Consider the following 110,645-nt stretch of genomic DNA (forward strand, 5'->3'; position numbering starts at 1 on the left):
GGTCGACATCACTTCGGGCAAGTTCGTGTTCGGCTGCACCGAGGCCTACATGATCGAGGATGGCAAGGTGACCCAGCCGATAAAGGGCGCCATGCTGATCGGCAACGGTCCGGACGCGATGCACCGCGTGAGCATGATCGGCAACGACATGAAGCTCGACAACGGCATCGGCATGTGCGGCAAGGCCGGCCAGGGTGTGCCGGTTGGCGTCGGACAACCGCATCTGCGCATGAACCAGATGACAGTGGGCGGCACGCGTACGTAGTTCCGGTCGTGCGTACTTCGAGGCTCACTGCGCTCGCACCTGAAATCAAGCTGTCAGAGCCATGACGCCGGGGTCTTTGGCAGGCGGCCTTCGGGATCGACCACCGTCAGCTTCGGCTCGTCAGGCCCGTTCCACCGCCACAGGGCCACACAGGTGCCGCCCGGCGACATGAAGGATGGATAAACGACGCCGTGGAACCCTTCGTCGAGCAGCCGCTCGCGCAGCATGTGGGTCTGCGGCTGCTCGCCGGCATCAAGCGCAGCGCGCCATTCGCAACGATGAATTTCTGAAGTCTCGCCGAAACCACCAAGCACCTGCTCATCGGTCAGATCGGCCAGGCTTGCGCCCTCCAGCTCGAGCCGGGCGATGAGGGCCGGATGCTGAACGAAGCCCTGATTGTACTCTGCCCAGGCCGTCGAGAGCTCGCGCGCGGCATAGATCGTCGGCTCCCCCTCGGGATTCCAGCGGCCGCCGAAGCGCGCCGCCCCCTCGCCCGACAGCGGCAGATGCGCCCAGCTCGGAACGAAAGCGCGCCACAGGGTCAGCGGTGGCTTTCCGTCAGGCATAGACGCCGGAACGCACAGCCTCCAGATAGGCCAGAACCTTGTCGGCCTTGCCGTCGCGGACGAGATCGTAGGCGGTCTTGCCGGCCCAGCCCGGAATCGGCTGATGCTTGAACCAGATCGCCGCGCGTTCCTCGCCGCCGGCCATCTCGCCGGCCATCGCCAGCACCCGCACCACCGGGCTCAAGGCGGCGTCGACCTTGCGTGCGCCACCCCTGGCTGCCAGCGTGTTGCGGGCAACACCGATCAGGCCGGCCAGCTCGGTCATCGTAACGCCAAGCAGATCTGCGACGCGCCGCGCCGACAGGAACGGCGTGCCGCCCTCGCCGAACTTCTGTGCGGAGCTTTCCAACGCCATCATGGACATGACAACATCCTTGCGTACTTTGACATTTGTATGCTCAATATGCGCTCAATAGTCGCCCATTTCAAGCTGAGCCGCCTATGAAGCCCCCCTCCTCCATCGTCATTCTCACCGGCGCGGGGATTTCCGTCGAATCCGGCATACCCAGCTTTCGCGACAAGAACGGCCTCTGGTCGAAGATCGACTATCGCGATTACGCGACACCCGAGGGCTATGCGCGCAATCCCGGCAAAGTGCTCGAATTCTACAACATGCGCCGACGCAACCTGGCCAACGTCTACCCCAACGAAGCGCATCACGCGCTGGCGCGACTGGAAGGCGCGTTCAAGGGCGAGTTCCTGCTGGTGACGCAGAATATCGACGATCTGCACGAATCGGCCGGATCGCGGAAGCTCATCCACATGCACGGCGAGCACGCCTCGGCCCTGTGCGAGGCGTGCGGCATGCGCATGCGCTGGCGCGGCGACATGACCGTGAACTCTCAGTGCACCCTGTGCGGGACCATCGGGCGCCTGCGGCCCGACGTGGTGTGGTTCGGCGAGATGCCTTACCAGATGGACCGCATCTACCGCGCGCTGGGCCAGGCGGAACTGTTCGTGGCCATCGGCACATCGGGCCATGTTTACCCCGCCGCCGGCTTCGTCGAGGAGGCACGCCTGGCAGGTGCGCGGACCGTGGAGATCAACCTCGAACAGGCGGAGAACGCCAATCTGTTCGACGAAACGATCCTGGGGCCAGCGACACAGACAGTTCCTGCGTTCGTCGACCGGCTTCTGGCCTGACTATCTCCGCTTCCGGGGCTTCTCCAGCAACGCCACCGCTTCGAGATGCGGAGACCAAAGAAACTGGTCGACCGGCACCACCCGCTTGAGACGATAGCCGCCATCGACGAGGATGCGCAGATCGCGCGCGAGAGTGACTGGATTGCACGAAACGGCCGCGACGAAGCGGACCTGGCTGCGGGCTATCTGCTTGGCCTGATCTTCCGCGCCGGCGCGCGGCGGATCGAAGACCAGCCCGTCGAAGGTCGCGTCGAATTCCTTGAAGGTGAGCGGGCGGACGAACAGGTCGCGCCTCTCGATCGTCACCTTCTTGAGCTCCTCGCCAAAACGGTGCGCGCGATCGAGGCTTGCGAGTGCCGCCGCATCACCCTCCACCGCATGAATCTCGCTGTTGCGCGCCAGCCGCAGGGCAAAGGTGCCGACGCCGGCGAAAAGGTCGGCCACGCGCTTTGCCTTCGCTAGATGCGCGCCAACCAGTCCAGCCATCGTCGCCTCGGCGTCACTGACCGCTTGCAGAAAGGCGCCGGGCGGCGGCAGCACCGCGATGTCCCCGGCCATCACAAGCGGCTTCTTTGGCTCAACGATGATCTCGCCGTCGATGGACAGTCGCGCGAGGCCGCTGCGCACGACGAATTCGACCACTGCCTGGCGCGCCTTGCCTTCCAGCGACCCGCTGCCTTCGGCGGCCACATCGAGGCCGGAGGCGGTGTGCGTGACGTTGAGCCGGAAAGGCTTGAAGCTGCGCGCGATCAACGCCGTCAGATCGCGGAGCATCGGCAGGCTCTCGACGATCGACGGCAGAAGGAGCGGGCATTCCTCGACATCCACGATGCGGTGCGAGAGCGCGGCGTTGAAGCCGAGCAGCACACCCTTGTCCGTCGTGCGCGCTGTGAACGCCGCGCGGCGGCGCGTGTGCGGCTGGCAGGGGACCAAATCGTCCACCGGTGCTTCGAGCCCTTTCGACCGCAGCGCCTCGACAAGCTTCTCGCGTTTCCACTCGCGATAGGCCGTCTCTTCCAGATGCTGGAGGGCGCAGCCGCCGCAATCGCCGAAATGACGGCACGGCGGCTCGACGCGCAGCGGTGACGGCTCGATGACCGAGACGAGGTCGGCCTTCTTGCCTTCCAGCGAGGCGTTGACCTTTTCGCCGGGCAGCGCGAACGGCACGAAGAGCTGTCCCTGCCGGGTTTCGGCGATGCCGTCGCCCTGGGCGCCGAGACGCGAAATGGTAAGAATGCCGCTCATCTGTCCTTCACGCCTGCCAGCAGGAATTCCCGGTTGCCATCGCCACCTTCGATCGGCGACGGCACGAAGCCCAGCGCACGCCATCCGGGACACGCGTCGAGCCATGCTTCGAGGTCGTGCGCAATCTGCTCGCCCATCGCGGGGTCGCGAAGGAGGCCGCCCTTGCCGATGGCTTCCCGGCCTGCCTCGAACTGCGGCTTGACCAGCAGCACGCAGCGCGCGCCGGGCGCGGCAAGATCGAGCGCCGGCGGCGAAGCGAGCTTCAGCGAGATAAAGCTGACATCGGAGACCACGAGGCCTGGCCCGACGGCGCCGAGATGGCTGGCATCGAGATCGCGCGCGTTAAGCTTTTCCAGCGAGGTGACACGCGGATCGGCTGCCAGCGCCGGGTCGAGCTGACCATGTCCGACATCGACCGCAACCACATGCGCGGCGCCACGCTCCAGCAGCACCTGCGTGAAACCGCCCGTGGATGCGCCGATGTCGAGCGCATGCAGCCCCGCCGGATCGATGCCGAATGCGTCGAGCCCCGCCACCAGCTTAAGCCCCGCGCGCGAGACGTAGGCGCGCGCCGGATCGTCGACGGCAATCTCGGCCGTTTCAGCGGTCGCCTGTCCCGGCTTCGCCGCCGCGACCCCATTTACGACCACCGCGCCCCGCGTGATCGCGTCGCGCGCCCGCGAACGGCTGGCAAACAGCCCGCGCCGGACGAGCAGTTCGTCCAGGCGCAGTCGGCCGGCGGGTTGGTGTTGCGTGTTCATGCGCCTTCCTTGGGCCAAGCGCGCGGCCAAGGCAAGACGGATCGGGGATTGTCAGAGTTCAGGAGAGGCCCGCGGTCTTCTCTCGACCGCGATCGCCAACCCGTCCTGCCAGACGCCTGGTAGTCTGCCGCCGGGTCTTGCCGACTTGCCCTCCTCGGGTCGCCTCTCCAATCGGGGCTCCTCGCCGAGACCGAAAGCGCCGCGCAACGGGGCGTTCAGTCGGGAAGCGACGATGCTGGCGGCTGCCTCATCGAGGCGGCGGTCATAGCGTTCGTCGGCGGCTGCGTCACCGCCAAGCACCATCACCACCAGCAAGGCAAACGCCAGCCTGCGCATCCCGAAACCCCATTCGCTTTCGGGCGCGGTTCTATCGCAGCGGACCTAAGGAAGCGCCAAGCGGAAGGGTTAGCGAAACGTTTGCGCGACGTGCGCACCAAAGCCTGGAAGGCGGGCACTCATTGGCCTCAATCAGGCGCTTGCGGCGCCCACCGAGCGACCGAGCGCGCCAAATACCGCACGCACGATGCCGGCCGTGTCGAGGCCCGCATCCGCATACATCTTCTCAGGCTTGGCGTGATCGACGAAGGCGTCCGGCAGGATCAGCGGCCTGACCTTGAGGCCGCTTTCCAGCAGTCCCTCATGGGCGAGCTGGTGCAGGACATGCGTCGCGAAGCCGCCGATCGCGCCTTCCTCGACCGTGATGAGCACCTCGTGCTCGCGCGCGAGCCGCCGCACCAGATCGGCGTCGAGCGGCTTGGCGAAGCGGGCGTCGGCGACCGTCGTGGAGAGGCCGGCAGCGTCCAGTTCTTCCGCCGCCAGCAGGCAGTCAGCCAAGCGGGTGCCGAAAGACAGCAGCGCCACCTTTGTGCCCTGCTTGACGATGCGGCCGCGGCCGATCTCCAGCGGCTGGCCACGCTCGGGCATCTCGACGCCCACCCCATTGCCGCGCGGATAGCGGAAGGCGATAGGACCCTCATCGAAATCGGCTGCAGTGCGCACCATGTGGCGCAGTTCCGCCTCGTCGGCGGCCGCCATGACGACGAAGTCGGGCAGCGAGGCCAGATAGGTCACGTCGAACGCGCCGCAATGGGTCGGGCCGTCAGCGCCGACGAAGCCGGCACGGTCGATCGGAAAGCGCACCGGCAGCTTCTGGATCGCGACGTCGTGCACAACCTGATCGTAGGCGCGCTGCAGGAAGGTCGAGTAGATGGCCGCAAACGGCTTCAGGCCCTCGGTCGCCAGGCCGGCCGCGAAGGTGACGGCATGCTGCTCGGCGATGCCGACGTCGAAGGTGCGCGAAGGGAACGCCTCGCCGAAGAGATCGAGGCCCGTGCCGCTGGGCATCGCAGCGGTGACGGCGACGATACGGTCGTCCTCCTGAGCCTCGCGCACAAGGCTTTCGGCGAACACCTTGGTATAGCTCGGCGCATTGGCCGGCGCCTTGGCCTGCGCGCCGCTGATGACATCGAACTTGTTGACGCCGTGATACTTGTCGGCAGCCTGTTCGGCCGGCGCATAGCCCTTGCCCTTCTGGGTCACGACGTGGATGAGCACGGGACCGGTACCGTTGTCGCGCACGTTGCGCAGCACGGGCACGAGGTGCTCGAGGTCATGCCCGTCGATGGGGCCGATGTGAAAGAAGCCCATTTCCTCGAACAGCGTGCCGCCGGTGACGTAGCCGCGCGCATGTTCGACGGCGCGCGTAACAGCACGGTCCACCCGCTTGCCGAGGTAGGACGTCAGTTTCTTGCCGAAATCCCGGATGCCGGCATAGGTCGAACCAGACGCCAGCCGTGCCAGATAGTGGCTCATCGCGCCGGACGGCGGCGCAATCGACATGTCGTTGTCGTTGAGGATGACGATAAGCCGCGCGTCGAGCGCGCCGGCGTTGTTCATCGCCTCATAGGCCATGCCGGCCGACATGGCGCCGTCGCCGATGACGGCGATGACGTTGTTGGCACCGCCCTTGAGATCGCGCGCGACCGCCATGCCGAGGCCGGCGGAAATCGAAGTCGAGGAATGGGCCGCGCCGAACGGGTCGTATTCGCTCTCGGTCCGCTTGGTGAAGCCGGAAAGGCCACCCTCCTGCCGCAGCGTGCGAATGCGGTCGCGCCGGCCGGTCAGGATCTTGTGCGGATAGGCCTGGTGGCCGACATCCCAGATGATGCGGTCTGCGGGCGTATCGAACACGTAGTGAAGCGCCACCGTCAGCTCGACGACACCCAGCCCGGCTCCCAGATGGCCACCGGTCTGCGAAACCGCATCGATCAGTTCCGCCCGCAGCTCGGACGCCAGTTGCGGCAGATCGCCTTCGGGCAGATCGCGCAGGTCGGCAGGAATTCGGACCTTGTCGAGGAGCGGGGTATCGTGGGCTGGCGTCACAGGCTCGCCGTTTCATCCATTGTGCTATTGAGCCCGAAATAGGCCGTTGAGCCGCGAAAGTAAATGCGGCCTTTGACCCGTTTCGGCCTTCGGGGGACGGGATAAACTCTTCCTCGCCACCTGGAACGATGTCGAAACGGCCAATCCGCCGGTCTATCGGCTCCCGGCTAAAGGCCAGACCGCACGCGTCCGCGAGAAGAGCGCCGTAGGTACCGATCATGCCCGGCGCGGGCATCGCAGTACTGCCAGTTATGATGTTGGCGCAAAGCGCCGGAGCGGTTCTATGCCGCAACGTCCGACGACATTGGCGCTGCAGGCCTGGACGGCTAGAATCGCCTATTCGGGATCGAGCGGCTCGGTGCCGACAGGGGCACCGTCGCGCGACAGGCGGATCTTCTCCACCTTGTCCTCGGCAGCCTTCAGCAGCTTTTCGCAATGCGCCTTGAGCGCTTCTCCGCGCTCGTAGATGCGGATCGACTGTTCGAGCGGCACGTCTCCGCGCTCCAGATCGTCGACGATCCTCTCCAGCGCCTCAAGCGCCTGTTCGAAGCTCAGCGCCTTGATGTCCTCGTTGGCCGCATCCTGGTTCATCACATCATCCCTTCATCAGGCGGCGCACGTGGGCGGCGACCGAAAAGGCCAACCCGTGCAGGTCGTAACCGCCTTCCAACAGGCTTACGAGCCGATTGTCGGACCACCGACCTGCCTTGTCCATCAACTCGCCGGTCGCCCAGTCAAAATCGTCCTCATCGAGATTGATCTCGGCAAGCGGGTCGCGGTGGTGGGCGTCGAAGCCGGCCGAAATGATGATGAGGTCGGGCCGGAAACGGTCGATCTCCGGCAGGACACGCGAGAGAAACGCGTCGCGGAATGTGTCGCTGCCCGTTCCGGCCGTCAGCGGTGCGTTGACGATGTTGCCCGCGCCGGTCTCGTCCTTGGCGCCTGTGCCGGGATAAAGCGGCATCTGGTGCGTGGAGCAGTAGAGCACGGACGGATCGTCCCAGAAGATGTCCTGTGTGCCGTTGCCGTGGTGCACGTCCCAATCGACAATGGCCACGCGCTCTGCACCGTGGGCACGCTGCGCGTGGCGGGCCGCAATCGCCGCATTGTTGAAAAGGCAGAAGCCCATCGCCGTCACCTTCTCGGCATGGTGCCCCGGCGGACGCGCGGCGACGAACACGTTGTCGGCTGTACCGGAGAAAACGTCGTCCACGGCGGCATTGGCCGCGCCGATAGCCGTCAGCGCCGCCTGCCAGCTCTTCGGGCTCGCCGAAGTGTCTGTATCGATGCGGGCAATGCCTTCCTCGGGAATGCGTGAGCGAACCTTCTCCACGAACTCTTCAGGATGCGCATAGAGGATCGTCGCTGGATCCCCCTCCGGCGACTGCTGCCTGTCCAGATCGGCAAAGGCCTCATCCGCCAGCGCGCGCTCTATGGCGCGCAGCCTGTCCGGCCGCTCCGGGTGACCCGCCGGCGTCAGGTGCTCAAGATAGATCGGGTGGGTATAGAGCCTCGTGGTCATGCCCCGATATAGGCGCAGTCGCGCAAAATGGCCATGTCGCGGCCCGAAACAGAGCCTGTGTTCAACAGGCTTTATGCCGGCGCGCCTGCCTCGCTGCCCCGCCCCATGCCCATCGAAGCCGCAGCCTTGTCCTTGAGATCGCGGAAGTGACGTGAGGCGCCGGCAAGCTTGCGATCCCATTCCGGATTGGGCGCCTGCCCCTCGATCGCGCGGAAATAGACCTGCATGAGGGCAGCTATCACAAAGGGCTCGATCAGCGCTGCCTTGACCGCCCAGGCGAAGACAAGCGCCAGCACGAAAGACCACCCCGCTAGCTGGCCCGGCATCACGTAGAGGATTGCGGCCGCTGGCGCGAGCATGACGAGGAAGACCGCAGCCGCCAGCACCCACATGAAAACCGCCAGCCAGACGGCGTTCTTGATCATTATCGTGCCATTCTGTGCGTAGAGCACGACGCCCTGCCGGGCGCTTTCGAACGGCGCGCGGCTGTTTGTGCGGATGTTGTAGCCGAGGATGATCTCGTCGACATAGGTGAGCGAGATGCGCACGACCGTGTTGACGAAGTTGGCGATGCCCTGCAGGCCGGGTATTGGCAGGAGCGCGGCCGTGCCGCCGATCAGCCCCGTAATCACCCGAACAACGCCCTTGATGAGCCGGTCGACGACGAAGAGCACGTTGGCCTCCGCAAAGCGCGCCTTGACCGTGTCGGTCGCGTAGGAGATCTGCCCCTGCCCGCCCGGAACCTCGCGCCCGTCGATCAGGTGTACCATCACGGCGATGTGGCCGGCTTTGACCACGTAGAGGATGTATTCACGGATCCAGTAGACGATGACCGAAACCAGCCCGAAGCCCGCGATGCCGCCCCAGAGCGCGAAACTGCCGGGGCTGTCGGAGATGTGGCCGACACCGTAGCCGACGCCCGCCCCCGCCCCCGTTGCCACGATATAGGCGACGGTGATGCCGAAATAGACGATCAGCCGAAGCGCGATAAACGGCCAGGTCCTCGCCATGAGGCCGAGCGTCCTGCCTATGTCGAAGTCCCACATCCCAAAGCCCCTGAAACGAATCACAGGCGCAAAGTATAGCGGCGACGCTTCCGTTACGTCACTGAGCGCGATGGACTAGTCGCAAACCCTCCAGCATTGCCCTGAAGGCTACGACTGCCCTTGCAGAAGTGGCCTCGGGATCGTCGGAATTGGCGATCCAGATAGCTGCCTGCACCGACGCACCATTGATCATGCGCGCGGCTGCGTCCGCTTCGACGTCCGGCCGCACGAAGCCCGCCGCCTTCAGCGCGGTCAGGTTCCTGATCAGCGAAGCGATGCAACCATCCTGGTTGGCCCATTGGAACGGGTCGCCCAGCACCGCCGGGCCGTCGCGATGGACGATGCGCTGGATTTCGGGCTCGAGCGCCATCTCGATATAGGCGGTGCATTCGTCCACGAAGCCCTGCCAGGGATTATCCGCCCTGCTGGAAATCTCGTTCAGCCGCGCCGACATCTCGCTGTCGAGCTGAGCAATGACGGCTTCGAGCAGCCCTTTCTTGCCACCGAAATGATGGTAGAGCGCGCCCCGCGTCAGCCCTGCCTCGGCCGTGAAATCGTCCATCGACGCTTCCGCATAACCGACTGTCCCGAAGGCCTTCCGCGCAGCCACGATCAGCTTGCCTCTGGTTTCGGCGATCATCTCGCTGCGCGGTCTGTGCGCCATGGTCTGGTTTCCTATCAGCTTCTGTACCAATCGACATACGTCTCGTATGCCAATTGACATACGAGACGTATGAACTTACGTGCACATTCATACGATGCGTATGTAAGTCAACTCATGCCGAAAATCGAGGAGTTTCCCGATGGCAAATCCATATGGCGTAATTTTCAGTGCGCGGGGAGCCAAGGGCTTTTCCTCCGCGGCCTTCTTCGCCCGCCTACCGATCGCGATGGCGCCGATCGGCATCGTGGCGATGCTGTCCCAAACCCATGGCGAATATTGGCTGGCCGGTGCCGTCTCCGCCACCTTCGCGCTCACCAACGCGTTCATCGCGCCGCAGATATCGCGTTTCATCGACCGGTTCGGGCAGACGGCCGTTGCCACGCCGGCCACGATCGTCTCCGCGCTAGCGTTCGTGGCTCTACTTGCCGCCACCAACCAGGGCTGGGCCAACTGGACGCTCTTCGTGTCCGCTTTTCTTGCAGGTTTCATGCCGAGCATGCCTGCGATGGTGCGGGCGCGGTGGACGGAACTCTTCCGTGACAGGCCGGAGCTCAACACCGCCTTCGCCTTCGAATCGGCGGCCGACGAACTGGTCTATATCGCCGGCGCTTCACTTTCCGTCGGCCTCAGCGTCGCGCTGTTTCCCGAAGCAGGCATGCTGACCAGCACCGTCCTGCTGATCGTCGGCACAGCCGTCTTTCTGGCGCAGCGATCTACTGAGCCGGCGCTTCAGCCCGCCGAAGACGCGTCAACGCATTCGGCGATCCGGCAGCGCCCGGTGCAGATCGTGACGCTGGCACTGATCTTCGTCGGCGCCATCTTCGCCACCGCCGAAGTCAGCTCGGTGGCGATTACGGAAGAACTCGGCCAGCCGAACGCCGCCACTCTCGTCATCGGCGTCTATGCGCTGGGCTCGTTCGTCGTCGGGCTCATCATGGGCGCGCTCAGCCTGAAGACGCCGCTGCACCGCCAGCTTCTGATCGCGCTGTCGATCGTCGGCGCCACCACGGTTCCGCTTCTCTTCGCAGACACCGTCACCCTGCTGGCACTTGCGGTCTTCCTCAGCGGCGTGGCGATCTCGCCGACCTTCATCACGGCCTTCGGCCTGATTGAGCGGCGGGTGCCGGCCAACATGCTCACCGAGGGTGTCACCTGGGTCATGACCGGCATCGGCATCGGCATGGCGTTCGGCGCGTTCGCGACGGGTTGGGTTGTGGACAATTTCGGAGCCCGGAACGGCTTCTGGGTATCGGTCATCGCAGGCACCGCAGCCTTCACGACCGTCCTTCTCGGCCAGCGGAGCCTTGCCGGCGAAAGGCGGGCATCGGCTGCCTCGCTGGCTCAGCCGGCAGAGTAGCGCCCCGCCGGAAACGAGGAGCCCCGCAGTTGCGGGGCTCTTTTCCGTTCAGGCACCTGCAGGCGAAAGCGGCTACAGGATTTCGGTCGAGCTGATCTCGATGCCGAAGCCTTCCAGCCCGACATAGTGCTTTTCGCGCGAGGTGATGAGCTGGATGGAGGCGATGCCGAGGTCGCGCAGTATCTGCGCGCCGAGGCCGATCTCACGCCACTCGCTCTCCCGTCGCAGCGCCTCCTCGTGCGCCTCGCTGCCTTCGTGAGCTGGGCGATTGCGCGACTTCTGGCCGACGCCGACGGAGCCCTCGCGCAAATAGACAATGACGCCGCGGCGGCTTTCGCCCATGCGGCGCATGAGCTCATCCAGGCGGCTGTCGGGACCGAACACGTCGGTCACCACGTCTTCGGGATGCAGACGCACCGGCACGTCGGTGCCGTCGCGTATGTCGCCGAAAACCAGCGCGAAGTGTTGCATGGCATCCCATGGAAGCCGGTAGGTGTAGGCCTTGGCAGGGCCGGCGACCGTCTCGACGTCGAAGCAGTCGACGCGCTCGATCAGCGTTTCCTGCCTTTGCCTGTAGGCGATGAGATCGGCGACGGAGACCTGTCTGAGACCGTGTGTTTCGGCAAAGGCGGAAACCTGCGGGCCGCGCATCACGGTGCCATCGTCGTTTACCAGTTCGCAGATGACGCCGACCGGCGGCAGACCGGCCAGCTTGCACAGGTCCACCGCGGCCTCGGTATGGCCCGAGCGCATGAGCACGCCGCCCTCGCGCGCGACCAGCGGAAAGATGTGGCCCGGGCGCACGAAATCGGCAGCACCGACATTGCCGTTGGCAAGATTGCGCACCGTCAGCGTGCGGTCCTCGGCAGAAATGCCGGTCGTGGTGCCGTGCTTGAAGTCGACGCTGATCGTGAAGGCCGTCGAGTGCGGCGCGTCGTTGTCGGCCACCATCGGCTGAAGATTGAGCCGCTTGGCCTCCTCGCGCGGCATCGGCGTGCAGACGATGCCCGAGGTGTGGCGCACGATGAAGGCCATCTTCTCCGGCGTGCAGTGCACGGCGGCCACGATCAGATCGCCTTCGTTCTCGCGCCCATCATCGTCCATGACGACGACGATCTCGCCGCGCTCGAAGGCGCGCAGCGCCTCAACGATCTTCTTCTGGTCGTATGCCATGCAGGCTGCCCCTCGCTATGTCCGGTCAGGCAATGCGGCCGGTCTGGCCACGATGTCGCAGATAATGGTCCGCGATTGCGCAGGCAACCATGGCCTCGCCGATCGGTACGGCGCGGATGCCGACGCAAGGGTCGTGACGGCCCTTGGTGCGCACATCGACATCCTTGCCGTCGACGTCGACGGAACGGCGGGGCGTCAGGATCGACGATGTCGGCTTCACCGCAAAACGCGCGACGACCGGCTCGCCCGTGGAGATGCCGCCAAGGATGCCGCCAGCGTGGTTGTCAAGGAACAGCGGCCTGCCATCGTTGCCGATGCGCATCTCGTCGGCGTTTTGCTCACCCGTCATGCGCGCGGTGGCGAAACCGTCGCCGATCTCCACGCCCTTGACCGCGTTGATCGACATCAATCCGGAGGCGATGTCCTGATCGAGCTTGGCGTACACCGGCGCGCCGAGACCGGCGGGCACACCCTCGGCGACGATCTCGATCAATGCGCCGACGGAGGAGCCGGCTTTACGCACCTCATCCAGATAGTCGGTGAAGACGGCCACGGATGCCGGATCGGGCGTGAAGAACGGATTGTCGGCGCTCTCGATGAAATCCCAGTTCCAGTTCGCGCGGTCGATCTCCTTCGTTCCCATCGCCACCAGGGCGCCGCGCACGACCACGCCCGGCACGACCTTGCGCGCAAGCGCGCCGGCCGCCACCCGCGCCGCCGTCTCCCGCGCGGAGGATCGGCCGCCGCCGCGATAGTCGCGGATGCCGTATTTGATGTCGTAGGTGTAATCGGCGTGGCCCGGCCGATACCGGCGGGCGATCTCGCCATAATCCTTGGACCGCTGGTCGACGTTTTCGATCATCATCGAGACAGGCGTCCCGGTGGTAATCAGTATCTCGGCATCCGCGTCGTCGGGGACCACGCCGGAGAGCACCTTGACCTGATCCGGCTCGCGGCGCTGGGTGACGAAGCGCGACTGGCCAGGGCGTCGCCGGTCGAGTTCGGCCTGGATCTCGGCCAGCGTGAAACGGATACCGGGCGGGCAGCCGTCGATGACGCAGCCGAGCGCCGGCCCGTGGCTTTCGCCCCAGGTCGTGACGCGAAACAGATGACCGAATGTATTGTGCGACATGCGACAGCCCGCGGAGAGTTTTCGCGTCGCTTCTATTGGCGTTTGCCATGGGCGTCAAACGAGGCCCATGGCTCTGGCATCTGCGCCTACTTCGCCTTGCCGTCCAGCCAACCCTCGATGGATGTCAGCATATGCTGCCAGCCTTCGCGATGACCCTCGACGCTGTCGTTACCGTCGAAATAGAGCCCCTGCTCTACCAGCCGCATGCGCGTGCCCTCGCCATGCTTGTCGAAGGCGACGGTTACCGTGCCCGCGAAAGTCAGCGCGCCGTTTGCGCGCAATGAGCTGCCGTAGACGATCCGGCGTTCGGGATCGATCTCCAGGTAGCGGTTCTCGTTCAGATATTCGTCGCCGCCCTCCGGGCCGAATCGGCAGATGTCGGTGTCGCCGGCAGCGAAGCTGAAGCGGTCGAAATCCATATGCCAGCCCGGGCCGGGATGGCCCCACTGCCGTTGCGCGTCCTCCTGCGACCAGGCCGCGAATACCGCAGCGACCGGGTGATGGTACTCCTTCGTCAGATCGACGGTGCCTTCTTCAAGTTTCATGATTTTTCCTTTCCTGCCGGGTGTTTGACCAGGCCAGCATCGGCAAAGCAGCGTCAGGCCGCCAGAGCGCGTATCGACAAAATCGGGGCATTCGTGCCATTCTCCTCTTATGCCGTTTCAACCTCGCCCGACCGAACCGCTGCGCGTGTCAATCCTTTCCCTGCCGGAAAGCGGGACGATGGCCGCCTTCGGCCTGCATGAGGTGCTGAACGATGCCGGCAAAGGCCATGGCGCGCGTCCGCTGGAGGCCCGGCTTACCGCCCGGCGCGCGCAAGCGTTCAATTCCAGCACGGGGCTGCGCGTCACGCCGCAGCAGGATCTTGCTGCCGAACGCGCGGACGTGGTCATCGTCTGCGACATCCATCTCGACCAGAGCGACTCGCCGGAAGGCCGCTGGGCCGAAGAGATCACCTGGGTGCGGAGCCACCTCGACAGCGGCGCTCTCGTCTGCTCGACCTGCAGCGGCGCCGTGCTTCTCGCCGAAGCGGGGCTGCTGGACGGAGCCGAAGTGGCATCTCACTGGACGATGGCCGACCTCTTCCGCGACCGCTATCCGAGCGTGACGTTCAGGCCGGAACGCATCCTGTGCGATAGCGGGCACGGCGGCCAGATCGTCACGACAGGAGGCGCCTCGTCGTGGCAGGATCTCGCGTTATACCTGATCGGGCGCTTCTGCGGAGCGGAGGAAGCGGCACGCGTGGCGCGGCTGTTTCTGCTGGGCGACCGCGGTTACGGCCAGCTTCCCTTCGCCTCCATGGCACGGCCGCGCCAGCATAGCGACGCCGTTGTGAGCAGGGTGCAGGCCTGGCTGGTGGATAATTACGCCACACAGAATCCCGTCACCGCGATGGTGGAACGCTCCGGCCTGCCCGAGCGCACGCTCAAGCGCAGGTTCAAGGCAGCCACCGGCTATGCGCCTGTCGAATACGTGCAGGCGCTGCGCATCGAGGAAGCGAAGCAGATGCTTGAAACGGAGGACAGCGCCATCGAGGAGATCGGCGCCGAGGTCGGCTACAGCGATCCGACCTTCTTCCGCAAGCTGTTCCGACGTCGGGTCGGCGTGACGCCCGCACAATACCGGCAGCGCAACCGGTTTCGCGGGCTCGCCCAATGATGGCTCTTTTGCCCCGTTCGCAGCCGTTTCGCCACTGACGCGAAAGCCGCGGCTAGGCCACCATCACCGCATCGGGCATAGCGCCCGCTCACCTGATGGAGGCAATGATGGATTTCTTCTATACACCGGGCACATGCAGCCAGGCTGCCCATATCCTGCTCCGCGAGGCGAGGCTGGCATTTCACGCGCACAAGGTCGACATCTTTTCCGGCAAGGTGGATGACGGCAGCAACTACAGGGCGATCAACCCGAACGGTTATGTGCCGGCAATTGCGCTCGACGACGGCACGCTGCTGACGGAAAACGTCGCCCTGCTCGACTGGATCGATGCGCAACGCACGGATGCTAGTTCGCCAACGCCGATGGAGCGCTACCGGCACCTCCAGATGCTCGCCTTCCTGTCCACCGAGGTGCACAAGCCGTTCGTGCGACTGTTCTTCACCGAGAGCGAAGACGAAAAGACCTATTTGCGCCAAGTCCTGGAGCAGCGCTTCGCCTGGATTGGCTCCGTCATGCGAGGGCCCCACATACTAGGTGAGCACTTCTCGGCGTCGGACGCCTTTGCCTATGTCATGCTGCGCTGGGCGGCGATGGTCGAACTGGAAGTTCCGGAAAGGCTGCAAGCGCTTGCGCGACTGGTAGAGGCCCGCGATTCGGTCCGGACGGTCCTTGCAGCCGAAGAGCAGGAACTGCTCGGCATGGCGGCCTGAACAGGCCCCCCTGCGAGCCGGAATATACGGTGGAACAGTTGCCACCGGGCGCGGTTAAAGTTTTGACACAGTCAGCCTGTTTCTGCTTTGGTCGCGCCACAAGCTCGTAGGTCGCCTCGCCCGTGCGAGGCCAGTTGCAAGGAACGACAATGCGTAAGGTGACAAGGGCTGTTTCCGCTTTTCTGATCGCAACCGGCATCGCGCTGTCGCCGATGACCGCATTCGCCGCCGACGACGATGAAGGCACGATCGCCACCGTCGACCGCGAAGGCCTGACGATCACGCTGGACAATGGCAACACCTACAAACTGTCGGGAGAATTCGACGTCGAATCGCTCCAGGAAGGCGTCGACGTCGTGCTGGCCTACGACACGATCGGCGGCGTGAAAACCGTCACCGACCTCATCGTCTACGAATAGGCTTCAAAGCCATTCCAGCGTGCCATTGCGCAAGCGCAGCACGCGATCCTGCGGCACGATGAGGCCAGCGCAGTCGGCGGGGGACAGCGTATCGGTCAGCCGGAAGATCGAGCGGATGATACCACCGTGGGTGACGCAGATCGTGTCACACTTCATCTCGTCCAGAACCGGCCGGATGCGCTCGGTCAGGATCGCGTAGCTCTCCGCGCCCTCGCCCGGCGGCACGAAGTTCCACTTGTCTTCTTCGCGGCGCGCGAAGCAGCCGGGATCGATTGCTTCAAGCTCGGCGAAGGTCTTTTCCTGCCAGCCACCGAAATGGACCTCGATCAGCCGCGGATCGAGCCGGTAGCCATCCGGCGCAAGGCCCATGGCAACGCGGATGCGCTCCATCGTCTCGCGCGTGCGGCGCAACGGGCTCGATACGAAGTCGAAAGCCGCCTGGTCGGCGACCAGTTCACGCAGAAGCTTGCCATTGCGCGTCGCCTGAGCGCGGCCGGTGTCGTTCAGGTCCGTGTCGGCCTGTCCCTGAAGCCTGCCTTCCGCGTTCCAGTCGGTTTGTCCGTGGCGAATGAAATAGACTGTGCGGGGCATCATTCCTTGACGACGGAAATATCGGGCGCGTCGACGGCCTTCATGCCAACGACGTGATAGCCCGCATCGACGTGGTGCACCTCACCCGTGACACCTTTGGAAAGATCGGAAAGCAGGTACAGGCCTGAGCCGCCGACCTCCTCGATCGAGACGGTCTTCTTCAGCGGGGCATTGTATTCGTTCCACTTCAAAATATAGCGGAAATCGCCGATGCCGGAGGCGGCAAGCGTCTTGATCGGGCCGGCGGAAATGGCGTTTACGCGGATGCCCGAGCCACCGAGATCGACGGCCAGATAACGCACGCTCGCCTCGAGCGCAGCCTTGGCGACGCCCATGACGTTGTAGTGCGGCATGACCTTTTCGGCGCCGTAATAGGTCAGCGTGAGGATCGAGCCGCCCTCGGTCATCAATTTCTCGGCGCGCTGTGCGACAGCCGTCAGCGAATACACGGAGATGTCCATGGTGCGCTGGAAGTTCTCGCGCGTGGTCTCGACATAGCGACCGTCGAGTTCGTCCTTGTCGGAAAAGGCAATGGCGTGAACGAGAAAGTCGAGCTTGCCCCATTTCTCACGCAGACCGTCAAAAACGGCATCCACGCTCGACATGTCGGTGACGTCGCAATCGCCGGCCACATGAGCACCGAGATCGGCGGCCAAGGGCTCAACGCGCCTGCGGAACGCGTCACCCTGATAGGTCAGGGCCAGTTCTGCGCCCTGATCGGCGCACGCCTTTGCTATGCCCCAGGCTATCGACCTGTTGTTGGCGACACCCATGATGAGGCCGCGTTTACCCGCCAATAGGCCGTTTCCTGCCGACATGTGACATCTCTCCGCATCTTCTGCCGTTGGCTGCCTATCGCACAGCCGCATGGATGCTTCAAGCTGAACGGTGACGGCTCCTGCCTAAGCCGTGCCGGCCTTCGTGGCGCGCATCAGCGCTTCAAGGTCCGCATCGCCACCTTCGGGCAGCATGATGCGCACATGCGCGTAGAGATCGCCGTGGCCGCCGCCCTTCAGCGGCAGCCCCTTGCCCTTGAGGCGCAGCTTGCGGTCGGAACTCGACCAGGCCGGAATGGAGACGGCGAGCCGCCCGTACGGCGTCTCGACGGCAACCTTCGCGCCGAGCACGGCGTCGGCCAGCGGCACCGGTACGTCGACATGCAGGTCACGCCCGTCCACGCGATAGAGCAGATGCCTTGCCAGCCGCACCTTGACCAGGGCATCGCCCGGCGTACCTCCAAGCGGCGACGGCGCACCCTGACCCTTGAGCCGTATGGTCTGGCCATCCTCGACGAAGGCCGGCAGCTTGATGCCCAGCTTGCGGCCATCGGGAAACGCCGCCGTCACCTTAGCGGCGGTGGCCACCTCCTCGACGGTGACGTCGAGCGTGGCGTTGAGATCGGCGCCCGCCGGGGCCTGCCGCGCGCCCGCACCGGGGCCGCCCGCTCCACCCGCGCCACGCCTGAACGACTGGCCGAAAATCTCGCTGAAAATGTCGCCAGCATCGCCGTCGAAACCGCCGCTGCGGAATTCGTACCGGGCGCCGCCGGGACCCCGTCCGCCTGCGCGGCGGAACGCCTCGAACGGATCACCGCCGCCCGCGCCCTCGAAGTTGGCGAAGCGGGGTTTGCCGCTGGCGTCTATCTCGCCGCGGTCGAACTGGGCGCGCTTGGTTTCGTCGCCCACTACCTCATAGGCCTGATTCGCCTCGGCGAATCGTTCCTTGGCCTTCGGGTCGTCCGGATTCTGGTCCGGATGATATTTCTTCGCGAGCTTGCGGAACGCCGACTTGATGTCTTTCGCAGAGGCGTTCTTCGCAACGCCCAAGACGTCATAGGGATCGCGCATAGTGTCCTGTCTGCCGAAAAAGCGTTGTGAGGTCTTCCGCCGCTAATATGCGTATGGCTAGGAAGAAATTCCAGTGTGATGCAGCATTTCCAGCGCTAATCGACCGGGACGAAGGATTTCATCACCCAAAGCTTCGCCGATCCAAGGCAGGTTTCGCCGCGATAGAGGCGGACACCGTCGAAGCTCTCTCGCGAAGCGGTGAAGGCGCGGCAGAGATAGCCGCTGTCGCGGCTTTCGGTGATGGCGCTGATTGCGCCGCGCGAACCTGTATCGGCGTTGGCCCAGCCAATACCTTCCGGACTCACCTCGTCGACGATGGCCGACGAGACGGCGTTGCGAATGGTCATTTCATCCGAGGTCGCGGCCGCATCGCTGGCCGGTGCCGCTGAATCATGGGAGACGGATCCGGTGACGATCGAACGGTCCGGCACGGCGTCGTCGATGGAAAAGCCTCTGGCGCCACACCCCGAAAGCGCGAAAACGGCAAGCAGCACAAGCGCCCCGCGTGCGCTGAGCCAACGGAAAACCTGCCTGTCCCATCCAGCGAAAGGTTGCGCGGGGCGCGCCAATGGGCATTCTCCCGTCTATCCCAATACGTCAGGACAAGATTATGACCGAGACAGGGTTAACGGACGGTGATTTTACCCAGAGCGCCGAGCCCTACGCGCTTTTCGCCCGCTGGCTGAACGATGCCACCGCGGCCGAGCCGAACGATCCCAACGCGCTGGCGCTGGCGACGGTCGATCCCGACGGCCTCCCGAACGTGCGCATGGTGCTGCTGAAGGGCTTCGACGAAGGCGGCTTCGTTTTTTACACCAACTACGAGAGCGCCAAGGGCCGGGAAATCCTCGCCTCGATGAAGGCGGCCATGTGCTTCCACTGGAAAAGCCTGCGCAGGCAGGTACGTGTGCGGGGTCCTGTGGAGAAGGTCACCGCCGCCGAAGCCGACGCCTATTTTGCGACGCGTGCGCGCGGCAGTCGGATCGGTGCATGGGCTTCGGCGCAGTCACGGCCGCTGGAAAGCCGCTTTGCGTTGGAAAAGGCGGTGGCCGAATATACGGCGCGCTACGCGATCGGCGAGATTCCGCGACCCGCCCACTGGTCGGGGTTCCGGATCAAGCCGGTGTCGATCGAGTTCTGGCACGACCGCCCGTTCCGCCTGCACGACCGCGTGATGTTCGAAGCCGAGGGACACGGCTGGAAGAAGACGCGGCTTTATCCGTGAGATGGCTTCGCTACCCTGTCCTCGCGAGAGGATGGATCGGCGTCAGTTCTTCTTCCGGTTCATGAAGGCGACGAAGGCGTTTCGCGCCTCGTCGGACTTCAGCCGGGCTCGGAAATGCGCGCCTTCCTCCTTGATGCGGGCAACCAGCGCCTCGCGGTCGCCGAGCATGAGGTCACGTGCGATCTTCAGTGCTTCCGGTGGCTTTTCCGCGATACGCTCGGCGGCTTCGAGGGCCGCAGCCTCAAGCTTTTCCTCGGAAACGACCTCGTAGATGAGGCCGGCAGCCTTTGCGCGCTCAGCCGAAAAGCCTTCACCGAGACCCAGCAACGCAAAGGCCTGCTGACGTCCGAGAACGGCGGGTGCGAGCAGGCTGGAGCCGGCTTCGGGCACCAGACCAAGATCGACGAACGGCGTGCGGAACTCAGTGCGCGGCGTGGCGATGGTGAGATCGCAATGCAGGTTGATGGTGGTGCCGATGCCAACGGCAATGCCGTCGACCCCAGACACGATCGGCTTTTGTGATTTCGCGAGCGCGAGCAGGAAGTCGTAGACCTCCATACCACCGTCGCCGCCTGTCGCGACGGCCATGAAATCCGCCAGGTCGTTGCCGGACGAGAAAGCGCCGGGAACGCCAAAGATCAGATGGACGCGCACCTGCGGGTCGTTATCGGCGGCCGTCAGTCCCGCAGCCATGGCCGCATACATGTCGCGGGTGATGGCGTTCTTCTTGTCCGGGCGGTTCATGCGGATGATCTGCACCGCGCCCTTGCGCTCGATTTGGATATGCTGGCTCATCGCAATCTCCTCAGGACGCCAGCGCGGCGTCGGCGGACACCAGGCTTTCAGCGCCGGCGATCACACGCCGCTTGAGAGCCGAGGCTTCGTCGACCAGGTTTTCGGCAAAGAAGCGGGCCAGCGCCACGCGAGCCTTGTCCTCACCGGCAAGCGCGCCGCGCACGAGATACGCGCCGCCCGCGGCAAGCGCGAACAGCCGCAGATAGGGCGTCGCGCCGGCCAGCGCTTCCTCCTGCCGGCCATCCGCGAGCGCGCGCTGGAGGAAATCGGTGGCCTCGGCGAGGTCGTCGAGCGCGGCATTGCACCGTTCCGCCGTCGCACCGAAACCGTCGGCGTTGGACTTGCGCAGGGCCTCGATGTCGGCGCGCAACTCACCGATATAGCCCTTCACGTGCTCCCCGCCGGAGAGCGGCAGCTTGCGGGTGACGAGGTCGATGGCCTGAATGCCGTTGGTGCCTTCGTAGATCGGAGCGATGCGTGCGTCGCGTAGCAGGGCAGCCGCACCGGTCTCCTCAATGTAGCCCATGCCGCCATGCACCTGCACACCAATCGAGGCGACGTCGACGCCGACGTCGGTGGCGAAGGCCTTGGCAACCGGGGTCAAGAGGTTCGCGCGTTCCTGCCAGTGGCGGGCATCGTCGCCCTCGCCGGTGCGGGCCATGTCGAGCGCATGCGCGCATGAGTACGCGATCGAGCGCGCGACCTGGGTCAGCGCCTTCATGGTCAGCAGGTTGCGCTTGACGTCGGCGTGATGGACGATCGGCGCCATCCCCTCGCCGTCGAAGCCCGGCGCCTTGCCCTGACGGCGATCCTGCGCATAGGCAAGCGCCTGCTGGCGCGCCGCTTCCGCGATGGCCACGCCCTGCATTGCGACCGCAAGGCGGGCGTTGTTCATCATCGTGAACATGCAGGCGAGGCCCTTGTTCTCCTCGCCGATCAGCCAGCCGATCGCGCCGGGCTCGCGATCCTTCGCGAAGCCATCGCCATAGATCATCGTACAGGTCGGCGAGGCGTGAATGCCGAGCTTGTGCTCTATCGAGGCGCAGAACGCGTCGTTGCGCGCGCCCAGCGAACCGTCCTCGTTGACGAAGAACTTAGGCACGAGAAAGAGCGAGATGCCCCGGGTACCCGCAGGTGCATCGGGAAGGCGCGCGAGCACCAGATGCACGATGTTGTCGGTGAAATCGTGCTCGCCATAGGTAATGAATATCTTTTGGCCGAAGATACGGTAGGTGCCGTCGCCAACGGGCTCGGCGCGTGAACGCAGAGCGGCAAGGTCGGAGCCCGCCTGCGGCTCCGTCAGGTTCATCGTGCCCATCCACTCGCCGGATACGAGCTTTTCGAGATAGGTCGCCTTGAGCTCGTCCGAGCCGTGTTTTTCCAGCGCCTCGACCGCACCCATGGTGAGCGTGGGGCCAATTGCGAAGGCCATCGATCCCGAGTTCCACATCTCAAGCGCTGCAACCGACAGCATCTGCGGCAGGCCCTGGCCGCCGAAATCCTCTGGGCCGGTGAGCGCGTTCCAGCCACCTTCCGTCCAGCGGCGGTAAAGGTCTTTCCAGCCGGGCGGCGTGGTGACTGCCCCGTCCTTGAGCACCGCGCCATGCTCGTCGCCGATCTTTCGCAAGGGCGTGACTTCGTCGGTGGCGAAACGACCGGCCTCTCCCAGGATGGCGTCGACGAGGTCTTCGGACAGATCGCCCAACCGGCCCGCGTCCAGTGCGGCGCCAAGGCCGGCGATATGCTTGAGGGTGTGAGCGATCTCGTCTACGGGCGCGCGATACATCCGTGTTTCTCCTCCTGCTGCATCCCGGAACCCTGCCCGCATGGCAAAGCCCCGTCCATCCTTCTTCACCGCCGAGTGCTATTTCCTTTTTACGTAAACGTCAAACGTCGGCACTCCACGAGATAGCATCTGAAAGGATCGCCCCCGGAACGACGTGGCTTCAACGGCAGGTCTGATGACGGCGTCAGCCCTTTGCGGCTTCGCGCTCGACCGCGCGCCAGCCAATATCCCGGCGGCAGAAGCCTTCGGGCCAGTCAATGCGATCGACCACTTCATAGGCTCTCCGCTGAGCCTGGGAAACGGTCTCGCCCAAGGCGGTAACGTTCAGCACCCGGCCGCCTGCGGCCAGAAGGCGGTCGCCGTCAAGCCGGGTCCCTGCATGGAAGGCCTTGGCTGCGCCGTCGTCGCCCACCGCATCGGCGACGCCACCGATCACGCTGCCCTTTTCAGGTGCCGCCGGATAACCTTTCGCGGCAAGCACGACCGTCAGCGCCGCATCATCGCGCCAGCGCACCGAAAGGTGGCCGAGCTGGCCATCGACGGCGGCGTTCATGAGCACCAGAAGATCGTCCTTGAGGCGCATCATCAGCACCTGGCATTCGGGATCACCGAACCGGACATTGTATTCGATGAGCTGGGGGCCATCCACCCCGATCATCAGCCCGACGAACAGCACCCCAACGAAAGGTGTGCCCATCTCGGCCATGCCAATCATGGTCGGCCGCACGATTTCGGCCATAACGCGCTCGACCATGTCGTCGGAAAGGATTGGTGCGGGCGAATAGGCTCCCATGCCGCCGGTGTTGGGGCCGGTGTCGCCCTCGCCTACCCGTTTGTGATCCTGCGCGGTTCCAAAGGGCAGCGCATTCTTGCCGTCGCAGAGGCAGAAGAAGCTCGCCTCCTCGCCTTCCAGAAATTCCTCCACGACCACTTCCGCGCCGGCCTCGCCGAACGCGCCCTCGAAACACTGGTCGATGGCATCGAGCGCTTCTTCCAGCGTCATCGCGACGGTGACGCCCTTGCCGGCCGCGAGGCCGTCGGCCTTGACCACGATCGGGGCGCCCACCGATCGGGCATAGGCCTTGGCCTTGGGCGCATTGTTGAAGCGGCCGTAAGCGGCCGTTGGGATGTTGTAACGGGCGCAGAAATCCTTGGTGAAACCCTTGGATCCTTCGAGGCGCGCGGCATCGGCGGAGGGTCCGAAGACGCGGATGCCGGCGCTGGCGAGATCATCGGCGAGGCCGGCGACCAAGGGCGCTTCTGGGCCCACGACGACGAGGTCGATCCGGTTATCGCGGGCGAAAGCCACGATTGCCGCATGGTCCGCAATGTCGAGGGGCACGCATTCGGCCTCTTCGGCGATACCGGGATTGCCGGGCGCCGCGTAAAGCTTCGTCAGGAGGGGCGAGGCCGCGATCTTCCACGCCAGCGCATGTTCGCGCCCGCCCGATCCGATCAGAAGTACGTTCATGGCGGCGATTCCCTGTTGTCCCTTAGGATGCGCTTCCCGGTAGGGCGACAGCGTACGCGGGTCAAGACAAGACAGGCGTTCGTCACGCCAGGCGCGCCTTGCGACATCGCCGCGCCTTGACGCCGGCTGTGGTCCCTGCCACTGCACGGGGCATGGAAGAGATCCAGTCGAAGCAGAGCCAGGGCCGCGTCGCCGACGCGCCGTCCGGCCATTGGGTCTACCGCGCGCTTCCGCGCGGCCTGTGGCCCTATGCGCAGCTCGCACGCTGGGACAGACCGATCGGCTGGTGGCTGCTGATGTGGCCGTGCTGGTGGTCGGCGGCGATGGCAGCCGCCGCTCATGCGCAGCCGGGCGACAGCATCGCCAGCGTGCTGCCCTCACCGTGGCACCTTTTCCTGTTCCTGGCCGGTGCGGTCGCAATGCGCGGCGCGGGTTGCACCTATAACGACATCGTCGACACCGATATTGACGAGCAGGTCGCGCGCACCCGGTCCCGGCCGCTTCCATCCGGGAAAGTCTCACGCAAACAGGCCTGGGCGTTCTTGATAGCGCAAAGCCTCGTCGGGCTCGTGGTGCTCCTGCAGTTCAACGGCTTTACGATCATCGTCGGCATCGCGTCGCTTGCGACGGTGGCGATCTATCCGTTCATGAAGCGCTTCACCGACTGGCCGCAGCTCTTCCTGGGCCTTGCCTTCTCGTGGGGCGCGTTGATGGGCTGGGCGGCGCATTTCGGCTCGCTGGAGCTGGCACCGCTGCTACTCTATTTCGGCTCCATCCTGTGGGTGATCGGCTACGACACGCTCTATGCCCACCAGGACAAGGAAGACGACGCGCTGGTGGGTGTTCGTTCCACCGCACGGCTTTTCGGCGACAGGACCAAGCAATGGCTGGTCGCGCTTTATGGCGGCGCGCTGCTGTTCTTCGTGGTCGCCTTCGCCAATGCCGCCGTGCCGATGCCGGCGCTGGCCGGACTGGTCGCAGCGGCAGCCCACATGGCGCGGCAGATCAAGGTCCTCGACATCGACAATCCGGAGCAGTGCCTGAAGCTGTTTCACTCCAACAAGATCGTCGGCTGGCTGATCTTCCTTGGCCTGATGGGCGGTGGCGTCTGGGCGACGGTCAGCCCGAGCTTCTGACCTCGGCGAGCGACATTTCAAGATATTGCGTCAACTCGCGGGCGGCAGCCCCGCCTGCCCGGTTCGCCCCGATGGTCGAAGCGGACGGACCGTAGCCGACCAGATGAATGCGCGGATCGCGCGCGACCTGCGTGGCAAGCCTGCCGGTCATGGTGATGCCGCCGCCTTCCTCGCGCAATCGCAGCGGCGCAAGATGGTCCAGCGAGCTGCGGAAACCGGTGCACCACAGGATGACGTCGGCGCGCTGTTCCGTTCCATCCGCCCAGCGGATGCCGGTCTCGGTGATCTCGGAAAACATCGGCAGCCTGTTGAGCACCCCTCGGTCGCGCATCGCGCGGACGGCGGGTGTGAGCGGCAGACTGCCGGTGTTGGAGGCCACGGACCCCGGCGGCAAGCCCTGGCGAACCTTGTCCTCGACCATTGCAACGATGCGCCGGCCGAACTCCTCGGTGAACGGCCCTTCGCGGAATTGCGGCTCGCGCCGCGTGACCCAGGTGGTGGTGGTTGCCTGCGAAATCTCGTCGAGCAACTGGATGGCTGAAATACCGCCGCCGACCACGACGACATGCTGCCCGCGGAACGCGTCGGCAGTGCGATAGTCCCTCGTATGAAGCTGCCGTCCGCGAAACCTGTCAGCGCCCGGATATTCTGGAATATAGGGCGTTTCCCACGTGCCGGTCGCATTGACGATGCCGCGTGCGGAGAAAGCGCCGGCGTCGGTTTCGATGCGCAGCCGCTCGCCCCGATCGCAGACGACCTTCACCGTCACGGGCCGGTGGACGCGGAGATCGTAGCGTTCTTCGTAGGCCGCGTAATAGCGCGGCACTGCCACCGAGGCCTGCACCGTTTCGCTTTCGGTGCCGACGATCTCCTCGAAGCGCATGCCCGGCAGGTCGTGAACGCGATTGACCGTGGCAAGCGTGAGCGACGGCCAGCGGAACTGCCAGGCACCGCCGGGCGCCGGTGCCTGGTCCAACACCACGAAATCGCGGTCGGGAGCGAAGCCCAGCCGGTGAAGATGATAGGCCGAGGAAAGCCCGGCCTGACCTGCTCCGATAACGACGAGATCGACCTTGACCGCGAAACGCGCGCCAGCAGGTTCGGCTTTACCCTCAGGTTTCGGCTGTTCGATTGTCATGAAGATTGCGGCGGTGAAATGAGACGAAACGGCGGATCCTTAATGTAGGGTGTCGCTCCGCTCGTCTCAATTCGCCGAACAACAGGCCGGTACGGCCTATTTGCGGGCGATGATCTCCTCGCCGTTGACCACCAGCCGCAGGCCTAGAGTGCCGGTGCGGCGGCGCGCCAGGAAACGCGGGCGGCGATGCATGGAAACGCGACCCTTGCGGCGCTCGATCGGCTGGCCCTTCTTCACGAGGCCTAGCGATTCCTCAAGCGTGCGGGCGACGCCATCGGCCTCCACCAGCAGCATCGGCAGGCCATAGGCCTCGGACCAAGCGCGCCAGTCGGCGGCCACGTCGTCGAGATTGTGGGCGACCAGCAGCGGCACCGACAACATCGGATCGCTGTGCATGAGTTCAAGCGTCACCGTAACATTGCCGTCGCCATCCTCGATGGCGCGCGCGGCGACACCGCGAAACGCCTTCGCCGGGAGGACGATGGACATCGGCAGGCGGCTGTTCTCCAGCACACGGCGCAGGCTCACGCCGCGACGGTCGATGGTGAAGGTAACGTCGCCGAGATCGTCCCGCGCCGCATAGCTCACGGCCTGCGGCAGACGGAACGGGTCGAGCCGCAGGTCGCTGCCAGCCCAGACGGGTTTCAACCGGGTGTTCATGGTTGCACTGCCTTCCTGTCTCTCCTGAGAGCCGGTTTTCCGGTCTCCCGCGGGCGGGTTATCCCGCCTCGTTATGTGTGTGAGACTAGGCGCCGGCCCGTTCCGAGCGGCTTAAGAAGCAGGGTTAAGGTTTCGTCGCCTCGGAGGATGGTTATCGCTTTGCAACCAGGCACAACGGCCCGTAAACCGGGATAAACAAAGGCTAAATCACCTTGCCCGGGTTCATGATGCCGGCCGGGTCGAACGCCGCCTTGACGCGGCGCATCAGGTCGATGGCGACCGGCGGGGCAGTGGCGATCAGCTCGTCGCGCTTCATGCGGCCGATACCGTGCTCGGCCGAGATCGAACCGTCAAAAGAACGCACGACGGCATGGACCGCATCATTGATCGGGCGGTAGAGCGCCAGAAACGCATCCTTGTCGCCGCCCACGGGCTGGGAAATGTTGTAGTGCAGGTTGCCGTCGCCCATGTGGCCGAAGCAGACCATGCGCGCGCCGGGCTCCACGGCCAGCACCGCCTGCCATGCGGCATCGATGAAATCGGGGATGGAAGCAACCGGCACGGAAATGTCGTGCTTGATGGAACCGCCTTCCGGTCGCTGCGCGTCGGACATCGATTCCCGGATCCGCCAGAATGCTTCCGCCTGCGCAAGGCTTGCCGCGATCACCGCGTCGGACACGGTTCCGGCCCCGAAGCCTTCCGACAAGATTTCCTCGATCAGGCCGCGCGCATCTTCCGCCGAGCGGCCCGATGAGATTTCGAGCATCACATGCCAGGGGTGGGGCGAAGACAGGGGGGCGACCGAACCCGGAATGTGCTTGAGCACGAAGGCGAGCGGCGCATCGACGATCAGCTCGAACGCGGTGAGGCTGGCGCCGGCGCGGTCCGAGGCGAGGGCAAACAGCGCAAGCGCATCCTTCGGGCTTTGCAGGCCCACCCACGCCACCTCCCTGCCCTTGGGCTTGGGAAACAGCTTCATCACCGCTGCCGTGATGACACCCAGCGTGCCCTCGGCGCCGACGAACAGGTTCTTCAGGTCGTAGCCGGTATTGTCCTTCTTGAGCTTGCGCAGGTCATCGAACACTTCGCCGGTGGGCAGCACCACCTCGACGCCGAGGCAGAGTTCGCGCGTGTTGCCATACGCCAGAACCCCGGTACCGCCAGCGTTGGAGGAGAGATTACCGCCGATCTGCGCCGTGCCCTGCGAGCCCAGCGAGAGCGGAAAGAGCCTGTCGAGTTCGTCTGCCTTGTCGCGCAGTGTCTGCAGCACCACACCGGCCTCTACTGTGATGGTGTTCGATGCAAGGTCGACCTCGCGAATGCGGTTCAGCCGCGACAGCGACAGGACGATCTCGCCGCCGCCAATGTCGGGCGATTGCCCGCCGACCAGCCCGGTATTGCCCCCCTGCGGCACAACGGGGGTGCCGGTTTCGGTGGCGAGCCGCATGATCGCGCTCACTTCCTCTACACTGCCCGGCCGCAGCACCAGCGCGGTTGCGCCCGGCCAGAGGCCGCGCCGCTCGGTCACGTAGGGCGCGATGTCGGCGGGATCGCGAAGCGCGTGGCTTTCGCCGACGATCGCCGCGAAGCGGTCGAGAATCGCAGGATCGGGAAGGTGCTGCTCGGTCGGCATCAGGCTCAACTCATCATTCAGGAACGCGGCGCGGCGGCGCGGCGCAGCCGATCGTTGATCGCCTCGCACAGCCCGTCCTCGGGGATCGGCTCGACCGCGATGGTCGCGGCACCCGAGCGGTCGAGCGCCTGCAGATGCGCGTAGAGATTGGCTGCCGCCTCGCGCATGTGCCCCTTTTCCGAAAGGTTCAGCATCGCCACGGCCTTCTCCGCGCCGGGGATGCGGGTCGGACCATAGGCCAGCAGCGCCTCGCCCTCGCGCAGCTCGTTCGCGTCGAGCCGCACCGCCGCGTTCGGCGCGTAATGGGACGCCAGCATGCCGGGCGCCTCGATGCCCTTGCCGCCGCCGCGTACCACGTCGACGCCGATGGCGTTGCGGATTTCACCCGCCGTAACGCCACCCGGCCGCAACATATAGACCGCCTGGGACGTGACCTTGAGGATCGTCGATTCCACGCCGACATGCGTCGGGCCGCCATCGGCGATCAGCTTGATCCTGTCGCCCAGATCGTCTTCCACCGCCTGCGCCGTGGTGGCGCTGATGCGTCCCGACGAATTTGCCGAGGGAGCGGCAAGCGGATGCCGCAGTTCGTCGATCACCTCGCGGGCGAATTCGCGCGGCATGCGCAGCGCCACCGTATCGAGCCCGGCCGTGACCAGCGGATGCACGCCGTGCCCATCGCGCAGCGGCAGAACCAGCGTCAGCGGGCCCGGCCAGAAGCCAGCCGCAAGCCGCAGGGAAATGTCATCGAATACAGCAATCTTCTGCGCCATCGCCATGTCGCTGACATGCACGATCAGGGGATTGAAGTGTGGCCTGCCCTTGACCTCGAAGATGCGCGCGACCGCCTCGCCATTGGTCGCATCGGCGGCGAGGCCATAGACGGTCTCGGTGGGAAGCGCGACCACGTCGCCGGCCTCTAGAAGGTCGAGTGCAGGATCGAAGGCTTCCTCGAGCGGCAATATCCGGGCCAAGAGCGCTCCCCGCAGCGTTGGTTTGATTGAGCCGATTGCCTACCCCGCCCGGGACCACGCGACAAGTGCCGTTGCGTCACCGATTTGTTAATCCCCGGTCGGTACGGTGCCCGCCGTCCGTGTTGCGCCTGTTCGGCGCCGGCGGCAAGCAAGGCGGGTTGGGTATGTTTACGTTTCGAGTTCCTCTCGGGTCGTTCCTGCGTGTTTCACTGATCCTCGCGGCGACGGCCGGCACCAGTGCCGCGGATTCGGTCATCGCGTTGCCTGAACCGGAGCCGAACGCGCTTCCCTCGGTCGTTTCCCGTGGCGAGCCGGAACCGGCGCCGGTCGAGGCCTGGCAGTCCGAAACGGCTTTATTGCAAGACAATGGCGAGGCCGTACTGGTGCTCGGTAGCTCCGTCATCGCCTTCGGCGCAGACGCCATCCCGGTTTCGCGTGACGAGGTCGCCTCGGTCGCAGAAGATGATGCACCAAGCGCTGAAGAGGTTGCAGAGGCCATGCCGCTCGCGCTTCGGGGCGCCGGTGACGGCGATGGACTGGTCTCTCTGGCCGACTAGAACCTTGAACGCTTGACGGCCGCCCATCTCGCTGGCCACGACATCAGCCAGCGGAGGCAACGTGATTGAACTGACCGTCAATTTCGTCTTCAAGTTCCTGCACATATTGGGCCTGATGCTGGGCGCGGCCGCCGGCTTCGGCGCCATGGTGGTCGCGCGGCAGGCCCGGCGGGCCGGTGCGCTCTCGCCCGATCTTGCCACCATGCGGCCCGTCTTCTCGACGATGGCGCTGACGGGGATCATGCTTCTGTGGTTGAGCGGGCTGGGGCTGTGGCTGTTCCGCTACGATTTCGCCGATCTTGGTGCCGCCTATTCGCTGAAGCTGTTGACGGCACTGGTGCTGCTCGGCGTAATCCTTGCCATCAACCGGATCAACGCGCGCGCGGCGAAAACGGGCACGCCGCCGCCCGCCTGGCTGCCGAAGCTCGGCATGACGACGCCGGTGTTGACGCTGATCGCGATGGCGCTCGGCGTGTGGGTGTTTATTTAGGGTCAGAACACCAGCCGAAACGGGCAATGTTGGCGCTGCCCCTCACCTGTCTGCCGGCATCCTCTCCCCGCAAGCGGGGAGAGGAAAGGCTGGCCGCAACGCTGACGTCCCCCTCTCCCCGTTTACGGGGAGAGGGTAAGGGTGAGGGGCTATGCCGCTCAGACGTCTGTTTATCTAGCCCGCGATCTTCGAGAAATCGGCGACCTGGCCGGTCGCCTCGCGGATGCGGGCGAGCAGCGCCAGCCGGTTGGCCCGCACCGCCTCGTCCTCATCATTCACGAGAACCGCCTCAAAGAATGAATCAACTGGTTCACGTAGCACGCTAAGTGCGAGCATGGCGGCGGAAAAGTCTTGTTTCTGAATCGCTTCGCCGGCGTTCTTCTCAGCCTGATTCACCGCGTCGAACAGCTTTTTCTCGGCCGGTTCGCGCAGAAGCGCCGGATCGACTGCCTCGGCCACGGCGGTGCCCTTCTTCTCCTCGGCAGCCAGAATGTTTGCCGCGCGCTTGGTTCCGGCGAGCAGGTTCCTGCCGTCGTCGGAATCCAGAAAAATGCCGAGTGCCGCGACACGGCTGGTGACGAGGAGAAGGTCGTCGGCTTCAGGAGAGATCACCGCGTCGATGAGGTCGTGCCCCGCGCCCTTGTCGCGGAGATAGACTTTCAGGCGATCGTGGAAGAAGGAGAGGAGGTCGTCCGCTGCCGAAGAATCGAACCCGCCGATATCCTGCAAATCCAAAAGCCCAGTGTCCACGGCATGGACGGCGACCCGCTCTCGCAGCGCCACCCTCACCCCATTTTCAACCACGATCCTGATAACGCCCAGCGCCGCTCGCCTGAGCGCATACGGGTCCTTGGAACCGGTGGGCTTTTCGTCGATGGCCCAGAAGCCGACCAGCGTGTCGAGCTTGTCGGCCAGCGCCACCGCTACCGAGACCGGATCGGTCGGGACGACGTCGGACGGCCCCTGCGGGCGGTAGTGTTCCTCAAGCGCTGCGGCGACGGAAGCATCCTCGCCCTGCAACAGCGCATATTTGCGGCCCATCGCGCCCTGTAGTTCGGGAAACTCACCGACGACCTCAGTCTGGAGATCGGCCTTGGCAAGTACCGCCGCGCGGTCGGCCAGATCGGGATCGGCGCCGACCAGCGGTGCCAGTTCGCGCGCGAGCCTGCGGATGCGCTCCACGCGCTCCCCCTGCGTGCCGAGCTTGGCGTGGAAGGTGACGCCGAGGTGGTCGAGCCGCGCCATGCGCTGGTCGAGCGGCTTCCTGAGATCGAGCCCGAATTTTGCCGCCGAAGCCTCCAGCGTGGCCAGGTCCGGCAGGTCGGCCTGGTCGGTCTTCCAGAAGTGGACCGCATCGGACAGGCGCGCCCGCACGACCTTGCCGTTGCCGTGGGCGATCTCCACACCGCCATCCTTCGCCTCGATGTTGGAAACGAGCACGAAGCGGTTGGACAGCCTGTCGCCGTCGCCCTGCGGGCGCGTGACGAAACACTTCTGGTTGGCGCGGATGGTGAGCCGGATGACCTCCGGCGGAATGTCGAGAAAGGCTTCCTCGAACTCGCCCATCAACACCACCGGCCATTCGACGAGACCTGAGACCTCTTCCAGGAGGCCCTCATCGTCGACCAGCTCGAGCCCTGCGGCGAATGCAAGGTTCTTCGCGTCATCGAGGATGATGCTCTTGCGCCGTTCGGCGTCCAGCACGACCTTCGCGGCCTCCAGCTTGGCGACATAGTCGTCGAAGCGGCGCACGGTGATCTCGCCCGGCGCATGGAAGCGATGGCCGTAGGTGACGTTGCCGGCGCGGATGCCGTCGACCTCGAAATCGACCACCACCGGCTCCTCGGTCTCCGGCCCGAAGGTGCAGAGGATCGATTGCAGCGGGCGCACCCAGCGCAGCGAGCCGGGCTTTGCCGAGGCAGCACCCCAACGCATCGATTTCGGCCACGGGAAGCTCCGAACGATGCCGGGCATCAGGTCCGCGATGATCTCCTCGGCCGGACGGCCCGGCCGCTCGATCACCGCGACGTAAAAGTCGCCCTTCTTCGGGTCGGACTGGATCTGTGCTTCCTCGACGGAGGAAAGGCCGGCGGAGCGCAGAAAGCCCTGGACAGCCTGCTCGGGCGCTTTGGTCGACGGGCCCTTGCGCTCCTCGCGCACGTCCTTCGATCGTGCCGCCAGCCCGCGAATGTCGAGCGTCAGCCGGCGCGGCGTCCAGTATTCCGTCGCCGCCTCGTAGGTCAGCCCGGCGTCGACCAGCCCGTCGGTGACCATCTTCTTCAGGTCGCCGGCAGCCTTGCGCTGCATGCGGGCGGGGATTTCCTCGGAGCGGAGTTCAAGAAGCAGATCAGGCATGTCAGGCAGCTTTCGTCTCGAATGCGTAACCGCCCGCATCCGTCGCCAGGAACGCCTCGCCGCATGCCTTGGCCAGATTGCGCACGCGTAGAATATAGCTTTGCCGCTCGGTGACCGAGATCACGCCGCGCGCGTCGAGCAGGTTGAAGGCGTGACTCGCCTTGATGCACTGGTCGTAGGCTGGCAGCACCATTTTGTGCATCGGGTTGTTGTCGCCTTCCTTCGGCGCACCGGCGGCCAGCAGCGCCTTGCACTCGCTTTCCGCATCCTCGAAATGGCGGAACAGGATCGCCGTGTCGGCGTGCTCGAAATTGTGCCGTGAGTATTCCTGCTCGGCCTGCAGGAACACATCGCCATATGTCACCTTCTCAGCGCCCTCGCGACCGTTGAAGTTCAGGTCGTAGACGTTGTCGACGCCCTGGACATACATGGCCAGCCGCTCGAGACCATAGGTCAGTTCGCCGGCGACCGGCGCGCATTCGATGCCGCAGACCTGCTGAAAATAGGTGAACTGCGAGACCTCCATGCCGTCGCACCAGCATTCCCAGCCCAGACCCCAGGCACCCAGCGTCGGGCTTTCCCAGTCGTCTTCCACGAAGCGGATGTCATGCAGCAGCGGGTCGATGCCGATCGCGGCGAGCGAGCCAAGATAAAGCTCCTGCAGGTTCGACGGGTTGGGCTTCAGGATCACCTGATACTGGTAGTAGTGCTGCAGCCGGTTGGGGTTCTCGCCGTAGCGGCCGTCCTTAGGTCGGCGCGAGGGCTGCACATAGGCCGCGTTCCACGGGCGCGGGCCCAGAGCGCGCAGGGTGGTTGCCGGGTGGAACGTACCTGCGCCGACTTCCATGTCGTAGGGCTGGAGGATGACGCAGCCGTAATCCGCCCAGTATCGGTGCAGGGTCAGGATCAGCCCCTGGAACGAGCGGCTGGGGTGCATGGCGGACTGTTCGGCGTTCACGTGCGTGCCTTTCACGGCCTATGTCGGGACGTGGCACGTCCTAGTGCGGCCGTTCGCAAGCGTCAAGGAAGCGCGGTGGAACCGAAAGCGGCTAGTTTGCCGGCTGCGGCAGGTTAAGCCGGTAGCCGGGCACGATGCGGCCGGGATCACCACGGAGGTCGGGATTGAGGTCCAGCAACTCGATGTAGCGGTTGCCGTCGCCCAGCAGTTCGGCCGCGATCGACCACAGCGACTGTCCGGGCGACACGACATGGACAGTGCTGCCCACCGCCACGGTTTCAACCGGCGGCTCGTCGGCCTTGCTGTCGGCACCGTCCGGCAGCGGCACCACGTTGGCGGGCAGGGTTTCCTCCGAAGCGTCATTCGCGTCCGCGCGCTGTTCGAACGGCTGCATGCCTTCCGCCAGCTTGCGCTCGGCGTCGGCTTTTACCTCGTCGTCCGGCTCCAGAGCGAGCGTGTGCCGCCACTGGAACGTGGCCTCCAGCTTGCGGCCGACACGCCAGTAGGCATCGCCGAGATGGTCGTTGAGGATCGGGTCGGCGGGCATCAATCCCACGGCGCGCTCGAGCTCGCGTGCAGCATCCTCGAAACGACCGAGCCGGTAGAAGGCCCAGCCAAGCGAATCCACGATGTAGCCGTCGCTCGGTCGCAACTCGACAGCGCGCTGGATCATCTCCAGCCCTTCTTCGAGATTGATGTTCATGTCGACCCAGGAATAGCCCAGATAATTCAGCGCCTGCGGCTGGTCTGGATAGAGCTCCAGCGCCTTGTGGAAATTGGGCTCGGCCTTGTCCCACTCCTTCAACCGCTCATAGGCGATGCCGCGCTGGTAGAAGATGTTCCATTCGGCCCGCGTCGGCTCACCCATGCGGGCGACCGCCTGGTCGTAAAGGTTGGCGGCGTCCCGGTATTTCTCCTGCCGCGCATAGACCCCGCCCAGCGCGAGATAGGCCCGCATATCGTTCTCGTCTTCGGCAAGCGCGGCTTTCAGATGCCCTTCGGCCTCGTCGAAACGCTCCAGATCGGCGAGGTTGAGACCGAGCTGCAATTCGGCGATGCGCCGCATCGGCGACGATGCAGGTACTTTCTCATAATTGGCGATGGCCGCTTCGGCGTTGCTCTGCTGCTCGGCGATGCCGGCAAGCTGGACGAGGATCGCGTCGCTGTCCGGCCGCAGCGCCACTGCGTATTGCAGGTAAAGCCGCACAAAGGATTCGCCGCCGCTGCGGTTAAGGGCCGTTGCGAGATTGAGGAGCGCTTCGGCGGCACCCGCCTGCGCGTCTGGCACCAGCGGCGCGGCCTGTTCGCCGCTCTCAATGTCCTCGCGCAGTGCCTGGATCGTGACTCGGCCCGGCGCGAACTCCTCAGCCTTGGCAAGCACCTCCAGCGCCTTGTCGTTTTCACCCTCGCGCGCCAGGAAGCCCGCATAGGCCTCCAGGCTGCGCAGGAACACTTCCGGAGCCGCGCCGCCACCCGACACATTGGTCAGCGTCGCCTCGAAGGCCGTGCGCGCAGTCTCCATGTCGCCCGCGCGCTCGGCGATCAGGGCACGGTGATAACCGATGAAAAGGTCGTACCATTCAGGACCCGAAAGCTGATCGACAAACGCCAACGCGCCCGCGCTGTCGCCAGCGCCAAGTTTCGCCCAGGCGGTCATGAGACCGGTGATCAGTCTGTCCAGGTCCGATTCGAGCGTCAGCTTGAGCCACGTTTCAGCCTCGACGTAGCGCTCGCCGCGGATCGAGTCGACGGCGAGTGCAAGGCGCGAGAAGCGCTCGACCTCGGGCACTTCCTTGAGCTTTTCGGCATAAGGCAGCGCCTCGTCGAAGCTGCCCTCCGAGATCAGGCCAAGCATCAGGCTCTGTTGCAGCGTCTGGTTGTCCGCATCGAACGAGATGGCACGGCGGTAATAGGCGATCGCGGATGCGAGATCGTTGTCCGTCTCGGCGACCCGGGCCGCAAGATAGGCACCTGACAGCGTCTTGATCGATACCGTTTCGTCCGTTTCCGGCGCTGCCCACGCATTGCCTGTCGCGATGCCGGCTGCCAATCCCGCAGCCACGATCCAGCGTCCAGTCTTAAGCCGCATTGGTTCCCTTCCTGTCGGTCCGCCGCGCCCGACACGGCGAGCATGTCAGACGTTGAAGGCACAAAGCATGGCCTTTTTGCGGTCGCGGTTCAATCCGCCTTACTTCACGATCAGGACAGCCGTAGCGCGGCAGGGCCTAACCCTTCAGCTTACGCGGCTGATGCAGAAGTCGATCACGTCGAGCATCGCCTGCTTTTGCGGCGTCTGCCTGAGCGGCGCGAGAGCGTCGCGGGCAATCTCGCCGAAGTGCCTTGCCCGTCCGATGGTGTCGCCGATAGCGCCGTGCCTGGTCATCAAGCCACGGGCGCGGTCAAGCGATTCGTCGTCGGTGCGGTCGTTCTCGATCGCCGCCTTCCAGAATTCGCGCTCCTCGGCGGAACCACGGCGGTAGCTGAGGATGACGGGAAGCGTGACCTTGCCCTCGCGGAAGTCGTCGCCGACATTCTTGCCGAGGTTCTTGGAATCGCCGCCATAGTCGAGCGCGTCGTCAATGAGCTGGAAAGCAAGGCCGAGATTGATGCCGTAGGAACGCAACGCCGCGCGGTCCGTCTTTGACGCTCCCGCAACGATCGGCCCGACCTCTGCGGCTGCCGAGAACAGGGCTGCCGTCTTCGCCTTGATGACGGCGAGATAGTCGTCCTCGGTGGTTTCCAGGTTCTTTGCCACGCCGAGCTGCATGACCTCGCCCTCGGCGATGATCGACGCAGCGGTGGAGAGAATGTCGAGAGCATCGATCGATCCGACTTCGACCATCATGCGGAACGCCTGGCCGAGCAGGAAGTCACCGACGAGCACGCTCGCCTGGTTGCCCCAGATCATGCGCGCCGTGCGCTTGCCGCGCCGCATGTCGCTCTCGTCGACGACATCGTCATGCAGCAGGGTCGCGGTGTGCATGAACTCCACGCTGGTCGCCAGCTTGATGTGGCCATCACCCTGGTAGCCGAACATCTGCGCGGCCGCGAGGGTGAGCATGGGCCGAAGCCGCTTGCCGCCCGACGAGATCAGGTGATTGGCGACTTCCGGAATCATCTCGACGTCGGAGCCGGCTTTCGACAGGATGAGCTCGTTGACGCGGCCCATATCCGCGCGCGTCAGCGCGATCAGCGCCTCGATGGAGGCGTTTTCGCGTTTACCACCCTCCAGATTGACTACGACACCCACCACATGAAACTCCCTTGAGCGCGGCCCGCCGCCCGTAACTTTCTTGCGCGACTCTAGGCAGGCGCATGAGGCGCGGCAAGTGGCGAATTGGCGCGGTTTGTCGTTTACTTTAGCGCTGCAACCTGAAAGCCTCGCCGCCATGATCGAACTGATGCGCACCAACGACCCCGTATTGATCTCGTTCGTCGAGGCGCTGTTGCGCGACGCGGGGATCTCCTACTTCGTGGCCGACCAGAACATGAGCGTCATAGAGGGTTCGCTGGGGATCCTCCCGCGCCGCGTCATGGTTTCGGACGACGACCTGGATGCCGCGCGCCACCTGCTGGAAGAGGCCGGAATCGCGGGCGAACTGGGCAAGCAATGACGGCGTTCGCGGAGATCGCAGACAAGGCCGAAGAGTCCACGCTGGATGCCTTCCACCGGGGGGCGTTTCATCTGATACAGCCGCGGCGCGGCCATCGTGCCGGCATGGACGCCATGATGCTAGCCGCAAGCGTGCCGTGCTCCTTCGCAGGCCGGCTCGCCGATCTCGGCTCTGGCGCCGGCGCGGCCGGACTTGCAGTTGCCACGCGTTGTCCGGAGGCCACGGTGGCCCTTGTGGAACGCGATCAGGAAATGGCCGACTACGCGCGGCGCTCGATTGCGCACGAGGCCAATGCTGGCTTACGCGACCGCGCCTCCGTAATCGAAGCCGATGTAACGTTGACGGGCAAGGCACGGATGACAGCCGGCCTCGCCGACAGGGCTTTCGATTTCGCGTTGATGAACCCGCCCTTCAACGCCGCGGCAGACCGCCCCTCGCCCGACGCTCTGCGCCGCTCGGCCCATGTGATGGAGGACGGGCTGTTCGAGCGCTGGCTGCGCACAGCGGCGGCAATCGTGCGCCCGCGTGGGGGACTCTCGATCATCGCCCGCCCTGGTTCGCTACCGGAAATCCTGGCCGCGATGCAGGGACGGTTCGGCGCGGCGCAGATCTTGCCCATTCACCCCCGCACGCACGAGCCTGCGATACGGATCCTGGTTCGCGCCTTGCGAGGCTCGCGCGCGGGGCTGACGCTGATGCCGGCCCTGGCGATACACGAACCGACGGGTCGCCGCTTCTCGCAGCATGCGGATGCGATCAACAACGGCCGGGCTACACTTTTCGGCGATTGAGCCACAAAGGCGTGGCGCCCCATATTGCTTGCGCGCTGCAAATGCCTACATCCACAAGGAACAGTGGAGACCTGCCCTTTGAGACGACTTTTCAGCCGCCTTCTTCCCCGCTCCATGCGCTCCGGCGCCATCACCATTCCCGTCATTCGGCTGCACGGCGCTATCATGGCGGGAGGGAACCAGTTCCGACCAGCCTTGTCGCTGGCCTCGACAGCGGGGCTGATCGAGAAGGCTTTCGCGACAAAGGACGCACCCGCGGTCGCGATCTCCATCAACTCGCCCGGCGGCTCGCCGGTTCAGTCACGTCTGATCTTCCGGCGCATTCGAGACCTCGCGGAGGAAAAGAACAAGCGCGTCATCGTCTTCGTCGAGGATATTGCGGCATCCGGCGGCTATATGATCGCGGTGGCCGGCGACGAGATCGTCGCGGACCCTTCCTCCATCGTCGGCTCCATCGGCGTCGTGTCAGCGGGTTTCGGCTTCCAGGAAATGATCAAGAAGATCGGAGTGGAACGCCGCGTCCACACCGCCGGGCGCAACAAGTCCATCCTCGATCCGTTCAGCCCGGAGAAGAAGGAGGACGTGGAGCGGCTGAAGGCCCTTCAGCTCGAAATCCACGAGACCTTCATCGACTTGGTCAAGGGGCGGCGCGAGGCCAAGCTTGCCGACGACCCCGACCTTTTCACCGGCATGTTCTGGACCGGAAAAAAGGGCATGGAGCTGGGCCTTGTCGACGCGCTCGGAGACATGCGCTCGTTTCTCAAGCAGAGATATGGCGAGAAGACGCGGCTGCAACTTGTATCGATGCCGCGCGGCCTGTTCGGGCGCAAGCTCGGCGTGTTCAGCTCCCAGGCGAACGGGATCGCGGCTTCGGCAGCAGATGGGCTTTTCGATGCGGCGGAAGAACGCGCCCTTTGGAGCCGGTTCGGCCTTTGACGACGCGGGAAAAGGCACTAGAATTGGGTCCGTACTGGCACCGTGACCCTTAGCATCCCAATCCGGGAGGAGACCGGAAAATGCCCCAGCTCATCTTCTTCGCGGCGCTCGGCATCGTCGCTTATGTCGGCTACCGCTCCTTCATACGCGAGGCAGAGCGCCTGACAGCGAAAGCGCGGCGCGCCGAGGCGGAGCAGCGCACGGGCTCGCAGGGCACGCTGGTGAAAGACCCCAAGACCGGCGAATACCACCTCCTGAAGGACTGAACGCCGGTCCATGCCTGCAGAAATCGTCGAGCACGCGCCGGCCAAGGTGAACCTTGCGCTGCATGTCACCGGTCGCCGGGCGGATGGCTATCACCTGCTCGACACGCTCGTGGTGTTCACCGAGGTAGGCGACACAGTGTCGGTCGCGGCGGCAGAGCAAGACAGTTTTACCATCCAGGGTCCTTTCGCTGGTCTGCTCGACGACGAGGCCGACAACCTCGTGCTGAGGGCGCGCGACCTGCTGCGGCGCATCTACGACGGCCTGTCGCCGGTCGCGATCACGCTGGAAAAGAACCTGCCTGTCGCCTCCGGCATCGGCGGCGGCTCAAGCGATGCAGCGGCGACGCTGCGGGCACTGGTCCGCTTGTGGGATCTCGATCTTTCCACCGAGGCGCTGGCGAGGGCGGCGCTGCCGCTTGGCGCGGATCTGCCGATGTGCCTTCACGCGCGACCATTGATGGCGCGCGGGATCGGAGAAGAGATCGAGCCGGTCGAGAGCTTTGCACCGCTTCATATGGTGCTGGCCAACCCCGGCATCGCGGTGTCCACGCCGGCAATATTCCGCGCGCTTGCCAGCCGCGACAACCCGCCTCTGCCGGTGCTGCCAGGACCGCAGGCATTGCCTGCGTGGCTTGCGGACACACGCAACGACTTGGAAACACCGGCTCAAGCGCTAGCGCCGGAGATTGGCGAGGTGCTGTCGGCGCTCACCGCCAACGGCGCGGCGCTGGCGCGCATGTCAGGCTCCGGGGCAACCTGTTTCGGCCTGTTCAACTCGCCCGCCGAGGCAGAGGTCGCCGCATCCGCCATCGCCGCACGGTACCCTGCATGGTACGTCACGGCGACGCGAACGATCGAAAGGGCTCGAGCAGATGCCACTTGACGAGAACAGACCTTTCCTGCCCGTCGGCATCGCCGTGCTCACCGTCTCGGACACCCGAACGCTGCAGGACGACAAATCCGGGCAAACACTGGTCGAGCGGATCGAAATCGCCGGCCATCGGCTCGCGGCGCGCGAGATAGTGCAGGACGACGTCGAAGCGATCCGGTCCGTCGTGCGTGGCTGGGCGAAGGACGATGCTGTCGACGTGATCATCACCACAGGCGGCACCGGCTTCACCGGCCGCGACGTGACGCCGGAAGCGCTGGAGCCGATTTTCGAGAAGCGCATGGACGGCTTCTCCGAAGTGTTCCACCGCATCTCATACGACAAGATCGGCACGTCCACGATCCAGTCGCGGGCGACTGGCGGCGTGGTGGATGCCACCTTCGTCTTCGTTTTGCCCGGCTCGCCGGGAGCGTGCCGCGACGCCTGGGACCATATTCTTAAGGCGCAGCTCGACTACCGCCACATGCCATGCAACTTCGTGGAGATCATGCCGCGGCTGGACGAACACCTGAAGCGCGGCGGAGAAAGTTAGGCTGTCTTTGCGGAAGGCGGCGCGGGAAGAATCTCCGCGCCCAGCCTGCGTGCCGATACCGACCGAGCGATCGCCAAACCGTCAGCTCGAGCCAGCGATAGCGCCTGGCGCTTGGTTATCATCAGCCCGTCTGCCAGCGGTCGACGACCGGCGAAGACGCGGGCGAGGAAGGGCTGCCTGTACTGGCGCGCGCGCGTGAAGCGGGCAGCGCCGGTGGTGCCTTCCGCATGGCTCAGAACGGCATCGATCCACCCCTCCAAGAGCCGTGCACCCGGCTCCAGGATCAGTATCCACTCGCTGCGCGCCTGCCTGATGCACGAAAGCACGTCGGCACCTGCCAGATAGTTGCAACCTGCATGATCGGCGACGGTGTGGGTGCGGTCGGACGAGCCTCGGTCGCAAACGATCACCTCCCGGACAACGCCTTCGACGGCACCGCCAACGAGCGAGGCGAGCGTGCGCGCCAGCGCATCTTCATGATTCCGCGTCTCGATCAGTACGGACAGCATACAACCCGCATAGCCGAAAGCGCAGGCTAACGCCAGTGCTGCACTGCAACAGAAAAAGTTCTTGCTTTGTTCCGTTCGCGCAAATAGGAATAGTTTCATCACGAACAGGCGAGTCGTTCGCCAACGGAGCCAGACATGGAACCGATCAGACAAGCGGATATGGCAGCCTTCGCAGGCGGCGGCGCGGCCGCGGCGAACGCGCTGGTGGACGATAGCGGGCTCCGCGTCGGCTTCGACAGGCGGCGCGGCCGCGCGGCCAGCGTCAATCCTTCCGGCCGCTACGAGCCGCTGACGCGGCATGTCTTCGACGACGGGTGGAACAGCCTCGAGGAATTGCCTCCGTTCAAGACCGAAGTTCAGGTCGAGAAGCCGCGCAATATTATCACCCGCAACACGTCGCCGGACATCTCATTCGACCGTTCGATCAATCCCTATCGCGGCTGCGAGCATGGCTGCGTCTATTGCTTCGCGCGGCCGACCCACGCTTTCATGGGATTGTCGCCGGGGCTGGACTTCGAGGCGAAGCTGTTTGCCAAGCCGGACGCTGCCCGGTTGCTGGAGCGGGAACTGGCGAAACCCGGCTATGAGCCCCGAACGATCGCGATCGGCACCAACACCGACCCCTACCAGCCGATCGAGAAACAGTGGCGCATCATGCGCGAAATTCTCGAAGTGCTGGAGGCGCATAACCATCCTGTCGGCATTGTCACCAAGTCGGCCTTGGTGACGCGCGATGCGGACATTCTCGGGCGCATGGCCGAGAAGGGGTTGGCCAAGGTGGCGCTTTCGATCACCACGCTCGACCGCAAGCTGGCACGGATGATGGAGCCGCGTGCGGCCACGCCACCGAAGCGGCTGGAGGCTCTGCGCACGCTGGCAGATGCGGGGGTGCCGGTCTCGGTGATGATCGGCCCTGTGATCCCGGCGCTGAACGATCAGGAGATCGAACGTATCCTTGATTCCGCTCAGGCGGCCGGTGCGCGCGAGGCGGGTTACATCATCCTGCGTCTGCCGCTGGAGGTGTCGCCGATCTTCAAGGACTGGCTGCTGCGGCATTATCCCGACCGCTATCGCCACGTGATCTCGCTGATACGCTCGATGCGCGGCGGCAAGGATTACGACGCCGAGTGGGGCAAGCGCATGAAGGGGGCCGGCCCCTATGCATGGCAGATCGGCCGGCGCTTCGAAATCGCGGCAAAGCGGCTGGAACTCAATGTTGAGAAGAGACGGCTGCGGACCGACCTGTTCAAGCCGCCGGCCCAGGCGGGCGAGCAGTTGATGCTGCTCTAGTAATCATGGGCAGCGTCGGTGATGTCCAGCGTCGCCCGCGCAAGCGAATTCCGTCCAGCCTGCCCCGTCCCCTGGCACCCGACGGAGCCTTCCCGCCCCGCCCCATCCGGCGGGAAGGACTGGAGAACCGGAGCCCCGCGAGCATCGCCGCAACGTGCCTCGCCCGCGCTCCGGTTCTCCGCTTTTCTTTTGCCCGACGACAAGTGGATACGTTCGCTGTGGAATGGTTCGCTGCTTGCACCGGGGCCTCAGCCGGTGCAAGCATCGACAGGCTATGCCACGACCACAGCCCGATTCTCCGCTTCTGTTCGACCTGCCCGTGCGACCGGATTTCTCGCTGGAGAGGGAGGCCCTGCGCGATAGCCGCTGGCCCGTGGCCGGCACCGACGAGGCCGGCCGGGGGCCTCTCGCAGGCCCGGTGGTTGCGGCCGCCGTCGTCCTCGATCCTGAGAACATTCCGGATGGGCTGGACGATTCGAAACGGATGGATGCAGCAGCACGCGAAGGCGTGTTCACCGAAATCCTCACTCGTGCGAAGGCGGTCTCGTTTTCGGCCGTATGCGCGGGTTCCATCGACAGCGGCGATATCCGCAAGGCAAGCCTGGAAGCCATGCGCCGGTCAGTGGCCACGCTTACGGTGAAGCCGTTGCTGGTGCTTGCGGACGGCCGGGACGTTCCACCCGGGCTCCCCTGTCTCGGTCGCGCGGTCGTCAAGGGTGACCAGCGCTCGCAGTCGATCGCGGCCGCCTCGATCGTCGCCAAGGTCATGCGCGACCGGATGATGGCGCGCGCCGGAGCCTGTGACGTGCGCTACGGTTTCGAGCTCCATATGGGCTACGCGACGGTCCGCCATCGCACCGCGATCCTGGAACACGGGCCGGTAACACGGCTGCACAGGCTGTCCTTCGCGCCGTTCCGCACATAAAGAGCAGTTGCCTAAAAAGCCTGTTTGCCGTCATGCGTGCTTCGAGGCTCGCCTTGCTCGCACCTCAGGATGAGGACGGTTGTGCACCGCTCGGCAATGTTGCGGGCTTGAGGGGCGCTTCTTTGACGTCCATCGAGCCGACCGTGGGAGAATTTGATCAACCCACCTCCCTCATCCTGAGGTGCGAGCAAGCGAGTCTCGAAGGACGCACCATAACAAAAGGCCGCCCGGAGGCGACCTTTAGAATGTTCGAACCGGTAGAACCGATCAGTTCAGCTTCGCCTTGACGTCGTCAAGCGTCGACTTGAAAAGCGCGGCGTCAGCACGGGCATCGACCTTGTCTGCGAGCAGCTTGCCGGCAGCCTCGATGGCGATATCCACTGCGCTGCTGCGCACCTCGTTGACTGCGTCACGCTCGGCCTGAGCGATCTTCTGCTCCGCGAGCGCCGTACGCCGCACCACATAGTCTTCGGTTTTCTGCTTGGCTTCAGAAACCAGAAGCTCGGCCTCGCGCTTGGCGGCGGCGACGATATCGCCCGCTTCCTGCTCGGCTTCCTTACGCTTGCGCTGGTATTCGGCCAGCAGTTGCTGGGCCTCCTCGCGCAGGCGACGCGCTTCCTCAAGGTCGTTGCGAATACGTTCGGCGCGCGCGTCGAGCGACTTCGAGATCATCCCCGGTATACGCAGATAGGCCATAAGCGCGAGGAAGATAAGCAGAGCGGCTGTGGCCCAGAATGTAGCATCCATGGTCCTACCTCCTCGAAGCCTTGACCGCCGATGAAACCGCAGCCTTGTCGATCGTGGTGCCGACAAGCTCCTTGACGATCAGGCCGGTGGTTTCCTCGGCGATCTGGCCGACGTCGCGCATGGCGGCGTCCTTGATCAGCGCGATGCGTGCCTCGGCTTCCGAAAGCTTGGAATCCAGCGCTGCCTCAACCTGCCTGCGTTCTGCCTCGGCTTCCGCCTTGGCGCCCTCGCGGGCTTCCTGGCCAATCGCATTCGCCTTGGACTTGGCGTCGGCAAGCTCCTGCTCGTAGGCAGCAAGGGCAGCGTCCGCCTCTTCCTTCAACTTGGCGGCCTGGTCGAGATCCTGCGCGATGCGATCGCTGCGCACCTCGAGGATGCCGCCGATGCGCGGCAGAACCACCTTCTGCAGGAACAGGTAGAACAGACCGAAGGTAATCGCCAGCCAGAGAAGCTGCGACGGATATGTGGAAGAATCGAATGGCGGGAACGAACCGCCGCCAGCGCCGTGGTCGACGCCCACTTCGGATTGCGTCTCGCCGTGCGCTTCCGTTTCCGATTCCTGCGCGAATGCAGGCGCCACGAACATGGGCTACCCCTGTCTAGAGAGTGGCCGGCCGCACAAGGCGGCCGACAATATACGGCTTCGGTCTTAGACTGCGAACAGCAGCAGCAGCGCGACCAGCAGCGAGAAGATGCCGAGCGCTTCCGTCACCGCGAAGCCGAAGATCAGGCGGCCGAACTGGCCGTCAGCAGCCGAAGGATTGCGCAGGGCGCCGGCGAGGTAGTTGCCGAAGATGTGGCCGAGACCAATGCCCGCGCCGCCCATGCCAAGGCAGGCAATACCGGCGCCGATGAACTTTGCTGCTTCCGCTTCCATGGTAGAACTCCTTCAATGGAACTTTGAGATTGATGCGGTTTCGAAGTTGGCGGGAGAGCCCGCCGGTGAACGGGTCAGTGCGACGGGTGTAGCGCGTCGTTGAGATACATGCAGGTCAGCACTGCGAAAACGTAGGCCTGCAGGAACGACACCAGGAACTCGAGGCCGGTCAGCGCAATGGTCATGAGCAGCGGCAGAATTGCGCCACCGATGCCAAGCGCGCCCAGCGAACCCAGCGAGACGACGAAGCCGGCGAAAACCTTGAGCGTGATGTGACCAGCCAGCATGTTGGCGAAAAGACGCACCGAAAGGCTGATCGGACGCGACAGGAACGAGATCACCTCGATCAGCACCACCAGCGGCACGAGAATGGCCGGAACACCTTCGGGCACGAAGAGACCGAGGAACTTGAGCCCGTGCTTCCAGAAGCCGTAGATGACGACGGTGCCCATCACCAGCATCGCAAGCGCGAAGGTGACGATGATGTGGCTGGTGACGGTAAAGAAGTAGGGGAACATGCCCAGCAGGTTTGCCACCAGCACGAACATGAACAGCGAAAACACCAGCGGGAAGAACTTCATGCCGTGCGTGCCGGCAGCGTCGCGCAGCATGTTGGCGACGAATTCGTAGGACATCTCCGAAACCGACTGCAGACGGCTGGGAACCAGACCGCGGCTGGAGGTCGTCAGATAAAGAAACGCGCCTGCGGTCGCCACGGTGGCGACCATGAACAGCGACGAGTTGGTGAACGAGAAATCGAGCCCACCGATTTCGATCGGAATCAGTTTCGAGATCTGAAACTGGTGAATTGGATCGTTGGCCAACCTGGACCCCCTCGATGCGTCACGCGCGCCACGCGGCGCAATTCAATCTCAATTGGGCCGTCCGGCGCCATTCCGCGCCTTTCCCGGCCCTCCCTCGGCGACCATGCCCACTGAACGCAGGACATTAAGCACGCCAGCGGCAAACCCCAGAAGCAGGAAGATGATGAGACCCCATGGCGACGTACCCGCCACGCGATCGATCAGCCATCCCAGGCCCGCCCCCACCGCTATCCCAGCGATGAACTCGCTCGACAGCTTCAGCGCCTGTCCGAAACCGGCCATGCCGCCGGTCGCGGGTTTACTTTCGGTTTCGTCCCGCGCCGGTTTTCTGGCTGCGAGAGCCGCATCCAGTTCACGGCTGCGGCGGACGAGGTCTTGCTCGCGGTTGGGCGATCCTGCCGCTGCGCCGGGCTTTTCGTCTCCGGTTTCGTCTGGCCTGTTTGAGCCGGCCATCGCGAACCTCCTGCCCGAACAGCCGGTATCGGCTCTCCGCTTTCAAAGTCGCGCGCAACATAGTTAGGGGTATGTCCCCAGTCAAGCCGGGGCGGGACGGCTGGACGGAACTTATTTGCCAAATAATTTCAATTACTTGACCATATGCGACAATGCGTCGTCAGGCAAAGCCGGGCGGATTGGCGCGAATCCCCGCGCCAAGGCGGCCTCAGCTCCAGCCGCCGCCATAGGTGCGATAGAAGATATGGAGGCCGATCTTCTTCATCTTTTCCATGGTTCGTGCCCAGCCGGGGTGGACATAGGTGGCGTGATAGTGCGTGGCCGACCCCACCTCTGGAATGAAGATCTTGCCGGCGGTGACGGCCATGGCGACATCCTGCGCCACCTTGTAGTGAGATGCGCTGCGCACGCGCGGGCGCGAGCCGTCGCAGGCAAACGAGAACTGGCAGCGATTGCGCCAGCTACGGTTCTGGTAGACCACACCGCAGATCGTCGAAGGATAGGTCGGGTTGCGGACACGGTTGAGGATAACCTGCGCGACGGCCGCCTGGCCTTTGACGTCTTCTCCGCGCGCCTCGAAATAGATGCCCTCGGCGAGGCACTTCTGCTCCGCAGAAGAGAATACGGTAGCCGGCAGCGGCTTGCTCATCCATTCGTGGTCGCCTGCCACAACGGGCGGAATGAACCGGCCGGCGGTCTCGTCCTGCTCGTTCTTTAGCAGGCTGGCAAACGGCGAGGCGGTCGCGTAGTCCGGCTCCGGCGGCGCATAGGCTGTCGCCAGAATGTCGGCCTTCTCATTGGTGACCAGCGAGGCAAGGAAAGCCGGAACGCCGGGGTCGATCTTGTCTTCCTTGATATGGAAGGCCCCGGCGATCTGGATTTCCTTGCCCTTGATGTCCGGCACGGCGAAGGCCATTGCGACCTCCGGCTCGGCCTTGAGGTCGATCAGCGAGCTGGTGCGCTCGAACACCGAGCCGGCGTTGAACAGCTTCGGCGGCGCCACAGGCGCAACGTTGACGATGCGGCCGCGCTTGTCGGACCGGTTGATGCGCGCCTCGTCAGGCGTTTCGCTCGCTGCGCCCTTGCCGCGGAAAGCGACCGCGCCAAGACCGGCCGCATTCAGGCCTCCGCCGGAAATCGAGCCCGTTGTCGTGGAATCGAGAAAAGGCATTTCTGCCTGATGAACGGAGCCGGCGACCGCGCGCTCGACGAAGGAGCCCCAACGCTCTCCGCCCCGCTCGACGCCGGAAACATAGCTGGCAATATCCTGGTAGGCGGCCTGGGTCGGCGAACAGACCCAAATGCCGAGACCGACCATGAAAGGAGCAGCGAGGGATCGCATGCTGCCAACGACATCCCGCCGGCGCAAAACCTTTCGACGCAGCACGAATTTTCTCCAGAAACGCAACCCAACTGAACAGGCCGCGATAGTCGGGCATTAACCTTGATGGAGCGTTAACGGTGCGGGAAAGACGACATTGTGGCGGCCGCGCCAGGCGCGGCAAAGCGCCTCAGCGGCGCTTCTTGGCCTTGTTGGCAAACGGATTGTCCGGCGCGCGCAATGCCATGCGGATCGGCACGCCCGGCATCTCGAACGTCTCGCGCAGGCCATTGACCAGATAGCGGATGTAGGATTGCGGCATGGCATCCTGCCGCGAACAGGAGAGGACGAAGCCCGGCGGGCGGGTCTTGGCCTGGGTGATGTACTTGATCTTGAGCCGCCTGCCGGCGACTGCCGGAGGCGGATGGTGCGTAAGCACACCTTCCAGCCAGCGATTGAGCTTGCCGGTGGAGACACGGCTATTCCAGACGCGATGCGTCTTTTCGATCGCCTCCATCAGCTTGTCGAGGCCCCTGCCCGTCTCTGCGGAAACAGGCACAGCCTGGAGGCCGCGCACCTGCGGCAACAGCCGCTCGGTCTTTTCGCGCAGCTCGGCCAGAAGTTCCTGCCGGTTTTCGATCAGGTCCCATTTGTTGAAGGCCAGAACCGGCGCGCGCCCTTCCCGGATGATCAGATCGGCGATCTGCAGATCCTGCTTCTCGAACGGGATGGTCGCGTCGAATACGATCACCACGACCTCGGCGAAGCGGATGGCGCGCAAACCGTCTGCGACGGACAGCTTCTCAAGCTTTTCCTGGACGCGGGCCTTTCGGCGCATGCCGGCTGTGTCGAAGAGCTTGATGCGACGGCCACGCCAATCCCAGTCGACCGAAATCGAATCGCGCGTGATGCCCGCCTCAGGGCCGGTCAGCAGCCGCTCCTCACCCAGCAGGGTATTGATAAGCGTCGACTTGCCCGCATTCGGACGGCCGACGACCGCGATGCGCAACGGCTTGGTCGCATCATACTCCGGCACGGTCTCGTCATCGGGATCCTCGATATCCTCGCCGATCAACACGCCCGTGGAAGCAACCGCAGCCGGCTCGTCCTCATCGTCCCCCAGCGTGCGCTCCTCGCCCAGCGCTTCGATGATCGCCTCACGCAGATCGGGCATGCCCTCGCCGTGCTCAGCCGAAATGGGGATCGGCTCGCCGAGACCGAGTTCCCACCCCTCGAGCATGCCGCCCTGGGCACCACGTGTCTCCGCCTTGTTGGCAACCAGCACCACGGGCTTGCCCGTACGCCTCACTACTTCGGCAAAGGTGCGGTCATCCGGCATCAGGCCCGTGCGGGCGTCGATCAGGAACAGCACCAGATCGGCTTCGTCTATCGCGGTTTCCGTCTGAGCGCGCATGCGGCCTTCGAGCGATGATGCGGCGGCATCCTCGAGACCGGCGGTGTCGATGACATCGAAGCGAAGATCGAAGAGTTTTGCGGGGTGCACGCGCCGATCGCGCGTCACGCCGGGCGTGTCGTCAACGAGCGCGAGCTTGCGCCCGGCAAGCCGGTTGAACAACGTCGACTTGCCGACGTTGGGACGGCCGATGATCGAGACCTTGAAGCGCATCCGGATTCGTCACGACGACGAGCCCGAACCGCGGATCAGTTCGGACATGAGTTCGGCTCGCTGACGCATGTTCTGAGGTGCGCCCTCGTCATCGATGATCTGGTTGAACAAGGTTGCGGCATCCTCCGTGCGCCCCTGTTTCCAGGCGGACAGCGCCAGCGCCTCGCGCGCCGAATGGCGCAACGTATTGGTTTCGACCGCCAGCGCCTCGACACGGGCCGACACATCCTCGTAGGAACCATGGTCGACCAGAAGCAGCCCGGCGCGCAGCTTGGCCATGTCACGGATCGAGCCCGGCACCGAGCTGTCTGAAGCAACATTGTCGAAGGCGGCAACCGCGCCTTCGTAGTCGCCCGCCTGGGCCAGCACGGTCGCGCCGCGCATACGTGCCAGAACCGGATAGGCGCCGTGGCCATCGGCCTCGAGCTGCTCCAGTGCGGCAGTCGCCTCGTCGGTCCGGCCTTCGCGTGCCAGGGACAAGGCTTGCGAGTAGGCATCGCCCGAGCTGTTGGCCTGCGTCTGCGTCCAGTAGTCCCAGGCAACCCATGCGGCGGTAACCAGCACCACACCCACCGCAATGGCGATGGTGATGGGGCCGAAACGGTCCCACAGCGCCTTCGCCTGATCCTGGCGGAGCTCCTGGTTTACTTCGCGAATGAAACTGTCGTCCGACATCGGTCACCGGCGTCTAGGGGAAAATCAGGCCCGGATTTTCCGTATCAGGCCTATATCGGCATGGGTTTTAGCGAAATTTCTTGGCCATGGAAGGGGCTTTGGCAAAAACCGTGATCGCTTAGGGGTGGCAAGACAGCTCGGCGAGGTCCCACGCGCGCCATATTCGCCTGCGAGGAACGGGAACCCTCAATATGTATACTGCGTTGCGTTTCCCCATGTCTTCAGCCCGTTGTTCCGCCCTCGCCGTCATCGCCTGCCTGAGCACCGCTCCGGCTTTTGCCGACGAAACGCGTGATCGCCCTCTCCAATATGTGATGATTTCCTTCGACGGCGCGGGGCCGATCGAGCAATGGGAGCGCAGCCGCGCGCTTGCCGAGCGCACCGGCGCGCGATTCACCTATTTCCTGTCCTGCGTCTATGCCGTGGCGCGCGAGGATCGGGCGATATACGAGCCGCCGCGCCATGCGGCGGGCGGTTCCAATGTCGGTTTCGCCGAGTCGCGCGATGAGGCCGCTCAACGCCTCGAACAGATATGGATCGCACTATCGGAGGGTCACGAGATCGCGAGCCACGCATGCGGCCATTTCGACGGAGGCGACTGGAGCGCGGCCGACTGGAAGAGCGAGTTCGGACAGTTCTCGGCACTGCTGACCGATGCCTGGCAGCGAAACGGCATCGGCGAGCGGGAACCCGACGACTGGAAAGACTTTGTCGGAAACGAGATCGTCGGCTTCCGCGCGCCTTATCTCTCCACCGGGCCGGGTCTCTTCGATGCGCTGGCGCAAACCGGTTTCGTCTATGATGCAAGCACGGTATCGAGCGGACCGGCGATGGCAACGGAAGGCCCTGTCAGGCGCTTCGCGCTGCCAATGATCCCCGAAGGTCCCAAGGGCCGCGCGGTGATCGCCATGGACTACAACCTCTTCGTGCGTCACTCCAAAGCCGTAGAGACGGAAGATGTAGATGGCGCTTTCGAGGAACGCACGCTTGCGGCATTTCGCGCCGCGCTCGATGCCGAACTCGAAGGCAATCGCGTTCCGCTGCAGATCGGCCTGCATTTCACGCTTATGAACGGTGGGGCGTACTGGCGTGCGCTGGAGCGTTTCACCGAAGATGCATGCGCGCGGGCCGAAGTGAAGTGCGTCACATATCGCGGCTATCTTGACGCGACAGGACCAGCCACGCCCGCCGACGGGTAGCGATCAGGTCTGCGGCCTGACGCCGTAGCCAATGATTGCCGAGAGCAGAAGCGTCGCGGCGGCAAGCAAGGACGGCGCGGTGAAGCTGCCGGTGCGGTCCGCCACGAGCCCTGCAACGATTGGCCCGAGAATCTGACCGAGCCCGAAGGCCGCCGTCATCAGCGCCAGCACCCGCCGTGGCGCTTCACCGGCCAGTTGGCGCCCGAGTTGCAGCCCAAAGGCGGTGACGGCGATGAATGTACCGCCCAGCAGGACGCCCGCGATCAACGGGCCGGCATACCCGCCGACGCTGACGCTGGCCGCGACGCCAACGGCTTCGACCACGCAGCCAGCGGCAAAAATGGTGGCGAGACCACGCCGCCTGACAGCCTTGCCCCAGAGCCACACGGAGAAGAACCCCGCCAGGCCGGTGGCAAACCAGACCACCGACTCGAACAACCGTCCCGCATCGCCCTGCCTGACGATGGCAACCAGAAAGGTGGCGGTGACGATGTAGCCAAAACCAAACAGGCCGTAGGCGAGAATGATGCGCACCATTGCCGGGCTCATCGGCATGGCCGGCTCGGCAATGGGTCGTTGGGCCGCCGCAGGCCCCTTGTCGACCAACCAGAACACCACCGCGAACCCTGCTGCAGACAACACGCCCGACCAGAGCCAGCTCGCCTGCCATTCGGCACCGGCCAGAAGCAGGGCACCGGTCATCACCGACGAGACGGCAATTCCGGCCCCCACACCGCCGAAATGCCACGCCTGAAGGTCGTTGCGTCCACCCGCCGCCAGCCGCGAGAAGATGATGGTCGACAGGAAGATCATCACGAAGGCGCTTGCGACGCCTGCGAGGAAGCGGATCGCCAGGAACAATGCGACGCTTTCGGTCAGGCCCATCGCCGCAGCGAGAACCGTGCTGGCGGCAAGGCCGGCCATTGCAATCGCCCGCTCCCTGCCCTGGCCCCAATTGCCCGCGGCAAGAATGGCGCCGGCCAGATAGCCTGCATAGTTGGCCGAAGCGATCAGCCCGGCGTCGGACGCAGAGAGGCCGAGACCGTCCATCATGCCGGGCAGGATCGGAGTATAGACGAAACGGCCGATACCCATGGCGACCGCCATGGCGATCATGCCCGAGATCGCATACGTGACCGGAGAACGCGCGTGAGAATCCATTGGAGCGGAGCTTACGACCAGCGTGCCGGCGCACAACCGTTTAGCCGCGCTGGTCCACTCGAAAGCCGGTTATGGTGCACTGCACATCAAGCTGCGAGCGGCCAGCGCGCCTCGATGACATGCCGATAAGGTTTGCGCAGGCTGTGGATGAGTTGAAACTCCCGCACCTGCCAGGAGACCGGCGGAATCTCAAGCTCCGGCATGATCCGCGGCGCGCGCGCGACAGTCATATGTGGCGTGAAGTTGCGACAATGCCGGGGCAACTGCAAAGCGTCGCAAACCCTGTCATGAAAATCGCGCAGGGGCCCAACACAGTCCACACCTGTCATGACGACGGCACCACGCGGGCCGAATGTCATCAGTCGGTCGAAGATCGCAGGAAAGGCTGGGGCTTTCAGTTCACGCAATAGGGCATCCAGCTTGTCGACCTGTGCTGGAGCAACGTGGTCGAACTTTCCGAAGCCGACCATCGAGATGTGCCTGCATTCTCCAGGCACAATGCCGATCTTGCTGGCGATAGCACCCTTAATTGCCGGGACAATCCTCTGGTCGATTTCCGCAGACGCACATGCGTCAGGGCAGATAGCCAAAAACAGCGATGCGATCGGAGCATGCAGAAGACCCGGTAGGCTAAGTTGCTCGGCGCGGCGACGCCCCACAATGGGATTCGGTGCGCGGGCTCGTTTTACGGTCGGCGCCGCTTCGGCAGGCAAGTCGAGGTCGAATGCCAGTTGCATCCGACAAACTAGAACAAAACATGAACACTCTGCAAGAGGAGACTTGGTGGTGACACCCGGACCATAGGTGACTGTCTTGTCTTCAGCCCCTGAACAATACCGCGTAGCGCTCCGGCTTGAAGCCGACCTCGATGCGGCCGCCGGTCTCCAGAACGGGGCGTTTGATCATTGTTGGCTCCGCGAGCATCAGATCGATCGCTGAACTTTCGTCGAGGTCGATCTTCGACGCATCTGGCAGGGCACGGAACGTGGTACTCGACTTGTTCAGCACCTTCTCCCAGCCGACGGCGGCACACCAGCGTTCCAAGGAAGCCCGGTCGATGCCTTCGACGCGATAATCGTGAAAGTGATAGGCGACGCCTTCGCTCTCGAGCCAGCGAAACGCCTTCTTCATCGTGTCGCAGGTCTTGATGCCGTAGATCGTGGCGGACATCGTACGCTCCTCTTGCAAGTCCGGAATCATATTTGCCGTGGTCTTTAGGCGGTTTCCGTCTCGATATACAGGTGCGAAGGACGCCCCAGCCACCGGGCGCTAGTGCACCTGAACTAATGGCGGTGCCGCCCAGTGTCGATTACGCTTTCCAGAAACGAAAAATTCGCGCGAAGCGATGCAGCAGCAAGTGACGACGAATGCGCAGAACCGATCGGGTCGCGCTTGCGTAACAAAGGCCGTAGACTGATGCCCCACGACGATTACGCCGGCGAGGACAGGGCCGTGAAAATCATCATTGCCGACGACCATCCCGTCTTCCGAGACGGCATGCGCCGGCTCGTACAGCGCACCATCTCCGACGCCGAAATCTCCGAGGCTGCAGATTTCGGCACGGTGATTGAACTGGCGGCTACCGGAGCGCCGGACCTGTTCCTTCTCGACCTCAACTTTCCAGATTTCGTACTGCCGGATTCGATCGCCCGGCTGCGCAAGACATGGCCGCTTGCCTCTATCGTGATCGTATCCATGCTGGACGACGACGCCACGATCGAGCGCGTCATGTCGATGGGGGCGGACGGTTTCGTCAGCAAGGCGATCCATCCCCAGATCATCGCCGGCGGCGTGCTGGATGTGCTGAACGGCAAGATCGTGGTGATCGGACCACAGGACGGCGGCGATTCCGATCTGCTCGACTACAGCAGTGTCGAGCTCGACAGCCTGCCCCCCCGGCAGCGGGAGGTTCTGCGCCTGATCGTGCAGGGTATGACAAACAAGGAAATTGGGCGCGCGCTGGGCATCTCGCCGCACACGGTCAGGATTCACGCGTCGGCATTGTTCCGGGCACTTAATGTCACGTCGCGTTCGGCTGCTGCAGCATTGGGGCGCGACCTCGGCTGTTGATCCACTTTGCCGCCGGCGCGTTCCAGGGCGAGGGACATGAGCGCGGCGCGCAACTGCGCTGGCCGCGCCGGCTTGGCAAGGAGGCGGACAGGCTCCAGACCATCCAGCCGGTGCTGGTCGAAACCAGCGACACCGGTCACGACAAGCGCCGGCACGGCAAAACCCTCCTGAGCGCGTACCGCGGCGATGCATTCGGCTCCGGTGTGCATGTCCCCGAGATCGTAGTCAGTCACCAGCATGTCTGCGCCCGTCGCTGTATTTGGAACGCCAGCGCTGGACGAGACGACGCAGCCCCAGCTTTCGAGCAGCTCAACCATCGCCTGCCTTATGTCGGCATCGTCGTCGGTGACGTGTACGTGCAAGCCTGTAAGCCTGTGAGCAACCGCGGGCCTGGCCGTGGTTCCACGTTTGCGCGCCTCTGTCGGGCGCAAACCTGAAATCCGAACCATAGTGCCCTTGCCCGGCTCCGACTCCAACCGATGACGCAAACCCAGCAACGCGGCAAACCGCGCCACCAAGGGCAATCCGAGCCCAAGCCCCTGAGCCGTGCCACCGGATTTTCCAGCCACGCGGTAGAATTCATGGAAAACAAGCTGCTGTTCCGACGCCGCAATACCTGGCCCCTGGTCGGCAACGACAATCGCGAGTTCTTCTCCGCATCGCCTGACCCCAAGCAGAACGGCGCGGCCCGGCGCATATTTGGCGGCATTGGAAAGCAGATTCTGAATCACGTTCGCCAGAATTCGGGGATCGGTTTCAACCCAATGCTTCGTCGGCACCAGCCGAAGGCTGCCTCCCCGGCTCTCGATCAACGGCGCATTCTGGATAGCAAGCTGGTTGAGCAGCCCGCCAAGATTGAAGACCTCGGGCCGCGGCACCACGCGGCCGAGATCGACCGCCGAAACGTCAAGCAGCGACTGGAAAAGGCCCGACAGGGAATCCAGCGAAGCATCGATCCGGTCAACAAGCTCGCGCGCCTCGTCGTTGAGCGACGACTGGCGCAGAATGGTCGTCAACATACCGATGGCATGCACCGGCTGTCTCAGATCGTGGCTCGCATTGGCGAGAAAGCGCGTCTTTGCCTGGTTGGCCTCCTCGGCGCGCTGATGCTCGCGCGACAACTCGGCAAGCTGAACATCGAGGCTGCGTGCAAGGCCACGGTTCGACAGGAGAAAGCGGTTCATCCGCACTGCCAGGATGCTGAGCGCCCCGGCATACAAGACGATCATGCCTGCATTGATCGCGCCGGCCGCGCCCGGGTCGAGCAGAATGTGAGCGACCGCCAGCCCCAGCAGGCCGATCCAGATGCTGATGAAACAGGACCGCAGCACCGAATGCTGCGACGAGACGGCGCCCAGCGCCGTGCCACCAAGCGCAAAACTGTAGAGAAGCAGGTTCTCGAACGAGGAGCGGGCAGCAAGAACGGCCCCGAGAAACCAGAACAGCGCCACTAGCGTGGTCAGGACCGTGTGAGCCCAGCCTGCGCGGATCAGCCAGCGATCATCTGCACTTTTCCGACGGATGGCATATTGGCACATCCCGCAAATGACGAGCGAAAGGGCCACCATGCCGGCGAGCCAGAGCTGCGCAAGCGTGCCGGTGTCTCCCTGGGCAAGAAAGGCCAGGAGCACGACCGCGATATGAATGAACCACGCCCTGCTGCCGATCTCGCACAGATAGACGACCTGCCAAGGCTCTACACGCCAGCGCTCTGCCTGCAACAGCATCCCCCTTCGATCTGCCCGGCGACAATAAAAAGCGTCTGGCTTGAGAAATCAAATCGAAGGCTGTTATCCCGACCAGATAGCCCCGGACATGGCTGATGCGCCAGGCGCCCAGCGCCTAGAGGTCGTTCGCCTGCGGCAATATTACGAGGTCGCGCACGGTCACGTTGCGTGGGCGCGTCAGCATGAACAGAACCGCCTCGGCCACCTCGACAGGCTCCATCAGGCCGCCGGCCGCCAACTCGGATTCGAGCTTGTCCTTCGGCCAGTCGCTGATAAGCGCGGTGACGACGGGCCCCGGCAGCACTGCGCCGACGCGGATCGAGTGCTTTGCAACCTGCCGACGCACGGTATGCACGAACGCCTGCACGGCATGTTTGGAGGCTGTGTAGATCGGCTCCCACACGACAGGAACGACGCCGGCGATCGAACTGGTGACGACGATGTCGCCGGTTCGCCGTTCGATCATGTGCGGCAGCACAGCGTGGACGCTTCGGAACACAGCGTTGACGTTCAGGGTCAGCATACGGTCCCACGCATCCGGATCGCCATCGACCAGTTCGCCGCCAATATAGGCGCCCGCATTGGCGTGGAAGATGTCGAGCTGGCCCGCCTTATCGAGTATCGCAGGCATCATCGATGCAACGCTTTCAGGCGAAACCAGATCGACCACGAGCGGCATGGCTTCAGGTCCGAGCTCGGCGCAGATCGACTGCAGCGCCTCCTCGTTGCGGTCGACCAGCACCACGCGCGCGCCAGCTTCCAGCATGATCTTCGCGCATTCCAGCCCGATACCGGAGGCGGCACCGGTAATCGCCGCCACCTTGCCAGTCAGTTCCAGACGCCTCATCTACCCTCTCCTCGTATCATTTAGCCGCCACTGTCAGGCTGCGAACAGGTGCGCCGCGCCGGGATCGAAACGGAACTCGACCGGGCTGCCCGGTTCGAACACCTCGTCCTGCGGGATCGCTGCAAGTGCCCGCTCGCTCGACGCGGTTTCGAAGCTGACGACGGTCTCTGCGCCAAGCCGCTCGACCAGAGAAACGCTGCCACGCACCGCGCCGGCCGCGCCGTCCAGCCCCTCGCGCTTCAGATATTGGGGACGCACGCCCAGGAGCACGCGGTCTCCGGTCGCAAAGCCGCGCGCATCGATCGTGACCGGCGCAATCGAGGGCGATTCGACGGTGACCGAGCCGCCGGCGACACCGGTGACCCACACGTCCAGGAAATTCATCCTCGGCGAGCCGATGAAGCCCGCGACGAACTTGTTCGCGGGCTTTTTGTAGAGCTCGATCGGCGCGCCGATCTGCTGGACGACACCGCCCTCCAGCACCACGATCTTGTCGGCGAGCGTCATCGCCTCGACCTGGTCGTGGGTGACGTAGATCATCGTCGCGCCGAGTTCCTTGTGGAGCCGGGCGATTTCCATGCGCATGTCCATGCGGAGCGCCGCATCCAGGTTGGACAGCGGCTCGTCGAACAGAAAGACGGAGGGCTGGCGCACGATGGCGCGACCGATGGCCACGCGCTGCCGCTGGCCGCCCGAAAGCTGGCTCGGCCTGCGCGCCAGCAGCGGCTCCAGCTTGAGGATGCGTGCTGCCTCGCGTACCCGCGCATCGATCTCGGCCTTCGGTGTCTTGTTGAGCGTGAGCCCGAAGCTCATGTTCTGATAGACGGTGAGGTGCGGATAGAGCGCGTAGGACTGGAAAACCATCGCGATGCCACGCTCGCGCGGCTCCATGTCGTTGCAGCGCTCTCCACCTATCGACAGCGTGCCGCCGGTGATGTCCTCGAGGCCGGCGATCATCCGCAGCAAGGTCGACTTGCCGCATCCCGACGGTCCGACGAAGACGACGAACTCGCCGTCCTTGATCTCGAGGTCGACGCCCTTGATGACATCGACCGAACCGAAGCGCTTTTCCAGCTTTTCAAGCTGCAAGCCGGCCATCTCATTTCTCCCCGTTGATGATGTCGCGCGTCGTCCTCTCCGTGGACTGGAGCGCCTCGAAGGCTGCAAAGCGGCGACTGTGAAAGCCGGCCAGGTCCGGCTCCGGTGCGAATGTGTCACCGGATGAGGACATTGCGCGCATGGCGGCTTGCAGGTCCGGGAACGCGCCGGCTGCCGTGGCGCCGAGCATGGCCGATCCGAGAAGCACCGGCTCCGGCTGTCGCGAGGTAGTGACCGGCAGGCCGGCACAATCGGCGAGCAGTTGCCGGACCAGCGGATGCAGCCCGGCACCGCCGCTCAGCGCCACCGTCTCGACTGCTATGCCGTTCGCGCGGCTGGCTTCGATGATCTGGCGCAGTCCGTAGCCGATGCCCAGAACGCCGGCGACATAGAGTGCGACGAGGCTGTCGAGGTCGCGCTCCATGCCAAGCCCCGCAATCACCGCGCGCGCATCGGGATCGGCATGCGGCGAGCGGTTGCCGAGGAAATCGGGGACGACCAGAAGATGTCCCGCAAGTTTTGCCGCGGTTGCGTTCGAGCCGGCCCGATCCACGGCAATATTCGCAAGCAGGGTCGGCAGCGACATCTGCCGCGTCTTCGCCGTTTCGCGAGCCTCTACCGCGGCCGGATGAAGGGCGAGAATCTGGTCGATCGCGGCACCGGCGCTCGACTGTCCGCCCTCGCTGAGCCAGAGGCCCGGCACCATGGCCGAGTAATACGGCCCCCAGACACCGGGAACGAAAACCGGCTCGACACTGCTTGCCATCGTGCATGCGGAGGTGCCGAACACATAGGCCATGCGCGTCGTCGCCGACCCGTCGCCGCCGCTGGCGCCGACAGAACCGACCCCGCCTGCATGGGCGTCGATCAACCCGGCGGCGACAGGCGTTCCGGGCATCAGCCCGAGATCGCGAGCAGCAGCGGTTGTCAGCCCGTCGGCGAGGCGTTGGCCTGCAGGCACGATCGTCGTACCGATGCGGGCAAACTCGTCATCGGCAAGATCGTCCAGACCGATCGCGCGGAAATAACTTTCGTCCCAGCGCTGTTCGTGGGCGAGATAGGTCCATTTGCAGGTAACGGTGCAGACCGACCTGTCGAGGCTGCCGGTGGCGCGCCAGGTCAGATAGTCGGCGAGGTCGAAAAACTGCCATGCGGCACGATAGGTCTCCGGCAGGTTTTCCTTCAGCCAGAGCAGCTTGGGCGTTTCCATCTCCGGCGAGATTGTGCCGCCGACATAGTTGAGAACCGTATGGCCGCCGGCATTGATCCGCCGCGCCTGATCCATGGCCCTGTGGTCCATCCAGACGATGATGTTGCGGTTGGCGTCGCCATGATGGCCGACGGGCAGCGGCGCGCCATCATTGCCAAGCGCCACAAGAGAACACGTGGCGTCGAAGCCGATGCCGGCAATATCCTCCGGTGCAAGGCCGGCAGACGACATCGCCTGCCGGACGCTCGTACAGACAGCCTGCCAAATGTTCTCGCTGGACTGCTCTGCAAAATCGCCGGCATCCAGGTAGAGCGCGATATCGCTTTTCGCTGATGCAAGCATAGCGCCCGCCGCGTCGAAAATGCCGGCGCGGGCGCTGCCGGTACCGACATCTATGCCGATGAAATGAGCCTGGCTCATGCAAAAGCCTCGTTGCCGAAGGGAGCGAGGCTCCCTCCTTTCGATTTGCGGATTGCTGCGGTCACGCGGCCGGCGCGTGCTCGACAGCCGGTGCCCTCGTGCCGTCCGGGTTGCGAAGGTAGACGCCGCGCTCAAGCTGCTGACGGCGCAACTCCTGAACGTCGATCTCGGCCGGCGTGCGGTTGCCACGCACCGAAATCTTGGCCGCGCGACCGGCCGCTTCGCCCATCGCCATGCAGGTCGCCATGACCCGGATGGCACCCATCGCCTCGTGGGTGGCGGAGATACTTCTTCCGGCCACCAGAAGGTTCGAGATTTTCTGCGGCACCAGCGAGCGGTAGGGAATGTCGTAGCAGTCGCCACACCATATCAGCGTGCAGCCGTCGTCGGCCGGCCGGTGAATGTCGATCGGATAGCTGGCGACCGCGATCGCGTCGTCGAAATGGCTGCAGGCCAGCACGTCTTCCTGCGTCATCACATACTGGCCGACGATGCGTCGTGTCTCGCGGATGCCGAGGAAAGGGGCTGTCTTGGTGAAGTAGGCCTGCTCGAAACCCGGCACGTAATTGACGAGGTAGGTGATGATGTCATCGATCTGCGCCCTGCCCTCGATCTCGCCGCGGGTGAGGCTGCGGGCATCCGTGCCGTCGGTGTCCTTGACGCGGGTCATGTTGATCCAGACCTCCCCCTTCTTGAGGCCGGTGATGATGATTGTCCGCTCGTTGGGTATCTGCAGACCGCGCTCCTGCTTGGCCTTGGCCATCAGTTCGCGCATGCCGACGACGATGAACTGATGGTTCTGGCCGAAATACTCGGCAGGAATGAAGTCGGTCAGGTAGGTGCGCGCCTGCGGCGGCGCATTGGCAATGCTGTGGCGCAGCTTGTCGGTGTCGACGCCGCCAAGGCAGAACATCAGCGTCGGCGGCTGCATGCCGCCATCGGCGTTGCCCTTCTCCGTCGGCACGCCGGCGCGATAGGCGACATCCGCATCCCCGGTGCAATCGATTACGACTTTTGCAAGCGTTGCCGTGCGGCCGCTCTTGCTCTCTGTGATGACGCCGCGGATCGTGTCGCCGTCCATGACCACGCCTGCGAAGAAGGTGTAGAACAACACGTCGACGCCAGCCTCGGTCAGCATTTCGAGGGCAACCGTCTTAACGGCTTCCGGCTCGACCAGCGTTATGCCCATATGCAATGGGCAGGGCCTGTGCTCGCTCGCCCCGTCACGCTCCTTGCGCAGCCGCTCGATGAATTTCTGCGGCAGGCCGTCGATGATCTGGTTACCCTTCTGGCCGAGGAAGCCGAGCACGGGAAGACCGATCGTCATGTTGCCGCCGACGAAGCTGCGGCTTTCGATCAGTCCGACCCGCAACCCGTCCTCGGAGGCCGCCAGCGCGGCGGTGAGGCCGGATGGTCCACCACCGACGACGAGTACGTCGTATTCGGCGGAAACGGGGATCGAACGGGCGGGCTCGTCTATGGAGCGGACGGGGGAAGCAGGCATGGGTGATCCTCAGGAGTGATCAGGGATGAAAGGGTTCGTGGCCGCCGGGCCGAAGCCCGGCAGCATCTATCGTTCCGGTCAGGCCGGCATGAGCGGCGTCACGCGCTCGACGATCGCGTCCACCGCCTCGGCGACCGGCTTGCGGCCGAGAACGGCAAGCTGCACCTCTTCGAGCATGATGCCCTGGGCGCGAGCCGCTTCCGGGAACGGCGGGAACGCGCCGCTCGCATTGGCCAGCACCGCGGCCTCGACCTCGGCGAGCGGGTTCTTGGCGACAAGATCCGGTTCCGCATAGGTCGAGACCCGAACCGGACCGTTGCCGTTGAGCGCCATGCCGAGCGTCGCCCGCTTGCTGGACACATCCTTGATGAAGCTCCAGGCCAGGTCCTTGTCGGCAGCGTTCTTGGGAATGACCATGGCCCACGCCTCGACGATGGACGACATCGGCATCTTGCCCTTCAGCTCGGCGGAAATCGGGAACTCGACGGCCTTGATCTTGCCGGGATACTTACTTTGCTCCGGGTTGTTGAGCTGGGCATTGCGGGCGAACGGCAGCACGGTAAAGGCGGCGCGGCCCTGCTGGAGCCAGGTCACCTGATCGTCGTTGCGGGTGGTGGCGTAGCTGCGCGGCAAGGCTCCGGCCTCGAACATTTCCCGGAGAACCGTGAGGCCCTTCACCATGGCGTCCTTGTCCGGCATGAGCTGAAAGTCGCCGGTGATGAAGTCGCCGCCGAAAGCGCGGGCGAACATCACCGGGAAGACCGCGAGGTCGCTCGCAAGCACCATACCGACCACCGGCGTGCCCGCCGACGATGTAAAGGTGAGGTTGCGGGCCTGCTCGACCAGTTCCTCCAGCGTCGTGGGCGGCGCGTCGATGCCGGCTTCCTGCAAAAGCTCTTCATTGTAGAACAGGCCCTGCGTGGCATGGCGGACGGGAATGCCGATCAGCTTGCCGTCGACCGTCATGCCGTCGACGAGGCCAGGCGCAATGTCCTGGAAGTCTTCGATGGGATCGCTGGCGAGATAGTCGTCCAGCGGCTCAAACAGTGCCGCGATCTCGGACGTGGGCCGGTTGTCGATCATGTAGCCGACGCTGTAGTCGGTCGAACCGAGGCTTGCCTCACGGAAGAGGCGATCCTGAAGCGGGTTGGAATCGAAGGTCGTCCAGGAAACCTCGGCATCGTTCGATGCCTTCCAGTCGGCGAGCAGGTCGCCGCCCTCGGCACCGAGCACCGTCTGGTGAACCTTGTGGCTGAGTACGTTCAGTGTCTTGGACGCGGCCCACGAAGGCTGCGTGGCAAGTGCTGCGATGCCGCCCAGGGCGGTACCCAGAAAACCCCTGCGGGACAGGGCGATGATGTTGCGATCGTTCATTTCAAACCTCCCTTTTTTACGCTGACTTACCCCTTGGTCGCGCCGGCGGTGAGACCGGCGACGAGATAGCGATTCATGAAGACGACGAAGAGCAGGACCGGCGCCAACTGCACCGTCGAGGCGGCGAACAGGATGCCCCAGTCGACACCATCGATCGAACCGATCATCTCCGAGATGACGAGCGGCGCGGTCTTGGCGCGGGTCGACGTGAAGATGAAAGCAAAGAGATATTCGTTCCACGCAAACACGACGACGAAGACGGCAACGGCAAGGATGCCGGGCGCGGCCAGCGGCACGATTACCCGACGCAGCACGGTCAGGCGTCCGGCGCCGTCTATTTCGGCAGCCTCGTCAAGTTCGCGCGGGATCTGGTCGATGAAGGTCCGCATCAGGACCGTGCCAAGCGAGACGAAGAAGGTGGCGTAAAGCACCATCATGACCGCATGCGTGTCGTTGAGCCCCAGCACATTGACGATTGGGAACAGCGGCAGCGTGACCACGATGGGCGGGATCAGCCGCACGACGATCAGGAACAGGACGCTGGCGTCCAGCATGCGGCTGCTGTTGCGGGAATAGACGTAGCCCGCAAAGGTGCTGCCCGCGATGGCGATCACCGTCGCGCCTGCGGTGATGATCGTGCTGTTGAGGAGGCCGTCGAAGAAGGCTCCCCACTGCTGCCACAGCGAGACGTAGTGCTCGAACGTTGGTTCGAAAACATAGCGCGGCGGCACGGCGAAGATGTCCTGCCCGGGCTTGAGCGACGACATCACGATGAATGCGATCGGGAACAGTGACCAGAACAGCATCGCGGCGACGGCGACCGTCTTGCCGATGGCGGCGAGGAGGTTACGCGTTCGCATTTGCGGACACCTGTCTGCGGAGGATGAACACGTAGCCTGCGCCGAGCAGCAGCGAGGCAAGCACCATGATCCACGCCGTGGCGGCGGCGGTGCCGAACGCGTTGTAGCTGAACGCCTCCTGGTAGAGATAAACCGCGACCACCTCGGTGGACCGCGCCGGCCCGCCCTGGGTCAGCAGCCACACTTCGGAAAAGAGGCGGAACGCGAAGATGTAGCGGAACAGCAGCGCCACGACGATCGCCGGGCCAAGCAGCGGCAGCGTGACCCGCTTGAACGCCTGCCATGCGGTAGCGCCATCGATTCGGGCCGCCTCATAGAGGTCGCTGGGGATCGCCAGCCGCGCTGCATAGAGGATGATGAAGGTGAAAGGCAGATGCAGCCAGATCGTCAGCAGCGCGATCAGGATCATGGCGTGCGACGGCTCGAAGGACCAGTCGAGGATCGGCAGCCTCATGGACTGCAGCATCAGCGTCACAGGCCCGACATCGGGATCGAACAGGAAGCGCCACATGACAACGGCGATCACCTCGCTGACGGCATAGGGCGCCAGCACGGCAACCAGAAGGAAACGGCGGAACGGCAGCCCTCCAGCGAACAGCAGCGCCATGCCAAGCCCCAGCGCCAGTTCGATGTGGACCGCAACCACCACAAGCACAACGGTGTTCCAGAGCGCGCTCCGGAAAGCGGGATCGGTGATGACGTCGATATAGTTCTGCAGACCGACGAAGGTCGGCGCCTGCCCGAAGCTCGACTCGTTCAGGCTCAGCCAGACGACATAGAGCGACGGCAGCACGATCACGCTCAAAATGAGAACGTGAACCGGCGCCAGGAGCGGCGCGATGCCGATGATGCTTCTTGAACGCAAAAGGTCCTCCCGACCGCAACGCGGACTCGTACTTTCCTAGGCCGGCTCCTGGCCTGCTGAATGACGTTGCCCGGCGCCCCGCTCCTCCGCGGGTTCGCCCGATGCATTACGACGGGGCTGCCCGATCACGGGCCGGACCGAATCCCGCACCTGCAGCGTGGTCGACAGCGAGACGTGACATGGCGGCGTATCGTCGCCGGACATGCGCAGCGTCAGGCGCTCCCACAGCAGCCTGCCCATCTCCTCGATGGGCTGGCGAATTGCCGTCAGCGCCGTCTTGCGTGCGCTCATCCAGGGATAGTCGTCGAAGCCGATCACCGACACGGCCTCCGGGATGTCGATACGGTGCCGCGCCAGCGCCGAGAGAGCACTGAGCGTGGTGACGTTGGTAAGCCCAATGACCGAGAAGGGTGCGGGATTGCCGGCAAGAAACGAGGAGAACCTATCAGCGCCGCGCTCGCCGTTCGAGCCGAGCTCCACGACCACCGGCTCAGTGCCAACCGCTGCGATAAGCGTCTCAGCGACGCCGCGCACACGCTCGCGGATCGGCGATATGCCCAGGTCCGACGCAGCAACGACGACCTTGTGATGGCCGAGTTCTACAAGATGCCTGGCGGCGATTGCGCCGGCTTCGAAATTGTCGATCGCCACCGTATCCACGAAAGAGCCTTCAGGCCCTACACGGTCGGCGAATACCATTGGAAGACGTCCGGCTTCCGACTCCAGAAGTTCGGGCACGGCATCCGAACACGGCACCGCGATCAGGCCCGAAGGGCGCCAGCCCAGCAAGGCCCTGATGCGCGACTGCTCGAGGTCCGCGTCATCGCGGGAGCTGGCCACGATGACATCGTAGCCGTCCTCCATGGCAAGCACCTCGATCCGCGAGACGAGGGAGGTGAAGAAGGTGTCATCGAGATCGGGAACCAGCACGCCAATGACGCGAGCCTGGCCGGAGCGGAGCTGCGAGGCGGCCCGGTCCATCTGGTAGGACAGATCGCTCGCCGCCTTTTCCACGCGGCGGCGCAGATCGTCGGTCACCGGTTTCGTGCCGCTGAAGACATTTGACACCGTGGCAATGGAAACCCCTGCCCGGGCGGCGACGTCCTTGATCGTGACTCTCCTGCGTTCCATAGAGCGCGAGCAACCTGTTAAACGTTTTACTGTTAAACGTTTAACAGGCGATAATCCGAAGAGCAAGTCCCTACCCGCTGGAAATTTCCGTTTGGAAGGACGGCGTCAGTCGCCCTCTTGCGCCCGCCACTTAGCGGCTAGGTCGGCGGCCGCGCGTGCCGTGTCCTCATCACAGACAAGCACATTGCAGAGGCCGGAACGCAGCGCCGCCGCGATGGCGCCGACCTTGTTCAGACCGCCGGAGCTGAGGACGACGTTGGGCACGTCGCGCAAGGCTTCGAGCGGCAGGGCGATGGCACGACGGTTGATCTCGTGGTCGACCGGCTTGCCGGCGCTGTTGATGAATTGGCCAAGCAGGTCGCCCTGCGCGCCTGCCGCCTGCAGGCCGTCGATGTCGACATCGCTCGGCATACCGTAGCGCATAAGAAGGGAGCGCTCGGAAAGGTCGCCTGCACTCAGGATGATCATGTCGTTGGCCGCGATGCGTTCGAACGCGCTCCGGAACACGTCCTGCGTCATGATCGCGTCGCGCGATTCGGGACTGCCGGCATAGATCGGGGCGGCGAGGTATGCGCATGTGGCGCTGAGCTGTCGCGCGAAATCGCTGGCGATGTCGAAGGTGTTGATTTCGATGCCCCGCGTCAGCCCCCCCATGACCGAGTTGACGCACAATTCGGGCCGGCGCATCGCCGGCATATGCCGAACCAGCTCACGCAAGGTGGCGCCCCACCCCACGCCGATGCCGCTCATCTTGCCGGCGGCGAGAAGCTGGGTGACATAGTCGGCAGCGGCCTGGCCGAGCAGTACTGGCACGAGTTCCGGATCGTTCGGCGTTGGAACGATAATCGCGCGGTGGAGACCGAAGTTCTCGGCAAGGTGCTGCTCCAGTTCCACGCAGGAGGTCAGCCTGGAGTTGAGCTTGATGGTGACCAAGCCCGTGCGCCGGGCATCGCTGATGATCCGGTTGACCCTCAGCCGGTTGGTCGACAGCGCTTCGGCGATCTCGCCCTGGGTGCGCCCTTCCATGAAATACATCCAGACGACCCGAACATTCATCTGCTCTTCTGGCGTCGGCGCGGGCTGGTCTGCAAGCATTCCTGCACTTTCTCGATTGACTCCCGGTATAGGACTTCACGCGGGACGCTTGTCAATTCCAGCCTCCCGCGAAAGCCGCCTTCCCGTCAGTCGGTTCGCCGCCCGGTGGATTTGTCGAAACAATGCAGCTCGGTGCGGTCGACATGCCAGGTCACACGGTCGCCTTCCGCGACCCCGGCCTTGCCAGGAACGGATGCGATCAGCGCCTGTCCGCCATCCAGCATCAAGTGCACGTGGCTCTCGCCACCGATGGGTTCGATAAGTTCGACCACACCGGTGAACCGGATGGCGCCCTTCGTCGGCGTCGTGCGAACCGCATTCGGCCGCACGCCGACGACGCCGGTCTGCGGCGGCAGTGTGCCCCACTCCACACCGCCAGCCTGCCCGATGTCGATCAGGTTCATCGGCGGCGAGCCGATGAAGCCGGCGACAAAGAGCGTCTGCGGTCGCTCGTAAACCTCTATCGGCGTGCCGATCTGCTCGATGCGCCCACCATTCATGACGACGAGGCGGTCGGCCAGCGTCATCGCCTCGAGCTGGTCGTGCGTGACATAGATGCTGGTCGTGCCGAGCCGCTTCTGCAGCTTGCGGATCTCGACACGCATCTGCACCCGGAGCTTGGCGTCGAGGTTGGAGAGCGGTTCGTCGAAGAGGAAGGCTGCGGGGTTGCGGACGATCGCCCGGCCCATCGCGACGCGCTGGCGCTGGCCGCCCGAAAGCTGCCGTGGCCGGCGTTCCAGATAGGGTTCGATCTCAAGGATCGATGCCGCTTCGGCGACGCGGCGTTCGATGTCCTGACGGGGAAAGCCCCGGTTCTTCAGGCCATATTCCAGATTCTGCCGCACCGACATGTGCGGGTAGAGCGCGTAGTTCTGGAACACCATGGCAATGTCACGGTCGGCCGGTTCCACCGAGCCAACGTCCCTGCCCGCGATTCGCAAATGTCCGGACGTGACCGACTCGAGGCCCGCGATCATGCGCAGCAGGGTGGATTTTCCACAGCCCGACGGCCCGACCAGCACGATCATTTCGCCATCTGAGACGGAAAGGTCGATGCCCTTTACCGCCGGAACGGTCCCGTAGTTCTTCTTCAGATCCACCAGTTCGATAGCAGCCATGAGCTCCTCCTAACACTGCGTCATACATTTGTAACATGATATTGACATTTGTAATCCGTGGGCGCTAGCTTCTTTTTGTCGCCGCCGTGGAAGCGGCCCACCCGTGTGCTGGAAAGACACGGGCAAGGAATACGGCGATGCGAGAGGAGACACAGATGACAATCGATTTTGGTATCAGGAATGCGCCGCGCAAATTCGCGAAGACGCTGGCGGCCGGTATTGCACTCGGCATGCTAGCATTGCCCGGCGCAGCAGCCGCGCAGGAGCGCGTCAAGGTGGAATGGTGGCACGCGCTCGGCGGCCGTCTCGGAGAGGTAGTCGACAAGCTCGTCACGGATTTCAACGGTTCGCAGGACCAGTACGAAGTGGTTGCGGTCCACAAGGGCAACTACGAAGAGAACATGGCCGCGATGGTCGCGGCCTATCGCGTCGGCCAACAGCCGACGATCATCCAGGCAGCCGAACGCGGCTTCATGACGATGCTGAATTCGAGCGCCGTCGTTCCGGTGCCGACGCTGATGGAAGAGCAAGGCCACGACGTCGACTGGAACGACTTCATCGCGCCGGTCTCGGGCTTCTTCCTCGTCGACGGCGTTCCGGCCGCCCTGCCCTTCAACAGCTCGACCCCGATCTTCTGGTACAATCGGGACATGTTCAAGAAAGCCGGCTTCGACGCGCCCGGCGAGACCTGGCAGGAAGTCGAAAAGCAGCTCTACGCCATCAAGGAGCAGGGCGTCAGCGAATGCTCTATGGCGCTGGCCAACGACTTCTTCTGGAGCCTGATCGAGAACTACGCCGCCCTGCACGACCAGCCCTACGGCACGCTCGCCAACGGCTTCGACGGACTTGGCACGGAGTTCGTGTTCAACAAGAGCCCGCTGGTCGTGGGCCAACTCGAGCGGCTGTCGAAGTGGATGGACGACGAGGTGCTCCAGATCGCGGGCCAGGGCCTGTCGCCGGAGCAGCTCTTCACCTCAGGCACCTGCGCGACCTACGTCGCCTCGACCGCAGCGCATGCGGGCATCGGTTCGGGCGCGCAGTTCGACTGGAGCGCGACCTTCCTGCCGCATGAGGAGGGTGTGGAACCGAAGAACAGCACGATCGGCGGCGGTGCGCTGTGGGTGCTGCAGGGCAAGAGCGACGAGGAATATGCAGGTGCAGCAGCCTTCATCGACTTCGTCGCCTCGCCCGAAACGCAGGTGTGGTGGAGCAAGCAGACCGGGTATGTTCCCGTGACCACGACAGCCTATGACGCCCTGAAGTCGGAGGGTTACTTCAAGGAAAACCCGACCCGCGAGATCGCCATCCTGCAACTCAGCCGCGGCGAGCCGACCGAGAATTCGCGCGGCTTCCGTTTCGGCAACCACAACCAGTCCATGCAGCTTCTCGTCGAGGAGATCCAGGGCGTGTGGACCGGTCAGAAGACCCCGCAGGAAGCACTCGACAACGCCGCACGCCGCGGCAATGAGATCCTGCGCCAGTATGAGAGGCTCCATGCCTCGCAGTAACGCGACAGCGGGCATCGGGGGCGCGGATACGCGCCCCCCACTCGCGATCGGCATCGCGCTCAGCCGCTTGCTGCCGAAGACCTCGGAAGCCGGGCTCAAGACCGCGCATTTCAGCAAGCCGGGCCTAGCGGCGGCGCTGCTCGCCCCTCAACTGCTGATCCTGCTCTTTTTCTTCTTCATTCCTTCCTACAAGGCGCTGTCGCTTGCCTTCGTGCAGGTCGATCCGTTCGGTGCACGGGAAATCTTCGTCGGGTTCGCCAATTTCGCGCAACTTCTGGGAAGCCCGGACTACAGGCAAAGCGTGTTCTTCACGCTCTGGTTCACGGTGATCCAGGCCGTTGTGACCATCGCTCTGGCACTGATCTTTGCATTCGCCACCGATTTCGTGATCCGAGGCCGCGGCCTCTACAAGAGCGTCATCCTGATGCCTTATGCGATTGCGCCCGTGATCTCCGGCGTTCTGTGGGCGTTCCTGTTCAACCCGGCGGTCGGTCCTCTGGCGCAGTTCATCCAGTCGCTCGGTATTCCGTGGGATCCGAACCGCCGCCCGTTCGACGCGCAGCTTCTCGTGATCGTCGCGTCGGTGTGGAAGCACATCTGCTACGACTACATCTTCCTCGTCGCCGCTTTGCTCGCCGTGCCGCAGTCGCTGCTGGAAGCTGCAAAGCTCGACGGCGCGCGACCGGTCAGGCGCTTCTTCACGATTTCACTGCCGCTGGTGACGCCGACCATCTTCTTCCTGATGGTCATGAACGTCGTCTACGGGCTGTTCGAGACCTTCGGCATCATCGACGCGGTGACACGTGGCGGTCCGGCGGGTGCGACCAACACACTCGTCTACAAGGTCTACCAGGATGGTTTCGTCCAGCTCAATCTCGGGTCCTCGGCTGCCCAGTCGGTGATCCTGATGATCATTGCGATCCTCTTCACCGTCCTCCAGTTCCGCGCGCTCGAGCGCCGGGTCAACTATCAGGTGTAACCATGATCGAGCGCAATCTCGGGCTTACGATCTTCTGCCACGCCGTGCTGCTGCTCGGCGCGGCGGCCGTATGCCTGCCGCTTTACTTCGCCTTCGTCGCCGGCTCTTTGACATTGCAGGAAGTGCAGCAGACGCCATTTCCCTGGGTGCCGGGCACGCACTTCCTCGACAACATCGCCACGGCCTGGAACCAGGGTAATTTCTCGCGGCTCTACATTAACTCCCTGATCGTGACCGTCGGCATCGTTGTCGGCAAACTCACGATCTCGCTGATCGCGGCATTCGCGATCACCTATTTCCGGTTTCCCTTCAGGATGACTGCGTTCTGGCTCATCTTCGTCTCGCTGATGTTGCCGGTCGAGGTGCGCATCATACCGACCTACGAGGCGGTAGCCGACGCAGCAGGGCCGCTACGCTGGTTCGCCGACATCACCGGTATCTCATGGCTTGTCGGCAGCGTCACCGGCTACCAGCTCGAGGCGGCGCTGCAATGGAACATGGTCAACACCTATAGCGGCCTGATCCTGCCTTTGATCGCATCCGCATCGGCGACCTTTCTGTTTCGCCAGCTCTTCCTGACGGTGCCGGAGGAGCTGTGCGAGGCAGCGAGGCTGGATGGCGCTGGGCCAGTGAAGTTCTTCCTCGATATCCTGCTGCCTCTATCGCGCGCCAACATTGCCGCGCTGTCGATCATCCTCTTCATCTACGGCTGGAACCAGTATCTCTGGCCGCTCCTCTTCACCACCGATGCCGAGATGCAGACGGCGATCCTGGGCCTGAAGCATCTGGTTCCAGTCTCGGATGCTGAACCGGCCTGGAACATAGCCATGAGCGCGGCCTTCTTCGTCATGCTGCCGCCAGCCGTCATCATCCTGCTGATGCAGCGCTGGTTCACGAAGGGCCTAGTCGATTCAGGCAAGTGACATCCCCCAACAAAGGAAATTGACGCATATGGTCTCCATCATCGGTCACCGCGGTGGCCGCAATCTCTGGCCTGAAAACAGCATCGAAGGCTTCCGCAAACTGCTGGAACTGCCCGTCGAAGGTGTCGAGTTCGACGTCCATCTGACGAAGGCGGGCGAGATGCTTGTGATCCACGATCCGACACTCGACCGGACGACGGAACGAAGCGGAGCGGTCGCCGAGCTCAGCCTTGGCGAAAATCACAAGGTCAGGCTGAAGGACAGTAGTGGCACGATACCGACGCTGGACGAAGTCCTCGATGTGTTCGCCGGCAGCGCGATCGAACTGCATGTGGAGTTGAAGGCCGACCACGAGCGAAAGCCCTATCCCAACCTTGAGGCCAAGGCGGCGGCGTTGCTCGATGATCGCGGCATGGCTGCCCGCTCGATCCTGACGAGCTTCCTGCCCGAAGTGCTGGCGACGATCCGCGAGGTTTCACCACATATCCGAACGCTTTCGTCGTTCGACACGAAGTCCGCAGAGCGCTACGGCCTGAAGGATGGGCTTCGTCGAATGCTCGATCTCTCCGACGTAATCGCTATCGAAAGGCACGTCCTCGATCAGAACTGGGACACGATCACCGATCTGGTGCCGGGCGACAGGCTCGGCGCCTGGGTGCCGAACGACAAAGCCGACATCGCCTACTGGCTCGGAAAGCCGATCCGCCAGATCACCACCGACCGCCCCGATCTGGCCGTCGCCCTGCGCGGAGCATAAAGACTTGCAAAACATGCCACTTCAGACTGCCGCCATTGTGGCGGAACGCGACCCGCTGCAGAACATCGCCCTCGTCATCTTCGACTGCGACGGCGTGCTGATCGACAGCGAGCCCATCGCAAGCAGCACGCTTGCGGAAAGCCTGCGCGGCGCAGGCGTCGACATCTCGGCTTCGGAATCGCACGTCAAATTCACCGGCAATTCGGTCTCGACTATCCGGCGCATGATCGAGGACGATTACGGCATCACCGATATCGAGCCGCTGATGTCGTCGTGGCACGAGACGCTGTTTCGGACCTTCGGAGAAAGTCTGACGGCGATGCCGGGCATCCTGCAGGTGGTGAGCGACCTTCAACGGCCGAAATGCGTGGCATCCAACAGCAGCATGCGCCGGCTGGAACAGAGCCTCGGCCATCTGGAACTGTGGGATCATTTCAAGCCAGCGATCTTCAGCGCCGAAGCGGTGGCAAGACCGAAGCCCGCGCCCGACCTGATGCTGCACTGTGCGCAGGAGTTCAACGTCGATCCGTCGCTTTGCGTGATGATTGACGACAGCCCCCATGGCGTCGAGGCGGCGGTCGCCGCCGGCATGATCGCGATCGGCTTCGTCGATCCCGCCGACCCACGGCCGGAGCGTGCGAGCGTTCTGCGCGCGGCGGGTGCGGACGCGGTTGCCGAAGGCGCCGGCGAATTGCTGGCTGCGTTGAAAGCGGCGAACGCGCTATTGGCCACCCGCGGATCGTGAGCGGACGACAATAGCGACGTTGGTAGGGATAGGCCGAAGTCCCTGACCGCGTTAAGTTCGCGGGCGGGGACAGGAGAGGCCCCGCCTATCAATCCCTTGACTGTTCATATATGACTAAACTGCGCATATATGTGCAGCAGTCTAGGGATCGACATGACAGAAACGGAACAGCAGGAAGCGGGGCGGTCGCTCTACGTCGTCCCGCCGGTGACGAGGGCGATTGCGCTCCTGCGCTACATCGCGGCAGGCAATCGCTGCCGTAATACCAGCAGCGCCGCAAAGGCGCTGAACATCAACCGCACCACGCTCATTCGCCTGCTTTCGACGTTGGAGGTAGAGGGCATTCTCGAGCCGCTGCCCGACGATGGCGGCTATCGCCTCGGTACCGGACTGATCGCGCTCGCGTCCGAAGCCCTCAACGAGCGCAGCATCCTGCAGGTCGCGCGGCCTTTCCTGAAACAGCTCGTCGATTCGCTCAACCTTTCGGCCCATCTCGGCGTGCTGGAAGGCCGGGAGATCGTTTATCTCGCCCGCGAGACACCAAACTCGCACCTCGCCAGCACGGTGCGGGAAGGAACGCGCCTGCCGGCGCACGCCACGACGATCGGACGCATCCTGCTCGCCGAATTGTCGCCGGCGGCGTTGAAATCGCTCTATGCCGGGCAGGCCATGGAATCGTTTACGGCGAAGACCCGCACATCGCTCGCCGATCTCGAAGAGCAGCTTCGCACGGACCGTTCGCGCGGCATGGCATGGAGCGTCGCCAACTTCGAACCCGAAATCGGATCGGCCGCCGTCGCCGTCCACGATCATCAGGCCCGCGCCGTCGGTGCGATCAACGTCACCGGCCACGCCAGCGTCTTCGCGGACGACGGTGCGAACGTCGAACGGATCGAGCAGGAATTGAAGGCCGCCGCGCGCAGCATGTCGGAAGCGCTGGGCTATCGCGGCTGGTCCGCCGATCAGATGTAGGTGTAGCCGTAGGACAGGGCGAAGGCGCTTCCCGGCAGCGGTATATTGCCGGCAACCGCGCGGCGCAGCCACAGGCGGCCATGCACCTGCGTGTCGGAGAAGTCGGTGCCTGCCGGCAGTCGGGCGTCCTGGCACCAGAGCCCGCCGAGCCACTCGGCACCGCTGAAGGATGCCCGTCCACTAATCTCGACGCCCTGAAGCGAGAAATTGCCGTAGCAGGAAATGCGCTCGAAGCTGGCGTCGCCCGCAATGCGCGCTTCATCGAGCCGCACGATCCCGCGGAATTCCGCCTCGTCGAAAAGCACCGTTTCGCCGAACTGTGCGCGTTCGAAACGCGCATCGTTGGCGAACACCGCACGCTCGAAAGCCGTCTTGCCGCCGAAGCGCGCTCCGCTGAACCAGCTAACGCCCAGAAAGCGCGCGCCCGTTGCGTCGATACCTTCGGGGAAGGACGCGCCGCTCATATCGAAGCCCGTCAAATCAAGACCGGCAAGGTCAAGCGGGCCTTCGCAGACGACGCCTGTCAAATCAACGCAGTCCCCGTGGTGCCACGGCACCGCGATCAGGTCGCGTATCTCCGCCGGTTTCATCTCAGACGGCCTCGCCGATCTTCTGCTCCGCCAGCGCGACGATACCTGCAGCCCATGGAAACGCCAGATCCTCGGCCATGTCGCTGCCGGAGGCGTCATGCGTGACGCGCTCGCCGACCTGCACCGCACCGTAACTCATAAGCAGTTCCGCCAATCCCTTGCTGCCGAAATTGAACGTCTCTTCATATTCGCTGTCGCCGAGCCCGAAGATCGCGAAATGAATGTCGGACAGGTTGGGGGCTGCAGCCTTCAAGGCTTCGGCGAAGGGCTGGGCGGATGCTGGCAGCTCTCCGTCGCCATAGGTCGAACAGACGATCATGTGGAGACGTCCGGCATCGAATTCGGCTAGGCCGAAATCCGACAGGTTGCGACACTCCACCTCGTGCTCACCTTCCAGTTCGGCCATGATGTCCTCGGCCAGCATCTCGGCATTGCCGGTCTCGGTGCCGTAAAGCAGCATGATCTTCATAGGTCTGGCTCCTTCGTTTGGCGGGCAAGCGCCAGCATGGCTTCGCGCGAGGGAATCTTGACGCGGCAGCGGTCCTGCGGCGGCGATGCCGTCTCGGCCGCATCGATGCGTTTCCAGTCTTCGTAGCAGACGGCTGCCGTCCATTGCGGAAAGGCGTGACGGCCGGGCTTTTCAAGCCCGGTATCCGATACTTCAAGGTCGGCCAGTATGCGCGCCGCAAGAAGCTGCGCATCTGCGCGATTATCGGGGATGGTGCCGCGCGGGCCGCGCCGGAACCATCCGGTCGCATAAAGCCCGTCGGCAAGCACGCCCAGCTCAAGTTCAGCTGCAGAGCCGACCAGCTCGTCGCGCGGCAGGCCTCCTGCCGCCTCGAAGCCGATAGCAGTGATGAATGCGCTGCACGGCAGAGAGACCGTGTCGCCGTCGGCGTTGCGGAAAACTGCCTCGCCGATATGCCCGCGGTCACCTTCCAAACTGACGGGTGTCAGGCCGAAGCGGAAGGTGACGCGACGGCTTCCGGTTTTGTGGCCGTGTATCGCGTCCAGCGCTGCGATCTTCTTCGCGCCTTCCTCATCGTCGCTCACACCGGCGCCGACCACCTCGATCGTGACGCCCTCAAGCTTCGCCAACTCCTTTATCATCACCGCATCGAACTTTGCGTCGGCGGCCGGCGACCGTCCGACGATGTCGATGGCCTCGATCCCCGAGGCTGCCAGCCAGCCGGTCGGCACGGGGCCGAGGTCGGAACCGCCGAGCTCGGCCGGCGTCTTGGCAAGCAGGCGCAGGAGGTCGATGGCGACGTTGCCGTTGCCCATGATCACGACATGCCGCCCGAGTTCGGGCAGTGGCTCGGCATCCGGATGTTCGTAAAGCGCGCGGGTCAGGTGGCCGGCGCGATGAACGCCCTCCAGGTGCTCGCCCGGAATGCCGAGCGCCCGGTCGCCGGACAATCCGGCTGCAAGGACCACGGCGTCGTATGCCTGGCGCAGTTCGTCGAGGCTTACGTCCTCGCCGACAACCACATTACCGATGAAGCCCGCGCCCTGCCGCTCGAACAGGCGCTCGAACTGCCGGATGACGGCCTTTGTGCCCTGATGGTCCGCGGCGACGCCGTAGCGCACCAGCCCGTAGGGCACCGGCAGCCGGTCCAGTATGTCGACGCGCAATTGCGGGTCAGCCTTCAGCAGCGCCTGCGCCAGATAGCACCCGGACGGTCCGGAACCAACGATGGCGACCGCGCGGCTCATGATGCGCGCACCGTCGCCGCAGCCCAGGGGTGCGGCGCACCGAAAAGGTCGGTGTAGAATGACTTCTGCGCCATGTACGCCCTGATCCCGTCGCGCCCCTTCTCACGGCCCATGCCGCTTTCCTTCTCGCCGCCGAAGGGCGTCGAGATCGAGAACTGCTTGTAGGTATTGACCCAGACCGTGCCGGACCGGATGGCATTGCCGACCCGCCAGCTCTTCGGGAAGTCGCGTGTCCAGATACCGCAGGCGAGCCCGTAGTCGTTGTCGTTCGACTGCGCGATCACGTCCGCCTCGTCATCGAACGGCAGCACCACGAGGACCGGCCCGAACACTTCCTCCCTGCAGATGCGCGCGCCGTTATCGACACCGGCAAGGATAGTGGGAAGATAGTAGGCGCCCTTCTCGTATGCCGCGCCTTCGGGCGCGCCACCGCCTGCAAGAAGCTCCGCTCCTTCTTCCCGCGCGCGCCGCACATGGTCGGCGACGCTGTCGCGATGGTCGAAGTGGACCAGCGGCGCGACCTGCGTCTCGGCGTCGAAAGGATGCCCGACCTTGAGCCGCTTCGTCGCTTCCACCAGCCGCTCGACGAACTGCGTGTAGATCGGCCGTTCGACGAACAGCCGGGCACCGGCGATACAGCTCTGCCCGGTCGACGAAAAGATGCCGAACAGCACGCCGGCTAGCGCCTGCTCAATGTCGGCGTCGGCAAAGACGATGGTGGGCGACTTGCCGCCGAGTTCCAGCGACACCGGCATCAGCTTCTGCGCGGCCTTCAGGGCCAGCGCCCGGCCGGTCTCGGTGCCGCCGGTGAAGCTGATCTTCGCTATGTCGGGGTGCTCGACGAGAAGGTTGCCGATCTCGCGACCGGAACCCGGTAGGACGGAGAACAAGCCCTTCGGCAAGCCGGACGCCTCCACGATGCGGGCCAGTTCGAGCGAAACCAGCGGCGACCACGAAGCGGGTTTCAGCAGCACGGCATTGCCTGCGGCAAGCGCTGGCGCGACCTTCTGGGCATCGGATGCGATGGGCGAGTTCCATGGCGTGATCGCGCCCACCAGACCCAATGGCTCGTGCACGGACATGGTCAGGGCGTCGCCGCGCTGCGCCGTCAGCGCTTCGTCCGAGGTTTCGAGCACCGCGCCGAAATAGCGGAAGGTGCCTGCGGCGGAAGCGGCGAGCGCGCTCGTTTCGCGCAAGGTCTTGCCGGTATCGCGGCTCTGGATATGGGCGATGCGCTGCGCATTGGCTTGGATGCCGTCGGCAATCGCATAGAGAAAGCGCGCGCGCTCATGTGGCTTGAGATTGCGCCATGCCGGATCGGCCTGTGCCCGCTTCGCGCGTTCGATCGCGCGCTCGCCGTCTGCAACCGATGCGCCGCGCAAAACCCTGTTGACGCTGCCGTCAGCAGGGAAGATCGAGACGATCTCGGCGCCTGTGCCCTCTTCCCATTCGCCGCCGACGAAAAGCTTGTTCTGCGGTAGTTCTATCATCTCTGGCTCCACCTCAGATCGACACGGGGCCGATGCGGTTGCGGATTTCCCGCAGCACGCTGTAGACCGTGGACACGGACGTCTTGGCGTTGGCCGCGGACGGAAGGTTCTCGATACGCATGGTGTATTTCGCCAGCGGCGAGACGACCGAATATTCATGCACGTTGCCGGGCGCGGCGGGGTCGGCAATCAGTTCGACATGCGTCGCCTCGAACCCTGCGCCCGCGAGGGCCAGCGTTGCGGCGACATTGGCGTTCTTCGGATAGGCCCGAGCCGCCTCGCGCGCCGTGCCGGTGAAGAACGTTTTGGATTCCCGCAACGCGCCGAGATCGATCAGCGCTTCGGCCGGCGTTCCGCTCCAGGCGAGTGGCGGCTTCGAGCCGCGATAGCGCACCTCGATACCACCGGCCTTTCCTATTGCCGCGAGAAGGTCGATGCCGCCGACCGCGCCCGCCGGCAGGATCAATCGTGCCTTGCCTTCGGCCGCAGCGTTGCGCAATTCCTGTTCAAGAGGGGCGTCTGCAAGCGCGCCGATCGAAACGATCACCACGTCTGTTCCCGCCCGAAGCACCGGCGGCACATGCGCCACGACTGCGGCGTGCCCCGCGCATTCGACCACCATGTCCGGCCGGTCTGCGAGCAACGCTTGAACATCGGTGACGACTGCGGTTTCGCGCGCAGAGCCGGCAAACTCGCCAGCCAGCCGCGCTGATGCTTCGTCGGCGGAATCGGGCAGGCACAGCACCGTCAGCCGCTCGAGCGGCGCGTCGTGCATGCCAGCCAACTGGCCGAGCAGTGTGACGGCGATGTTGCCGAAGCCGATCAATCCCAGCCGCATCGGCTCACCCACCGTTGCCGGCCGCGCCGGCGGGAGGCCCGGCGAACGCTTCGTTGAACGGCCCGATCGTGCACATGTCGATCTCGATCAGGCGCGGGCCTTCCGCGGCCAGCGCCTCGTCGAGAAGCGCGGGGAAATCCGCAACGTCGCGCACCAGCGTGTGTGGCATGCCGATCGAGCCGCAGAAGGCAGCAAAGTCGGGGGTCGCCAGCGCCGAATAGTGCCGGCGGCTGCCATATTGCGCATCCTGGATGTTCTGGATCACGCCGTAGGCCTTGTCGTTCATCAGCAGGTACACCAGCGGCGCGTTCTCTTCGACGGCCGTGATCATCTCGGCGAGCCCCAGCATGGTGCCGCCGTCGCCCAGCAGCGTGACCGCCTTCGCCCCCTTCGATCCAAGTGCGGCGCCTACGCCCATGGCCACGCCCTGCCCGATGCCACCGCCCAGCGCATGAACGCCGAGATTGGGTCCTGCGATGCGTACATAGCGATTGCCGAAGGTCGAGTTCGAGATGGTCACGTCGCGCACCCACGGGTGGCCGCCGGCGAAGATGCGGTCAGCCAACGTATCGGCGACGACACGATATGGCCCAAGGACATCGCGCATCCTGCCTTCGGCCTGAGCCCGTGTGCGGGCGATGTCGAAGGACAGATTCGTGTCCGTATCCAGCGTAACGGGCAGTCGTTCGAGCAGGCGCGAAAGCGTGTCGGCGGCGTCGCCGTGCGCGAACACCTCGACGGGATAGTTGCGCCCGCCCTGAGCCGCATCGGCATCGATCTGCACCAGCGGTCGCGGCAGCGACATCTTGTTGTTGCGGGTCTCGTTGCCGCGCAGGCGCGAGCCGACAACGATCATCAGGTCGCAGCTCTTGTACAGCTCGACGGCCTCCGGCGTCATGTTGAAGGCGCCGAGTGTCGCGGGCTCAGCCTCCGAAACGGTAGCGCGGCCGTTGGTCGAAGTGACCACGCCGAAGCCGCGCCGCATCAACTCGGTCGCCTCGCGCGACGCGCCGACGGCGCCGCCGCCAAGCCACAGCAAGGGGCGCCTGGACGCCTTCACCATCTCCGCGATCTCGTCGATGACGGTATCGGATGCTACCGGGCGCGTGGGCTGCGGGCGGTGGATGCGTGCTGTCGAACGGGCGGGCTTGCGCTGCACGTCGACCGGGATTTCCAGGCTTACCGGCCCCGTCGGCGCGGAAAGGGCTGCCGAGACGGCGGCGGTCAGTGCGCCGATGGCACCGTTGGCATCCCACATGCGGAACACCGCCTTGGAGACACCGCGCAGCATTTCGGGCTGGCGCGGCACGTCGTGGATCGCCGCGCGGTCGCGGTCGGCGAATTCGAGATCGACCTGCGTGGTGATATGCAGCACCGGTGAACCGGCGGTCAGTGCCTCGGCCTGTGCGCCGGCCGCGTTGCCGGCAGCCGTGCCGGTCGAGGTCAGGCAGACGCCGAGCTCACCGGAAACGCGCGCATAGGCATCTGCCATGTTCATCGCGCCCGCCTCGCCACGCGACGGCACGAAACGGATGCGGTCCTGGCGGGCGATGGCGTCGAGGATCGGCATGTTGTGGATCGAGATCACCCCGAAAACCGTGGTGACGCCGATCTCGGCGAGATAGCGGGCGATGAAGTCGCCGACCGTCTCCGAAGCTGCAATGGTTTCGAGTTTCATCTCGTATCCTTCAGATATGACGCGCCAGGCCGCCCGAAACCTCGAGGTGAGCGCCTGTGATGTAGCTTGCTCCCGGCGATCCCAGGAATGCGATGGCCGAAGCGGCTTCCGACGGATCGCCGAGGCGGCCGAGCGGAATGCCCTTGTTTCTGGCCAGCGCGCCGTACCATTCGGCCTTGCTCTGGCTCTGGTCCTCGCGCTCGGCAAAGCGACGCAGCCACTGGCCGGAGCCGACCATGCCGATCAGGATCGAGTTGACGCGGATGTCGGGCGCCAGTTCGATCGACAGCGACTTGACCAGGTTCTGCACCCCGGCGCGCGCCGAGGACGTGCAGACCATGTGCGGCTCGGGCTGGTAGGCAAGCAGCGAATTGACGACAACGATCGAGCCCTTCGCCTCACGCAGCATCGGCAGAAAGGCCCGCACGGGATGTATCTGGCTGAACAGCTTCAGCTCGTATTCGGCGCGCCAGTCGTCGTCGGAGGTGGTGGCGAAGGTCGACTGCCGCCCCTGCCCGGCATTGTTGACGAGCAGGTCGCAGCGACCGAAACGCTCCTTTACCTGCGCGGCGAAACCGTTGACGGCGGCGGGGTCGAGCACCGAGAACGCGCTGGAAAGCACATTCTCCTTGCCGAAGTCCCGGACCAGAACCGATGCCACGTCGTTGAGACGGCTTTCGGTGCGGGCGCACAGCGCAACTTTTGCCCCCGACTCCAGCAGCGTCTGAACGGTCGCGAGGCCGATGCCCGACGAACCGCCGGTGACGACGGCCACCTTGCCGGCATAACCATAATCCATCACGCGTCCTCCCTGGCGGGCGCCAGTTCAGGGAAGCCCGGATCAGGCCGCCCCTGCATGACGGCGCGCTGCGCAGGCGTGGGCGGGCCTGCGGTCATCCAGCGGTCCATCGCCTCCGGATTGTCGCGCGGCCATACCTTGGCTTCGTGAGTCGTCTCGTCGATCTGCTGCAGTTCGGAGGTGAACTCGATGACGAAACCTGACGGCGAGACAAAATAGGCAAAGGGGTTGTTGCCCGGTCCGTGGCGGCCCGGCCCCCAGGTTGGTACGTGGCCCTTCTGCTTCATGCGGCCGATACCGCGCATGAACTCGTCGATCGACGGCATCTCGAAGGCGACGTGATTGACGCTGGCATAGTTGCCGCGCACCAGTGCGATCGAGTGATGGTCCGAGTTGCAGCGCAGGAACACCATCTGGTCGGCGGAATAGTCCGACACGCGGAAACCGAGAACGCGGGAGTAGAACTCCTGCACGCCCTCCATGTCGGGTGTGTTGAGCACCACATGGCTGACCTTGCGGGGTTTCGCCCATTCCGGTTCCTCGTCCAGCGACATCGCCTCGGTGCGAAAACGCAGACGCCGGTTGTCAGGGTCGAGCATCTCGAAGCCGTAGCCACCTGCGTAATCGTCGAACGGCGCCGGTTCGCCGAGCACGATGCCGCCGCGCTCGATGATCTGCGCGTGGAGCGCGTGCATGGAGGCGCGATCCGGCATGGCGAAATGCACATATTCGATGCCGAAGACCGGTCCGTCCTTGAGGCCGTAAAGGAACGGCTCGCTGCCGGTGCCGCGCAACAGCGCGATGCCGTCTTCCTTGTAGGCAAGGCTCAGGCCCCACATGTCCTCGTAGAAGGGCAGCGTCTGCGTGATGCCCGGTCCACGCATCATGATGCCTCGAAGACTGCCGACGCGAACGGTCTCTGCCATGTCTCTTCTCCTCCCGGCTCTAGCCGACGGTTTCTGCAAGGGCTGCGAGCGCGCCGGCAAAGGCGGCTGGAGCCTGCTGATAAAGGGCGTGCCCCGCACCCGGAACGATTGTGAGCGCGCCGCGCCACGGATCGCGAAGTGCCGCGTGCGCACGGCGCGCCGAGTCCGGCGGAGTGACGATGTCTTCCGCGCCAACGATCACATCCGTCGGCACCTGCAGCCGCTCGGCATCGTCGATGAGGCGACCCGATGCCAGCATACGCGCGGCCTGCGGGTAGCCGGGCGTAGTAACGCGCGCCATGCCGTCGCGTACGCGGTGGACGATCTCCTGATTGCTCTCCGGCTGGTAGACGAGCCGCGGCGCGCGCAAGGCTGCGAACTGGTCGGGCCCGAGCGTTTCGAGGTCGTCGATACGCGCCTGTGCCGCCGCGCTCAAAGCAGCGCCGCGGGGCACACCATGGCCGAGCGCGGGCGAGCTCAGCAGCAGCCGGGCAACGCGTTCGCGGTGCGTGGCGGCAAACGAGGCAGCCATCAGGCAGCCAAGCGAATGGCCTGCAAGCAGCACGCGTTTCAGGCCCAGGCGGTCGAGAAACGCGCGCAGCGCCTCGGCATAATCGAACGCCAGCGGCCACTCCGTATCGAGGGCGGCTGAACCGCCATAGCCCGGCGCGTTCCACGCGATCACGCGCCAGTCGCCCGGCACGTGGTCGAGCAACGTCGAAAAGGACGCGGCGTTGGAGCCGACGCCATGCAGCATCACGAGGACCGGACCGTTGGCACCCGGCCGTTCCAGATATTCGATGTTGCCGTTGATATGGTGTTCGAACATCACTGCCGCCTCAATTGAACACGAAGCCGTTGTTGACCGGCAGCACCTGCCCCGTCAGCGACAGCGCGCCTTCGGAAAGTAGGAAGGCGACAACGTCGGTGATCTCGCCGGGCGCCTGAGGCCCTGGAACCGCCCTGCCCTCCGCGTAAAGCCGGTGGCGCGCCTCGGGCACGTAGTCGGTCGACTCCGTCGTCAGGATGCCAGGCGCCACCGCGGTGACCCCGATCCGGTCGGGACCCAACTCGCGAGCGAACGAGCGCGTCATGGCCATGACGGCGCCTTTGCTGGCGACATAGGACATCAGGCGCGGCGCGCCCCACAGTGCAGTGTCGGACGCGACATTGACGATGCGACCGGAACCGGAAGCCTTGAGCGCGGGCGCGGCGGCGCGGGTCATCAGCCAGGTGCCACGCACATTGACATTCATCACCCGGTCCCAGCTATCGATCGCGATTTCGTCGTAGGGGATGCCGCCGATGCCGGTCGCGATGGCGCCATTGTTGACGAGCCCGTGCAGCACACCATTCCCCTCTCGCGCGAGATACGCGCCGACCGCTTCGATCGAAGCCGGATCGGCGAGATCCACGGGTAGGAAGCGCGCGCCGAGGCCCTGAGCGACCGCACGGCCTTCGTCCTCCGCGATGTCGGCGAGCAGGAGGTCTGCCCCCTTCGCCGCCAGGCTGCGGGCGATCTCCACCCCCAGCCCGCGCGCAGCGCCCGTGACAAGTATGGTGCGTCCATCGAGCATCAGCCTGCCGTCTGCTCCAGCTCGGCTTCGACCTGGCTCTTGGCAGCACGCGTCAGAATCTGGCGCACGCGCGAGACACCGAGATCGTGCTGGTAAAGCATCTCGCGCCTGCGAGCGTCGTCGGGCATGCCCTCGAGCATGACGCGATCCTGTTCCAGAACATTCCAGTGGTTGCGCTCCAGCCTGGCGCGATAAAGGAAACGCCAGCTCTCTCGGGCGAGCCCCGACACCTGCCGCATGCGCCAGAAGAAGACCTTGCAGGTCGTCGCGTCGACCGGCGTCACGAAGCCGATGATGCGGAAGACGCCGCCGGGTCCGGCAGCCGGCGGATACGGGATCTCCAGGAAGCAGAACATCGAGCCGGGATGCACCTCGAACTCGGTCCAGTCGAAGTTTTCGCCGACCTGGCCGACACGGCTGATGCGGAACCCGGCGTCGGTCTTGTCGAGCTTCATCAGGTCCTGCTTGGAGCCGAAGGCAAGCGTGAAGCTCTCGGCATGCAGGTAGCAGCCGTGCATCGGGTCGGCGAGGTTGTCGAGCGCGTAGCGGTAGTTGGTTTCCCATAGCCCTGTGCAGAGGAAGCCGGTCCAGTCGTCGCTCGTCAGCTCCTTGGGCAGCACCAGCTCCGGCGCCTCGGGCTGTTCGATCGACGGCACATAGACAAAGACCGCGTCGTTGGCCTCGGTCACCTCGAACGACTTCAGCGCCTTGCGCCCTTCGAGCGCGCATTCCGGCATCGCTGGAACCCGAACCACCACGCCATCGCCGTTGACGACCACGCCGTGATACCGGCAGCCGATATTGCCCTCGTGGATTTCGCCATAAGAGAGCGGCGCGCCGCGATGCGGGCAGAAATCTTCCACACAACGAAGGCGGCCCTCGGCGTCGCGCCAGAGCACGATCTTGTCGCCGAGCAGCCTTGTGCCATAGGGCTTCGTGGCCTTCACCTCGACCGACTTCGCAACCGGATACCACTGGCCGAGCAGGCCGCTGTTCACCCGGTCCTCGATCAGGGTTTTCTTATCGGTGGCTGTCATGTGCGTCTCCATCCTCGATGGTCGGAGGCCTCCCGCCTCCGCAATGTTTCGACCGGCCTGCTAGTGCTGGGCCTTGGGCAGGTAGTGGAGCACCCGCTCCTCGATCATGACGAGGACCGTGTAGAGCAGGTAGCCAATGATGGTCAGGAGCACGATGGCGTTGAACACCATCGCCGCGTTTGCCTGACCGCCGCCGTAGGAAATCAGGAAGCCGAGGCCGGTATTGCCGCCCACCAGCTCTCCGACGGTCACGCCGATGACGGCGAGGGTCGAGGCGATGCGCAGCCCGGCCATCAGGTTCGGCACGGTGGACGGCATCTCGACCTTCAGAAAGATGCCCCAGCGCGACAGGTTGTAGGCGCGCGCCAGATTGACCAGATCGCGGTCGACGGTGCGCATGGCCTGTAGCACGTTGACGAGAACCGGGAAGAACACGATCAGCACGGTGACCAGCAGCTTCGGCATGGCGTTGTAGCCGAACCACATTATGAAGAGTGGCGCGAAGGCGACCTTGGGAGCGATCTGCAGCGCCAGAATATAGGGCGACAGAACCTTCTCCCAGAACTCGGACATGCCGAGCAGGTAGCCGATCACCGCGCCGAGCAGGCTGCCGATGGCAAAGCCGAGCACGGTGTAGAGCGCGGTCGACAGGGTGTGGCCGACAAGCCCTTCCTGCATCCACATGCGCTTCAGTTCAGCAAGACAATCCGTAACCGTCGGAATGATGAACTTCGGAACGTCGAGCGCCGGCGGCAGGAACTGCCAGGCGAGCAGCACGAGCACAAGGAGACCAAGGCTGACGACAAGCGTTCCCGAGCGAGCGTTCATGGCTGGCTTCCGTGGTTTGGTTGCCGAGACCGGAGCGCGCGCTCCGGTCTCTATCGAGCTTGCCTGTGTCATTGGACAAAGTCGTTCGTGTAGAGATCCTCGACGGGCACGGCGGTCTGGACGATGCCGTTGTCGACGTAGAAGGCCTGCACCTTGGTGATGCGCTCCGGATCGAAAGCGCCGAGCGGCTGGTTCTCGGCTTCCGGATAAACAAGCGTCGCGTAGGAGCGCATGATGCCCTCGATCTCGGCCTCCTTGCCGGCGTGCTGGGGCATGGCGGCGACATAATCCTTTGCAGCCTGTGCCGGATCGGCGGAGATGTCGCGAACAGCTTTCAGGACCGCACCGACGAACCCGCGAACGATCTCCGGCCGCTCGGCGATCGTCTTATCGGAGGCGAAGATGGCCTGCGCCATCGCCGGGAACACCTCGTCGACCGGCATCTGCTCCATCTCGACGCCCGCAGCCTCGATGGCCGCGATCCATTCCGGCACGCCGGACAGCGCCTGCAGATTACCTGCGATGGTGAGCTGGATGATGCCGCCCGGCCCGACAGCCTGGATGTCGGCGTCGCCCTTCGACAACTCGACCGAAGCGAGCACGCCGAGGAGGTTGTAATAAGTCGTGTCCTGGAAGGCGAGGACGCCGATCGCCTTGCCCTTCAGGTCGGCCGGGCCGGTGATGCCGCTATCCTTGCGCCATGCGAGCTGTGTCAGGCCGCGCCCGCCGAGCAGAGCCACGCCGCGAATGTCGAGACCGTTGGCCCGCACGATGATCGGCGTGTCGCCGATGCCGCCGCCCAGATCGGCGTTGCCCACGGCGACCTGCGTAGCCACGTCAGCACCGCCCTTGCCGACCTGGAACGTCACCTCGAGGCCGGCCTCGTCGAAATAGCCCTTGCTCTTGGCAAGCTGGAAGGGGGCGAAGGCCGGCAGAAAGTCCGGCGCGGGGAAGAGGTAAGTTACCTTTTCGGCAGCGAAGGCGGCCGTCGCGGAAGCCGCCAGCATTGCGGCGGCGATGGTCGAACGAAGCATGTGTCTCATGAAATTCCCCTTTGCGTTCTTGAGCCGTCAGACGGCTTTTTCTTCGAGCTTGAGATGCTTGAACAATTGCGCCGCATAATCGCTGACCTCCGGCATCACCCTGCGGCGAAGCGGCTGGTCACGATGTGGGAGGTCGACCTTGATCTCGGCCACCACGGTGCCCGGCCGTTCGGAAAGAACGAGGATGCGGTCCGACATCAGCACCGCCTCGGCGAGATCGTGGGTGATCAGCAGCGTCGTCTTGCCGGTTTCCGAAATCGTGCCGGCAAAGCTGTTCTGGAGCAGCAACTTGGTCTGGGCGTCGAGCGCTGAAAACGGCTCGTCCAGCAGCACGATCTCCGGCTCGATGGCCAGCGTGCGCGCCAGGGCCGCGCGCTGCCGCATGCCGCCGGAAAGCTGATAGGGATAATGGTTCTCGAACCCAGCCAGATGGCAGCGCTTCAATTCGGCCATCGCGCGGTCGCGGCGTTCCGACTTCGCCACGCCGCGCGCTTCGAGGCCGAACTCGACATTCGAGACGATGTTGCGCCAGGGCAGAAGCAGGTCCTTCTGCAGCATGAAGCCGACATGCCCGTTGGGGCCGCCGACTCGGTCGTCGCTGACCAGCACCTCGCCCTGGGTCGGCTGGTAGAGGCCCGCCGTCATGCTGAGGATCGTGCTCTTGCCGCAGCCGGAAGGCCCGACAACGGATACGAACTCGCCTCCATTCACGCGGAAGCTGATATCGTTGACTGCAACGAGGTTCTGGCCGGAGCCGGTCGTGAATTCCTTCGTGACCGAGCGAAACTCAAGCGCCATAGCCGTCGGCCTCATAGGCGGCATCGAGCTCGCGGTTGGTTGCCTCCAGCTCCTCGGCCAGAAGCGCCTCATCCCAGTCCGTGCGGCCCGACCGCGGCGCGACCACGCCCTTGTCGGCGAGCTGACGCGCGACACCGGCGAAGTCGTGCTCGCCGGTTGCGTAGATCGCCATCAGCGCATCCGCCAGCTCGCTCTCTTTCTCGTCCAGTTCGCGGCCCCGGCACTGGTGCGCAAGATCCGCCCGGCCCGTATCGAAGGCACGCTGCGAGAGGCGATCTTTAAATGCGTCCATCTCTAGCTCCCCAGCTATGTTCAAATAAGAACACTTTGTTCAAAACAGATTGCCTCAAGCTGAAGATGGAGTCAACTGGCCTTGTGGAAGGCGGATCGGATGGGACATATGTTGGCTAGGGGGATCGGCAACGCTGGCGCGCAAGGGGCTTCCCCGCCGCGTTGACAGGGGCATTCCACGCAAGTATCGTCACTTTGAACAATTTGTTCATTTTTGAACACTGGAGTGATGTCTGATGAAGATCGTGATTGCCGGCGGTGGCGTCGGAGGAATGGCGGTGGCGATCGCCCTGCAGAAGCAGGGTCATGCAGTGACGATCTTCGAGCGGACGCGCGCGTTCGGCCGCATCGGCGCAGACGTCAACCTGACGCCCAATGCCGTCCATGCGCTGGACGGCCTGGGCGTGGGCGATGTGCTGCGTCAGACGGCGGCCCGGCCGGAATTTCGCATCAGCCGCATCTGGGACACAGGCGAAGAGACCTCGCGACTGCCGATGAGCACGGCCGCGGAGGAGCGTTACGGCGCACCGCAGCTCACCATTCACCGTGCCGATCTTCTCGCCGCGATGGAAGGCGCACTACAGCCAGGCACTATCCGTTTTGCGTCTTCGGTCGAGACTGCGGAACCGGATGGCGATGGTGTTGCACTGGTTCTGTCAGACGGAACACGGGTGCAGGCCGACGTGGTGATCGGCGCCGACGGCATCCATTCCGCGGTCCGTCATGCCCTGTTCGGCGAGGATCGCCCGCGCTTCACCGGCCTCGTTTCCTACCGATCCGTGTTCCCGCGCGAACGCGGTAACAGTATCCCCAATCTCGATTCCTTCACCAAGTGGTGGGGCCCGACCGCAGACCGCCAGATCGTCACCTTCCCGCTCAATCGGGGCGAGGAGATATTCGTCTTCGCGACCACCTCGCAGGAGGGCTGGGCAGAGGAAGGCTGGACGCTGCCGGGCGACATCGACGAACTGCGCTCGGCCTATGCCGATTTCCATCCGGAAGCGCGCGCCCTGCTCGACGCCTGTGAGGATGTCACCCGCTCCGCGCTGCATGTGCGCGAGCCGATGCCCCACTGGTCGCGCGGCGCGATCACGCTGCTTGGCGACGCCGCCCATCCGATGGTGCCCTTCATGGCGCAGGGCGCCTGCATGGCGGTCGAGGATGCCGTCGTGCTTGGCCGCGCCCTGGAAGGCGCTACCGGTGCAACGGTGCCGGATGCACTGAAGCGCTTCGAGGCTGCCCGCATACCGCGCACCACACTTGTGCAGGAAGGGTCGCTGGCCAACGACTGGCTGAAGCAGGGCACCAATGCCGATTGGGTCTACGGGTACGACGCCTGGGCGACGGAACTGACCGAGCCGGCTTGAGCCGGGTCCCTTCCTGGTCACAAGAGAGGCGACGGCAACCCGCCGCCCCTCGCCGTTTCACACTTCCATCAGATCTTCACCGACGATGACCCTACCGGAAAAATGCCTGCTGACGCCGGCAGTCCATCCTTCCGGCGTTTCTTCCGGGTCGAAACCCGGCACGAAATGATTGAGGACGAGCGTCTTGACCTTCGCGGCCTCAGCGATGCGGCCGACATCCTCAAGGGGCGTGTGAATGGCGATTACGGCCTTGAGAACACGCTCGATTTCTTCGGGCGAGCGTCCCTGCGAGGCAAATTTCTCGCGGAACAATGCGGCCGTGCGCTCCTCATTGATAACCTCGTGCACCAGCACGTCGGCATCTTTCGCCAGTTCCGTCAGTTCCTCGCTGGCGGCAGTGTCACCGCTGAAGACCACGACACGATCCGCCGTTTCGAAGCGATAGCTGTAGGAAACATGGTGCACGCCGTCCTTGTGCCCCTGGTTCGGATAGTGGGTGTTCTCGACACAGGTCACGCGAACACTGTCGTCCTCGTACACCGGCCCGGAGGCCGATATGTCGTGCCCACGGAATAGCTCGCGCGGCGGCTTCTTGCCACCGCTGAAGGCAAGCCGCACGGCCGCATTCGGTTCGAAATACTCGACGAACGCCTCGACCATGGCCTCCGTGCCGGGCGGCCCGTAAGCTTCGGAAGGTGAAGCGCGGCCATTCGACCAGGCGAGCCCCATCAGCGTTCCCATATCGGCATTGTGGTCGTCATGATGATGGGTGATGAAGATGCGACCGACGCGGTGCGCCGCTATTCCGGCAAACATCAACTGTCGCGCTACGCCGTTCCCCGCATCGACAATGTAGGGCTCGTCATTGACGAGCAGGACATTGGCAGGCTGGTTGCGTCCCGGCAGGGGCGTTGGGCCTCCGCCTGTTCCCAGCAGGATCAGCCGTGTCGATTTAGACTGCGCCGTGGGCGACTTTGCTTCAGCCGAGATAGCTGGGAAAGCTGAAGCGGCAGCGCCAGCGACCATCAGCTTCAGGCCGGTTCTGCGTGTAATCTGCATTTTTCCTCTCCTCCTCATAGTCCTTGTGGGCCGCGGCAAGAGGCGGGCATGCGCAGCCCGGTCTGTCGCCCCGGCTCTGGCCGGGGCGCAGGTTCAGATCGAAGACCGTATGTCTCAGGCAGCTTCGTAGATGATGCTGTCCTCTTCCGCCGAACCGATGACCGACCAGACGGTCGCGTGGGCGGCGGAGTTGTTGCGGAACCAGTGCTTGCGGCCCGCCGGGGTCTTGACCAGGTCACGCGGCCCGAGTTCGAGCTCGACCTTCTCGCCATTCTCTTCCCAGCCCACCGTCAGCGAGCCTTCGAGGACGAGGTAGGCGTCTTCCACGTCGCGCACGATCGGCTTGATGCCCACCTGCGACGGGATGCCGAGCATCTCCTTGCGGCAGGTGTCGTCCTCGATGCCGCCCTTGCCGACATAGATTTTGCGGGTAAAGCCCGCCTTCTCCCAGACGGTCGGCAGTTCGCTGTGGCGCACCACATACTTCGCCATCAGTTTCTGCAGCGGGTGGCTGCCATTGCGGTCGAAGGGCAGCGTCTTGCCGGGCGCTGCGCCGAAGCTGCGGGCGAGTTCCGCCGGATGCTCCTTCGGATGGTAGTGATAGACGGGCGGCAGCGGCTTGCCGACGTCGACCGAGATCGACATCAGCACCGGCGTTACGCCATCGTTGCGGAAGCCATGGCCGATCTCACGGGCGTTGAGGATCATGTCCCTGGCGCCGAGCTTCACCTCGACGACCTCGCCGTCCTTCTCCCAGCCGACGACCAGCACGCCGTCGATGATGAGGAAGCTCTCCTCGATCTCGTGGCTGTGACAGGCGGCATATTTGCCCGGCTCCTTGTAAATCAGGCTCACGGTGAAATGGTCCGGCTTGAGCGTCGTCGTGTCGCCGACCTTGGGCGAGCCGCCGGCACCGATATAGCGCATCTGCGCGCGGGCCAGATCGTCGAAGCCTGCGTTGGAAGGAAATGCGTTCCAGTCGAACGACTTGTCGGTGAAGCGGCCGACATGGGCCGCGAGTTCCTGTGCCAGCGCGGAGGTGGGCGTGGTGTGCATGGTCATGGGGCTGTCCTTTCTCCTCAACTGCAACAAGGCTATCGGGACGGCGTTTCACCTGCTAGACGCCGTTTTATGGATAAAACGCAAGTCGACACCCCTCGCACACAGTCCGACGACAAATATCTCGTGCCCGGCCTGATCCGCGGCCTTGAAGTGCTGCAGGCTTTCACGCCCGAGACGCGCGAGATGACGCTTTCGGATATCGCCCGCCGCCTGGGCACCACCCGCTCGGCTGCCTTTCGCGCCGTCTACACGCTCGCCCACCACGGCTACCTGCTGCACGACCAGCAAACCGCCCGCTACACGCTCGGCCCGGCGGTGCTGCGGCTCGGCTATGGCTATCTCGCAACGCGCGAACTGGTGGAGATCGCACTGCCGGAGCTCGAGAAGCTGCGTGATGCGACCGACTGGTCGGCGCATCTGGGCGTGCGCGACGGGCGCTTCGTTCTCTACATGCTGCGGGTGCCCAGCCACCTTGGCCTGGCCAGCATCGTCCATGTCGGCAGCCGGCTTCCGGCCGCCGGCACCACCATGGGCCGCGTGCTCCTCACCGACCTGAACGAAGACGGCCTGCTGCGGCTCTATCGTGACGAGACCTATCAGAACGCGCCCGGCCAGACCCCGCGCAGCCTGACGGAATTGGTCGCGCAATGGCGGCGCGACCGGAAGGCGGACGCGGTGGTGCAGATTGGCAGTTTCGAAACGGGGATTGCCAGCGTGGCAGCACCTGTCCGCGACATCAGCGGCAACATCGTCGCCGCGATAAACGTCACCCGGGCGGCTTCCGGCAGTGTCGTCGACGACATCGAAGCCGGGGTCAAAACGGAAGTGCTCCGTACGGCCGCCGCCATCACCCGGTTGCTTGGCGGCCTCCCCGAAAGTACCGCAACCGAGTGAGGCCGCGCCTCTCACCCGGCGAAACACGCACGTATTGCGATCGGTAACACACGGATTTCATTGCGCAAGTCCTGGCTGCGCAATGTCCAGTCGAGGTCTGGACTTGCAACAGTTCTAATTTTGCGCCTAGTATTGAACAATAGGTTCACATTTGAACATGGAGCGAAACGATGGAATTGACGCGGCGAAGCCTGATGCTGGGCGCAATGGGGAGCGCTGCCTTGCTGTCGCTTCCGGTCGGAGCGCGAGCGCAGAACGCGTTCAGTTTCATTACCCCCTTCACCTTCTCCCTGGCCTTTGCGCCGGTGCTGTATGCCGACGCCGCCGGCTACTACAGCGACGAGGGGCTGGAGATGAACCTGCAGGCCGGCAAGGGCGCGGCGCTGGCAGCACAGATGACCATTGCCGGGCAGATGGATTCCGGCCGCACCGGCGGCACCAACTACATCGTCTCCCGCGTCAACAACGACGCGCCGCTGATCTCGATCGCCACCATTGCGCAGATGTCGCCTTTCTTCGTACTGTCCTCCACTGAGAACCCGGTGAACACGATCGCCGACCTGGAAGGCCGCACCGTGGGCATGGCGACGCTCGGCGGCTCGATGGAAGGTACGCTCGACCTGATGATGACCAATGCCGGCGCATCGCCGGAGAAGGTCAACAAGGTGAAGGTGGCCGATTCAGCCGCCTCCTTCGCGCTGATCGAAGCCGGCCGTGCCGGCGCATTCCTCGGCAATACATCGTCCATGGTGATTGCAAGCTCCGCACGCGACGACGTCGCGGCGATGCCGATCGATGACGGCATGCCCGGGCAGGTCTATGTCGCGCGCCCCGATCAGGTGGCGGAGAACCCCGAAAAGTTCGTCGCCTTCCTGCGCGCAACCCACCGCGCGGCGAAGGAGATCGTCGGTACGGAAGACCTGACGCCGATCCTTACGACGATCGGCGGCAAGCACGATGTCTCCGGCCTCAAGAACATGGAAACCGCCCAGAAGGACCTGCGCGCCAACGCCGAGAACTGGGCCTCGAAAGGCGAGGAAAACCTGCTGCGCAACATTCCCGAAATGTGGGACCGCGCCGTGGAGCTGCTTGCCGGCGCGAAGCTGATCGACAAGACGGTTCCGGCGACCGAACTCTACACCAACGACCTGCTCGATCAGGCTCTCAAGGCATGAAGATGGAGACGGAGGCCGACATCCGTCTCGCGGGTGTCGGCAAGACCTTCGGCAGTGGCGCGAACGCCGTCCGCGCCATAGGAGATGCCACGCTGGACATGCAGCGCGGCGATTTCATCTCGCTTCTGGGCCCGTCGGGTTGCGGCAAGACCACGCTTTTGCGCATCATTGCCGGTCTCGAGAGGCCGACCGAGGGCGAGATTCTGGTACGCGGCCGCGCCGTCTGGGAAGGCGGGAAGCGGTCTGGTGAAGCGACCCGCCCGGTTTCGATGATGTTCCAGGAAGCGCGGCTCTTCCCGTGGTTCACTGTCGCGGAGAATGTGGCGCTGCCGCTGCGCCTGCAGGGCGTGGCGAAGGCCGAGCGGGAAGCGCGCGCGCATGCGCTGTGCGAGACCGTCGGCCTCAAGGGTTTCGAAACGATGCGCCCGTCGGCCCTGTCCGGTGGCATGCGCCAGCGTGCATCGCTTGCCCGCGCACTCATCACCAAGCCGCAGGTACTGCTTCTCGACGAGCCCTTCGGCGCGCTCGATGCCATGACCCGCGACACGCTCAACATGGAGCTGATGTCGGTGTGCGCCGAAGCGCGAGTGACGACCATCCTCGTCACGCACTCGATCACCGAGGCCGCGTTCCTTTCGGATCGCGTGGTGGTGCTCGCCGCACGGCCCGCGCGCATCACCGAGGTCATCGAGATGCCGTTCGAACGTCCGCGCACGCTCGACCTGCAGCGCACCACCGCGTTTCAGGACATGCTCGTGCGACTGCGCTCCGCACTGACGGGAGGCCATTGATGCGCACAGATCGTCTCATCCGCGTCGCGCTGCCGACCGGCACGGTCATCGCCTTCCTGCTGATCTGGACGCTCTATGTGCAGACGGCCGAGGTGTCCGCGTTCATCCTCCCGACGCCGTGGCAGATCATCATGGCCTTCGTCGATCTCGTGAGCGACGCATCGGTTTGGCGCCATGCGCTCGTCACCGTGATCGAGGCCGTTTCAGGCTTCTTCATCGCCGTGTTTCTGGGCGTCACGCTGGGCATGGCCATGGCGCGCGTCCAGATGCTGGAATGGGCCTTCAAGCCGTTCATCGTCTGCCTTCAGCTCATCCCCAAGATCGCGCTGGCGCCGCTGTTCATCCTGTGGTTCGGCTTCGGGCTGGAATCGAAGATCGTGATCGCCGCCGCGCTCGCCTTCTTCCCGGTCTTCTCAAACGCCCTTGTAGCCTTCCGCTCGGTGGAGCCGGGCGACCGTGACGTGTTCACCATGCTGCAGGCGAACCCGATCCAGCGCTTCACCATGCTCGACCTGCCGACGGCGCTGCCTGTCGTGCTGGCAGGCGTCGAGGTCGCGGTGGTGATGTCGATGATCGGCGCGATCGTCGGCGAATTCATCGGCGGCAATGAGGGGCTCGGCTATCTCGCCGTGGCCATGTTGCAGGAACTGCAGGTGCCCGGTCTGTTCGCCGTGATCGTGCTGCTGACACTCATCGGCCTTACGCTCTACACGCTGATCTCACAGCTCCGCGCGTGGCTTACGCCATGGCACAGCTCAGTCGCCGGCCGCGAGAATACGGCCTAGGCCTGTTTGGCCTGCGACGACAGCCGGTCACCGGCACACCCGTATAAGATCATTGCGACCACCTGCACTCTCGTGCCGGTGGTCGCTTTGCTTGACAAGGCCGCCATTATTTAACATGTTAATGAGAATGCGCGCGGGGAGGAACGATGCCGCATCTGACCATCGAATATTCGGCCAATCTGGACGGGCGTGCCGATCTCGACGCGCTCTGCGCGGCGCTGCTGGAGACCGTGCTGGAAACCGGCCTGTTCGAGGTTGGAGCCGTGCGCGTCAGGGCGCTGCGCGCCGATCACTACGCGATCGCCGACCGCTTGCCGGAAAACGCTTTCGTCGACCTCAGTTTCCGGATCGGCAAAGGTCGCAGCGCTGACGAGAAGAAGCGCGCCGGAGAGGCGATTTTCGCCACCGCCAGCAGTCTGCTTGGTCCGTTCTTCGAGACGCCGCATTTCGCGCTGTCGCTCGAAATCCGCGAGATCGACGCCGACCTGAGCTGGAAGAAGAACGCCATTCATCCGCGCCTGCGCGGCAAGTGACAGGAAACCGCATGTCGAAGCTCGAGGAAAACATCGCGAAGGCAGATGCCTATCTTGCCCGCTTCAGGGAACATGGCGTTATGAATCGCATCGCCGGCGAAGATCTGCCAGCCGCCGATGGAGTGACATTCGAGACCATCTCCCCCGTCGATCTGAAGCCGCTTGCCACCGTTGCAAGGGGTACGGCGGCTGACATCGACCGCGCCGCGAAGGCCGCCAAGGCAGCCTTCGCCGAATGGGCGACGATGCCAGGCGAGACGCGCAAGAAGCTGCTGCACAGGATAGCCGACGCAATCGTGGCGCGCGCGGAGGAGATCGCCTTCGTCGAATGCATGGATACTGGGCAATCCCTGCGCTTCATGGCCAAGGCGGCGCTGCGCGGGGCGGAGAACTTCCGCTTCTTCGCCGACCGTGCGCCGGAAGCCCGCGACGGCAAGACGCTGCGCACGGAAGGTCAGGTCAACATGACGACGCGCGTGCCGATCGGCCCCGTCGGTATCATCACGCCGTGGAACACGCCCTTCATGCTTTCCACGTGGAAGATCGCGCCGGCGCTGGCGGCAGGCTGCACCGTCGTGCACAAGCCGGCCGAGCTTTCGCCGCTGACCGCGCGCCTTCTGGTCGAGATCGCGGAAGAGGCCGGCCTCCCCAAGGGGGTATGGAACCTCGTCAACGGGTTCGGCGAAGACGCCGGCAAGGCTCTCACCGAACATCCGCTGATCAGGGCCATCGGCTTTGTCGGCGAGAGCCGCACCGGCTCGCTGATCATGAAGCAGGGGGCCGACACGCTGAAGCGCGTGCATTTCGAGCTCGGCGGCAAGAACCCCGTCATTGTCTTCGCCGATGCCGATCTGGAGCGCGCGGCGGATGCCGCCGTTTTCATGATCTATTCGCTCAACGGCGAGCGCTGCACCTCCTCCTCGCGCCTGCTGGTCGAGGCAAGCATCCATAATCGCTTCACCGCCCTCGTCGCGGAGAAGGCGAAACGCATCAAGGTCGGCCACCCGCTCGACCCGGACACTGTGGTCGGGCCGCTGATCCATCCGGTGCATGAGAAGAAGGTGCTCGACTATATCGAGATTGGCCGGAAGGAGGGCGCCACGATCGGTGCCGGGGGCTGCAAATTCGATGGCCCCGGCGGCGGATGCTACGTCTCGCCGACCCTGTTTACCGGTGCGAGCAACACAATGCGCATCGCGCAGGAGGAAATCTTCGGGCCGGTCCTGACCGCTATCCCCTTTGCAGACGAGGCCGAAGCGCTGGAGCTTGCCAACGACGTGCAATACGGCCTCACCGGCTATCTCTGGACTTGCGATGTCACGCGCGCCTTCCGCTTCACCGATCGTCTCGACGCGGGCATGATCTGGGTGAACTCGGAGAATGTGCGACACCTCCCGACGCCCTTCGGCGGCGTGAAGAATTCCGGCATCGGCCGTGACGGCGGCGACTGGTCGTTCGACTTCTACATGGAGACGAAGAACGTCGCCTTCGCTACCGGCGCTCACGCCATCCCGAAACTCGGCGGCTGACCGCGCAAGCACACGATAGAAACCGCCCTCGCCTGTCGGGGCGGATCGGAGGAGGAACCCGATGCCCGTACCCCAGCCGAACCTCTACCCGCCGTTCAACATCGTGCGGCTCAGCCATGTGGAATTCGGCGTCACCGACCTTGCGAAATCGCGCGCATTCTACGTCGACACGCTTGGCCTGCAGGTCACGGACGAGACGGCGGAAGCGATCTATCTGCGCGCCATGGAGGAGCGTGGCCACCACTGCATCGTGCTGAAGAAATCCGGCAAGGCGGAAGCCCGCGACCTCGGCTTCAAGGTGTTCGACGAGGACCATCTCGACAGGGCCGAACAGTTCTTCAGGGAAAAGGACCTGCCGGTGGAATGGGTCGAGCGCCCCTATCAGGGCCGCACATTCCGCACGCGCGACCCGCATGGTGTGCCGCTGGAATTCTATGCGAAGATGGATCGGCTACCACCGATCCACCAGAAATACGCGCTCTATCGCGGCGTGAAGCCGCTGCGCATCGATCACTTCAACTGCTTTTCGCCCAACGTCGACGAAAGCGTCGCCTTCTACAACGAGATCGGCTTCCGGGTGACGGAGTACACCGAGGACGAGGAGACCGGCCGGCTGTGGGCAGCCTGGACGCACCGCAAGGGCGGCGTGCACGACATCGCCTTCACCAACGGCCGCGGCCCGCGCCTGCACCACACCGCGTTCTGGGTGCCGACGCCGCTCAACATCATCGACCTGCTCGACCTGATGGCGACGACCGGCTGGGTTTCCAACATCGAGCGCGGCCCGGGCCGGCATGGCATCTCCAACGCGTTTTTCCTCTACATCCTCGACCCCGATGGCCACCGCATCGAGATTTACTGCTCGGACTATCAGACGGTGGACCCGGATCTCGAGCCGATCAAGTGGGACCTCAAGGACCCGCAGCGACAGACATTGTGGGGTGCGCCGGCGCCGAAATCCTGGTTCGAGAACGGCAGCCTTTTTGCCGGCACGGACGTCATGGAAGCGCAACTGAAGGCGCAGCCGATCGTCGCCCCTTGAGGAGCGTTGCATATCGGCCGCCAACCGCCGAAAACGGTGAGGTGCCGGAAAGGGAGCAGGGTATGGACAGCGAAGAATTCCGCGACTGGTCGCGACGGGTTGCCGACTGGGGCGCGGACTACCGCGCGGGCCTGCGCGAGCGGCCGGTGCGCGCGCAGACGAAGCCGGGCGACATCGCCCGTCAGATCGCGGATGCGGCTCCGGAAACGGGCGACACCATGGAGGCGATTTTCGCCGATTTCGAGCGCATCATCCCGGACGGGCTGACCCATTGGCAGCATCCGCGTTTCTTCGCCTATTTCCCGGCCAACGCGGCGCCGGTGTCGGTGATCGCCGATTATCTCGTCACGTCCATCGCCGCCCAATGCATGTTGTGGCAAACGTCACCGGCGGCGACCGAGCTTGAGACCCGCGTCGTCGACTGGCTGCGCCAGGCGCTAGGCCTGCCGAAAGATTTCTCCGGCGTCATACAGGATTCCGCATCCACCGCCACGCTTACAGCCGTTCTCGTGATGCGCGAAAAGGCGCTCGGCTGGAAAGGCAACAGCGATGGTCTTGCGGCGCACAAGGCGGTGCGCGTCTACGCCTCCGAGCAGGTTCACACTTCCATCGACCGCGCCATCTGGATTGCCGGCATCGGCGAGGCGAACCTCGTGCGCATCCCGACAAAAGGGCCGCTCAACGGCATGGACCCGGAAGCGCTCGACGCGGCCATCCGGGCCGACCTCGCCGCAGGTCATATCCCGGCCGGCGTGATCGCCTGCACAGGCGGCACCTCGATCGGCGCCTGCGACCCAATTCGCGCTGTCGCAGCAGTCGTCAGGTCACATGGGCTCTACCTGCATGTCGATGCGGCCTGGGCGGGATCAGCAATGATCTGCCCGGAATTCCGCACGCTCTGGGACGGCATCGAGGCGGCCGATTCCATCGTCTTCAACCCTCACAAATGGCTGGGGGCCAATTTCGACTGCTCGGTGCAGTTCATCCGCAGCCCCGAGGATCAGGTGCGCACGCTCGCCATCCACCCGGAATTCCTCAAGACGCACGGCCATGACGGCATCATCAACTATTCCGAATGGTCGATCCCTCTCGGCCGCCGCTTCCGCGCGCTCAAGCTCTGGTTCCTGCTGCGCTATCACGGGCTCGAGGGCCTGCGCGGCATGATCCGCAACCACGTGAAATGGTCGGAGGCACTGGCCGCGCGGCTTGCTGCCGAGGCGGATTTCGAGATCGTCACCCAGCCGGTGCTTTCGCTGTTCTCGTTCCGCCACGAGGCAGCCGACGATGCCGACGACCACAATCTCGCGCTCGTCAACGCCATCAATGATGACGGCCGCATCTACCTGACACAGACGCGCGTCGACGGCCGGATCGCGATCCGTTTCCAGGCCGGCCAGTTCGAGATGACGCGCGACGATGCCGATGACGCCTTCAAGGTGATCGTCGAGGTTGCCCGCAATCTGTCCCCGAGGAGCCCGACGTGACCGAGCGCCCTCGCCTCGCCGGCTTCTCCCATCGCGGTGTCCTGAAATACGGGCTCGTCAGAGACGACGGCATCGTCGATCTTTCCGCGCGCCATGGCGAACGCTGGTCGAGCCTTCGCGACGTGATAGACGAAGGTGCTCTGGCAAAGCTCGTGGATAAGGCGGCGATTCTTCCCGCAGATTATGCGCTCGCCGACATCGCCTTCGAGATCCCGATCCCCGCACCGGAAAAGATCATTTGCGTCGGTGTGAATTTCCCGGACCGCAACGCGGAATACAAGGACGGCCAGGACGCACCGCCCAACCCGTCGCTCTTCGTCCGGTTTCCGCGTTCTTTTACCGGTCATGACCGGCCCCTGATCCGCCCACCGGAAAGCCCCCAGCTCGACTATGAAGGCGAGATCGTCATCGTCATCGGCAAGGGCGGACGGCGCATCGCGCAGACCGACGCGCTCGGCCACATCGCCGCGCTGTCGCTATGCAACGAAGGTACGATCCGCGACTGGGTGCGCCACGCCAAATTTAACGTCACGCAGGGCAAGAACTTCGATGCCAGCGGCTCGATCGGCCCGTGGCTGGTACCCTATGCGCAGGAAAGCCAGCTTGCCGACATCACGCTCGAAACCCGGGTCAACGGCGAAGTCCGGCAGAGCGACCGCACCAGCCGGATGATCTTCTCCTTCGCCAAGATCATCAGCTACATCTCGACCTTCACCACGCTGGTGCCGGGCGACGTGATCGTCTGCGGCACGCCGACGGGCGCAGGCGCGCGCTTCGATCCGCCCGTCTGGCTGAAGCCGGGAGACGTGGTCGAGGTGGAGGCCGAAGGCATCGGCCTTTTGCGAAACACCATCGCCGACGAGGTTTGACGACCATGATGACGCCAGACGAGATCGAAGCGGCCGCGACCAGCCTCGACGAGGCCGAGCGCACGCGGGTGCAGACCGGCCTGCTATCGCTGAAACATCCCGGCATCACGATGAGCGACGCCTATACGATCCAGAGTGCGTGGGTGAAGAAGAAGCTGGCGCGCGGACGCAAGCCGGTCGGCTGGAAGATCGGCCTCACGTCCAAGGCCATGCAATATGCGCTGAACATCGACGTTCCCGATTCCGGCGTGCTGTTCGACGACATGGTCTTCGACAACGGCGCGACGGTGCCGGCCGAACGCTTCATCCAGCCGCGCGTCGAGGCGGAAATCGCCTTCGTCATGAAAGCCCCGCTAAAGGGACCCGGCGTCACCACCTTCGACGTGCTGAACGCCACGGACTACGTGACGCCTGCCCTGGAAATCCTGGACACGCGCATTCTGCGCGTCGATCCCGAGACGAAGAAGGCGCGGACCATCTTCGATACGATCGCCGACAACGCCGCCAATGCCGGCATCGTCACAGGTGGCCGCGCGATGCGACCGGACCAGATCGACATGCGATGGATGGGCGCCATCGTCAGCCGCAACGCGGAGGTGGAGGAAACCGGCCTCGGCGCCGGGGTCCTCAACCAGCCGGCCCGAGGCGTCGCATGGCTTGCAAATCGGCTGGCGGAATATGGCGATGGTATCGAGGCCGGGCAGATCGTGCTCGCCGGTTCCTTCATCCGTCCCATCGAGGCGCGCCACGGCGACACCATCGTAGGCGATTTCGGCCCTTACGGTACCGTGAGCCTGTTTTTCGCCTGACGGCCGGGAAACGCCCGACAAACTAGCCGCCGCCTGTCCTGCCGTCCAGCTTCAGGGCAGCCAGTTCGTCGAGCAGATCGAGCAGTTCCTCGACGCGTGCCGCGCCGAACCGCTGGTCGATTTCCGCATAGACTCTCCGAGAATCCGGCATCACAGCGTCAATCAGTGCATGGCCGGCAGGCGAGAGCTTGAGAAGCACGCGCCGGCCGTCGCTTTCGTCCTTGTGTTTCGTGATGAGCCCCCGCTCCTCCAGTGAGCGGATCATGCGGGTAAGGCTCGGGGCGAGGATGAAGGCCTTTTCGGCCACTTCCGTCGCGTCGAGCATGCCGGCTTCGGACAGGGTGCGGATCACCCGCCATTGCTGCTCGGTGACGTCGTGGGCGGCGAGTATCGGCCTGAAATGGCTCATGACCGCTTCGCGCGCCCGCAACAGCCCGATCGCGAGCGAGCGGCGGCGATCGGACCTTTCGGACTTTGACGACGCCATGGCACCCTCGGCACATCAGGTTGATCTTCGACAGGCTTCTATCGAACATATAACCTGCCCGCGCAATCTGGAGCGGTGGAAGTGTCAGGTCTGCGTACGATCAGTCTGCAGCCTCGCATGGACACGGATCGCTTCGGCCATGCCCAGCTCAAGCATGGTGGATAGCGCCTCGACCACCGGGCTACGCATGCGCGGATCGTCGGCCAGTTCCGTGGGGAATACATCCTGCAGGGCAATCAAGGCGTCGCAAATCGCACCGGCCTCGCGCGGAACGCCGTCAAGCCTTGCAGCGATAGCCGCCTGCCGTGGGTCTCGCAGATCGTAGCCATGGCCGTCATCCGTCAAGCCGAGGCAGTAGCGCATCCATGCGGCAACGGCGAAAGCGAATGCGCCGGCATCACCGTTTGCCGCCAGGGTTTCGCGGAGCGGCGCACAGATGCGTTGGGGCAGCTTCTCGGTACCATCCATCGCGATCTGGTAAGTCAGGTGACGAATGGCGCGGTTTGCAAAACGTGCAAGAAGCTCGGCGCGGTACGCATCGAGATCGATACCCGGTACCGGCGGAAGGGTCTCTGCACTGGCCTGCATCTGCCTTTCGGCGATGGCACGCAGCGCCTCATTGCGGACGGCTTCGCTGACTGTCTCGTGACCGGCAAGGAAGCCCGCATAGGCAAGCAGGGAGTGCGTTCCGTTGAGCAGCCGCAGCTTCATCTTCTCATAGGGTGCGACGTCCTCCACGAATAGCGCGCCGGCCGCCTCCCATTCGGGCCTGCCTGCAGCGAAATCGTCCTCGATGATCCACTGGCTGAATGGTTCGGTCTCCACCGCTGCCATGTCGCTGAACCCCGACAGCCGCTCAGCGTCTTGCAGGGTCTGCGTCGTCGTCGCCGGCGTAATCCGGTCGACCATCGAAGAGGGGAAAGTGACGGTCCCCGCAATCCATTGCGCCAAAGCCGGATCCACCCGTTCGGCGAAGTCGAGCACGATCCGCCGCACCAAACGGCCGTTCTCGGGAAGATTGTCGCAACACAGGATGGTTAGCGGCCCTGCCTCGCTTTCACGCCGTCGGCTGAGACCGGCGATCAGGAAGCCTACCAGTCCCTTGGGAGTTGTCGGGTTGTTCAGGTCGTGGGCAATCACATCGTTCGCAAGGTCGACACCACCCGTCGCTCTATCGATGCCGTAGGCTTTTTCCGTGACCGTTAGCGTCACGATCCGCGTTTCAGGCGATGCAACGGCCTCGATCACCGCGTCCGGTTCGGCCGGCGCGACGAGAACATTCGCGATGCTGCAGATGAGGCGCGCGCTGTCACCCGCCTCGTCGCGGACCATGAGGAGATAGCGTCCGTCCTGCGGATTGAGGGCGGACGCCACGTCGGCACTGCGCAGGCTGACGCCCACTATCCGCCAGTCGCCGCCGGCGAGGCCGAGAGCCGTATCGGTGTAGACGGCCTGATGCGCCTTGTGGAAAGCGCCCACTCCGATATGCACGATGCCCGCGCCGCAACTTTCCGGATCATAGGCCGGCATCGCGACGCCCGCGAGCGGCATTGACGTTGCGCGAAGGCGCGTCGTCATTGCGCCAGCCCGGCCACCGGGTGCGACAGCGCGACCATGATGCCGCGCAGTTCGGCGAGCCCCTTCAATCGGCCTATGGTCGGGTAGCCGGGCTGGCCCCTGCGGCCAAGGTCGTCGACGATGTCCTGGCCATGGTCGGGCCGCATCGGAATCTGATGGTCGGTACGGCCTTCCGCCTTGCGACGAGCCTCTTCCCTCAACACCTCGGCGATCAGCGCCACCATGTCAGTGTGGCCGCCGAGATGCTCGGCCTCGTGGAAGGAAGCCGGCGTTCCCGGCGTCTCGAGCGTGACGTTACGCAGATGCAGAAAGTGCACGCGCGGCGCGAATTCGCGCATGATCGCAGGCATGTCGTTGTCCGGTCGCGCGCCCAGCGAGCCCGAGCACAAGGTCATGCCGCTGGCCGGCGAATCGACCGCGTCGAGGATCAGACGGTAGTCGCCGGCCGTGGACATGATGCGCGGCAGTCCGAGCAGCGGGAACGGCGGATCGTCCGGGTGGCAGCACAGCCGCATGCCCAGCCTTTCGGCGACCGGCGTCACTTCCTCAAGGAAGGCGACGAAATGAGCGCGCAGTCGCTCGGCATCGATGGCAGCGTATTCGTCCAGATGCTGCAGCACCTCCCCGGTCGACATGCTTTCGGTGGAGCCGGGCAGGCCTGCGGTCACATTGGCTGCAAGCTCGATCTTGCGCGTCTCGCTCATGCCGGCGAAACGCTCGGCAGCCGCTTCGACAACTTTGGCATCGAAGCCTTCCGCAGCACCCTTGCGCTTGAGGATATGGATGTCGAATGCAGCGAAGTCGATGAGATCGAAGCGCATGCAGGTTCCGCCATGTCCGACACGGAAGGCAAGATCGGTGCGCGTCCAGTCGAGCACGGGCATGAAGTTGTAACAGATGGTCTCGAGGCCTTGTGCGGCAAGGTTTTCGAGGCTCGTCTTGTAGTTGGCGACGTGCTCGCGCCAGGCACCTTTCTGTTTCTTGATGTCTTCCGAAACGGGGAGGCTTTCGACCACCTCCCAAGCGAGGCCGGACGGCGACCCGTCCTTCATGCGGCTTATCTCTGCCTGACGCCTGGCGATCTCGTCCTTCGTCCACACCGCGCCGGTTGGAACGTGATGCAGAGCGCTGACAACGCCTTCGACACCCGCCTGCCGCATGTCGTCGACCGAGGTGAGGTCACGCGGGCCGAACCAACGCCAAGTCTGTCTCATCTGTGCATCTCACTCCCAAGGCGGTCGCTCTGCAACAGCAGCGAAGCCAGCCATGTGTCCATAGTCAGGACCCGATTCATACACAAGTGTTGACTAGTATGGAAGTATGGTGGATAGTTTTGCCCAAGGGAGGAGTAACCTGAAAATGGACACCGCCGTCATCGCGAGCGCCATAAACTCTTCGGTAGCAATCGCGCCGCAGATCTACCGGCTGCTGCGCGACCGCATCGTGCGCACCGAGCTCCTTCCCGGCGAGGTCATTTCGGAAACCGAGATCGCCCGTGGCTACGACGTTTCGCGCCAACCGGTGCGCGAGGCCTTCATCAAGCTGGCGGAAGCCGGGCTCGTGCAGATCAGGCCGCAGCGCGGCACGATGATCACCCGAATTTCGACCGACGCCGTCATGGATGCCCGCTTCGTGCGCGAGGCGATCGAGGCCGATGTGGTCAAGCTCGTCGTCGAGCGGTGCGATACGACGATCAGGACGGAACTGCTCGCCCAGATAGACCGGCAGAAGCGCGTGGCGGACGACGATTCAGACGGCTTCGTCAAGCTGGACGAGCTCTTCCACCGCACGCTCGCCGAGATGGCCGGCAAGTCATACGCCTGGAGGGTCATCGAGGAGGTCAAGGCGCAGATGGACCGTGTGCGCTACCTCAGCGTCGAGAAGCTGCATGTGCGGCTGCTGATCAGCCAGCACGAGGAAATCGTCGCGGGCATCGTCGAAAATGACGCTCCGCGCGCGGAAGCCGCGATGCGCGCTCATCTGCGTGAAATCCTGAAATCCCTGCCCGAGGTCGCCAAGGCAAGGCCGGACCTTTTCGGCGCAGCGCGATGAAACTGAAAACCGAGAAAATCAATCCACAGGGAGGATACCTCATGACGTCTCGTTCCATCATCAAGTCGTTCGCCGCGGGCCTGGCGCTTGCAGCACTGACCGCCACCGGCGCCCTCGCCCAGGAGCTCACGCTCAAGCTCGGCCACCTCGCCAACGAGCAGAACTCCTGGCACAAGGCATCGGTGAAGTTCGGCGAGGAGCTTTCCGCGCTCACCGACGGCCGCATCGCCGTCGAGGTGTTTCCGAACGACTCGCTCGGCCGCGAAATGGACCTCATCAACGGCATGCAGCTCGGCACCGTCGAGATGACGATTACCGGCGAGAGCCTGCAGAACTGGGCGCCGATGGCCGCGCTTCTTGCCGTGCCTTATGCCTACACCTCTCTCGAGCAGATGGACGGGGTCGCGAGCGGCGAGATCGGCGACCAGATCGAAGCCCAGATCATCGAGCGCGCACAGGTGCGCCCGATCGCCTATTTCGCGCGCGGGCCGCGCAATCTCACCTCGAACCGGCCGATCGCATCGCCCTCGGAGCTGAACGGTTTCCGCATGCGCGTTCCCAACGTGCCGCTCTTCGTCGACACCTGGTCGGCCCTCGGCGCCTCGCCGACACCGATGGCCTTCTCGGAGGTGTTTACCTCGCTGCAGAACGGCACGATCGAAGGCCAGGAAAACCCGCTGGCGCTGATCCAGTCCGCCTCGTTCAACGAGGTGCAAAGCCATGTGAACCTCACCGAGCACGTCCGCTCGTGGATCTACCTAACGATCTCCGAACAGATCTGGGGCCAGTTGTCGGAGGAAGATCGCGAGCACGTGCTGGAAGCGGGACGGCGTGCGCAGGAATTCGAGCGTGAGCAGTTCCTCAGCGACGAAAAGGCGATCCGCGACGATCTGGAGGGCAAGGGCATGACCTTCGTCGAGGTCGATACCGCGGCTTTTGCAACCGCCGCGCGCGACGCCGTGATCAACAGCGTCGACGAGAGCATCCGGCCGATCGTCGAAGACCTGTTCAGTCAGCAGTAGTCATTGAAACGGAGCGCGGCCACCAACGGCCGCGCTCCCCTTGCAATGAGGTGAGCGCATCATGACGGCCGTCACCCGCATAGCCGATGCTCTGGACATGCTCTGTCGCATCGCGATCGGCATCGCCTTCGCCGTGCTGATCGCAGCGGTCGCGATCCAGGTCTATGCCCGCACCTTCACGAGCAGCTCGCCTATATGGACCGAGGAACTGGCGCGCTTCATGCTGCTCTACATGGCAGGCATAGGCGCTGGGCTCTGCCTTCGCAGCGGCGACCTCGTCAACGTCGACATCATCCAGGATGCGATGTCGGAACGCATTGCATGGTGGATGCGGCTGATCTCTACGATCCTTACCGCCGGGCTCGCGGCTCTGATGATCGCGCCGGCCTGGCGCTTCACAAGCATCGGCGCCATGCAGACCTCACCCAGTCTGCGCTGGTCGATGGACATGATTCACGCCAGCGTTCTGGTTCTCGCGATCACCCTGCTGGTGTTTTCGCTTCTCCGCGCCATCGGAATGCTGACGGGCAGCGACGATGGTCGCGCGCATTTTGCCGAGGAGGAATAGGTGGAACTTTTCTGGCTCTTCGGCACATTTCTCATCACGCTCGCGCTTGGCGTCCCGGTGGCGATCTGCCTCGGACTGGCGTCGCTTGCCTATATCGTCGCCTCGGGCATGCCGCTGGTGATCATCCCGCAACGCATGTTCGCGGGCATCGATGTGTTCGTGCTCCTGTGCATCCCCGGCTTCATCCTCGCCGGCAACCTGATGAACGGCGGCGGCATCACCGAACGCATCATCCGTTTCGCCAACGCGCTTGTCGGATGGATGCGCGGCGGGCTCGGCATGACCAATGTCGCCGGCTCGATGCTCTTCGGCGGCATTTCGGGCACGGCTGTAGCCGACGCCGCCTCGCTCGGCAGCGTGCTGATACCAGGCATGAAGAAGTCCGGCTATCCGGCCGACTTCTCGGCCGCCATCACCGCGGCGTCTTCCACGGTCGGGCCGATGATCCCGCCCAGCGTGCCGATGATCATCGTCGGCGCGCTGTCGGGAATCTCGGTCGGCCAGATGTTTCTCGCCGGTGCCGTACCGGGCATCCTCATGGGCATCGGCATGATGGTCGCCTGCTACATCATCTCCGTGCGGCGCAATTTTCCCCGCCAGGAATGGAAGGGCGTACGCGAACTCGTCACGTCGTTCTTCAGCGCGTTCTGGGCGATCGCCATGACGGCGCTCATCGTCGGCGGCCTCATGTCCGGCGTCGCCACGCCGACCGAAACCGCCATAGTCGCTGCCATCTATGCCTTCGTCGTCGGTGCATTCGTTTACCGCGAACTGCCGATCGCCAGAGTGCCGAAGATCGTCATCGACAGCGCCGTCTCGTCAGCGGGCATTCTCGCGCTGGTCGGCTTCGCCAACGTCTTCGGATCGATCCTTTCGGCCGAACGCATCCCGCAGATGATCGTCAGTGCGGTTCTGTCCATCACCGACAACAAGTTTCTGGTGATCCTGCTTATCAACCTGCTTCTCCTGTTCGTCGGCATGTTCATGGAGACGATCGCAGCGCTCATCATCCTGTTCGTGCCGCTGCTCACGCTGGCGCAGGCCGTGGGGATCGATCCGCTGCATTTTGCCACCTTCGCCGTGCTCAACCTGATGCTGGGTTTGACTACGCCGCCGGTCGGCGTCTGCCTGTTCGTCTGCGCCAACATCGCCCGCCTGCCGCTTCTACCGGTGGTCAAGGCGATCGTGCCTTTCCTGCTTTCAAACATCATCGTGCTGCTGCTGGTGTCTTACGTTCCGGCGATCTCGACCTGGCTGCCGACCACGCTGATGGCGCGATAATCTGTACGGAGTCGTTCCATGAAAACCCGCGTCTGCCGGCTGCACGAGAAGGGCGACATCAGGATCGAGGAGATGGATGTCGCAGAGCCGGGTGCGGGCCAGGTGCTGGTCGCCATGGGCGCCGGCGGCATCTGCGGGTCCGATCTTCACTACTACCAGGATGGCGGCTTCGGACCGATCCGTGTCCGCGAGCCGATCATCCTCGGCCACGAGGTGGCGGGCACCGTTCGCGCCATCGGTCCTCAGGTTGAGGGGCTGGAGCCGGGCGACCGAGTCGCGGTCAACCCCAGCCGCTCATGCAACAAGTGCCGCTATTGCCTCGAAGGTCTCCAGCAGCATTGCCTAACGATGCGCTTCTTCGGTTCGGCCTTGCGGTTCCCGCACGAGCAAGGCGGCTTCCGCGACCTCATGGTCGTCGACGCCTACCAGTGCGTAAAGCTCGAAAACGATCAGGTGTCGCTTGCCGAGGCCGCCTGTGCGGAGCCGCTGGCGGTCTGCCTGCATGCGCTCAACCGCGCCGGCGCGTCGGCTAGCAACATCGCCGGCAAGACGGCGCTCGTCAGCGGTGCTGGTCCGATCGGTGCGCTGGTAATCGCTGCCCTGCGCCATGCAGGCGCGAGCCATATCGTGGCGACCGACCTGCAGGACGCCGCGCTGGACGTTGCACGACGCATGGGCGCCGACGAGATCATCAATGTCGGCTCGAACCCGGAACGGCTCGACACCTACACCGAGGGCAAGGGCACTTTCGATCTCGCCTTTGAATGCTCGGCTGCGGCGCCAGCGGTACGCGCCGCTATCGCGGCTATCCGGCCGCAGGGCACTTTGGTCGAAGTGGGCGTGGCCGGAGATGTCGCGGTGCCGCTGAACCTGATTGTCGGCAAGGAGATCGCGTTCGTCGGCACGCACCGCTTCGTCGGCGAATACGCCCAGGCGGTGAAGCTGATCGATCAGCGGCGCATCGATGTCAGGCCGATCATCACCGGCGCGGTCGATCTCGCGGAAGCGCCGGCCGCCTTCGAGGTCGCCGGCGACCGCAGCCGCGCCATCAAGATGCAGCTCACCTTCGCAAGCTAGTTGACGATCAGACGCAGATCGACGACGGCTTGACCGCCGCCGTCTGCACCAGATCGGTCAAGCGACCTCGCGCTTCTCGTTGAAGGCGATGTCACCCACGACACGCACCCGCACGCGGCGCGCATCCCCGGGCAGATAGGCGATCGGAATATCCTCCGTATCGAGCAAGGAGATCGTGCCCGGCTGCGCTCCAGCCTCGATCGCGCGCTGCCGGGCAAGCTTCTCGGCCTCCGCGATGGCAGCGTCGCGGCTCATCTCGGAAAAGACCTGATCGACCTCGCCCGATACCTGCGCCATGGCGGCGCCAAGTGCATTGGCGACGCCCGCGTGCTCTACGCGCAGGACCTCGCTGACGCCGTTCAGCTTTTCGGGGATGAGGAACGAGCCCCCGCCCACAGCGATGAGCTCGACGCCATCCGCAGAGGTTTTCATACGGTCGACGCTGTCCTCGACCATCTGCTCGATACGCTTGAGCAAGGTCGAAACGAGCGTCTGGTCGAGGTGGCTGACCCGGTCGCGGTCGCCGATCTCGACAAGCCCCGCAGCAACCGCGATGTCGGTCGTGGTCAGCGTCGATCCGCCGAAGACAAGCGCCTCGCTGGTGATGCGATAGCCGACGCTGCGCGGACCGATCGTGCCCTTCTCCGGGTCGATGATCGTGCCCCCGCCGAGCGCCATGGGCAACAGGTCTGGCATGCGGAACAGCGTGCGCACGCCGCCGACCTCGACAACGTTATTCGCCTCGCGCGGGAAGCCGCCGACGAGGCAACCGATGTCGCTGGTCGTGCCGCCGACATCGATGACCATCGCCTCCTTGAGACCGGTCAGGAATGCAGCGCCGCGCATCGAATTGGTCGGGCCTGACGCAAAGCTGTAAACCGGGTTGGCGGCCGCCACTTCGGCGAGCACCACCGTGCCGTCGTTCTGCGTCAGATAGAACGGCGCATGGACACCCGATTCCTTCAGCGCCTTGGCGAACGCGTCGACCGTGCGCTGGCCCAGCCCCTGCAATGCGGCGTTGAGCAGTGTCACGTTCTCGCGTTCGAGCAGGCCGATGCGGCCAAGCGTATGCGACAGGGTGATCCGCGCGTCGGGCATCACTGAGCGTACGATCTCAGCGGCCTCGACCTCACATTCCGTGGTCAGCGGCGAAAACAGCGCAGTGATGCCGACGGACTGGATGCCAGCATCGCGGATGCGCATCGCAGCATCCCGCACGGCGTCGCGATCCAGCGGCACGAGCGGCCGCCCGTCATATTCATGTCCACCCTCGACCATGAAGCTCAGGGGATCGACTGCCTCGCGCAGGTCGTCCGGCCAGTCGACCATCGGCGGAAGGGAGGCGCCGGCCGGCATCGCGATGCGGATCGCACCGACGCGTTCGAGGCGAGCCCGCTCCACCACCGCATTCGTGAAATGCGTGGTGCCGATCATCACCGCATCGACCTGCGAGGCGCTGGCCGGCTGGCTGGCAGTGACATGGCGGATCGCATCGACCACGCCTTTCATCACATCCGCCGTGGTGGGAAACTTGATTGAACTGAGAACGGTTTCGCCGTCGATCAGGACAGCGTCGGTGTTCGTCCCGCCGACGTCGATGCCAATACGCTTCATGATGCAAATACCGATTTGAAGTCCAGGTCGTAGCCGAACGCCCGGGGGCCGACATGTTCGAGACCCTTGGGGGTCTGCAACACGGCCGGCGCAGGAAGAGCAACGGCCGTCACGCGCTGTCCGTAGCGGACGGTCTCTGTCCCGATCGCTTCGCCCGACACCGTATCAAGCAGACAGATCAGGTCCGGCGTCATCGCCATTGGCGTGCCATCGCGGAAGGCGACGGCCCACTCGTTCTGGAAGGAGAGTTCCAGCAAAGACCCGCGATCCGAATCGAGCCCTTCGATCTTTGCAACGCCGCGCAGGAAGCCGCCGGTCGTGGTGCGGTCGACATCCGTGACCTTGCCCCTGAAAAGCTCGACACCGCCCTCGTGCTCCAGCACCGCGGCAACGGGGTCGGTGTGGCGCGCGCGCGCCGAGAGCACCGCCCGGCCCAGGCTCGTTGCCTTGGTGACGG

At 64.3% G+C, this 110,645-nt stretch carries 115 protein-coding genes (2 of these 115 cut by a window edge); 42 read left to right on the forward strand and 73 right to left on the reverse strand.

From position 1 onward, the window contains the following. On the forward strand, positions 1-265 hold the 3' portion of the coding sequence (tldD, locus tag ACVJNE_RS13300) for a metalloprotease TldD (protein WP_499566222.1). 1,151 nt of this gene lie to the left of the window's left edge; only the last 265 of its 1,416 coding nucleotides appear in the window; its start codon lies beyond the left edge, outside the window; the stop codon is at positions 263-265. A 53-nt stretch (positions 266-318) separates the two neighbouring features. Here tldD and ACVJNE_RS13305 read toward each other — a convergent pair whose 3' ends face one another. Both ACVJNE_RS13305 and ACVJNE_RS13310 read right to left on the reverse strand, forming a co-directional pair. Next, positions 319-831 (reverse strand): RES family NAD+ phosphorylase, encoded by a 513-nt coding sequence (locus tag ACVJNE_RS13305; RefSeq protein ID WP_499566224.1) that lies wholly within the window; start codon positions 829-831, stop codon positions 319-321. After that, complete coding sequence (locus tag ACVJNE_RS13310) at positions 824-1,195, reverse strand: antitoxin Xre/MbcA/ParS toxin-binding domain-containing protein (protein WP_376769114.1); 372 nt, start codon at positions 1,193-1,195, stop codon at positions 824-826. Before ACVJNE_RS13310 ends, ACVJNE_RS13305 begins: the two co-directional genes overlap by 8 nt. Before the next feature lie 77 nt (positions 1,196-1,272). On the opposite strand from ACVJNE_RS13310, the gene ACVJNE_RS13315 reads away from it, so the two are divergent. Further along, a complete protein-coding gene (locus ACVJNE_RS13315) occupies positions 1,273-1,974 on the forward strand; it encodes an NAD-dependent deacylase (RefSeq protein ID WP_499566226.1) in 702 nt (233 codons plus the stop codon). Here ACVJNE_RS13315 and ACVJNE_RS13320 read toward each other — a convergent pair whose 3' ends face one another. The 8 genes from ACVJNE_RS13320 to ACVJNE_RS13355 form a co-directional block, all read right to left on the reverse strand. Continuing rightward, positions 1,975-3,219 (reverse strand): class I SAM-dependent RNA methyltransferase, encoded by a 1,245-nt coding sequence (locus tag ACVJNE_RS13320; RefSeq protein ID WP_499566228.1) that lies wholly within the window; start codon positions 3,217-3,219, stop codon positions 1,975-1,977. It lies immediately after the preceding gene. Then, positions 3,216-3,980, reverse strand: coding sequence for a TlyA family RNA methyltransferase (locus ACVJNE_RS13325; RefSeq protein ID WP_499566230.1), 765 nt, complete (start codon positions 3,978-3,980; stop codon positions 3,216-3,218). The genes ACVJNE_RS13320 and ACVJNE_RS13325 overlap by 4 nt, the downstream gene beginning before the upstream one ends. Positions 3,981-4,031: 51 nt before the next feature. After that, positions 4,032-4,316, reverse strand: a complete 285-nt coding sequence (locus ACVJNE_RS13330) for a hypothetical protein (RefSeq protein ID WP_499566232.1) — start codon at positions 4,314-4,316, stop codon at positions 4,032-4,034. Positions 4,317-4,448: 132 nt separating this feature from the next. After that, positions 4,449-6,362: a 1-deoxy-D-xylulose-5-phosphate synthase gene (dxs, locus tag ACVJNE_RS13335; protein WP_499566234.1), complete on the reverse strand. Its 1,914-nt coding sequence runs from the start codon at positions 6,360-6,362 to the stop codon at positions 4,449-4,451. A gap of 336 nt (positions 6,363-6,698) precedes the next feature. Beyond that, positions 6,699-6,953 (reverse strand): exodeoxyribonuclease VII small subunit, encoded by a 255-nt coding sequence (locus ACVJNE_RS13340; protein WP_173186426.1) that lies wholly within the window; start codon positions 6,951-6,953, stop codon positions 6,699-6,701. A gap of 4 nt (positions 6,954-6,957) precedes the next feature. Beyond that, the gene (locus tag ACVJNE_RS13345) at positions 6,958-7,884 is read right to left on the reverse strand and encodes a histone deacetylase family protein (RefSeq protein ID WP_499566236.1); all 927 of its coding nucleotides are present in this window, start codon (positions 7,882-7,884) and stop codon (positions 6,958-6,960) included. A 71-nt stretch (positions 7,885-7,955) separates the two neighbouring features. Continuing rightward, positions 7,956-8,930: a hypothetical protein gene (locus ACVJNE_RS13350; RefSeq protein WP_499566238.1), complete on the reverse strand. Its 975-nt coding sequence runs from the start codon at positions 8,928-8,930 to the stop codon at positions 7,956-7,958. Positions 8,931-8,988: 58 nt separating this feature from the next. Next, positions 8,989-9,594 (reverse strand): TetR/AcrR family transcriptional regulator, encoded by a 606-nt coding sequence (locus ACVJNE_RS13355; RefSeq protein WP_368802517.1) that lies wholly within the window; start codon positions 9,592-9,594, stop codon positions 8,989-8,991. 139 nt (positions 9,595-9,733) lie between these two features. Between ACVJNE_RS13355 and ACVJNE_RS13360 the strand changes: the two genes are divergently transcribed. Beyond that, positions 9,734-10,951: an MFS transporter gene (locus ACVJNE_RS13360; protein WP_499566240.1), complete on the forward strand. Its 1,218-nt coding sequence runs from the start codon at positions 9,734-9,736 to the stop codon at positions 10,949-10,951. 72 nt (positions 10,952-11,023) lie between these two features. On the opposite strand, the gene ribB is transcribed toward ACVJNE_RS13360, so the two are convergent. The 3 genes from ribB to ACVJNE_RS13375 all read right to left on the reverse strand — a co-directional run bounded on the left by ribB (position 11,024) and on the right by ACVJNE_RS13375 (position 13,801). Then, positions 11,024-12,124, reverse strand: a complete 1,101-nt coding sequence (gene ribB / locus ACVJNE_RS13365; protein WP_499566242.1) for a 3,4-dihydroxy-2-butanone-4-phosphate synthase — start codon at positions 12,122-12,124, stop codon at positions 11,024-11,026. 25 nt (positions 12,125-12,149) lie between these two features. After that, positions 12,150-13,256 (reverse strand): chorismate synthase, encoded by a 1,107-nt coding sequence (gene aroC / locus ACVJNE_RS13370; protein ID WP_499566243.1) that lies wholly within the window; start codon positions 13,254-13,256, stop codon positions 12,150-12,152. 86 nt (positions 13,257-13,342) lie between these two features. Then, the gene (locus ACVJNE_RS13375; protein ID WP_499566245.1) at positions 13,343-13,801 is read right to left on the reverse strand and encodes an SRPBCC domain-containing protein; all 459 of its coding nucleotides are present in this window, start codon (positions 13,799-13,801) and stop codon (positions 13,343-13,345) included. 145 nt (positions 13,802-13,946) lie between these two features. Between ACVJNE_RS13375 and ACVJNE_RS13380 the strand changes: the two genes are divergently transcribed. The 3 genes from ACVJNE_RS13380 (at position 13,947) to ACVJNE_RS13390 (ending at position 16,044) form a co-directional block, all read left to right on the forward strand. After that, a complete protein-coding gene (locus tag ACVJNE_RS13380; protein WP_499566247.1) occupies positions 13,947-14,915 on the forward strand; it encodes a GlxA family transcriptional regulator in 969 nt (322 codons plus the stop codon). A 107-nt stretch (positions 14,916-15,022) separates the two neighbouring features. Next, positions 15,023-15,625, forward strand: a complete 603-nt coding sequence (locus ACVJNE_RS13385; protein ID WP_499566249.1) for a glutathione S-transferase N-terminal domain-containing protein — start codon at positions 15,023-15,025, stop codon at positions 15,623-15,625. A gap of 149 nt (positions 15,626-15,774) precedes the next feature. Further along, a complete protein-coding gene (locus ACVJNE_RS13390; protein ID WP_499566251.1) occupies positions 15,775-16,044 on the forward strand; it encodes a DUF1344 domain-containing protein in 270 nt (89 codons plus the stop codon). 3 nt (positions 16,045-16,047) lie between these two features. Here the strand turns inward: ACVJNE_RS13390 and ACVJNE_RS13395 are convergent, their stop codons facing one another. The 4 genes from ACVJNE_RS13395 to ACVJNE_RS13410 all read right to left on the reverse strand — a co-directional run bounded on the left by ACVJNE_RS13395 (position 16,048) and on the right by ACVJNE_RS13410 (position 19,051). Then, a complete protein-coding gene (locus ACVJNE_RS13395) occupies positions 16,048-16,638 on the reverse strand; it encodes a histidine phosphatase family protein (protein WP_499566253.1) in 591 nt (196 codons plus the stop codon). Continuing rightward, complete coding sequence (gene fabI, locus ACVJNE_RS13400; protein ID WP_499566255.1) at positions 16,635-17,453, reverse strand: enoyl-ACP reductase FabI; 819 nt, start codon at positions 17,451-17,453, stop codon at positions 16,635-16,637. The genes ACVJNE_RS13395 and fabI overlap by 4 nt, the downstream gene beginning before the upstream one ends. Before the next feature lie 84 nt (positions 17,454-17,537). Further along, entirely contained in the window at positions 17,538-18,482 is a 945-nt protein-coding gene (locus ACVJNE_RS13405) for a DnaJ C-terminal domain-containing protein (protein WP_499566257.1), read from the reverse strand. 95 nt (positions 18,483-18,577) lie between these two features. Continuing rightward, positions 18,578-19,051: an RT0821/Lpp0805 family surface protein gene (locus ACVJNE_RS13410; protein ID WP_499566259.1), complete on the reverse strand. Its 474-nt coding sequence runs from the start codon at positions 19,049-19,051 to the stop codon at positions 18,578-18,580. Between the two features lie 41 nt (positions 19,052-19,092). Here ACVJNE_RS13410 and pdxH point away from each other — a divergent pair, with 41 nt between their 5' ends. Next, complete coding sequence (pdxH, locus tag ACVJNE_RS13415; protein ID WP_499566261.1) at positions 19,093-19,707, forward strand: pyridoxamine 5'-phosphate oxidase; 615 nt, start codon at positions 19,093-19,095, stop codon at positions 19,705-19,707. Positions 19,708-19,749: 42 nt separating this feature from the next. Here the strand turns inward: pdxH and ACVJNE_RS13420 are convergent, their stop codons facing one another. The 3 genes from ACVJNE_RS13420 to purD form a co-directional block, all read right to left on the reverse strand. Beyond that, a complete protein-coding gene (locus ACVJNE_RS13420) occupies positions 19,750-20,502 on the reverse strand; it encodes a crotonase/enoyl-CoA hydratase family protein (RefSeq protein WP_499566263.1) in 753 nt (250 codons plus the stop codon). Positions 20,503-20,512: 10 nt separating this feature from the next. Continuing rightward, positions 20,513-22,288 (reverse strand): acyl-CoA dehydrogenase family protein, encoded by a 1,776-nt coding sequence (locus tag ACVJNE_RS13425; protein WP_499566265.1) that lies wholly within the window; start codon positions 22,286-22,288, stop codon positions 20,513-20,515. Positions 22,289-22,472: 184 nt separating this feature from the next. After that, complete coding sequence (gene purD, locus ACVJNE_RS13430) at positions 22,473-23,759, reverse strand: phosphoribosylamine--glycine ligase (RefSeq protein WP_499566267.1); 1,287 nt, start codon at positions 23,757-23,759, stop codon at positions 22,473-22,475. Positions 23,760-23,911: 152 nt separating this feature from the next. Between purD and ubiA the strand changes: the two genes are divergently transcribed. Beyond that, complete coding sequence (gene ubiA, locus ACVJNE_RS13435) at positions 23,912-24,895, forward strand: 4-hydroxybenzoate octaprenyltransferase (RefSeq protein ID WP_421929116.1); 984 nt, start codon at positions 23,912-23,914, stop codon at positions 24,893-24,895. On the opposite strand, the gene ACVJNE_RS13440 is transcribed toward ubiA, so the two are convergent. The 4 genes from ACVJNE_RS13440 to ACVJNE_RS13455 all read right to left on the reverse strand — a co-directional run bounded on the left by ACVJNE_RS13440 (position 24,879) and on the right by ACVJNE_RS13455 (position 29,300). Further along, positions 24,879-26,033, reverse strand: coding sequence for an NAD(P)-binding domain-containing protein (locus ACVJNE_RS13440; RefSeq protein ID WP_499566269.1), 1,155 nt, complete (start codon positions 26,031-26,033; stop codon positions 24,879-24,881). The genes ubiA and ACVJNE_RS13440 overlap by 17 nt on opposite strands. A 96-nt stretch (positions 26,034-26,129) precedes the next feature. Further along, positions 26,130-26,693: a DUF6101 family protein gene (locus tag ACVJNE_RS13445; RefSeq protein ID WP_499566271.1), complete on the reverse strand. Its 564-nt coding sequence runs from the start codon at positions 26,691-26,693 to the stop codon at positions 26,130-26,132. A gap of 202 nt (positions 26,694-26,895) precedes the next feature. Beyond that, entirely contained in the window at positions 26,896-28,326 is a 1,431-nt protein-coding gene (locus ACVJNE_RS13450; RefSeq protein WP_499566273.1) for an FAD-binding oxidoreductase, read from the reverse strand. Positions 28,327-28,343: 17 nt separating this feature from the next. Next, positions 28,344-29,300, reverse strand: a complete 957-nt coding sequence (locus ACVJNE_RS13455; RefSeq protein WP_499566275.1) for an L-threonylcarbamoyladenylate synthase — start codon at positions 29,298-29,300, stop codon at positions 28,344-28,346. 164 nt (positions 29,301-29,464) lie between these two features. Here ACVJNE_RS13455 and ACVJNE_RS13460 point away from each other — a divergent pair, with 164 nt between their 5' ends. After that, on the forward strand, positions 29,465-29,857 hold the full coding sequence (locus ACVJNE_RS13460) for a hypothetical protein (protein ID WP_499566277.1): 393 nt from the start codon (positions 29,465-29,467) through the stop codon (positions 29,855-29,857). A 61-nt stretch (positions 29,858-29,918) separates the two neighbouring features. Continuing rightward, on the forward strand, positions 29,919-30,347 hold the full coding sequence (locus tag ACVJNE_RS13465) for a hypothetical protein (protein WP_499566279.1): 429 nt from the start codon (positions 29,919-29,921) through the stop codon (positions 30,345-30,347). A gap of 174 nt (positions 30,348-30,521) precedes the next feature. Here the strand turns inward: ACVJNE_RS13465 and glyS are convergent, their stop codons facing one another. From glyS to ACVJNE_RS13485, 4 genes are all read right to left on the reverse strand, one after another. Next, positions 30,522-32,702: a glycine--tRNA ligase subunit beta gene (gene glyS, locus ACVJNE_RS13470; RefSeq protein ID WP_499566281.1), complete on the reverse strand. Its 2,181-nt coding sequence runs from the start codon at positions 32,700-32,702 to the stop codon at positions 30,522-30,524. Position 32,703: 1 nt separating this feature from the next. Continuing rightward, positions 32,704-33,639 (reverse strand): glycine--tRNA ligase subunit alpha, encoded by a 936-nt coding sequence (locus ACVJNE_RS13475; protein ID WP_499566499.1) that lies wholly within the window; start codon positions 33,637-33,639, stop codon positions 32,704-32,706. 112 nt (positions 33,640-33,751) lie between these two features. Continuing rightward, positions 33,752-35,749 carry a tetratricopeptide repeat protein gene (locus ACVJNE_RS13480; RefSeq protein ID WP_499566283.1) on the reverse strand — a complete coding sequence of 666 codons (1,998 nt, stop codon included), beginning with the start codon at positions 35,747-35,749 and terminating at the stop codon, positions 33,752-33,754. Positions 35,750-35,893: 144 nt separating this feature from the next. Continuing rightward, the gene (locus tag ACVJNE_RS13485; RefSeq protein WP_379016056.1) at positions 35,894-36,910 is read right to left on the reverse strand and encodes a polyprenyl synthetase family protein; all 1,017 of its coding nucleotides are present in this window, start codon (positions 36,908-36,910) and stop codon (positions 35,894-35,896) included. 139 nt (positions 36,911-37,049) lie between these two features. Between ACVJNE_RS13485 and ACVJNE_RS13490 the strand changes: the two genes are divergently transcribed. From ACVJNE_RS13490 to moaB, 6 genes are all read left to right on the forward strand, one after another. Beyond that, positions 37,050-37,274 carry a putative signal transducing protein gene (locus tag ACVJNE_RS13490; RefSeq protein WP_499566285.1) on the forward strand — a complete coding sequence of 75 codons (225 nt, stop codon included), beginning with the start codon at positions 37,050-37,052 and terminating at the stop codon, positions 37,272-37,274. After that, complete coding sequence (locus tag ACVJNE_RS13495) at positions 37,271-38,065, forward strand: tRNA1(Val) (adenine(37)-N6)-methyltransferase (RefSeq protein ID WP_499566287.1); 795 nt, start codon at positions 37,271-37,273, stop codon at positions 38,063-38,065. Before ACVJNE_RS13490 ends, ACVJNE_RS13495 begins: the two co-directional genes overlap by 4 nt. Before the next feature lie 78 nt (positions 38,066-38,143). Continuing rightward, positions 38,144-39,001: a S49 family peptidase gene (locus ACVJNE_RS13500; RefSeq protein ID WP_499566289.1), complete on the forward strand. Its 858-nt coding sequence runs from the start codon at positions 38,144-38,146 to the stop codon at positions 38,999-39,001. An 80-nt stretch (positions 39,002-39,081) separates the two neighbouring features. Further along, positions 39,082-39,267: a hypothetical protein gene (locus tag ACVJNE_RS13505; RefSeq protein WP_173186470.1), complete on the forward strand. Its 186-nt coding sequence runs from the start codon at positions 39,082-39,084 to the stop codon at positions 39,265-39,267. A gap of 10 nt (positions 39,268-39,277) precedes the next feature. Further along, positions 39,278-40,150: a 4-(cytidine 5'-diphospho)-2-C-methyl-D-erythritol kinase gene (locus ACVJNE_RS13510; protein ID WP_499566291.1), complete on the forward strand. Its 873-nt coding sequence runs from the start codon at positions 39,278-39,280 to the stop codon at positions 40,148-40,150. Further along, positions 40,140-40,688 carry a molybdenum cofactor biosynthesis protein B gene (moaB, locus tag ACVJNE_RS13515; protein ID WP_499566293.1) on the forward strand — a complete coding sequence of 183 codons (549 nt, stop codon included), beginning with the start codon at positions 40,140-40,142 and terminating at the stop codon, positions 40,686-40,688. Before ACVJNE_RS13510 ends, moaB begins: the two co-directional genes overlap by 11 nt. Here moaB and ACVJNE_RS13520 read toward each other — a convergent pair. Further along, positions 40,685-41,197 (reverse strand): glycosyltransferase, encoded by a 513-nt coding sequence (locus tag ACVJNE_RS13520; RefSeq protein ID WP_499566295.1) that lies wholly within the window; start codon positions 41,195-41,197, stop codon positions 40,685-40,687. The genes moaB and ACVJNE_RS13520 overlap by 4 nt on opposite strands. Positions 41,198-41,332: 135 nt before the next feature. Between ACVJNE_RS13520 and ACVJNE_RS13525 the strand changes: the two genes are divergently transcribed. Next, the gene (locus ACVJNE_RS13525) at positions 41,333-42,487 is read left to right on the forward strand and encodes a PA0069 family radical SAM protein (RefSeq protein ID WP_499566296.1); all 1,155 of its coding nucleotides are present in this window, start codon (positions 41,333-41,335) and stop codon (positions 42,485-42,487) included. 274 nt (positions 42,488-42,761) lie between these two features. After that, positions 42,762-43,412, forward strand: a complete 651-nt coding sequence (gene rnhB / locus ACVJNE_RS13530; RefSeq protein WP_499566298.1) for a ribonuclease HII — start codon at positions 42,762-42,764, stop codon at positions 43,410-43,412. Between the two features lie 267 nt (positions 43,413-43,679). On the opposite strand, the gene ACVJNE_RS13535 is transcribed toward rnhB, so the two are convergent. From ACVJNE_RS13535 to ACVJNE_RS13570, 8 genes are all read right to left on the reverse strand, one after another. Beyond that, positions 43,680-44,159, reverse strand: coding sequence for a F0F1 ATP synthase subunit B (locus ACVJNE_RS13535; RefSeq protein ID WP_173186484.1), 480 nt, complete (start codon positions 44,157-44,159; stop codon positions 43,680-43,682). Between the two features lie 4 nt (positions 44,160-44,163). Beyond that, positions 44,164-44,745 (reverse strand): F0F1 ATP synthase subunit B, encoded by a 582-nt coding sequence (locus ACVJNE_RS13540; protein ID WP_173186486.1) that lies wholly within the window; start codon positions 44,743-44,745, stop codon positions 44,164-44,166. 63 nt (positions 44,746-44,808) lie between these two features. Next, positions 44,809-45,036, reverse strand: coding sequence for a F0F1 ATP synthase subunit C (locus tag ACVJNE_RS13545; RefSeq protein ID WP_173186488.1), 228 nt, complete (start codon positions 45,034-45,036; stop codon positions 44,809-44,811). A 74-nt stretch (positions 45,037-45,110) separates the two neighbouring features. Next, on the reverse strand, positions 45,111-45,860 hold the full coding sequence (locus ACVJNE_RS13550; protein WP_368802486.1) for a F0F1 ATP synthase subunit A: 750 nt from the start codon (positions 45,858-45,860) through the stop codon (positions 45,111-45,113). Between the two features lie 48 nt (positions 45,861-45,908). Further along, complete coding sequence (locus ACVJNE_RS13555; protein WP_499566301.1) at positions 45,909-46,313, reverse strand: AtpZ/AtpI family protein; 405 nt, start codon at positions 46,311-46,313, stop codon at positions 45,909-45,911. A gap of 208 nt (positions 46,314-46,521) precedes the next feature. After that, positions 46,522-47,697, reverse strand: coding sequence for a cell wall hydrolase (locus ACVJNE_RS13560; RefSeq protein ID WP_499566501.1), 1,176 nt, complete (start codon positions 47,695-47,697; stop codon positions 46,522-46,524). A gap of 127 nt (positions 47,698-47,824) precedes the next feature. Continuing rightward, complete coding sequence (gene der / locus ACVJNE_RS13565) at positions 47,825-49,261, reverse strand: ribosome biogenesis GTPase Der (RefSeq protein WP_499566303.1); 1,437 nt, start codon at positions 49,259-49,261, stop codon at positions 47,825-47,827. Between the two features lie 9 nt (positions 49,262-49,270). Beyond that, positions 49,271-49,936, reverse strand: coding sequence for a tetratricopeptide repeat protein (locus tag ACVJNE_RS13570; RefSeq protein ID WP_173186498.1), 666 nt, complete (start codon positions 49,934-49,936; stop codon positions 49,271-49,273). A 215-nt stretch (positions 49,937-50,151) separates the two neighbouring features. Here ACVJNE_RS13570 and ACVJNE_RS13575 point away from each other — a divergent pair, with 215 nt between their 5' ends. After that, the gene (locus ACVJNE_RS13575) at positions 50,152-51,135 is read left to right on the forward strand and encodes a polysaccharide deacetylase family protein (RefSeq protein WP_499566305.1); all 984 of its coding nucleotides are present in this window, start codon (positions 50,152-50,154) and stop codon (positions 51,133-51,135) included. 3 nt (positions 51,136-51,138) lie between these two features. Here the strand turns inward: ACVJNE_RS13575 and ACVJNE_RS13580 are convergent, their stop codons facing one another. The 3 genes from ACVJNE_RS13580 to ACVJNE_RS13590 form a co-directional block, all read right to left on the reverse strand. Further along, positions 51,139-52,251 carry a YbfB/YjiJ family MFS transporter gene (locus tag ACVJNE_RS13580; RefSeq protein WP_499566307.1) on the reverse strand — a complete coding sequence of 371 codons (1,113 nt, stop codon included), beginning with the start codon at positions 52,249-52,251 and terminating at the stop codon, positions 51,139-51,141. Positions 52,252-52,382: 131 nt separating this feature from the next. Then, complete coding sequence (locus ACVJNE_RS13585; RefSeq protein WP_499566309.1) at positions 52,383-53,033, reverse strand: 2'-5' RNA ligase family protein; 651 nt, start codon at positions 53,031-53,033, stop codon at positions 52,383-52,385. A gap of 82 nt (positions 53,034-53,115) precedes the next feature. Further along, a complete protein-coding gene (locus ACVJNE_RS13590) occupies positions 53,116-53,466 on the reverse strand; it encodes an arsenate reductase (RefSeq protein ID WP_499566311.1) in 351 nt (116 codons plus the stop codon). A gap of 246 nt (positions 53,467-53,712) precedes the next feature. On the opposite strand from ACVJNE_RS13590, the gene ACVJNE_RS13595 reads away from it, so the two are divergent. Beyond that, positions 53,713-54,366 carry a LuxR C-terminal-related transcriptional regulator gene (locus tag ACVJNE_RS13595; RefSeq protein WP_499566313.1) on the forward strand — a complete coding sequence of 218 codons (654 nt, stop codon included), beginning with the start codon at positions 53,713-53,715 and terminating at the stop codon, positions 54,364-54,366. Here ACVJNE_RS13595 and ACVJNE_RS13600 read toward each other — a convergent pair. From ACVJNE_RS13600 to ACVJNE_RS13650, 11 genes are all read right to left on the reverse strand, one after another. Then, positions 54,285-56,093, reverse strand: a complete 1,809-nt coding sequence (locus tag ACVJNE_RS13600; protein ID WP_499566315.1) for an ATP-binding response regulator — start codon at positions 56,091-56,093, stop codon at positions 54,285-54,287. The two genes, ACVJNE_RS13595 and ACVJNE_RS13600, sit on opposite strands and share 82 nt — an antisense overlap. 115 nt (positions 56,094-56,208) lie before the next feature. Next, the gene (locus ACVJNE_RS13605; protein WP_499566317.1) at positions 56,209-56,940 is read right to left on the reverse strand and encodes an SDR family oxidoreductase; all 732 of its coding nucleotides are present in this window, start codon (positions 56,938-56,940) and stop codon (positions 56,209-56,211) included. Positions 56,941-56,973: 33 nt separating this feature from the next. After that, the gene (locus ACVJNE_RS13610) at positions 56,974-58,038 is read right to left on the reverse strand and encodes an ABC transporter ATP-binding protein (protein ID WP_499566318.1); all 1,065 of its coding nucleotides are present in this window, start codon (positions 58,036-58,038) and stop codon (positions 56,974-56,976) included. A 1-nt stretch (position 58,039) separates the two neighbouring features. Further along, positions 58,040-59,668, reverse strand: a complete 1,629-nt coding sequence (locus ACVJNE_RS13615) for an FGGY-family carbohydrate kinase (RefSeq protein WP_499566320.1) — start codon at positions 59,666-59,668, stop codon at positions 58,040-58,042. A gap of 61 nt (positions 59,669-59,729) precedes the next feature. Next, on the reverse strand, positions 59,730-61,172 hold the full coding sequence (locus ACVJNE_RS13620; protein ID WP_499566322.1) for an FAD-dependent oxidoreductase: 1,443 nt from the start codon (positions 61,170-61,172) through the stop codon (positions 59,730-59,732). Positions 61,173-61,250: 78 nt separating this feature from the next. Further along, on the reverse strand, positions 61,251-62,546 hold the full coding sequence (locus tag ACVJNE_RS13625) for an ABC transporter substrate-binding protein (protein WP_499566323.1): 1,296 nt from the start codon (positions 62,544-62,546) through the stop codon (positions 61,251-61,253). Positions 62,547-62,572: 26 nt separating this feature from the next. Beyond that, positions 62,573-63,406, reverse strand: coding sequence for a carbohydrate ABC transporter permease (locus tag ACVJNE_RS13630; RefSeq protein WP_499566325.1), 834 nt, complete (start codon positions 63,404-63,406; stop codon positions 62,573-62,575). Then, a complete protein-coding gene (locus ACVJNE_RS13635) occupies positions 63,393-64,271 on the reverse strand; it encodes a carbohydrate ABC transporter permease (RefSeq protein ID WP_499566327.1) in 879 nt (292 codons plus the stop codon). The genes ACVJNE_RS13630 and ACVJNE_RS13635 overlap by 14 nt, the downstream gene beginning before the upstream one ends. 36 nt (positions 64,272-64,307) lie before the next feature. Beyond that, the gene (locus tag ACVJNE_RS13640) at positions 64,308-65,402 is read right to left on the reverse strand and encodes a LacI family DNA-binding transcriptional regulator (protein ID WP_499566329.1); all 1,095 of its coding nucleotides are present in this window, start codon (positions 65,400-65,402) and stop codon (positions 64,308-64,310) included. Positions 65,403-65,507: 105 nt separating this feature from the next. Beyond that, positions 65,508-66,497, reverse strand: a complete 990-nt coding sequence (locus ACVJNE_RS13645) for a sugar-binding transcriptional regulator (RefSeq protein ID WP_499566331.1) — start codon at positions 66,495-66,497, stop codon at positions 65,508-65,510. Between the two features lie 86 nt (positions 66,498-66,583). Continuing rightward, on the reverse strand, positions 66,584-67,615 hold the full coding sequence (locus tag ACVJNE_RS13650) for a sn-glycerol-3-phosphate import ATP-binding protein UgpC (protein WP_499566333.1): 1,032 nt from the start codon (positions 67,613-67,615) through the stop codon (positions 66,584-66,586). A gap of 155 nt (positions 67,616-67,770) precedes the next feature. Here ACVJNE_RS13650 and ACVJNE_RS13655 point away from each other — a divergent pair, with 155 nt between their 5' ends. From ACVJNE_RS13655 to ACVJNE_RS13680, 6 genes are all read left to right on the forward strand, one after another. Continuing rightward, entirely contained in the window at positions 67,771-69,123 is a 1,353-nt protein-coding gene (locus ACVJNE_RS13655) for an extracellular solute-binding protein (RefSeq protein ID WP_499566335.1), read from the forward strand. Then, entirely contained in the window at positions 69,110-70,102 is a 993-nt protein-coding gene (locus tag ACVJNE_RS13660; protein ID WP_499566337.1) for an ABC transporter permease subunit, read from the forward strand. The genes ACVJNE_RS13655 and ACVJNE_RS13660 overlap by 14 nt, the downstream gene beginning before the upstream one ends. A gap of 2 nt (positions 70,103-70,104) precedes the next feature. After that, on the forward strand, positions 70,105-71,025 hold the full coding sequence (locus ACVJNE_RS13665; protein ID WP_499566339.1) for an ABC transporter permease subunit: 921 nt from the start codon (positions 70,105-70,107) through the stop codon (positions 71,023-71,025). 28 nt (positions 71,026-71,053) lie between these two features. Further along, complete coding sequence (locus tag ACVJNE_RS13670; RefSeq protein WP_499566341.1) at positions 71,054-71,782, forward strand: glycerophosphodiester phosphodiesterase family protein; 729 nt, start codon at positions 71,054-71,056, stop codon at positions 71,780-71,782. 13 nt (positions 71,783-71,795) lie between these two features. Continuing rightward, on the forward strand, positions 71,796-72,527 hold the full coding sequence (locus ACVJNE_RS13675; protein ID WP_499566343.1) for an HAD family hydrolase: 732 nt from the start codon (positions 71,796-71,798) through the stop codon (positions 72,525-72,527). Between the two features lie 153 nt (positions 72,528-72,680). Further along, positions 72,681-73,499, forward strand: coding sequence for an IclR family transcriptional regulator (locus ACVJNE_RS13680; protein ID WP_499566345.1), 819 nt, complete (start codon positions 72,681-72,683; stop codon positions 73,497-73,499). Here the strand turns inward: ACVJNE_RS13680 and ACVJNE_RS13685 are convergent. From ACVJNE_RS13685 to ACVJNE_RS13755, 15 genes are all read right to left on the reverse strand, one after another. Continuing rightward, positions 73,490-74,089, reverse strand: coding sequence for a pentapeptide repeat-containing protein (locus ACVJNE_RS13685; RefSeq protein ID WP_499566347.1), 600 nt, complete (start codon positions 74,087-74,089; stop codon positions 73,490-73,492). The genes ACVJNE_RS13680 and ACVJNE_RS13685 overlap by 10 nt on opposite strands. A gap of 1 nt (position 74,090) precedes the next feature. Next, positions 74,091-74,558, reverse strand: a complete 468-nt coding sequence (locus ACVJNE_RS13690; protein ID WP_499566349.1) for a flavodoxin domain-containing protein — start codon at positions 74,556-74,558, stop codon at positions 74,091-74,093. After that, entirely contained in the window at positions 74,555-75,805 is a 1,251-nt protein-coding gene (locus ACVJNE_RS13695; protein WP_499566351.1) for an FAD-dependent oxidoreductase, read from the reverse strand. The genes ACVJNE_RS13690 and ACVJNE_RS13695 overlap by 4 nt, the downstream gene beginning before the upstream one ends. Continuing rightward, positions 75,802-77,295, reverse strand: a complete 1,494-nt coding sequence (locus tag ACVJNE_RS13700) for an aldehyde dehydrogenase (RefSeq protein ID WP_499566353.1) — start codon at positions 77,293-77,295, stop codon at positions 75,802-75,804. The genes ACVJNE_RS13695 and ACVJNE_RS13700 overlap by 4 nt, the downstream gene beginning before the upstream one ends. 13 nt (positions 77,296-77,308) lie before the next feature. Continuing rightward, positions 77,309-78,133, reverse strand: coding sequence for an aspartate dehydrogenase (locus ACVJNE_RS13705; RefSeq protein ID WP_499566355.1), 825 nt, complete (start codon positions 78,131-78,133; stop codon positions 77,309-77,311). A 4-nt stretch (positions 78,134-78,137) separates the two neighbouring features. Next, entirely contained in the window at positions 78,138-79,811 is a 1,674-nt protein-coding gene (locus ACVJNE_RS13710; RefSeq protein ID WP_499566357.1) for a thiamine pyrophosphate-binding protein, read from the reverse strand. Positions 79,812-79,821: 10 nt separating this feature from the next. Beyond that, a complete protein-coding gene (locus tag ACVJNE_RS13715) occupies positions 79,822-80,610 on the reverse strand; it encodes an SDR family oxidoreductase (RefSeq protein ID WP_499566359.1) in 789 nt (262 codons plus the stop codon). After that, positions 80,610-81,536 (reverse strand): VOC family protein, encoded by a 927-nt coding sequence (locus ACVJNE_RS13720; protein ID WP_499566361.1) that lies wholly within the window; start codon positions 81,534-81,536, stop codon positions 80,610-80,612. Before ACVJNE_RS13720 ends, ACVJNE_RS13715 begins: the two co-directional genes overlap by 1 nt. A 19-nt stretch (positions 81,537-81,555) precedes the next feature. After that, a complete protein-coding gene (locus ACVJNE_RS13725; RefSeq protein WP_499566363.1) occupies positions 81,556-82,365 on the reverse strand; it encodes an alpha/beta fold hydrolase in 810 nt (269 codons plus the stop codon). A 10-nt stretch (positions 82,366-82,375) separates the two neighbouring features. Beyond that, entirely contained in the window at positions 82,376-83,113 is a 738-nt protein-coding gene (locus ACVJNE_RS13730; RefSeq protein WP_499566365.1) for an SDR family oxidoreductase, read from the reverse strand. Beyond that, positions 83,113-84,150 (reverse strand): Rieske 2Fe-2S domain-containing protein, encoded by a 1,038-nt coding sequence (locus ACVJNE_RS13735; protein WP_499566367.1) that lies wholly within the window; start codon positions 84,148-84,150, stop codon positions 83,113-83,115. The genes ACVJNE_RS13730 and ACVJNE_RS13735 overlap by 1 nt, the downstream gene beginning before the upstream one ends. Before the next feature lie 60 nt (positions 84,151-84,210). Continuing rightward, positions 84,211-84,978: an ABC transporter permease gene (locus ACVJNE_RS13740; RefSeq protein WP_499566369.1), complete on the reverse strand. Its 768-nt coding sequence runs from the start codon at positions 84,976-84,978 to the stop codon at positions 84,211-84,213. A gap of 68 nt (positions 84,979-85,046) precedes the next feature. Then, the gene (locus tag ACVJNE_RS13745) at positions 85,047-86,021 is read right to left on the reverse strand and encodes an ABC transporter substrate-binding protein (protein ID WP_499566371.1); all 975 of its coding nucleotides are present in this window, start codon (positions 86,019-86,021) and stop codon (positions 85,047-85,049) included. Positions 86,022-86,048: 27 nt separating this feature from the next. After that, a complete protein-coding gene (locus ACVJNE_RS13750) occupies positions 86,049-86,819 on the reverse strand; it encodes an ABC transporter ATP-binding protein (protein WP_499566373.1) in 771 nt (256 codons plus the stop codon). Continuing rightward, positions 86,809-87,111, reverse strand: a complete 303-nt coding sequence (locus ACVJNE_RS13755; protein WP_499566375.1) for a recombinase-like helix-turn-helix domain-containing protein — start codon at positions 87,109-87,111, stop codon at positions 86,809-86,811. The genes ACVJNE_RS13750 and ACVJNE_RS13755 overlap by 11 nt, the downstream gene beginning before the upstream one ends. Before the next feature lie 235 nt (positions 87,112-87,346). Between ACVJNE_RS13755 and ACVJNE_RS13760 the strand changes: the two genes are divergently transcribed. After that, positions 87,347-88,477, forward strand: a complete 1,131-nt coding sequence (locus tag ACVJNE_RS13760) for an FAD-dependent monooxygenase (protein ID WP_499566377.1) — start codon at positions 87,347-87,349, stop codon at positions 88,475-88,477. A gap of 57 nt (positions 88,478-88,534) precedes the next feature. Here the strand turns inward: ACVJNE_RS13760 and ACVJNE_RS13765 are convergent, their stop codons facing one another. Together ACVJNE_RS13765 and ACVJNE_RS13770 are read right to left on the reverse strand one after the other, a co-directional pair. Next, positions 88,535-89,536, reverse strand: a complete 1,002-nt coding sequence (locus ACVJNE_RS13765; RefSeq protein ID WP_444724964.1) for an MBL fold metallo-hydrolase — start codon at positions 89,534-89,536, stop codon at positions 88,535-88,537. 114 nt (positions 89,537-89,650) lie between these two features. After that, positions 89,651-90,598 (reverse strand): cupin domain-containing protein, encoded by a 948-nt coding sequence (locus ACVJNE_RS13770; RefSeq protein WP_499566379.1) that lies wholly within the window; start codon positions 90,596-90,598, stop codon positions 89,651-89,653. Positions 90,599-90,667: 69 nt separating this feature from the next. Between ACVJNE_RS13770 and ACVJNE_RS13775 the strand changes: the two genes are divergently transcribed. The 10 genes from ACVJNE_RS13775 to hpaH all read left to right on the forward strand — a co-directional run bounded on the left by ACVJNE_RS13775 (position 90,668) and on the right by hpaH (position 100,509). Next, on the forward strand, positions 90,668-91,492 hold the full coding sequence (locus ACVJNE_RS13775) for an IclR family transcriptional regulator (protein ID WP_499566381.1): 825 nt from the start codon (positions 90,668-90,670) through the stop codon (positions 91,490-91,492). 170 nt (positions 91,493-91,662) lie between these two features. Next, positions 91,663-92,667 carry an ABC transporter substrate-binding protein gene (locus tag ACVJNE_RS13780; RefSeq protein WP_499566383.1) on the forward strand — a complete coding sequence of 335 codons (1,005 nt, stop codon included), beginning with the start codon at positions 91,663-91,665 and terminating at the stop codon, positions 92,665-92,667. Then, entirely contained in the window at positions 92,664-93,458 is a 795-nt protein-coding gene (locus ACVJNE_RS13785; protein ID WP_499566384.1) for an ABC transporter ATP-binding protein, read from the forward strand. Before ACVJNE_RS13780 ends, ACVJNE_RS13785 begins: the two co-directional genes overlap by 4 nt. After that, a complete protein-coding gene (locus ACVJNE_RS13790) occupies positions 93,458-94,243 on the forward strand; it encodes an ABC transporter permease (RefSeq protein ID WP_499566386.1) in 786 nt (261 codons plus the stop codon). Before ACVJNE_RS13785 ends, ACVJNE_RS13790 begins: the two co-directional genes overlap by 1 nt. 146 nt (positions 94,244-94,389) lie before the next feature. Beyond that, the gene (locus ACVJNE_RS13795) at positions 94,390-94,776 is read left to right on the forward strand and encodes a 5-carboxymethyl-2-hydroxymuconate Delta-isomerase (protein WP_499566388.1); all 387 of its coding nucleotides are present in this window, start codon (positions 94,390-94,392) and stop codon (positions 94,774-94,776) included. A gap of 11 nt (positions 94,777-94,787) precedes the next feature. Beyond that, positions 94,788-96,305 (forward strand): 5-carboxymethyl-2-hydroxymuconate semialdehyde dehydrogenase, encoded by a 1,518-nt coding sequence (gene hpaE, locus ACVJNE_RS13800; RefSeq protein ID WP_499566390.1) that lies wholly within the window; start codon positions 94,788-94,790, stop codon positions 96,303-96,305. Between the two features lie 61 nt (positions 96,306-96,366). Beyond that, entirely contained in the window at positions 96,367-97,347 is a 981-nt protein-coding gene (hpaD, locus tag ACVJNE_RS13805; RefSeq protein WP_499566392.1) for a 3,4-dihydroxyphenylacetate 2,3-dioxygenase, read from the forward strand. Positions 97,348-97,409: 62 nt separating this feature from the next. Further along, positions 97,410-98,831 carry a pyridoxal phosphate-dependent decarboxylase family protein gene (locus ACVJNE_RS13810; protein ID WP_499566394.1) on the forward strand — a complete coding sequence of 474 codons (1,422 nt, stop codon included), beginning with the start codon at positions 97,410-97,412 and terminating at the stop codon, positions 98,829-98,831. Beyond that, on the forward strand, positions 98,828-99,700 hold the full coding sequence (locus ACVJNE_RS13815) for a fumarylacetoacetate hydrolase family protein (protein ID WP_499566396.1): 873 nt from the start codon (positions 98,828-98,830) through the stop codon (positions 99,698-99,700). Before ACVJNE_RS13810 ends, ACVJNE_RS13815 begins: the two co-directional genes overlap by 4 nt. A 5-nt stretch (positions 99,701-99,705) precedes the next feature. Then, entirely contained in the window at positions 99,706-100,509 is an 804-nt protein-coding gene (gene hpaH, locus ACVJNE_RS13820; RefSeq protein ID WP_499566398.1) for a 2-oxo-hept-4-ene-1,7-dioate hydratase, read from the forward strand. Between the two features lie 22 nt (positions 100,510-100,531). Here hpaH and hpaR read toward each other — a convergent pair whose 3' ends face one another. The 3 genes from hpaR to uxuA form a co-directional block, all read right to left on the reverse strand. Then, positions 100,532-100,996, reverse strand: coding sequence for a homoprotocatechuate degradation operon regulator HpaR (hpaR, locus tag ACVJNE_RS13825; protein WP_499566400.1), 465 nt, complete (start codon positions 100,994-100,996; stop codon positions 100,532-100,534). An 84-nt stretch (positions 100,997-101,080) separates the two neighbouring features. After that, complete coding sequence (locus ACVJNE_RS13830; protein WP_499566402.1) at positions 101,081-102,574, reverse strand: mannitol dehydrogenase family protein; 1,494 nt, start codon at positions 102,572-102,574, stop codon at positions 101,081-101,083. Beyond that, the gene (gene uxuA, locus ACVJNE_RS13835; protein WP_499566404.1) at positions 102,571-103,788 is read right to left on the reverse strand and encodes a mannonate dehydratase; all 1,218 of its coding nucleotides are present in this window, start codon (positions 103,786-103,788) and stop codon (positions 102,571-102,573) included. The genes ACVJNE_RS13830 and uxuA overlap by 4 nt, the downstream gene beginning before the upstream one ends. 145 nt (positions 103,789-103,933) lie before the next feature. On the opposite strand from uxuA, the gene ACVJNE_RS13840 reads away from it, so the two are divergent. The 5 genes from ACVJNE_RS13840 to ACVJNE_RS13860 all read left to right on the forward strand — a co-directional run bounded on the left by ACVJNE_RS13840 (position 103,934) and on the right by ACVJNE_RS13860 (position 108,574). Then, positions 103,934-104,626 (forward strand): GntR family transcriptional regulator, encoded by a 693-nt coding sequence (locus tag ACVJNE_RS13840; protein ID WP_499566405.1) that lies wholly within the window; start codon positions 103,934-103,936, stop codon positions 104,624-104,626. Positions 104,627-104,667: 41 nt separating this feature from the next. After that, positions 104,668-105,648, forward strand: coding sequence for a TRAP transporter substrate-binding protein (locus tag ACVJNE_RS13845; protein WP_421929047.1), 981 nt, complete (start codon positions 104,668-104,670; stop codon positions 105,646-105,648). Between the two features lie 61 nt (positions 105,649-105,709). Then, on the forward strand, positions 105,710-106,216 hold the full coding sequence (locus tag ACVJNE_RS13850) for a TRAP transporter small permease (RefSeq protein ID WP_499566407.1): 507 nt from the start codon (positions 105,710-105,712) through the stop codon (positions 106,214-106,216). Beyond that, positions 106,217-107,497 carry a TRAP transporter large permease gene (locus ACVJNE_RS13855; protein ID WP_499566409.1) on the forward strand — a complete coding sequence of 427 codons (1,281 nt, stop codon included), beginning with the start codon at positions 106,217-106,219 and terminating at the stop codon, positions 107,495-107,497. 18 nt (positions 107,498-107,515) lie between these two features. Further along, entirely contained in the window at positions 107,516-108,574 is a 1,059-nt protein-coding gene (locus ACVJNE_RS13860) for an L-idonate 5-dehydrogenase (RefSeq protein WP_499566411.1), read from the forward strand. Between the two features lie 57 nt (positions 108,575-108,631). Here the strand turns inward: ACVJNE_RS13860 and ACVJNE_RS13865 are convergent, their stop codons facing one another. Then, positions 108,632-110,188 (reverse strand): hydantoinase/oxoprolinase N-terminal domain-containing protein, encoded by a 1,557-nt coding sequence (locus ACVJNE_RS13865; RefSeq protein WP_499566413.1) that lies wholly within the window; start codon positions 110,186-110,188, stop codon positions 108,632-108,634. Then, a protein-coding gene (locus tag ACVJNE_RS13870) for an S-methyl thiohydantoin desulfurase family protein (protein WP_444724946.1) crosses the window boundary here: on the reverse strand, positions 110,185-110,645 show its 3' portion. It continues 619 nt past the right edge of the window; only the last 461 of its 1,080 coding nucleotides appear in the window; its start codon lies beyond the right edge, outside the window; the stop codon is at positions 110,185-110,187. Before ACVJNE_RS13870 ends, ACVJNE_RS13865 begins: the two co-directional genes overlap by 4 nt.

This window comes from Mesorhizobium sp. DxT (assembly GCF_058448885.1).

Excerpts from the sequence above, each read along its gene's own strand:
- ACVJNE_RS13305 (WP_499566224.1), bottom strand. The coding sequence starts at position 831 with ATGCCTGACGGAAAGCCACCGCTGACCCTGTGGCGCGCTTTCGTTCCG.
- ACVJNE_RS13310 (WP_376769114.1), bottom strand. The coding sequence starts at position 1,195 with ATGTCCATGATGGCGTTGGAAAGCTCCGCACAGAAGTTCGGCGAGGGC.
- ACVJNE_RS13315 (WP_499566226.1), top strand. The coding sequence starts at position 1,273 with ATGAAGCCCCCCTCCTCCATCGTCATTCTCACCGGCGCGGGGATTTCC.
- ACVJNE_RS13320 (WP_499566228.1), bottom strand. The coding sequence starts at position 3,219 with ATGAGCGGCATTCTTACCATTTCGCGTCTCGGCGCCCAGGGCGACGGC.
- ACVJNE_RS13325 (WP_499566230.1), bottom strand. The coding sequence starts at position 3,980 with ATGAACACGCAACACCAACCCGCCGGCCGACTGCGCCTGGACGAACTG.
- ACVJNE_RS13330 (WP_499566232.1), bottom strand. The coding sequence starts at position 4,316 with ATGCGCAGGCTGGCGTTTGCCTTGCTGGTGGTGATGGTGCTTGGCGGT.
- ACVJNE_RS13340 (WP_173186426.1), bottom strand. The coding sequence starts at position 6,953 with ATGAACCAGGATGCGGCCAACGAGGACATCAAGGCGCTGAGCTTCGAA.
- ACVJNE_RS13345 (WP_499566236.1), bottom strand. The coding sequence starts at position 7,884 with ATGACCACGAGGCTCTATACCCACCCGATCTATCTTGAGCACCTGACG.
- ACVJNE_RS13350 (WP_499566238.1), bottom strand. The coding sequence starts at position 8,930 with ATGTGGGACTTCGACATAGGCAGGACGCTCGGCCTCATGGCGAGGACC.
- ACVJNE_RS13355 (WP_368802517.1), bottom strand. The coding sequence starts at position 9,594 with ATGGCGCACAGACCGCGCAGCGAGATGATCGCCGAAACCAGAGGCAAG.
- ACVJNE_RS13360 (WP_499566240.1), top strand. The coding sequence starts at position 9,734 with ATGGCAAATCCATATGGCGTAATTTTCAGTGCGCGGGGAGCCAAGGGC.
- ribB (WP_499566242.1), bottom strand. The coding sequence starts at position 12,124 with ATGGCATACGACCAGAAGAAGATCGTTGAGGCGCTGCGCGCCTTCGAG.
- aroC (WP_499566243.1), bottom strand. The coding sequence starts at position 13,256 with ATGTCGCACAATACATTCGGTCATCTGTTTCGCGTCACGACCTGGGGC.
- ACVJNE_RS13375 (WP_499566245.1), bottom strand. The coding sequence starts at position 13,801 with ATGAAACTTGAAGAAGGCACCGTCGATCTGACGAAGGAGTACCATCAC.
- ACVJNE_RS13385 (WP_499566249.1), top strand. The coding sequence starts at position 15,023 with ATGGATTTCTTCTATACACCGGGCACATGCAGCCAGGCTGCCCATATC.
- ACVJNE_RS13390 (WP_499566251.1), top strand. The coding sequence starts at position 15,775 with ATGCGTAAGGTGACAAGGGCTGTTTCCGCTTTTCTGATCGCAACCGGC.
- ACVJNE_RS13395 (WP_499566253.1), bottom strand. The coding sequence starts at position 16,638 with ATGATGCCCCGCACAGTCTATTTCATTCGCCACGGACAAACCGACTGG.
- fabI (WP_499566255.1), bottom strand. The coding sequence starts at position 17,453 with ATGTCGGCAGGAAACGGCCTATTGGCGGGTAAACGCGGCCTCATCATG.
- ACVJNE_RS13405 (WP_499566257.1), bottom strand. The coding sequence starts at position 18,482 with ATGCGCGATCCCTATGACGTCTTGGGCGTTGCGAAGAACGCCTCTGCG.
- pdxH (WP_499566261.1), top strand. The coding sequence starts at position 19,093 with ATGACCGAGACAGGGTTAACGGACGGTGATTTTACCCAGAGCGCCGAG.
- ACVJNE_RS13420 (WP_499566263.1), bottom strand. The coding sequence starts at position 20,502 with ATGAGCCAGCATATCCAAATCGAGCGCAAGGGCGCGGTGCAGATCATC.
- ACVJNE_RS13425 (WP_499566265.1), bottom strand. The coding sequence starts at position 22,288 with ATGTATCGCGCGCCCGTAGACGAGATCGCTCACACCCTCAAGCATATC.
- purD (WP_499566267.1), bottom strand. The coding sequence starts at position 23,759 with ATGAACGTACTTCTGATCGGATCGGGCGGGCGCGAACATGCGCTGGCG.
- ubiA (WP_421929116.1), top strand. The coding sequence starts at position 23,912 with ATGGAAGAGATCCAGTCGAAGCAGAGCCAGGGCCGCGTCGCCGACGCG.
- ACVJNE_RS13440 (WP_499566269.1), bottom strand. The coding sequence starts at position 26,033 with ATGACAATCGAACAGCCGAAACCTGAGGGTAAAGCCGAACCTGCTGGC.
- ACVJNE_RS13445 (WP_499566271.1), bottom strand. The coding sequence starts at position 26,693 with ATGAACACCCGGTTGAAACCCGTCTGGGCTGGCAGCGACCTGCGGCTC.
- ACVJNE_RS13450 (WP_499566273.1), bottom strand. The coding sequence starts at position 28,326 with ATGCCGACCGAGCAGCACCTTCCCGATCCTGCGATTCTCGACCGCTTC.
- ACVJNE_RS13460 (WP_499566277.1), top strand. The coding sequence starts at position 29,465 with ATGTTTACGTTTCGAGTTCCTCTCGGGTCGTTCCTGCGTGTTTCACTG.
- glyS (WP_499566281.1), bottom strand. The coding sequence starts at position 32,702 with ATGCCTGATCTGCTTCTTGAACTCCGCTCCGAGGAAATCCCCGCCCGC.
- ACVJNE_RS13475 (WP_499566499.1), bottom strand. The coding sequence starts at position 33,639 with ATGCACCCCAGCCGCTCGTTCCAGGGGCTGATCCTGACCCTGCACCGA.
- ACVJNE_RS13480 (WP_499566283.1), bottom strand. The coding sequence starts at position 35,749 with ATGCGGCTTAAGACTGGACGCTGGATCGTGGCTGCGGGATTGGCAGCC.
- ACVJNE_RS13490 (WP_499566285.1), top strand. The coding sequence starts at position 37,050 with ATGATCGAACTGATGCGCACCAACGACCCCGTATTGATCTCGTTCGTC.
- ACVJNE_RS13495 (WP_499566287.1), top strand. The coding sequence starts at position 37,271 with ATGACGGCGTTCGCGGAGATCGCAGACAAGGCCGAAGAGTCCACGCTG.
- ACVJNE_RS13505 (WP_173186470.1), top strand. The coding sequence starts at position 39,082 with ATGCCCCAGCTCATCTTCTTCGCGGCGCTCGGCATCGTCGCTTATGTC.
- ACVJNE_RS13510 (WP_499566291.1), top strand. The coding sequence starts at position 39,278 with ATGCCTGCAGAAATCGTCGAGCACGCGCCGGCCAAGGTGAACCTTGCG.
- moaB (WP_499566293.1), top strand. The coding sequence starts at position 40,140 with ATGCCACTTGACGAGAACAGACCTTTCCTGCCCGTCGGCATCGCCGTG.
- ACVJNE_RS13520 (WP_499566295.1), bottom strand. The coding sequence starts at position 41,197 with ATGCTGTCCGTACTGATCGAGACGCGGAATCATGAAGATGCGCTGGCG.
- ACVJNE_RS13525 (WP_499566296.1), top strand. The coding sequence starts at position 41,333 with ATGGAACCGATCAGACAAGCGGATATGGCAGCCTTCGCAGGCGGCGGC.
- rnhB (WP_499566298.1), top strand. The coding sequence starts at position 42,762 with ATGCCACGACCACAGCCCGATTCTCCGCTTCTGTTCGACCTGCCCGTG.
- ACVJNE_RS13535 (WP_173186484.1), bottom strand. The coding sequence starts at position 44,159 with ATGGATGCTACATTCTGGGCCACAGCCGCTCTGCTTATCTTCCTCGCG.
- ACVJNE_RS13540 (WP_173186486.1), bottom strand. The coding sequence starts at position 44,745 with ATGTTCGTGGCGCCTGCATTCGCGCAGGAATCGGAAACGGAAGCGCAC.
- ACVJNE_RS13545 (WP_173186488.1), bottom strand. The coding sequence starts at position 45,036 with ATGGAAGCGGAAGCAGCAAAGTTCATCGGCGCCGGTATTGCCTGCCTT.
- ACVJNE_RS13555 (WP_499566301.1), bottom strand. The coding sequence starts at position 46,313 with ATGGCCGGCTCAAACAGGCCAGACGAAACCGGAGACGAAAAGCCCGGC.
- der (WP_499566303.1), bottom strand. The coding sequence starts at position 49,261 with ATGCGCTTCAAGGTCTCGATCATCGGCCGTCCCAACGTCGGCAAGTCG.
- ACVJNE_RS13570 (WP_173186498.1), bottom strand. The coding sequence starts at position 49,936 with ATGTCGGACGACAGTTTCATTCGCGAAGTAAACCAGGAGCTCCGCCAG.
- ACVJNE_RS13575 (WP_499566305.1), top strand. The coding sequence starts at position 50,152 with ATGTCTTCAGCCCGTTGTTCCGCCCTCGCCGTCATCGCCTGCCTGAGC.
- ACVJNE_RS13580 (WP_499566307.1), bottom strand. The coding sequence starts at position 52,251 with ATGATCGCCATGGCGGTCGCCATGGGTATCGGCCGTTTCGTCTATACT.
- ACVJNE_RS13585 (WP_499566309.1), bottom strand. The coding sequence starts at position 53,033 with ATGCAACTGGCATTCGACCTCGACTTGCCTGCCGAAGCGGCGCCGACC.
- ACVJNE_RS13590 (WP_499566311.1), bottom strand. The coding sequence starts at position 53,466 with ATGTCCGCCACGATCTACGGCATCAAGACCTGCGACACGATGAAGAAG.
- ACVJNE_RS13595 (WP_499566313.1), top strand. The coding sequence starts at position 53,713 with ATGCCCCACGACGATTACGCCGGCGAGGACAGGGCCGTGAAAATCATC.
- ACVJNE_RS13600 (WP_499566315.1), bottom strand. The coding sequence starts at position 56,093 with ATGCTGTTGCAGGCAGAGCGCTGGCGTGTAGAGCCTTGGCAGGTCGTC.
- ACVJNE_RS13605 (WP_499566317.1), bottom strand. The coding sequence starts at position 56,940 with ATGAGGCGTCTGGAACTGACTGGCAAGGTGGCGGCGATTACCGGTGCC.
- ACVJNE_RS13610 (WP_499566318.1), bottom strand. The coding sequence starts at position 58,038 with ATGGCCGGCTTGCAGCTTGAAAAGCTGGAAAAGCGCTTCGGTTCGGTC.
- ACVJNE_RS13615 (WP_499566320.1), bottom strand. The coding sequence starts at position 59,668 with ATGAGCCAGGCTCATTTCATCGGCATAGATGTCGGTACCGGCAGCGCC.
- ACVJNE_RS13620 (WP_499566322.1), bottom strand. The coding sequence starts at position 61,172 with ATGCCTGCTTCCCCCGTCCGCTCCATAGACGAGCCCGCCCGTTCGATC.
- ACVJNE_RS13625 (WP_499566323.1), bottom strand. The coding sequence starts at position 62,546 with ATGAACGATCGCAACATCATCGCCCTGTCCCGCAGGGGTTTTCTGGGT.
- ACVJNE_RS13630 (WP_499566325.1), bottom strand. The coding sequence starts at position 63,406 with ATGCGAACGCGTAACCTCCTCGCCGCCATCGGCAAGACGGTCGCCGTC.
- ACVJNE_RS13640 (WP_499566329.1), bottom strand. The coding sequence starts at position 65,402 with ATGGAACGCAGGAGAGTCACGATCAAGGACGTCGCCGCCCGGGCAGGG.
- ACVJNE_RS13645 (WP_499566331.1), bottom strand. The coding sequence starts at position 66,497 with ATGCTTGCAGACCAGCCCGCGCCGACGCCAGAAGAGCAGATGAATGTT.
- ACVJNE_RS13650 (WP_499566333.1), bottom strand. The coding sequence starts at position 67,615 with ATGGCTGCTATCGAACTGGTGGATCTGAAGAAGAACTACGGGACCGTT.
- ACVJNE_RS13655 (WP_499566335.1), top strand. The coding sequence starts at position 67,771 with ATGACAATCGATTTTGGTATCAGGAATGCGCCGCGCAAATTCGCGAAG.
- ACVJNE_RS13660 (WP_499566337.1), top strand. The coding sequence starts at position 69,110 with ATGCCTCGCAGTAACGCGACAGCGGGCATCGGGGGCGCGGATACGCGC.
- ACVJNE_RS13665 (WP_499566339.1), top strand. The coding sequence starts at position 70,105 with ATGATCGAGCGCAATCTCGGGCTTACGATCTTCTGCCACGCCGTGCTG.
- ACVJNE_RS13670 (WP_499566341.1), top strand. The coding sequence starts at position 71,054 with ATGGTCTCCATCATCGGTCACCGCGGTGGCCGCAATCTCTGGCCTGAA.
- ACVJNE_RS13675 (WP_499566343.1), top strand. The coding sequence starts at position 71,796 with ATGCCACTTCAGACTGCCGCCATTGTGGCGGAACGCGACCCGCTGCAG.
- ACVJNE_RS13680 (WP_499566345.1), top strand. The coding sequence starts at position 72,681 with ATGACAGAAACGGAACAGCAGGAAGCGGGGCGGTCGCTCTACGTCGTC.
- ACVJNE_RS13685 (WP_499566347.1), bottom strand. The coding sequence starts at position 74,089 with ATGAAACCGGCGGAGATACGCGACCTGATCGCGGTGCCGTGGCACCAC.
- ACVJNE_RS13690 (WP_499566349.1), bottom strand. The coding sequence starts at position 74,558 with ATGAAGATCATGCTGCTTTACGGCACCGAGACCGGCAATGCCGAGATG.
- ACVJNE_RS13695 (WP_499566351.1), bottom strand. The coding sequence starts at position 75,805 with ATGAGCCGCGCGGTCGCCATCGTTGGTTCCGGACCGTCCGGGTGCTAT.
- ACVJNE_RS13700 (WP_499566353.1), bottom strand. The coding sequence starts at position 77,295 with ATGATAGAACTACCGCAGAACAAGCTTTTCGTCGGCGGCGAATGGGAA.
- ACVJNE_RS13705 (WP_499566355.1), bottom strand. The coding sequence starts at position 78,133 with ATGCGGCTGGGATTGATCGGCTTCGGCAACATCGCCGTCACACTGCTC.
- ACVJNE_RS13710 (WP_499566357.1), bottom strand. The coding sequence starts at position 79,811 with ATGAAACTCGAAACCATTGCAGCTTCGGAGACGGTCGGCGACTTCATC.
- ACVJNE_RS13715 (WP_499566359.1), bottom strand. The coding sequence starts at position 80,610 with ATGGATTATGGTTATGCCGGCAAGGTGGCCGTCGTCACCGGCGGTTCG.
- ACVJNE_RS13720 (WP_499566361.1), bottom strand. The coding sequence starts at position 81,536 with ATGGCAGAGACCGTTCGCGTCGGCAGTCTTCGAGGCATCATGATGCGT.
- ACVJNE_RS13725 (WP_499566363.1), bottom strand. The coding sequence starts at position 82,365 with ATGTTCGAACACCATATCAACGGCAACATCGAATATCTGGAACGGCCG.
- ACVJNE_RS13730 (WP_499566365.1), bottom strand. The coding sequence starts at position 83,113 with ATGCTCGATGGACGCACCATACTTGTCACGGGCGCTGCGCGCGGGCTG.
- ACVJNE_RS13735 (WP_499566367.1), bottom strand. The coding sequence starts at position 84,150 with ATGACAGCCACCGATAAGAAAACCCTGATCGAGGACCGGGTGAACAGC.
- ACVJNE_RS13740 (WP_499566369.1), bottom strand. The coding sequence starts at position 84,978 with ATGAACGCTCGCTCGGGAACGCTTGTCGTCAGCCTTGGTCTCCTTGTG.
- ACVJNE_RS13745 (WP_499566371.1), bottom strand. The coding sequence starts at position 86,021 with ATGAGACACATGCTTCGTTCGACCATCGCCGCCGCAATGCTGGCGGCT.
- ACVJNE_RS13750 (WP_499566373.1), bottom strand. The coding sequence starts at position 86,819 with ATGGCGCTTGAGTTTCGCTCGGTCACGAAGGAATTCACGACCGGCTCC.
- ACVJNE_RS13755 (WP_499566375.1), bottom strand. The coding sequence starts at position 87,111 with ATGGACGCATTTAAAGATCGCCTCTCGCAGCGTGCCTTCGATACGGGC.
- ACVJNE_RS13760 (WP_499566377.1), top strand. The coding sequence starts at position 87,347 with ATGAAGATCGTGATTGCCGGCGGTGGCGTCGGAGGAATGGCGGTGGCG.
- ACVJNE_RS13765 (WP_444724964.1), bottom strand. The coding sequence starts at position 89,536 with ATGCAGATTACACGCAGAACCGGCCTGAAGCTGATGGTCGCTGGCGCT.
- ACVJNE_RS13770 (WP_499566379.1), bottom strand. The coding sequence starts at position 90,598 with ATGACCATGCACACCACGCCCACCTCCGCGCTGGCACAGGAACTCGCG.
- ACVJNE_RS13775 (WP_499566381.1), top strand. The coding sequence starts at position 90,668 with ATGGATAAAACGCAAGTCGACACCCCTCGCACACAGTCCGACGACAAA.
- ACVJNE_RS13780 (WP_499566383.1), top strand. The coding sequence starts at position 91,663 with ATGGAATTGACGCGGCGAAGCCTGATGCTGGGCGCAATGGGGAGCGCT.
- ACVJNE_RS13785 (WP_499566384.1), top strand. The coding sequence starts at position 92,664 with ATGAAGATGGAGACGGAGGCCGACATCCGTCTCGCGGGTGTCGGCAAG.
- ACVJNE_RS13790 (WP_499566386.1), top strand. The coding sequence starts at position 93,458 with ATGCGCACAGATCGTCTCATCCGCGTCGCGCTGCCGACCGGCACGGTC.
- ACVJNE_RS13795 (WP_499566388.1), top strand. The coding sequence starts at position 94,390 with ATGCCGCATCTGACCATCGAATATTCGGCCAATCTGGACGGGCGTGCC.
- hpaE (WP_499566390.1), top strand. The coding sequence starts at position 94,788 with ATGTCGAAGCTCGAGGAAAACATCGCGAAGGCAGATGCCTATCTTGCC.
- hpaD (WP_499566392.1), top strand. The coding sequence starts at position 96,367 with ATGCCCGTACCCCAGCCGAACCTCTACCCGCCGTTCAACATCGTGCGG.
- ACVJNE_RS13810 (WP_499566394.1), top strand. The coding sequence starts at position 97,410 with ATGGACAGCGAAGAATTCCGCGACTGGTCGCGACGGGTTGCCGACTGG.
- hpaH (WP_499566398.1), top strand. The coding sequence starts at position 99,706 with ATGATGACGCCAGACGAGATCGAAGCGGCCGCGACCAGCCTCGACGAG.
- hpaR (WP_499566400.1), bottom strand. The coding sequence starts at position 100,996 with ATGGCGTCGTCAAAGTCCGAAAGGTCCGATCGCCGCCGCTCGCTCGCG.
- ACVJNE_RS13830 (WP_499566402.1), bottom strand. The coding sequence starts at position 102,574 with ATGACGACGCGCCTTCGCGCAACGTCAATGCCGCTCGCGGGCGTCGCG.
- uxuA (WP_499566404.1), bottom strand. The coding sequence starts at position 103,788 with ATGAGACAGACTTGGCGTTGGTTCGGCCCGCGTGACCTCACCTCGGTC.
- ACVJNE_RS13840 (WP_499566405.1), top strand. The coding sequence starts at position 103,934 with ATGGACACCGCCGTCATCGCGAGCGCCATAAACTCTTCGGTAGCAATC.
- ACVJNE_RS13845 (WP_421929047.1), top strand. The coding sequence starts at position 104,668 with ATGACGTCTCGTTCCATCATCAAGTCGTTCGCCGCGGGCCTGGCGCTT.
- ACVJNE_RS13850 (WP_499566407.1), top strand. The coding sequence starts at position 105,710 with ATGACGGCCGTCACCCGCATAGCCGATGCTCTGGACATGCTCTGTCGC.
- ACVJNE_RS13860 (WP_499566411.1), top strand. The coding sequence starts at position 107,516 with ATGAAAACCCGCGTCTGCCGGCTGCACGAGAAGGGCGACATCAGGATC.
- ACVJNE_RS13865 (WP_499566413.1), bottom strand. The coding sequence starts at position 110,188 with ATGAAGCGTATTGGCATCGACGTCGGCGGGACGAACACCGACGCTGTC.